Below are 113611 nucleotides of genomic sequence, written 5' to 3'. Positions count from 1 at the left end.
TTGTCGAGGAGCCGATGGCGGCCGGCTCAGCCCCGCAGCGCCTTCTGGATCGCGGGGTCCACTGGCGAACGCACTGCCGGCGGCCGGTCGCGCACCGCGTCCCACGCCGCCTTGCCACTGGCGAAGTAGTCCCGAACCGACTTCTCGGCGAGCAGGGCGGCACCGCAACCGTCGCAGCGGGCGGTCACCCCGTCGACGTCGAGGCCGAGCTGCCGGCACAGCGTCACCGCCCGGGACAGGTGGTACGACTGGGTGACGATCAGGGCCCGCTCGACGCCGTACACCTCGCGCGCTCTCGCGCAACTGTCGTAGGTGTCCAGGCCGAACGGGTCGGCCACCACCCGACGCGGGTCGACGCCCCGCTCGGAGAGGTACGTCGTCATCACCGCCGGCTCGTCGCCTGACGCCCCGCCGCCGTCGCCCGACACGAGGACGACAGTGGCCCGCCCACTGGCCACCAACTCGGCGGCGGTGTCCAGGCGGCCGGCGAGACGGTCCCCCGGCCGCTGCCGATCGGCGGCCACCTCGGTGCCGAGGACGATCACCACGTCGGCGGCCGGCGCGTCGGCGGCGGCGTACAGGTGGCCGCGTGCGGACAGGGTCGTCCACAGCCACGGGGAACTGGCGAGCACCAGCACGACGAGGCCCGCGACGGCCAGCCGGCGGAGGCGGCGAGGCCACCGCCGTACCGCCCCGACCGGGGACGCTTCCGCCTCCGTCATGCCGATGCCCGCGGGTGGCCTAGTCCTGGGGCCGGCCCGGCGGGGGCGGGAACGGCAGACCGATGCCGCCCCCGTTACCGGGAGTGGTCGGCGTTCCCGTCGGCGTAGTCGTCGGCGTGATCGTCGGCGTCGGGTCGGTCTCCGGCTCCGGCTGACTCACCTTGATGGTCACCCTCGTGCCGCTTGGCTTCTTGTCCTTGGCGTTCGGGCTCTGGTCGGTGACCTTCCCCGCCTCGGCGGCCGGCACCTCCGGCCCGTCCTGCGGGACGACAGTGAATCCGGCGTTCCGGAGGACGCGGGTGGCCTCCTCCTGGCTCAGTCCGACGACGTCCGGCACCTCGCGGACCTTGCCGTTCGAGACCGTGAGCGTGATCTTCGTGTTCTCGGGAACACTCTCGCCCTCGGGCGGTTCGACTTTGAGAACCTCGTCCTCGCTCGCCTCGTCGTCCACCGTCTTGATCTCGTACTTGAGGTTCGCCTCATTGAGCCGGGCGATGGCGCTCTCCCGCTTGCTGCCCTTGAGCCCGGCGGGAACGCGCACCTCGGGCTTGCCACCACAGAGCTGAATGGTGACCGTGCCGTTCTGCTTCACCGAGGTGGTCGGCAGCGGGTTCTGCTTGACGACAGTGCCCTCGGTGCAGTCACTTGCCAGCACCGGGTCACCCACCTGTGCGGACAGACCAGCTTTCTGGATCTCGGCGATCGCCACGTCCCGGGTCTTGCCGGTGAGGGTGGGCACCGACTTCAGGTCATTGTCCTTCTGCTGGTTCCAGAGCAGGGCGGCGACCAGGGCTATCACCGCCAGCACGCCGACCGCGCTGAACATCGCGATCAGCCAGGAGGACGCCTTGCGCTGACGGGGGTCGCCCACCCGGGCCGGGAGCTGCCCGGTCTGCTGCCCACGGCCGGAAGCCGGGTAGCCGCCCCCGCCGCCGGCCGGGGCCATCGCCACCGTCTCCGCCTCGCGCAGCACCGGGGTGGCCAGCACGGGCCGGCCGGCGGCGGCGCGGAGCAGATCGGCCCGCATCTCGCCGGCGCTCTGGTAGCGGTTGAGCGGGTTCTTCGACAGCGCCTTGAGCACGATCGCGTCGACGGCCGGGGTGACGTCCGGGTTGATGTCGCTCGGCGTCGGTGGCGTCTCCCGTACATGCTGGTACGCGACGCTGACCGGGCTGTCCCCGACGAACGGCGGGTGCCCGCAGACCAGCTCGAAGAGCACACAGCCGGCCGCGTACACGTCGGAGCGCGCGTCGACGGCCTCGCCGCGTGCCTGCTCCGGGGAAAGATATTGCGCCGTGCCGATGACCGCGCTGGTCTGCGTCATGGTGGTCGCGCCGCTGGCCAGCGCCCGGGCGATGCCGAAGTCCATCACCTTGACCTGGCCGGTCTGGGTGAGCATCACGTTGCCGGGCTTGATGTCCCGGTGGATGATGCCGTGCCGGTGGCTGAACTCCAGTGCGGCGCACATGTCGGCGCAGATCTCCAGCGCGCGGCGGGGCTGGAGTCGCCCCTCGGCGCCGAGGACCTCCTTCAAGGTCCGCCCGTTGACGAACTCCATGACGATGAACGGCAGCGTCTCACCGGTCGGCGCGGTCTCCTCGCCGGTGTCGTAGACCGCCACGATGGCCGGGTGGTTGAGCGAGGCGGCGTTCTGCGCCTCCCGACGGAACCGCATCTGGAACGTCGCGTCCCGGGCGAGGTCGGTGCGGAGCATCTTGATCGCGACGTCCCGACCGAGCCGGAGATCGCGACCACGGTGCACCTCGGCCATGCCGCCATAGCCGAGCAGCTCGCCGACCTGGTACCTGCCACCGAGCAGGCGGGCCTGCGCTGTCATCGCGTCTGTCGTCCTTCGCTCGTCGTCGTCCCGCCGTTGCCCGGCTGGAGTCGTACCTCCCGACGGTACGACGTCCGGGTCGGATCGTCGCGCCCGTCGAGTCGTAGCGCGCCGGACGCCACGGTGCGCGGCGCCAGCCCGGCGGATACACCGGCCTGCGACTGCTTCCGTAGGTTGTAGGAAATCACGCCAGAGCAGAGCAGGACCAGCATGGCCAGCAGGATGGCGAGAAGCACCATTCCAGGCCGGGACCGCTGGGGCTGGGGTGACGGCGTCACCGGGCCGGCCTGCCGGACGTACGCCGGCGGGTGTTCCTGCCGGGGCGGCCCGGACGGCACCGCCGCCGCACCGCGTGGGTAGCCGTTCGGTGCGCCCTGCGGCCGGGCGGGCTGGACGGCCGGCGCGACGGCGGTGGGGCGTGGCTGTTGGGCGGGTGCGATCGCGGTCGGCCTCGCTCCGGCCACCGGCGGGCGGGCAGTCGGCGGACGCATCTGGTGTGCCTGCGGCACCTGGGCCCGGCCGGGCGCGGCGGGTGAGGCGGGCGCCGCGGAGACCGGCCCGGAGTTGGCACCGGCCCGAGCCTGCTGGGAGAGCGCGGCCTTGAGCTGACGGGCGACCCCAGCGAGGGCAGCGGCGCTCGGCCAGCGGGCGGCCGGGTCCTTCGCCAACGCCCGTTCGACCAGGGCGCGCACCTGCGGAGGGATGTCGGCCGGCAGCGGCCGGGGCGTCTCCCGGACGTGCCGCATCGCGATGTCGAGGGGGTTGTCGCCCTCGAACGGCCGCCGACCGGCCAGGCACTGGTAGGCGACCACGCCGAGGGCGTACACGTCAGAGGCCGGGGTGGCCACGCCGCCGGTGGCCTGCTCCGGCGAGATGTACGAGGCGGTGCCGAGCACCGAACCGGCGGCGGTGAGCTGGCCGACCATGTCGGAGCGGGCGATGCCGAAGTCGGTCAGCACCAGCGTGCCGTTCGGCCGGACCAGCAGGTTGCCCGGCTTCACGTCGCGGTGCACGATGCCCTTCTCGTGCGCGGCGTGCAGCGCGTCGGCGGCCTGCGCGACGAGGGCCATCGTCCGGGCCGGAGTGAGCCGGCCGACCCGGCTCAACGTGGACGACAGGGCGTCACCCTCGACGTACTCCATGACCAGGAAGGCGATCTGCTGGTCGTTGCCGAAGTCGTAGACGTCCACCACGCCGGGATGGTTGATGGTGGCCATGGTGCGGGCCTCGCCGCGGAACCGCTCACCGAAGTCCGGGTCGTCGAGCAGGGCGGGGAGCAGGCTCTTCACCGCGACCGTCCGGCCGAGCACCTGGTCGGTGCCGCGCCAGACGTCGCCCATGCCGCCGCTGGCGATCCGCTCGTCGAGACGGTAGCGGTTGCCGAGCTGCACGCCGGGGCTGAGCATGTCAGCGACCCCCTGGGTCGGCGATGGCGGCCTTCATGATCTGGCCGGCGATCCGAGCGGCCTCGGCGCTACCGCGGGGGCCGGCCTGCTCCAGCACCACGCAGACCGCGGAGACGGGGTTGCCGTTCTTGTCCAGGGCGAAGCCGATGAACCAGCCGTGGTCGGGCCGGTCCGGGGCGGACTGGGCGGTGCCGGTCTTGCCGCCGACCGTGTAACCGCTGATCGCGGCATTCTCGCCGGTGCCGTTCCGGACCACGCTGACCATCATCTCGCGCAGGTCGGCGGCGACCTGCGGCTCGACGGGCTGGCGCAACTCCCGCGCCTTCGCGGTGTAGTAGCTGGTGGTCCGGTCCGGAGCGAGCAGCTGTCGCACCAGGTACGGCCGCATCTGACTGCCGTTGTTGGCGATCGAGCCGGCGATCATGGCGCCTTCGAGGGGCGTCATCCGGACGTTGTTCTGGCCGATCGAGGACTGGGCCAGTGCGGCCTGGTCGGTGCTGCCGTCCGGGTTCTTGATGTCCCCGGTCCGGCTCGCCGCAGTGGGCAGGCCGCCCTCGCCGAGCTGGCCGACGGTCAGGTCGTCCTGCTCGAAGCCGAACTGGCGGGCCTTCTCCTTGACAGTCTCGGCACCGAGCCGCACGCCGAGCTGGGCGAAGCCGGTGTTGCACGACTCAGTGACCGCCTCCAGCAGCGTGACCTGCCGCTCTGGGCAGATCGAGGCGACGGCGTTACGGATCGGTGTGCCCGAAGTGGGCGGGGTCCAGCTGGACCCGGCCGGGATCTGGGTGGTCTTGGTGACGCCGTTCTCCAGTGCCGCCGCAGCAACCACGATCTTGAAGGTGGAGCCCGGCGGCAGCGTCTCGGAGAGCGCGCGGTTCTTCAGCGGACCTTCCGGGTCCTGTTCCAACTTGTTGTACGCCGCTGTTGCCTCTTTGGTCTCGTGGCTGGCCAGCGGGTTCGGGTCGAAGCTCGGCATGGAGACCAGCGCCTGGATGGCGCCGGTACGCGGGTCGATGGCGATCGCCGCGCCCCGCTTCGCGCCCACCTCGTTGTTGCGAAGCTGGTCGTACGCCGCGTCCTGCGCCCGCTTCGAGAGCGTGAGCAGCACGTTGCCGCCGCCGGTGTCGTCGCCGGTGAACATGTCCTTCAACCGGTCGCCGATCAGCTGGTCGCTGGTGCCGGCCAGGAAGTCGTTCTCCACCCGCTCGATGCCCTGGTCGGCCAGGTTGACCGGCTTGTAGCCGAGCACGTGGGCGTACTTGGCACCGCTGGGATAGGTGCGCAGGAACTTCAGGTTGCCGGTGGTCTCCTTGCTCGTGGCCAGGGCCGTACCGCCGGCCTCGATGTTTCCGCGCTTACGGTCGTACTCGGCGACCTGGACCCGACCGTTGTAGTCGCTGGTCCGGTATTCATCCGCCTTGTAGGCCTGGATCCAGTTGAGGTTGGCGAAGAGCAGACCGAACAGGACCATGACGACGACGCCAACGCGGCGCAGGGGTGCGTTCACGGCTTGATCACCTCCGTGGGAGCACCGTGCAGCTGCTCGGGCGGGCCAGCGCTGGGTCGAGCCGCCTTACCGCCGCCTCCTCCGGTCACCGGTCGGCGGGCGCCGTCGGAGACCCGCAGCAGCACCGCGATGAGCAGCCAGTTGGCCATCAGCGACGACCCACCGGCGGACAGGAACGGGGTGGTCTGACCGGTCAGCGGAATCAGCTTGCTGATCCCGCCGACGATCACGAAGACCTGGAGGCCGAGGGTGAACGCGAGACCGCCGGCGAGCAGCTTGCCGAACGAGTCCCGTACCGCGAGTGCGGCACGCAGCCCGCGCTCCACGATGAGCAGGTAGACGACCAGCAGCGCGGAGAGACCGAAGAGGCCGATCTCCTCACCGATGCCGGCGAAGATGAAGTCGTTCTGCACCTCGGGCAGGATCTCCGGCTGACCGCCGCCCGGCCCGGCACCGAAGAGCCCGCCCGTGCCCAGGGCCAGCAGGCCCTGCACGAGTTGGTAGCCCTTGTTGGTCGGGTCGGCGAACGGGTCGAGCCAGATCTCCGCCCGCACGTAGAAGTTGGCGAACGGACCGCCCACCGTCGAACCGAGGAAGTAGGCGAGGTAGGCGCCGCCGAAGAAGAGGACCAGGCCGATCAGCAGCCAGCTGACCCGTTCGGTGGCGATGTAGAGCGTCACCACGAACATGCCGAAGTAGAGCAGCGAGGTGCCCAGGTCCTTTTCGAAGACCAGCACCAGGACGCTGATCAGCCAGACGCCGACCACCGGGCCCAGGTCGCGGCCCCGCGGGAAATCGATGCCGAGGAAGCGCCGGCTGGCCAGCGACAGCACCTCGCGCTTGCGCACCAGGTAGTAGGCGAAGAAGACCAGCAGCGCCAGCTTGGCGAACTCACCCGGCTGGATGGAGAACAGGCCAACATCGATCCACAGTCTGGCGCCGTTCTTCTCGGAGATGCTGCGCGGCAGCACCGCCGGCAGCATCACCAGCACGATGCCGGCCAGGCCCAGGGTGTACGCGTACCGGGAGATCGAACGGTGATCGCGCATGATGGCGAGCAGACTGGCGGCGAGGATCACCGAGAGGAGCGTCCAGGCCAACTGGCGCCCGCCCTGCCCCGCGAAGACGGCCAGGCTCTCCCGCTCGGCCACCGGGGCGTCGCCCAGGTCGATCCGGCGCAGGAAGCCCACCCCGAGCCCGTTGAGCAGGGCCACCGCCGGCAGCAGCGCCGGGTCGGCGAACGGGGCGAGGAACCGGATGACCAGGTGCAGGCCGAGGAAGACCGCGCCGAGCGCGGCGGCCGGCATCCAGAAGTCCGAGGTGACCGTGTCCAGCAGGTTCGCCTCGACGGTCGCCCCGTACGCGGCCACCAGCACCATCGCGAGCAACAGCAGGTACAGCTCGGCGTTGCGGCGCGACCGCGCCAGGCGTACGCCGGATTGCTCGCCCGCAGTGGCGGGCGAGGGTGCCGGTGTGGCCGCTACGGTCACGGGTGGAGTCCTCAGGATCTCAGCCGACGCTCACTCAGGAGACCGGCAGCCGGCCGGGTCGAGCGCCGGCGTGGCCGAGTCGGAGGGCGTGACGTCGGGTGTGGTGGTCGCGCCGGCCCCACCGAGAGCGGTGGTGGCACCGGCGGTCGGGCTCGCGCTGACAACCCCGTTGGGGGTCGGCGACGCGTTGGCGCTCGGGCTGCCGTTCGGGGTCGGTGTCGAACCGATCGGCGTCGGCGTGGGCGTGGGTGTGTTGTTGCCGCCGGCGACGGTCGGGTCGAGCGGGCAGAGCGGCTTCAGGTTGGGGTTGCTCGGCGTGTCGCTGGTCAGCTCGGCGAGCTGACGCTCGGCGTCCGGCTCACTCTTGGCCCGGATGCCGACCTTGACGGTGTCCTGTGCGGCGACCGTGAGGTCGTCCAGCCGGGTGCCGCTGCGGCGGTGCACGCTGGACAGGTCCATCCCGGCGATCTGACCCTGGACACCGCGGAAGACGGCAACCTGGCCCTCTTCGGTGGCTCCCACGTAGTACTGCCGCTGGGTGTACGTCCAACCACCGAACGACGCACCGCCGACGATCACCAGCAGGGCCAGCGCCATCGCGGCGGTCCGGACCGGGCGTCGCTTCGGCCGGTCGGCGTCATCGTCGGAGGCCGCCGGCTCCTCGGGCACGGCCGGACGCGGCGCGGAGAGCGCCGAGGCTCGGGCGGCCGGAGTCGAGTCGTCGGCGGAGGTCGCCATGCCGCGGTCCCGGGCGGCGGCGCCGCCCACGATCGGGGTCGCCTCGACGATGTCCTGGTCCGTGGCGTCGGCGATGATCACCGTGATGTTGTCCGGCCCACCGCCGCGCAGCGCGAGCTGCACCAGCCGCTCGACGCACTGCTGCGGGTCGGCGTACTCCCGCAGGGTCTCGCCGATGGTTTCGGCGCTGACCACGCCCGAGAGGCCGTCGCTGCAGATCAGATACCGGTCGCCGGGCATGACCTGGCGGACCGAGTATTCCGGGTCGATGTCCCGACCGTCGAGGGCTCGGGTGAGCAGCGACCGCTGCGGGTGGCTGCTCGCCTCCTCGGCGCTGATCCGGCCTTCGTCGACAAGCATCTGGACGTACGTGTCGTCCTTGGTGATCTGCGCGAACTCGCCATTGCGCAGCAGATAGGCCCGCGAGTCGCCGATGTGGACCATCCCCAGCTTGCTGCCGGTGAAGAGGGTCGCCGTCAGCGTGGTGCCCATCCCCTCCAGCTGTGGGTTGGCGTCCACCGTGTCGCGGAGTTGTTGGTTGGCGGTGCCCACGGCCGAACGCAACGCATCGACGAGAGCGTCCCCTGGGACGTCCTCGTCGAGCGGCGCCATGGCACCGATGACGATGTTGCTGGCGACGTCACCGGCGGCCATACCGCCCATGCCGTCGGCAACGGCGAGTAACCGCGGCCCGGCGTAGACGGAGTCTTGATTGCCGTCTCGGATCAGACCGCGGTCGCTGTGGGCCGCATAGCGCAGGGTCAGAGTCATGGCCGTAATTCGAGGGAAGTGCGGCCGATCCGGATCGGCACGCCGAGGGGGACGGGGGTTGGTCCGGAGACCTTAGCGCGATCGAGGTACGTGCCGTTAGTCGAGCCGAGGTCCTCGACGTACCACTGCCCGTCACGCGGCAGGAGCCGGGCGTGTCGCGCGGAGGCGTAGTCGTCGGTGATGACCAGGGTGGAGTCCTCGGCCCGACCGATGGTGATCTGCGCTTCACCGAGAGTGATTTTGGTGCCGGCCAGCTGACCAGCCGTCACCACCAGCTGGTGTGCCGCTCTGCCCCGTTTCACTTTCGCTGGCTTGGCCGCCTGCCCCGTCGAGGCGCCCACCGCGCGTGGCGCGGCCACCAGACGACCGGACCGGGCGCCCGCGAAGAGGTCCCGGCGGATCACGCCGACCACCGTGAACACGAAGATCCACAGCAGGATCAGGAACCCGAACCGGGCAACGGTGATGACCAGTTCCGGCAAGGCGGGTCAGCCGTCCACGCGGAAGGTCAGCGTCGTCGTCCCGAGCTGGACCATGTCACCGGGGTTGAGCGCGACGGCGGAGACCCGCTGCCCGTTCACCATGGTGCCGTTGGTCGAACCCAGGTCGGTCAGCACGACCTGGCCCCCGTCGAAATCCAGCCGGGCGTGTCGCCGGGAGATGCCGACGTCGGGCAGGCGCAGGTTGGCCTGGTCGCCGCGACCGATCACCGTCGACCCCATCTGGAGGGGGTAGGTGCGACCGTCGCCGGAGACCAGCCGCACGTTGCGACCGCCACCGTGCCCGGGCGGCGGGCCGTAGCCACCACCCTGGTCGTACGCGGGGTAGGCGGGCGGGCCGGCGTCGTAGCCGGGCGCCGACACCGGGGCGACCTCGCCGCCGGTGTAGACCTCGGCCGTGACACGGAACATGCCCGTGTCCAGACCCTCGCCTCGCTCGATCTCGACGATCACGTCGCCGTAGACCGTCCACGCCTGCTCGCCGATGAACTCCGCCTGCGACTGGGCCAACTCCTGGGCCAGCGCGGCGGCGTACGGCGCCAGCCGACTGTGGTCGAACGGCGAGAGATCGATCACGTAGCGGTTGGGCACCAACGTGCGCCCACCGGCCAGGATCGCCTTGTGCGCCTCGGCCTCCCGCTGCATGGCGTTGAGGATCTCCACGGGGTGGACCACCCCTTTGAAGACCTTGGCGAAGGCCCCTTCGACCAGGCCTTCCAGACGCTTCTCGAAGCGTTGCAGCACGCTCACCGGCTCCTCCTCGGGTCCCGAGGACATGATGGTATCCGGCCGGCGCGCGCGCAGCTCACACGCCGCTCGGCCGGCTGCTCTCGACCCGTTCGGAAGGGCCGGGACTGTCGTGCTAATCTTTCGTCCGCCACGAACGGTAATCGCTCGTGGCGAGCGCCAGGGACAGCGTAGTATTCCCGAGGCCCGTTGGAGACAGCGGGGCCGGGCAGCTAGAGTGTTCCGGGTTGTGCCACGGGGATGTGGCGGAATGGCAGACGCGCACGGTTCAGGTCCGTGTGCCCGAAAGGGCGTGGGGGTTCAACTCCCCCCATCCCCACCACCGACGAGGGCTCCGCTTCATGCGGGGCCCTTCCGTCATATCGGGGCGTGCTGGACGTCACGCTATGCTCCGATGGATTCTGCCTCCGATGGACCAGGAGTGGCGTGTGAGTGTCGCGTTGGTGACAGGGTCGGGTGGTCTGATCGGCTCCGAGGCGGTCCGGCATTTCGCCGGCCTCGGTCTGGACGTCGTCGGCATCGACAACGACATGCGCCGGTACTTCTTCGGCGAGGACGGCTCCACCTCGTGGAGCCTGGAACGGCTCGGCCGTGACCTGGGTAACGCGTACACCCACTTCGCGGTGGACATCCGGGACCGGGACGGCTTGGAGCAGGTGTTCAAGAAGTACGGCTCGGACATCGCCGTGGTGATCCACAGCGCTGCCCAGCCGAGCCATGACTGGGCAGCCAAGGAGCCGTACACGGACTTCGACGTGAACGCCGGCGGCACGCTCAACATCCTGGAGAACACCCGCCGGCACGCGATCGACGCGCCGTTCATCCACTGCTCGACCAACAAGGTGTACGGCGACCGGCCCAACAGCCTGCCGCTCATCGAGCTGGAGACCCGGTACGAACTGCCCGAGGACCACCGCTGGTACCAGGGCATCACCGAAGAGATGTCGATCGACCACTCGCTGCACTCGGTCTTCGGCGCCTCCAAGGTCGCCGCGGACGTGATGGTCCAGGAGTACGGTCGCTACTTCGACATGAAGACCGCCTGCTTCCGGGGCGGCACACTGACCGGCCCGGCGCACTCCGCGGCCGAGCTGCACGGGTTCCTGGCCTATCTGATGCGCTGCGTCATGGAGGGCCGGACGTACAACCTCTTCGGCTACAAGGGCAAGATGGTCCGGGACGCGATCCACTCGCACGACGTGCTGACCGCGTTCGAGGCGTTCTTCCGGGCCCCGCGATCCGCGGAGGTCTACAACCTCGGTGGCGGCCGGCACTCCAACACCTCGCACATCGAGGCGTTCCGGATCGCCGAGGAGATCACCGGCCGCGAGGCGCAGATCAACTACGTCGAGCAGAACCGCACCGGCGACCACCAGTGGTACGTCAGCAGCATGGCCCGGTTCGAGGCGCAGTATCCGGACTGGAAGATCACATACGACGTGCCGATGATCCTGCGGGAAATCTACGAGGCCAACGTGGACAAGTGGGTGGCCCAGCCATGAGCGCCCGGACGAAGCGCAACGTGCTCGGCGTCCTGGTCGACGCCACCGACTACGCCACGGCGACCGACGCGGTGGTGACCGCGGCACACGAGCGGCGTCCCCTCGCGCTGACCGCGTTGGCCGTGCACGGTGTGATGACCGGGGTGCTCGACCCGGCGCACAACGCGCGGCTCAACTCCTTCGACGTGGTCACGCCGGACGGGCAGCCGGTGCGGTGGGCGCTCAACCTGCTGCACCACGCCGGGCTCAGCGACCGGGTGTACGGGCCGACCCTGACCCTGCACGTGCTGTCGCGCTTCGCCGACGAGGGGCTACCGGTCTACCTGTACGGCTCGACCGAGGAAACCCTCACCCGGTTGATCCCGGCCCTGGAGCGGATGTTCCCGGCGCTGAAGATCGCCGGGGTGGAGCCGTCCAAGTTCCGTGCCGTCCAGCCCGGTGAGGACGCCGAGATCGCCGACCGGATCCGGTCCAGTGGTGCCCGCTTGGTCCTGGTCGGGCTCGGCTGCCCGCGCCAGGAGGTCTTCGCGTACGCCATGCGGCCGCTGCTCGACATGCCGCTGATGGCGGTCGGCGCGGCCTTCGACTACCACGCCGGCCTGCTGCGCCAGCCCCCGCCGTGGATGCAGCGCGCCGGTCTTGAGTGGTTCTGGCGTCTCGGTCTGGAGCCGAGGCGGCTCTGGCGCCGCTACGTCATCCTCAACCCGGCCTACCTGAGCCGGCTCGCCGCGCAGAAGATCGGCCTGTGGAAGGCCCGCCCGCCGGCCCCGGCCACCGAGCGGCCGGCCACCTTCTCGGTCTGAGCCCGATCCGTACGACGCGAGGCCCCACCCGGCGTGCCGGGTGGGGCCTCGGTCGTAGGAGACCGGTCAGACGGTCAGGGTCCAGGTGTTGATGTAGCCGGTGTCGGCCGAGTAGGTGTCCCGCACCTGGAGTCGCCAGATGCCGTCGGCGGCCTCACCGGACACGTTGACCGTGTACGTGGCGTTGACGTTGTCGGTGCTGTCCGAGGTGCTGCTGTTCTTCAGCCGGTACGAGCTGCCGTCCGGGGCGAGCAGGTCGATGACCAGGTCGCCGCGGTAGGTGTGCACGATGTTCACCGCCACGGTGGAGGCCGAGGAGGCGTTGCGACCGCAGCCGGAGATGGTGATCGAGCTGGTCACCGCCGAACCGGCGTCCGGGATCGACACGTCGGTGCCGTTGGTGCCGGTGCAGCCGGTGGGCGGCGGCGGGGTGCTGCCGGTGCCCACGTAGAGCAACAGGTTCGGCGAGCCCGAGCCAGGGTTGCTCACCACGTTGGGGGTGGCGTTGGCCACCAGTTGGTTGCGGACCTGAGCCGGGGTCCAGCTCGGGTTGGCGCTGGCCACCAGGGCCGCCGCTCCGACCACGTGCGGGGTGGCCATCGAGGTGCCGCTGATCGTGTTGGTAGCGGTGTTGCTGTTGTACCAGGCCGAGGTGATCGACGAGCCGGGCGCGAAGATGTCCAGGCAGGTGCCGACGTTGGAGAACGACGACCGGGCGTCCGAGCTGGTCGTCGAGCCCACCGTGATGGCTTCCGTGGTACGCGCCGGCGAGGTGTTGCAGGCGTTCGCGCCGTTGTCGTTGCCGGCCGCCAGGCCGTACGTGACGCCCGAGGCGATCGAGTTGCGGACGGCGTTGTCCAGCGAGCTGTTCGCGCCGCCACCGAGGCTCATGTTCGCCACCGCCGGCTTGATCGCGTTCGCGGTGACCCAGTCGACGCCGCCGATCACACCGGCGTTGGTGCCACTGCCGGAGCAGTTCAGCACCCGTACGCCGACGAGTTGGACGGCCTTGGCAACCCCGTACGCGGACCCGCCGACGGTGCCGGCCACGTGCGTGCCGTGCCCGTTGCAGTCGTCGGCCGACCCGCCGTCCACCGCGTCGTAGCCCGAGGTGGCCCGGCCGCCGAAGTCGTTGTGGGAGAACCGGATGCCGGTGTCGATGATGTAGGCGTGCACGTTGCTCGCCGTGTTCGGGTAGGTGTAGGAGCTGTCCAACGGCCGGTTGCGTTGGTCGATCCGGTCGAGGCCCCAGGAGGGCGGGTTGGCCTGCGTGCCGGAGATCGAGACTGTGTGGTTCTGCTCGACGTACGCCACCGCCGGGTCGGCCGCGATCCGCGCCGCCGCGCTCGCGTTCACAGTGACCTCGAAGCCGCGCAGCGCCGCGCCGTAGGTGCGGGCCACCGTGCCGCCGTGGCGGCCGGAGAGCCGCTTCGCGGTGTCGCCGACCCGGTCCCGGGCCACGGCGCTGTCCTTGAGTACGACGATGTAGCTGTCCGGCACGGCGGTGGCTCCGCCGGCGGCCCGAACCACACCCACGGGTTCGGCGGCCAAGGCTGGGGTACCGACGGCCAGCACGGTCGCCGCGGCCACCCCGATCAGTACGGACCTTCGTGGAAGACCCATCTCCTACCTCCCTCTGACCGGCGGCGGAACGTGACCACCGGTCCCAACCTCAATCGACACTCGCCGATCTAGCTGAGGGTAAGTCAGCCGTCGGGCAGTTGAACATGTCGAAACGGCCATAACCTTCGAGTGATGGCCCCCTACGGGCCCGGCGTCCGGGGCGAACGGGGGACAGGCCCGGATTCGCCTCGCCGGGATTCGGGAAAGACTCTCGAACATGGAGAGTCAGCTCACCATCCTGCTCCCGGTCGCCGCCGTCTGGCTGGCCGCCGGTGTCGTTGCCGACGGCCTTCCCCGGCTGCGCCACACCCGCATGCTGCGTCGGCGTACCGGATGGTTGCTGGTGCTGGCCCTCACCGGTGTGGCGCTCACCGCGGTCGTGCTCGGCGGCGGGCTGCTCAGCGCCGGCACCGCGCCGGTCGACCGGGCCGCCGCCGGGCTCACCCTGGCCGCCGGCCCGGCGCTCGTGGCGACGGTCTGCTCGGTACGACGGATCCGCCGGCTGTGGGCCGGTGCGGGCGCATTCGCCAGCGCCCCCGCCACCCCCGCGCCGCACGGTCTGCGCGCCGCAGCGGCCCACCCGCTCGTCGGGCTTCCACTACAGGTCACCGCCCTGGCCACCGTGCCGGCGTTGATCGCCGCCGCCGGTGCCGACCTCGGGGCCGACCCGGGCGTCACCGGGCCGGCGATCACCGTGGGCGCGCTCGCGGTGATCGCCATCGGGGTTCGGCACGCGCTCCGCCACAACCGCTTCGCGGAGCGGGCCCAGCCCGCCGCCGTCGCACGGTCAACGGGGACGGCTGGCGCTCTGCACGTATAGCAACTCCAGGATCGACCTGGTCGCCTCGAACCAGCGGTCCAGCCAGTCCTGCGAGGGAACGGTCCCCTTCGGCGGCAACTCCATCAGCAGACCACGCAGCAACGGGTGGTCAGCCAGGGACTGGGGCGGCTCCATCGGCCAGCCCGCCGGCGGGAACGACGGCTCGATCAGCGGGTTCGGGTCCAGTGAGGGCAGCGAGAGCGGAGGATCCGTCGTCTCGGAGGCGCCCTCCCGCCCGCTCAACTCCTGGTCGGTCGAGACCACCTCGGTCAGAACCGTGTCCCGACGAGCGCCGCGGTACTTGCCACCGAACCGCTCCGGCTTTGCCGGACCGGTGGTGAGGTTGTCTGAACCGATCGTCGTCATCCGTCTCGCCTACTCGCTCGGTTGCGGGTCGGTGCGGCGGGTCGTCGACCAGCGCCGTACCGACCGGTTCAACGAGACGGGGTCGCTCTGGCGACGGGAATCCCGACGGAACCTCGCCAACCCCCGCCGCGACGCGCCCTTCAGCCGCGACTACCGGGGACACGGCAAAGTCCCCGTCCGGCGAACCGGACGGGGACTCCACTGACCAGTCGGTCAGACCGCGCCGAACACACCACCCCGGGTGCCGGCAACGAAGGAGTGCCAGTCACCCGGGGCGAAGACCAGGGCGGGGCCCGCCTTGTCCTTCGAGTCCCGCACTCCGACCACCCCCGTCACGTACGCCACCTCCACGCAGTTGTCACAGTTCGGCCCGCTCTTCGAGCTCTTGAACCATGCTGCCTGCGTCAGGTCCACGGGGAACCCTTTGGTCGCCATTTCCACAACGGCTCCTCTGCCAGTTTTGCGATGTGTGCGACGGACTCCTCCGGACGTATGGCCGCAGCGCGGATGTGATCGAAGATGAAGCTGTACTTCTGTAGTTCGTCGCTCTTCTCGAGGAAAAGCCCACCCGTGGCGTTCTCCGCGTACACAACATCCGGATCACCGGGCTCAGGGAAGCTGAGGATCGTGAACGTGCCGTCCATGCCGGCATGCGCACCCACCTCGAAGGGCAGGATCTGCAGCGTCACGTTCGGCAACTCGGCCACCTCGACCAACCGCTTGAGTTGGCCGCGCATCACCTCGTCCCCGCCCACCGGCCGACTTACCACCGCCTCATCGAGCACCACCCACAGATCGACCGGATCGTCCTGGGTCAATAACGACTGACGGCCCAAACGGACACGCACCCTTTGATGCACCTGGTCGGCGGTGAAGTCCGGCCGAGCGGCGCGGATCATGGCCCCGGCGTACTCCTCGGTCTCCAGAAGACCCGGAACGACCTGCTGTTCGTACGCCCGGATCGAACTCGCCGCCGCCTCCAGCCCGACGTACGCGCCGACGAGCACCGTGCTGTACGGGTGCCACCAGCCCTTCTGGCGGGCCTCCCGGGCGATCTGCACGAGCTCGTCGCTCTCGGCGCCGACCACCCCGTAGATCCGCAGCATGTCCCGCACGTCGCGCGGGGTGGCCGTGGTGTGCCCGGTCTCGATCCGGGAGACCTTCGACGCCGAGCACTCCAACTGTTCGGCGACCACCTCGATGGTGATTCCGGCGGACTCCCGCTGGCGGCGCAGCTCGGCCCCGAGCCGCCGCCGTCTGATGGTGGGACTGCGCCGCTCACTCATGGCGCAACCCGTGAGCCACTGGTCCCCGCCGCTGGCTGCTCGACCCCACTCGGGCTACCTCCGGTAACGCGCCACTGGGTGACACCCGCCGGGGGCGCGACCGTCGACCGGCGAGCGTTCGCGACGAAGGGGGTGGTGCCGGTCCTCGGCCGGCCGCGACGGGCGAAACCGGCCCTCAGTCTGCCGCCCGGACGCGGATGGCTTCAATAGGCCTTTCGCGCGACACGCTCACGTATCGGCAAAAGTCGACGTGCAACTTGCATGAAGCACGTCCCTGATGCACTCTGTCCGTATGGCACGGATCACTCAGCGTCTCCGTTCGGTCCCTCGGAGTGGTGACCCCACCGATCCGGGGAAGCCGGGCACGACGTGGGCCCGGCCCACGACAACGCGACCTGCTCCGGGGTAAGGACCCCGCCGCTGCAAGCCGGCAAGCTGCGGCGGCGGGCGCGGTTCCCGGAAGCAACCGGGTGGTGGTCGGGTGGCGGCACGTCACCAGCGGGGTACGGCCCGACCACCGCCATCCGCACCACCGGTTCACGAGGCACGACCCCGTCACCGGCCGAGACGTCCCCCGTTCAGGCACCGCCGGCGCAGCCGCCGGCCGATCCTCCCCAGGAGCCCATGTGCTTCCCCGCACCGGTGACGTACTGCACGTGACACGCGCGGCGAGTGTCCAGTTCCTCAGGCCGATCAAGTTCCGGGTGATCCGGGTGCTCGACTGGCCGACCTATGACGGCTGGCTCTGGCTCGACGGCTACGAGTTGAACGCCGCGGGCGACGCGGTCACCCGACGGTCGATCTTCGTCCAGCGGGAAGGGCTGCAACAACTGCAGGCCGCCCCCGAACCCCGCCCGCACACCGTGCGGGCCCGCCGCCCGGTCGCGCGTACCCCGCTCCGGGTGGGCTGACCGACCCGATCCGCCGCCGGTGGGCGTGCCGTCGCCATAGAATCGGTACGCCCACCCCGGCACCGTTCCACCCGCTCGTCCAGGACCCTGACCCTGGGATGGTCATGGTCAAACAGCCCGCCCTGCGGCGGCACCACCGCTCCCGTATCGCCTACGCCTTCGGACTCCTCGCCCTCCTCGGGGCGATGGCGACACTCCTGGTCCTCGTCCGCGACCCGGCGATGTCGTCCACCCGGCTGACCACACCGGTGCCCGCACCGGAGATCACCGTGCTCGACTCCGACCCGCCGACGGGCGACGGTCAGTCGATCTACGAGGAACCCGGCTGGGTCGACACCGGCCCCCCGGCTGACCACGCCGGTGCCGCCGACCCGACCGGGCCGGTGTCCGGCCTTGGTGCCGGCGGCCAGTCCGACGGCCGTCAGAGGCTCACCGAAGCAGCTCCGGCCGGGCACAGCGCCACGGACATCCGCCGATCCCTCTTCTGGTCCGGCATCTTCGGCCTCGCCATCTCGCTCGCCGGCATCGGCCTCGTCGGCACCCGCCGCCGGATGTGGTGACCAGCGGTCACGACGTGCTCGTCACCGTGGGGCTCGGCGTGGTCGGGCTCGCCCCGGTCGAGGGCTGCGCCTGAGAAATGATCAACAACACCTCGTCGTCGGTCGACACCGACGTGCCCGCCTCCGGCTCGGTGCCCACCACCGTCCCCGGTGGCAGCTCCGATGGGCGGTACACCACCCGGTAGGGCAGACCGAGCCGAGTCAACAGCCCCTCGGCGGTGGCCTGCGGCAGGCCGGCGAGCGGTGGCACCGGCAGCTCGTCCGGCGCGTCCGTGGTCGGCGAGCTGCTCGGCGACTCACTGGTGGGCGCCGCCGACGTGGGGGCTGCGCTGGTCGGCGGCGTGCTGGGGGCACTGGTCGGCGAAGGGGACGGGGTGGGCCCACGATCGTCCCGGTCGTCATCCTGCTGGGCGAGCACCAACCAGAGCGCGCCCCCGAGCAGGCCGGCGAGCAGCAGAGCCAGTACGCCCCAGAGGATCGGCGACCACCACCGCCGACCACCCTGCTCCTCGACGTACCACTCACCACCGGCGTCATCCGGCCCGGGCGAGCGCACCTCGGCCCGCCCGGACCACGACGGCGGTATCGGCGCCGTCCGGTCGGCCGGCGGGCGCGGCCGGGTGCCGGCGGACCGGTCGATCGGCATGGTCTGGTCGGGCGACAGGTCGGGACGAGCCGGGACAGTCCGGTCGATCGGTGCCGTCTCGTCCGGGTCGGTGGCGGCTGGCGTCGGTTGCGTCGGCTCCAGGCCGTCGGCAGCGGGTCCGGTCGGGGCCGGCCGATCGGCGGCGGGTCCGGGCGTCCCCGGCCGGTCAGCGGCGGGGGGCAGTGGTCGGGTCCGGTCGTCGTCGTGCTCGCCGGCGGGAGGCTCCTGGCGGTCGTCGCTCATCGCACGTCCTTTCCCGAACCGGACGGGCGTCATGGCCCCTCGACCGCCAACCTAGTCGCCCACACCGCCATCGGTGGGGATCAGCGTGCCGAGCCGCGCCGACTGCCGGCGAGACAGGACGGCGGTTACGCGCCGGGAGGCTCGAACCCGCCGGCCTGGGATCAGGGCGTGGGTTTCGCGGTCGGCTGGCCGTCGGAGCCACACCAGATGCTGACCTGGTCGTTCCACCGGGCCGGGCCGTCCTCGGCGGGCTCCTGCCGGCTGACCTTCCCAGTGCGTCCGCTGACGTAGCGCGGGTAGAGGCCCTCGTCGACCAACTCGTCGGCGGCGTCCGCGCAGCTCTTGCCGACCACGTCCGGCACCTCGGCGGCCGGGGCCGGCCCGGCGACCTGTAGTTGCACAGTCGTCCCCCGGGCGACCTCGGTGCCCACGTCCGGTGTGGTGCTCTCGACCGTACGGCCGGTGCCGCCACCGAAGACCAGCCGCCAACCCAGCCGCTGCTTGCGCAGCGTGTCCCGGGCCTGCTCGAAGTCGGTGCCGATCACCGGCGGCACGGTCAGGCCGGCCCCCTTGGTCGAGGTGGCGGAGGTCTGGACCGCCGACGGTGTCGGCCGCCCGCTGCTCGGTCGGGGTGCGGTGGCCCGGGTGGTCGACGCGCCAGCCGTGGTCGCGACGGCCAGCGGGTCACCAGAGGGTGTGTCGTCCTCGCCGGCCAGCAGCCAGCCACCGGTCGCGCCCACGGCGGCGAGCAGCACCGCCGCCAACCCACCACCGAGCACGACGCTGGCCCGGCCCGCACCGCCCCCGGCGGCATTCTGCTGGCCCGTGTTCGTGTCCGTCATAGCGCCCACCGCCTCATCACCGGCGACCGTACCGCCCGCCGCCCAATCCGCCGCACTGGCGGTCCACACCGGCGGGTCATTGCGACTCGCCGCGCCGACGACGGGACGTTACGCTGCCCGGCATGGCCAGACAGGGCTGGGGAGTGTCGATCGCGACGGCGATCGGGGTCGCTGCCGGCGCGGGTGCCGCACAACTGGGCTTCGGCTACGGGCTAGGCGTCATCACCTGGACGCCCACCGACGCCGGTGCGACCGACACAGCCTGGGCGGACGGCCTCGCCTGGGCCACCTGGCTCGCCGCCAGCTCGACGGTCCTCGGGGCGGTCTGCGCGCAGCGGCTGCACCAACGGAACGCCCCGGCGAAGACCGTGATGTCTCCGCCCGACGGTGTTGCCCGTCGCGAGGGCCCGCAGCTCGGCGATCGGGCGCCGGAGCACGAGAGCCCGGTTGACGGTCCTCCACCGGCCGTCGACACCGCCCGGTCGGAGGTGACAGGCACGCCACCACCGGTGGACAAGCCGCCGGTCCACGACCGCGGTGGCCTGCTGCGCCGGGTGGCCCTGGCGCTTGGCGCCGGGCTGGGCGGGCTGGTCACGGTGCTCTTGATCGCCGTACCCGCGCGGGTCGCGACCGGCGCGGACACCGGCGCACCGCAACGGACGGCCGCCGTACAGGCGACGCTGGGCATCCTGATCGGCGTCCTCGTCGCGATCTGGGCGCTTCGCTCCCGAGCCGCCGCGGCCAACGTGACCGCGACGGCCGCCTGGCTCTGGCTGCTCGCGGTGATCTCCGTGATCGACGGGGTACGCGTCGGACGAGGGCTGACCGGCGCGCAACTCGGCACCTGGCAGTTCGACCCGGACCACGCCCGATACTGGATCGGGGGCCAGCTCTACTGGCCCGGCGCGCTGCTGGCACTGGTGCCCGCGCTGCTGATCGGCGTACTGGCCGCCCGGCGGTCCGCCCGCTCGGGCGGGCACCTCGTGGGTGCGGCGGCCTCCGGCGCGGCGGGTCCGGTGCTCGTCGCGCTCGCCTACCTGACCACCCTGCCGCACTGGTCGACGCTGGGCCCAGCGCAGTTGTCCACCCAGCTGATCGCCCCGTACGCGGTGATCGCCGGTATCGGCGGCTCGGTGCTGGCCGCCCGCCTCGGCGAGCGAAGCGGGCGGAACCGCCCGGCCGAACAGAACCGCCCGGCCGAGCCGAATGCGGTCGCTCGGGACACGGTGACCGACCCGGCCCCGGTTGCCGAGACCGAGCCCGCGCCGCCGACCTCCGTCTCGACGCCCACAACCTCGACCTCGACGGCCGGAACGGTGGCGCGGCGCAGGAGGGCCGACGCCCCGCCGCAGACGCCCCGGACGGGCTCACTGCCGGGCGACGCCACCGCCGCACCGCACGTTCCCGCCCCGCGTACGGACCCGGACCTCGCGGATCCGGCCCGTCCCATCGAAGCACCAGCGGCAGAGGACCCGACCTCCACCAGCCGGCGCACCCGAGCAGCCCGCCGCACCACCCGCCCCACCACCGACTAACTTCCCACCATCCGACCCACCCTGTTGATCATGAAGTTATTGCCACCTCGCCCGGCGTGTCATGGCAACAACTTCATGATCAACGCGTTCAGGGCTGCGGGCGGGTCAGGGGTGGCGTGCGGGTGGGGTTAGGTGGTTGGCCAGGTGTGGACGGGTTGGTTGGTGCGCTGGAGTTCGGCGTAGCGCTGGACCATGTGGTGCAGCGCGGCCGTCCGGTCCATGCCGTGGTGCCGCTCCGCCGCCCAGACCGCCTCGGTCTGCCAGACGGCGCCGTTGCGGCCGGTACGGCAGCGCTGCTCGATGATGTCGAGCAGCCGGTCCCGCTGCGCCGGGGCGACACCGAACCCGTCCAGGCCGGTGGCGGCGGTGGGCAGCAGTTGGTCCAGGACCAGCTTGGTGACCGGCACGTCGCCGAGTCCGGGCCAGTGCAGCACGGCGTCGAGGCCACGTCGGGCGGCGGCGTGGAAGTTCTCCTCGGCGGAGCTGAAGGTGAGCTGACTCCAGATGGGACGGTCGGCCTCGGCCAGACCGCGTACCAGCCCGAAGTAGAAGGCCGCGTTGGCCAGCATGTCCACCACCGTCGGACCGGCCGGCAGCACCCGGTTCTCCACGCGCAGATGGGGGCGGTCGTTCATGATGTCGTAGACCGGACGGTTCCACCGGTAGACCGTGCCGTTGTGCAACCGCAGCTCCCCGAGCTGTGGCACACCGCCGGCGTGCAGGACCTCCACCGGGTCCTCGTCCTCGCAGATCGGCAGCAGCGGCGGGAAGTACCGGACGTTCTCCTCGAACAGGTCGAAGATCGAGGTGATCCACCGTTCGCCGAACCACACCCGCGGCCGTACGCCCTGGGCCTTCAGTTCGTCCGGGCGGGTGTCGGTGGCCTGCTGGAACAGGGCGATCCGCGTTTCGGCCCACAGCTGGCGGCCGTACAGGAAGGGGCTGTTCGCCCCGACCGCCACCTGCACCCCGGCGATGGCCTGGGACGCGTTCCAGTAGTCGGCGAAGCTGTCCGGGGCGACCTGGAGGTGGAACTGGAGGCTCGTGCAGGCGGCCTCGGGGGCGATCGAGTCGGTGTGCGTCCGCAACTGCTCGACGCCGCGGATGTCCAGCTCGATGTCCTCGCCCCGGGCACCGACGATCTGGTCGTTGAGCACCCGGTACCGCTCGTTGGTGGAGAGGTTGTCCTCGACCAGGTGCCCCTCGGTGAGGGTGGGCAGGATGCCGACCAGGACGATCTTCGCGTCGGATCTGGCGGCACGCTCGTCGGCCCGGGAGAGGCTGCCGCGCAGGTCGTGCTCGTAGTCGGCGAAGCCGGTGCCCTCGATCAGTCGGGGCTCGGCGTTGAGTTCCAGGTTGAACTGCCCCAACTCGGTCTGGAAGAGGGGGTCGGCGATGTCGGCGAGGATCTCCTCGTTGCGCATCGCCGGCTCGGCGGCCGAGTCGACCAGGTTGAGCTCGATCTCCAGACCGGTCATCGGCCGGTCGGCGTCGAAACCGAAGTCGTCCAGCATCAGGGCGAAGACATCCAGGCACCGCCGCACCTTCTGCCGATACCGGACGCGATCATCCCGGGTGAAGGCGCCCCCTGAGACGTCCCTGCCCATGTGTCCTCCCGACGGCCGGCGCGGTCGGGATCATGCCGTCCCGGAAGCGCGTTGTGAAGCATCCACGGTAAGAGCGCCCACCTGACCGGGGCCAGAGGCCGACGGCGGTGATCCGACGTCGACCGGCGCGGACGCGCTCGTGGCGCCATCTGTACCCCGTCGTCGACCGGCTGGACCCGATGGCGGTGCGAACAACCCGTGACAATTACCACGAGCGGAGACGACGCAGGGCCCGCGCCGACGTACGGCGCGGGCCCTGCGTACCGGATCGCCGGGAGGATCCCCCCTGGCCCTCCGGCGATCCCCGGGGATCAGGCCTGACGGACGGCCTCGCCCTCGATCTCGATCTTGATCTTGCGGCTGACCAGCACGCCCCCGGTCTCCAGGGCGACGTTCCAGGTCAGGCCGAACTCCTCGCGGTCGATCTCGGTGCTCGCGGAGAAGCCGAAGATGTCCTGGCCGAACGGGCTGCGGCCGACACCCTCGAACTCCACCTCCAGCTCGACCGGGCGGGTGACGTCCTTGATGGTCAGCTCACCGGTGAGCACGAACTCGCCGCCGCGACGGGACTTGACCCCGGTGCTGCGGAACTCGAGCGTCGGGAACTTCTCGGCGTCCAGGAACTCGGGGCTGCGCAGGTGAGCGTCCCGGTCGGCCTGGGTGGTGTCGACGCTGGCGGCCTGGATGGTGGCGACGACCGACGACTGCAGCGGGTCCTCGGCGACGGTGATGGTGGCGGTCGCCTCGTTGAACTCACCGCGAACCTTGCTCACCATCATGTGGCGGGCAACGAAGCCGACCCGCTTGTGCGCCACGTCGAGCGCGTAGGTGCCGGCCGCCGGGATGGTGAGGCCGTCCCAGTCGCGGGTAACCGCATCGATGCTGCTGGTCATGCTGCTGTCCTCCAGGGGATTGTTTAGTAGCCCAACGACTGCTTGAGCAACTATAACCGCAACAATATTCCCCGTGTCAAGCACTGGTATGATGAACGGGTGACCAACGTCTTCGACGATCCCCGGATCACCGCCGTCGGCCTGCTCTTCGAGGCACACGCCGGGCTGTCCGCCCGGTTCAACGCCCAGCTTGAGGAGCACGGCCTCTCCGCGGTCGAGTTCGAGGTCATCACCCGACTGGCCCGCTCGCCGGGCAACCAACTACGCATGACCGACCTCGCCGCGCAGACCTCCCTGTCGACCAGCGGAGTGACCCGGGTGGTGGATCGGATGGAGCGCGACGGGTTGCTCACCCGCCGGGCCTGCCCGAACGACCGACGCAGCTCGTACGCGGTGGTCACCGCCAGCGGGATGCAACGCCTGAACGAGACGCTGCCCGGGCACCTGCAAATGATCGAGCAGTGGTTCACCGGGCAGCTCGACCCCGAGGCGCTGGCGGCCCTCCTCGACGGGTTGCGCCGGGTCCGCGACGCCGCGCATCCGTGCGCCACCGCCGGCAGTGACGACGTCAGCCCGGAGCAGGTCGCCGCCACCGAAAACGCCAGCCGACGGCACTGACAAGCACCGCTGCAGGGCGGTGGCAGCGGCAGAAAGACCGGCAGAACTGACCCAGCCAAGCTGGAGGATTCGGTCCAAGCCGACTTTCTGCCACCGCAGCGGTGGCAGGCTTCCTGCACCGGGGATCACCGGGGGGTGACGGCGCGGGCGATCAGCGAGGGGTAGCACCAAAGGGGGCTCTTCGCCCGCGCCACTCTCCCGTCGCGATCCGCTCGGGGCGCCGCGGGCGCCGATCCGTCGCTGCTACTGAGTCGGTCCACCCCGAGCGGCGATCAGCGCGTAGAGCAGGCCCGACTCCTGCGGCAACAGCCGGATGCCGCTCTCCGCACAGACCCGGTCCAGTCGATCGAGCACCGCCGGGTCCGCAGTGCTCGCAGCCAGCCCCACCAGCGCCTCCACCACGTCGCGGCGATCCTGCCCCGCATGGTCGGCGGCGGCCGTGAACCACTCGGCAGCCAACTCCCGGTCACCCCGGTGCAGCGCCAGGTTCCCCTCGATCAGCGCACAGAGTCCGGCCTCCGGGCCACCCCAGGCCAGCCCAGCCTCGTGCGAGCGCGGTCGCGGCACGGTCGGCCGCGCCGGCAGCGCCTCCACGCCACCGGCGCGCAACTCGGTCAGCACCTCGGTCGCCTCCGCTACCCGCCCGTCCTGGGCGAGCGCCAGCCCGACGGTCCCGAGCACCCGACGGCGACGCCCGGGATCACCCAGCTCGGACAGGGCAGCGATCGCCCGCCGGCCCCGATCGATGGCGTCCGCGTACCAGCCCTCCAGGCGGGCGACCTCAGCTCGATTGGCCCAGCCGAGCACCCGCAGTCGCTGCTCCCCACTCTCGGCGGCGAGTCGGTCCACCGCGGCGAGCCGGCGACGGGCCGCAGCCAGGTCACCCGTGCGGATCTCATGCCAGGCGAGGCTGTTCTGCGCCACCGCCAGGTCCCGGGCCCGCCCGTTGCGGGCGGCCAACCGCAGCAGCGCCTCGGCCTGCTCGCGAGCCTCGTCCTGCCGCCCGACGGAGATCAGCAGGGTGCCGAGCACATTGCGCGCCTCCAACTCCCCGGTGACGTCGCCGGCCTGCCGGAAGCTGTCCAACGCCGCACGGGCCGTCGACAACTCCTCGGCGCCCGCGCCGTGCTCCGCCGCCAGCCGGGCGACCCCGAGGGCGGCCCAGCCACGCAGGAGAGGATCGGCGTCGGCGGTCCGTGGGTCCGCCAGCAGCCGCCGCAGCCACTGCCGCCCGACCACATCGCGTCCACGGAACCGCCACCAGCGGGTCAGGCAGGCCGCCAACCGCAGCGCGGTCAACGGGTCGTCGGTAGCCGCATGGGCCAGCGACGAGCTGATGTCACTGCTCATCTCGTCCAGCCGGTGCACCGCGTCGGGTAACCGTGGGCCGATCAGGTCGGTGGCGGTCCGGGCCACCAGGCGCGCGATGACCTCCGCATGTCGACGCCGGATGCAGGTCAGCTCACCCGCACCTGCCGCCTGCTCGACGGCGTAGTCGCGGACCGCGTCGAGCAGCCGGAACCGGAACGACCCGGTTCCGCGTACGCTCAGCAGCCCCAACTCGACGAACCGGTCCAACAGCGGAACCGGGTCGATCGCCACAGTGCCGTCCTGATCGGCCTCGTCGGCGAGCATCTCCTCGGCCAGCTCGACCGACCAGCGGTTACCGAAGACGGCCAACTGCCGCAGCGCGGCCTGCTCGTCCGACGCCAACAGGCGGTAGCTGAACGCCACCGCGTCCCGCAGGGTGACGGCGACCGAGACCGCCGCACGGGTGTCGGGTCCGCCCGTCCGGCTGCCGAGCGCCTCCGGTGCGTCCCAGGCCGGGTGGGCGGACGCCTCGGCGGGAGTGGCCAGGTCGAGCACCCGGTCGCCGTACCGGTCGAGCAGTTCGGTGAGGTCGAGGAGTCTGCCCCGGGCGGCCATCAGCTCGATGGCCAGCGGCAGCCCGCCCAACCGGCGCACCAGCGCGGCGAGCGCCGGCAGCTCGGCGGGGGTGGGTGGCTCCCGGCGGACCTGAGCGAGCCGGGCGGTGAACAACGCGACCGCCGGCCACGATTCGAGTCCGGAGTGCTCGGCCTCCGGTGGTGGCACGTCGAGCGGCGCGACCGGCCAGACCCGCTCACCGGGCAACCCGACCGGGTGTCGCCCGGTGACCAGCACCCGCAGCGAGGGCAGTGCGCCGATCAACCGGTGCAGGGTCGCGGCCACCGGGCCCGGGGCGCGCTCCACCGCGTCCATCACCAGCAGCGTCGGTCGCCCGGCGAGCAGCGCCACGAGTTCGGACAGGCGCGCCACGCCGAGCACTGACATCGAGGCGGCGAGCACGTCCGGACCGTCCGCGCCCTCGCCCACCAGCACCCCGGCCACACCGGCCGGGTGGGCGGAGGCCACCAGGTGCGCCACCGACGTCGCCAGGGCGGTCTTGCCGACGCCGGCCAACCCGACGAGGCTCACCAACCGGGGCCCTCGCTCCGCGGTCAGCATTCCGGCCAGCTCGGTGAGGTCGCGCTCCCGGCCGATCAACGCAACCGGCGGCGGGAGCGCGACCGACGGGTCGGCGGGTGCGGCCGCAGACGTGGCGTTGCCGCCGACCGCGAACGTCGTCGAGGTGGCGTCCGGCGGCGCCGGTTCGGCACCGGCGCCGCGTGCCGCGGCCAGGAACGCCGCCCGGCTGGTGCCGGTCAGCGCCAGCGCCCCGGCGAGCAGCCCGACAGTGGTGCGTTGAGGCCGGATCGACCGGCCACGCTCCAGGTCACGCACCGTCCGCACACCCACCCCGGCCCGGGACGCCAACTCGGCCTGGGTCAGGCCGGCGGCACGTCGATGCCCGCGGAGCAGCTCCGGCAGAGTGGTACGTCCAGCCGGGCTCCGCGACCAGTCATGATCCGGAGTCATGGGCACGAAGAGTACGGATGGACTCCGACCGTCGGCAGTCGAACGTCGGGCTACTGACGCCCGCTCGCCGAAACCCGACAGCCGTACGGACAGTCCGTCCGGGACGACCGGCCGATCAGTTCGGCTGGAACAATCAGAGGCCCAGATCCCGAGCGATGATCATGCGCTGCACCTCGCTGGTGCCCTCGCCGATCTCCAGGATCTTGGAGTCCCGCCAGAACCGGGCCACCGGGTACTCGTTCATGAAGCCGTACCCGCCGTGGATCTGGGTGGCCTCCCGGGCGTTGTCCACCGCGATCGTGCTGGCGTGCAGCTTGGCGATGGCGGCCTGCCGCTTGAACGGCTCGCCGGCCAGCATCCGCGCGGCGGCGTCGTAGTAAGCCAGGCGAGCGGTGTGTGCCTTCAGCTCCATGTCGGCGATCTTGAACTGGATGGCCTGGTTGGCGCCGATCGGCTTGCCGAAGGCGTGCCGATCCTTCGCGTACTTGATCGACTCGTCGACGCAGCCTTGAGCGAGGCCGACGGCGAGCGCGGCGATGGCGATCCGGCCCTCGTCGAGGATCCGCAGGAACTGCGCGAAACCCCGACCCCGGGCACCGAGCAGGTTGGCGGCCGGCACCCGGCAGTCGTCGAAGGTCAGCTCGTGGGTGTCCGAGGCGGTCCAGCCCACCTTGGAGTAGCCGGGCGCGACGGCGAACCCTGGCGTGCCGGTCGGCACGATGATCGTCGACAGCTCCTTGGAGCCGTCCGGGTTCGTGCCGGTCACCGCGGTGACAGTGACCATGGCCGTGATGTCGGTCCCCGAGTTGGTGATGAACGCCTTCGAGCCGTTGATCACCCACTCGTCACCGTCCAGCACGGCCCGGGTCTGCGTGCCGGCGGCGTCCGAGCCGGTGCCCGGCTCGGTGAGACCGAAGCCGGCCAGTGCCTCGCCGCTGAGCAGCCGGGGCAGCCAGGTCGCCTTCTGCTCCTCGGTGCCGAAGCGGTAGATCGGCATCGCGCCCAGCGAGACCGCCGCCTCCAACGTGATGGCCACGCTGGAGTCGACCCGGGCCAACTCCTCCAGGGCCAGGCAGAGCGCGAAGTAGTCGCCGCCCATGCCGCCGTGCTCCTCGGCGAAGGGCAGACCGAACAGGCCCATCTTGCCCATCTGCCGGATCACCTCGTACGGGAAGGTGTGCTGCTCGTAGTGTTCGGCGATGACCGGGGCGACCACCTCGCGGGCGAATTCCCGCACGCTCTCGCGCAGCGCCGCTTGTTCGTCGGTGAGCCGGAAGTCCATCTCATCCTCCTGTAAGGACGGTCCGCCCCGACGCTCGTGACGCCGGGGGCGGGTCGCTGTGCGGGCCTGAGTCGATGATCAGACCGGGGTGACGCCGTGCCGACGGCGGGAGAAGTGCCGATCCTTGGTACGCGCCGCCGCGAACCGACGGACCAGCTCGGTGCGCAGGTCGTGCGGCTCGACGATGGCGTCCACCACCAGCTCGCTGGCGAGCCGGACGACGTCGATGTCCTGCTCGTACTCGGCCCGCTTGGCGGCGACGAAGGCGGCCCGCTCGTCCTCGTCCGCAATGGCGGCGATCTTGTTGGCATAGACCGCGTTCACGGCAGCCTCGGCGCCCATCACGGCGATCTTCGCGGTCGGCAGCGCGATCGTGGCGTCCGGCTCGAACCCGGGGCCGGCCATCGCGTAGAGGCCGGCGCCGTACGCCTTGCGGACCACCACGCAGATCTTCGGCACGGTCGCCTCGGAGATCGCGGTGATCATCTTGGCGCCGTGCCGGATGATGCCCTGCTTCTCCACCGCGCTACCGACCATGAAGCCGGGTACGTCGCTGAGGAACAGCAGCGGCACATTGAACGCGTCGCAGAGCTGCACGAACCGGGTGGCCTTGTCGGCCGAGTCGACGAAGAGCACGCCGCCCTTGAACATCGAGTTGTTGCCGACCACGCCGACGACCTGACCGTCGAGACGGCCGAAGCCGATGGTCAACTCCTTGGCCCAGAGCGCCTGGATCTCGAAGAACGAACCCTCGTCGAGCAGGCCCTTGACGTACCGCCGCATGTCGAACGCCTGCCGCTCACTGGCCGGCACCAGCGCGGCCAGGTCGGCCTTCGCGGGCGCGGCGACCGTCGGTGCGGTCGGCGGCGCCTGCGTCCAGTTCGCCGGCAGGTACGACAGGTAGGTCTTCACGACGTCGAGCGCGTCGGCCTCGGTCTTGCAGAGAAAGTGCCCCACGCCGGATTCGGCGGTGTGCACCTTCGCCCCGCCCATCGCCTCCAGGGTGGTCTTCTCGCCGGTGACCATCTCGACCATCCGGTCGGAGCCGAGATACATGCTCGCGTTGCCGTCGACCAGCGCCACCACGTCGCAGAACGCAGGGATGTACGCCCCACCGGCGGCGCTCGGGCCGAACAGCGCACAGACCTGTGGGATCGAACCCGAGGCGCGGACCTGGTTCCAGAAGATCTTGCCGGCGCCACGGCGACCGGGGAAGAGATCGACCTGGTCGGTGATCCGGGCGCCGGCCGAGTCGACCAGGTAGACCATCGGCACGCCGGCGCCGTACGCCCGCTCGATGATCCTGATGATCTTCTCGACGGTGCGGGCGCCCCAGCTGCCGGCCTTGACGGTGGAGTCGTTGGCCATCAGGCAGACCTGTCGGCCGTCGATCGTGGCGGTGCCGGTCACCACGCCGTCGGCGGGCAGCCCCTCGGCCATCGTGTTGGCGTAGAGGCCGTCCTCGACGAACGAGCCCTCGTCGACCAGGAGCGCGACCCGTTCACGGGCGAAGAGCTTGCCCTTGGCCGCGTTGGCCGCGTGGTACTTGTCCGCGCCGCCGGACCGGGCCCGCTTGCGCAGCTGCTCCAGTGCCTCACCGTCGAGCGTCACGCCGACTCCTCCGCCATTCTGACCTGAACGATCGTTAGGCTAGCGCATCGGCGCGGTTGTCGGCGACCTACGAGCGAACCAGACAGCGAAGCCGAGAGCAAGACATTGAAAAACGTGAATACATATCGCTAGGCTCCTGGCACCCCTCCTCCCAGATCGGAGTCAGCGATGACCTCACGACTCAATCGGCTCGCCGTCGCGTTGCTCGCGACGACACTCGCCACCCTCGGCATCACGGTCGCCAACCCGTCGCCCGCGTCCGCCGCCATGACCATCTGCTACAACACCAGCCAGGCGGGCAGCTACGCCAGCGTCGCCAACCAGGCGGCCTCGATCTGGAACAACGCCACCGTCAACCTGACGCTCTCCGCCAACTGCGGCTCGAACCTGCGCATCTACCGGATCACCGGCGGCGGCTCGTACGCCGTGCGGACCAGCCTCGGCAACGGCCGGGTCTACATCGACACCCAGCAGGCCGCCCAGTACAGCGTCCTGCGGATCATGACCCACGAGATCGGGCACATCCTCGGCCTGCCGGACAACTACAACGGCAACTGCGCCCTGCTGATGTCCGGCGGCAGCGCCGGCACCAGCTGCACCAACGCCTACCCGAGCACCGCCGAGGCGAACCGGGTCAGCAACCTCTTCGCCGGCACCCGCATCGCCACCGAGCGCGGCACGGACAGCGCCGGGGCTGACGTCTTCCGCGGCAGCTGGCCGAGCATGCTCACCTCCGTGAGCTGATCGACCGGGCACGTCGGAGGGGCCGGCACCAGGCCGGCCCCTCCCCGTGTCCTCAGCTCGGCAGCGGCGTCAGCCGGGTACGCGGGCCGGCGCGCAGCACACCGGACGGCAGCTTCTTGCCGAGCAACTCCTCGGCCAACTCCGCCGCCTCGATGAGCGCCGGCAGGTCGATGCCGGTGTCGATGCCCATGTCGTGCAGCATGTGCACGGCCTCCTCGGTGGCCAGGTTGCCGCTCGCCCCCGGCGCGTACGGGCAGCCACCGAGGCCACCGACGCTGGCGTCGAACTCGGTCACCCCCAGCTCCAGCGCGGTCAGCAGGTTGGCCAACGCCGTACCCCGGGTGTTGTGGAAGTGCAGCAGGACCGGCACGTGCGCGTTGCGGTCGCGTACCGCGGTCAACAGCTCGCGGACCCGACGCGGAGTGCCCATGCCGGTGGTGTCGCCGAACGCGACCCGGTCCGCGCCGTCGCGAACGACCCGGTCCACGATCCCGGCCACCCGCTGCGGGTCGATGTCTCCCTCGTACGGGCAGCCGAAGCTGGTCGCCACGATCACCTCGACCCTCGCCGACGCACCGTGCAGCAGGTCGATCAGCTCGGCGATGTCGTCCAGCGACTCGTCGGTGGACCGGTTGACGTTTCGCCGGTTGTGCGTGTCGCTGGCCGAGACCACCACCTCGATCTCGGTGAATCCGGCGGCGAGGGCCCGCTGGGCGCCCCGGGTGTTCGGCACCAGCGCGGAGTACCGCACCCCATCGGCCTTCACCGCCCGCTGCCACACCTCGTCGGCGTCGGCCATCTGCGGGATCGCCCTGGGGTGCACGAACGACACCGCCTCGATCCGGCGTACGCCGGTGCCGGAGAGGGCGTTGAGCAGCCGCACCTTGGCGTCGGTCGGGATCGGGTCCTCGTTCTGCAACCCGTCCCGCGGCCCAACCTCACGAATGGAGACGGAATCTGGCAGGTCCGCCATAAGGGGTCACCTCACTGTGACGAAAGCAGTGCTTAGGGGGTCCTCCCAGCATGCCACCCCGCTGTTGATCAAGAGGTTTGCGTCATCCGCAGCGCGAATCCCTGACGCAAACCTCTTGATCACCGAGGTGGAGTGGGGGTGGGGATTAGCGCATGCGGGAGACGATGCCGGTGTCGTAGGCGCCGGTAAGGAACTCCTCGTTGGTGAGCAGCTCGGCGAAGAAAGGGACGTTGTTCTTCGGGCCTGCGATCTGGAACGCCGCGACGGCTGCCTTTGCGCGATCGAGCGCCTCGTCACGCGTCGCGCCGCTCACGATCAGCTTGGCCAGCAGGCTGTCGTAGAACGGGGTGACCGTGTTGCCCTCGGTGTAGCCGGAGTCCACCCGGACGCCCTCGCCCGTCGGCTCCACCCACGTCCTGATCACACCGGGGCCGGGCAGGAAGCGCTTCGGGTCCTCCGCGTTGATCCGCATCTCGATGGCGTGCCCACTCGGGGTCAACGCGTCCGGGTCGAACGTCGGCGCCAACCCGGAGGCCACCCGCAGCTGCTCCTCGACCAGATCGATGCCGTAGACGTACTCGGTCACCGGGTGCTCCACCTGCAACCGCGTGTTCATCTCCAAGAAGAAGAACTCGCCGGTGGTTGGGTCGAACAGGCACTCCACTGTGCCCGCGTTGCGGTAGCCGACCGCTTCTCCGGCCCGCACCGCCGCCGCCAGGAGACGGGCTCGCAGCTCCGGCGAGACCGCCGGCGACGGGGACTCCTCGACCAGCTTCTGGTTGCGCCGCTGCACCGAGCACTCGCGCTCGCCAAGCGCCACCACCCGGCCATCGGCCAGGCCGAGGATCTGCACCTCGACGTGCCGCACCCGGGGGAAGTACCGCTCGATCAACACCGAGCCGTCGCCGAACATCCGCTCGGCGAAGGCGCGCACCTTGTCGTACTCGGTGCGCAGCGCGGCCTCGTCGGCGGCCACGCCCATGCCCATGCCGCCACCGCCGGCGGCCGCCTTGACCATCACCGGGTAGCCGATCTCGGCGGCGGCCGTCACCGCCGCGTCCAGGTCGCCGGCCGGGTCGGTGGTGCCAGGCGCGACCGGAACACCTGCCGCCGACATCAGGTTCCGGGCGTTGATCTTGTCGCCCATCGCGGTGATCGCGTCCGCGTCGGGTCCGACCCAGATCAGGCCGCTCGCCTCGACGGTACGGGCGAACTCGGCGTTCTCCGACAGGAAGCCGTACCCGGGGTGGATGGCCTGGGCACCCGTCGACTTCGCGGCGGCGAGGATCGCCTCGGTGTTGCGGTAGCTCAGCGCCGGGTTCGGTGGGCCGATGAGGACCGCCTCGTCCGCCTCCGCGACGAACGGCAGGTCCGCGTCGGCCTCCGAGTGCACAGCGATCACGCGGATGCCGAGCCGCTTGGCGGTCCGGATGATCCGGCGGGCGATCTCGCCCCGATTGGCGACCAGCAGTGACTCGATCATGTTTCCTCCCGGCGTCCGGATGGTGGGACGATGTCAGGGAATCATGACCGGTACGGTTCTGACGAGTCGGCTCAGGCGAGCAGCGCGGCCAGGGTCGCGCCGCGCAGCAGCTCGGCGCGGCGTCGCCGGTCCACCTCACCACCGAGGAACGGCGTCGAGTTCATCAGGCCGAACGCGGCGTGCGCGAGCACCCTCGCCTCGCCGTCGGGCATGCCCGGGTGCAGCGCGGTGAGCACGGTGACCCACTCCTCGACGTAGAGCCGTTGCAGGCGACGAATCCGGCGCCGTGGCTCCTCGGGCAGGCGGTCCAGCTCGTGCAGGTGCAACGCGATCACCGCCGGATTGGCCAGCGCGAACTCGACGTGGTAGTCGATCAGCGACTCCAGCACGCCGCGCGGGTCGTCCGAGCGCCCGGCGGCGCGTTCCCGCCCACCGGCCAGCAACCCCTCACTGACCGGAATCAGCGCGGCGGCCAGCATGGCCTCCTTGCCGGCGAAGTGGTGGTAGAGCGCCGGACCGGTGACCCCGGCGGCCGCGCCGATGTCGTCCATCGACACGCCGTGGTAGCCACGCGCTGCGAACAGACCTACCGCGATCTCCAGGATCTCGTCCTTGCGGGACCTGCGCCGGCCCGCACCCGCCGCGCCCCGTGCCTGCTGCTCCACCGTCACCGGGCAAGCCTAGACCGCGAGGAGCCCGCGATGGTTGCCGGTCAGTTCCGTCCGCACCGGGCCGGGCCGCCCCTGACCTGGCCAGGGGCGGCCAGCTAGGTCAGTCGTCCTCGTCCAGATCGTGCTCCGCGCGCAGCGCGGCGGCTTCCGCGGGTCGATCGAGCAGATCCAACACCCGAGCCAGCAGCCAGGCCGTCTGGCGGACCTGCCGCGAGGCGGCCGGCAACCCGCCGAGTACGCGGCGCAGCAGCGGCTCCGCCTCGGCCGGCCGGTCCATGCGCAGCAGCAGCTCACCGACCAGGACCTCCACCTGGGCGGCCTCGCCGAACGCCTCGATCGAGCGCAACCGGTCCGGCACCCCGGTGAGCCGGGCCAGCGCCTCGTCCAGTCGGTCCTCCCCGGTGAGCACGCGTGCTCCGGCCTCGGCCGCCATCGCCAGCTCGTACAGCACCGGCGGTTCGGCCTGCCCGGCCAGCTTCGCCGCCAGCACGTCCACCACCTCGACGGCGCGCAACGCCGCGTCCCGGTCGTCGGCCCAGAACCAGGCGTACGTCTCCCGCCGGCGGGCGCGCAGCTCGTCCAGCGGTAGGTCACCGAGCCGGTACGCCTCGGCCGCGGCGGCGAACCGCTCGCCCGCCGCCGCGTCCCGGTCGGCGTCGTAGAGGATCCCACCGGCCTCCTCCAACACCTGCGCCCGGTGCGGAAGGTTGTCCGGTCCGTCCAGATTGCTGGCCAACTGCTCCAGCAGGGCCAACGCCGGGTCGATCTCACCAAGGCCGGCGTAGACGCCGGCCAGCAGGTGTCGACAGCGATCGGCCTCGGCCTGGGCGCCCAGCCGATCCAGACCGAGCACGGCCTCCTCGGCGACCTCGGCGGCCTCGGCGAGCCGGCCCACCATCCGGTACGCGTTCGCCAGTTCCCACCGCAGGAACGCGTCCCCCTCGGCGCCCCGCTCCACGCACAGCGTCACCGCCTCGACGAAGTCGTCCACCGCGTCCGGGGCGCGGCCGGCCGCCAGCAGCGCCCGGGCGCGGGTGACCCGGACCGGCAGCTCCGCGTCCGCCGGTGCCGCCGCCAACGCCTCGTCGCAGGCGGCCACGGCGTCCGCCGGATCGTCGACGAGCCGCGCGTACGCCAGGCAGGCACCCGTGACCACCTCGCCGACGCCCAGCTCACGGCCGATCCGGCGAGCCTCGTCGACGGCGGCGCGGGCCTCGTCGACGCGGTCCAACTGCTCCAGCAGGTGCCCTCGGTGCAGTGCGATCCGGGCCGCCAGGTGCTGGTCGCCGCCCGCGTCGGCCGGTACCCGGTCGAGCGCGGCGAGCGCGTCCGCCCAACGCTCGCGGTGCAGCAGCGCCAATGCCACCCGGTCGTGTCCGGCCGCCCGCTGCCCGGCGTCGCCGAGCCGGTCCAGGACCTCGGCCGCCTCTCGGGCCAGCAGCAGACCCTCATCGGTGTCCTCGTCGGACCGGGTCAACAGAACGCCGAGCCGCCCGGCGACCGTCTCGGCGGCCACCTCCTCGCCAGCCTCCCGGTACAGCTCCAACGCCGCCCGATTCAGCTTGATCGCACCATCGATGTCGTCCTCGTCCCCCCGCTCCGACGCGCGCAGCGCCAGCCGGTGCGCGGACGTGCGTGCGGGCAGCTCGGCGGAGCCGAACCGGTCGTCGAAGGCGACCAGCGCCGCCCGGAAGGTGGCCCGGTCGTGCCGCCCCCAGCTCTGCTCCGCGAGGTCCAGCAGATCGTCCGGGCCGACGTCGGCGGGCAGGGCCACGGCCTGTGGTTCAGCCCTGCCGGTTCGCACTCGCTCGGCCCGGACGGCCGACGACGCTGGTGCGCCCTGCTCGACGACCGGCTCGTCCCCGACCGGACGGGCCGGGCGGCGGCGGACGCTCGCCGACAGCGGCACGTGCTCCCCGCTCGCCTGCACGGCCAGCCGGCGAGCGATCCACTCCGACTGCTGGGTGGTGCCGTTACGGGCGTCGAAGCGGGCGGCGAGCCCGGTCGCGGTCTCGGCCAGCTCGTCGGCCAACGTCGCCGCCGACACCTCGGCGGCCGGTCGGCCCTCGGCGGCGCGGCGGTACACGGTCGACGGACCGGCCTGCCGCAGCGCGGCGGCGGCCGCCGCGGCGAAGTGCATGGCCGCGGCCGGCGACGGCGGCCGGTCCAGCCAGTCCAGGTGCCGCTCGACCAGCTCGACCGCCCGCGCCTCGTTGCCGGTCAGCGTGCAGAACTCGATGTGGTCCGCGATGTCCCAGAGGTCCGCGAGGTTGCCGCGCAGCCGGCGGTACGCCTCCCGGTGCGCGTCCCGTGCCTGGTCACCCCGCCCGGTGCGCAGGTACGGCAGGAGCAGCGCGGTGAGGATCGCCTGCGGCTGCTCGGTGCAGGTGAGCCGACCGGCGAGCACCGGCTCGGCCAGCGCCACCGCCTCGGCGTCCCGGCCGGTGTCGGCGAGGTAGCCCACCTGGCTCGTCGGGTCACAGCCGGCGCAGTCGGACAGTTCGTCGCGCGGGGTGGTCTGCCAGAGCCGGTACCAGTGCGCGGCGGCCTCGACGTCGCCCACGTGCTCGGCAACCCGGAACCGGTGCTTGTGCACGGCCTGCAGGCTGTGCCCACCGGCCCGGTAGCGCCGCTCCATGTCGTCCAGCACCGCGTACGTGCGGTCCAGTGGCACCTCGGGGAACTTCAGCAGGCCGGACGCCATGTACTTGAAGTGCCACAGCAGCTGGTGGAGGTGGCGCTGATGGTAGGGCTGCGGGTCCCGGTCGAACTCGGACAGACACCAGGAGAAGGTCACGAAGGACTTCGCCGGCTCACCGCCGTAGATGTAGCCGGTGGTGGCCTGCATCCGGGTGACGAACGCAAGGTGCCGGTCGTCGGCGGCGTCCACCCGGCGCAGCAACTGCTCCAGCGCGGCGATCTGCCCCGCCCCGTACGGCATGTCGGCGATGCCGTGCAGCACCCGCCACAGATCCTCGTCGCTCATGCTCACTCCCGTCCCGGAACAGCCCGGCCGAGCAGGCCGAGGAAGGAATCGTTCAGCAGCGCGGCGTCGGCCGCGCGGATCGGATGGTGGCCGAGCAGCAGCGCCTGCCCGTACAGCGCCTCGATGGCGAGACCGACCAGCTCCGGGTCGCTCAGGTTGGCCACCCGTCGTACCAGCGGGTTGCGGTGGTTGAGCACCAACTGCGGGCGGTCCGGCGGGGCGGTGGCGGCGAGCGCGTCGAGCACTCCACCCCACAGCTCGTCGGCCCGGTCCCGGCTGGCGGCGAGCTGGTCGTTGAACGCGGCCGATCGGCTGACCAGATAGAGCGCGGGCAGCGAGACCGGGTCGTACGCCCGGATGACCACCTCGCAGCCGGAACGCTCGACGGCCCGCTGCGCCGCCGCGAGGAACGGTCGCAGCGCCAACTCCACCTGCGGGTCGAGCGCGTCGAAGCGGGTGGTGAGGTCGCTCGGCTCCAGCCGCTCGATCAGCACCGAGCGGTCCACCACCGGCAACCGCTCGATCAGCTCGGTGTCGTACGTGTAGCCGGCGTTGACCACCGCCAGGTCCTGCGCGGCGGCCACCGCGGCGAGCTGACGGAACTCGTCGAGGCTCGCCGCGTAGCGGACCACGCCGTAGCGCTCCCGGAACTCGGCGAGGGTGAGCGTGCCGACGTTGGTGTCCATGGGCCACCACCTGTCGACCAGCCGGAGCATCTCGTCGTCGTGCAGCGCCAGGGCCTTCACGCCGAGGTGGTGCACCTGGAGGAACTCGGCCAGCCGGTGCGGGTCGTGCCGGGCGAGCCGGACCAGCCAGCCGCGCACCTGGTCGCCGAGCGCCTCCCGGGTCGCGGTCAGCAGGGTGTCCTCGTAGAGGGCCTCCCGGCTGGCGGTCGGGCGTAGCTCGGTCGCGTCCACCACGCAGTGCGCGAAGAACGCCCACTCCGGCAGCAGCCCGTCGGCGTTCTCGGTGAGCAGCATCCGCTTGAGGTAGACGCGGTGCCCGGCCCGGGCCGCCGGGTTCACCGGGGTCGGCAGGATGACGGCGACACCGGTCAGCCCGGCCTCCGGCACGGCCAGCGGCAGGACGTCGAACGGGTCCACGCCGAGCGTCTCCCGGGCGTACCGGATGAGCGCCGCGCGGTCCAGTGGCGCACCCGGCGTGGTCGGCCAGGGCGGCTCCCCGGTGGTGGTGACGACGTCGCCGACGCGGACGGTGACCGGCAGCAGCGCGCCGAAGAGCCGGGCCAGGTCGGTGACGGTCGGGATGGTGAACCACTGGTCCGCATCGCGGCGGGGCACCAGCGTGACAGTGGTGCCCGGCTCGGCGCGGGCGGCCTCCGGCGGGGCCACCGTCACCGCGTAGCGGCCGTCGGCGTAACCGGTCCAGCGGACCGTGGGGTTGTCGCCGTGCCGGGTGAGCACCTGGATCTCGTCGGCCACCAGGAAGCAGGAGAGCAGGCCGATGCCGAACTGGCCGAGGAACTCGTGCCGGGAGAAGCCCAGCTCGTCGCGCTTCGAGCTGCGGCCGATGGTGGCCAGCAGCTCGTGCACCTGCGCCTCGGTCAGGCCGATGCCGGTGTCGTGCACCCGCAGGGTGCCGTCGCCGGTGCTGTCCGGGGGTTCGATGCGTACCAGCGCCGGCGCGTCCGGCTCGACCCTGCGTCGGGCGGTGATCGCGTCCACCGCGTTCTGGAGTAGCTCGCGGACGTAGACCCGCGGGCTGCCGTAGAGGTGATGACTGAGCAGGTCAACCACGCCACGTAGGTCGACCTGGAAAGTGTGGTCCACGCCTGATGTCTCCCCGGTCCCGATGCCGGCGCTCACCGTACCGATGATCACCGACAGGCGCGGTCCCCTTTCAGCCCGGCGGCTTGACCCTCGACCCGGTCGAACCGGCACGGTCGCCGGCATGACTTCCTCCGCTCTGGGCCGGGACTTCCGGCTCCTGTGGTCCGCGGCCGTCTCGTCCCGGTTCGGGGACGCGCTGCGTACCCCGGCACTGGCCCTGCTGGCCGCGACGGTGACCCGCGATCCCCGGATCATCGCGGCGGTCACCGTGGCCGGGCAGTTGCCGCCGCTGCTCTTCGGCCTGCTCGGCGGCGTGTACGCGGACCGCTGGGACCGTCGTCGGACGATGGCAGTGGTCGACGGGGTACGCGCGGTCGTGGTGGCGGCGCTGGCCGTGGTGGTCGCGCTCAACCGGGCAAGCGTTCTGGTGCTGCTGGTGGCGGCGTTTCTGCTCGCCACGTTGGGCACTCTTTTCGACTCCGCCTCGTTCGCGTTGCTCCCCGCGCTGGTGCCGCCGGACGCGCTGCCCCGGGCGAACGGCCGGCTCCAGGCGGGGGCCGCTGTGGCCGGTGGCTTCCTCGGGGCGCCCGCCGCCGGTGTCCTGTTCGCCGTGGCCCCAGCCCTCCCGTTCGCCCTCGACGCCGTCACCTTCGCGGCGGCCGCCCTGCTCGTGCTGGCCCTCGCCCCGGCTCCCGTAGCGAACGTGGAAACGCGGCCCGGAGCCCGGCGCGGTTCGGTGTGGAGCGAGATCGTCGAGGGGTTGCGTTGGCTGCGGGCGCACCGGACCCTGTGGCGGGTCACAGTGCTCACCGCCGCGAGCAACCTGGCGATCAGCGGGATCATGGCGGTGCTCGTGCTCTACGCGCTGGACGTGCTACGGGTGCCGCCGGCCGGGTACGGGCTGTTCGCCGCCGCCGCCATCGTCGGGGGCGTGGCGGGGGCGCTCGGGGCGGGGCGGCTCGCCGCCTGGCTCGGCACGGTGCCGGCACTGCGCGCGGTGCTGGCCGTGGAGACCGTGGCGTTGACCGGCTTCGCGCTGGCTCGGCATCCGGTGTCGGGCGGGATCGCGCTGGCCGTCTTCGCCGCCGGCACTGTGGTGTGGAACAGCCTGTGGGCGTCGTACGGGCAGCGGCACGTGCCGAGCGAACTGCTGGGCCGGGTCGGTGCGGCCCAGCGGATGGTCGGTCTGCTCACCGCACCGCTCGGGGCGGCGCTCGCCGGGCTGGCCGCCGCGGCATACGGCACGGCACCGGTGGCGGGCGCGGCGGCGGGGACGTTCGCGCTGGTCACCCTCGCCGCGTGGCGTTCACTGCGGCCGGCCGCACCCGCCGTGTTGAGCCGCGCGGCCTAGCCCGGGGTCCGCTCCCGGTGCGACAGCCCGGACAGGCGCAGCGCGATGCGCCGACGGGCCGGTGGGACGGCACCGAGCAGCCGGAGCAGCACGTCGCGGGCGGGCCGACGAGCCGGGGAGACGCCGGCCAACCTGGTCAGCCCGGCGGCGAAGCTGAGCACGTCCTCGGCCATCGGCCGCTGCCGGGCGGTGTAGTCGTCGAGCAGTGTCTCCGGGCCACCGTCGAGCACGTCCGCCACGGCGGTGCCGAGCGCGACCGCATCGCAGATGCCGAGGTTCATGCCCTGCCCACCGGCCGGGCTGTGCACGTGACCGGCGTCGCCGGCCAGCAGCACCGGCCCGGCCCGGAAGGTGTCGGCGATCCGGTGGTGCACCCGGAACCGGGAGCCCCAGAGCACCTCGGTCACCCGGTCGGGTCGTCGCGCCGGGCCGCGCTCGTCGAGCAACGCCTGAAGGTAGGCCGCATCCGGTTCGGCAGGGGCGGTCGCCACGGCGGCGACCAACCGGACCACCCCACCGGGCAGTGGCGCCCAGACCAGTGGCCCGGGACGGGCGAGGAAGAGCGCCGCCTCGTCGCGGGGCAGCACGCTGCGCACCCGCACGTCGGCGAGCACGAAGGACTCCTCGTCGCTGCCGCCGGTGAAGCCGATGCCGGCCAACTGCCGGACCGTGCTGTGCAGGCCATCCGCACCGACCACGAACCGGGCCCGCAGCGCCTCCCCGTCGACCTGCGCGAGCATGCCGTCACCGGTGTGGCTCAGCCCGGTGAGCTGGCACGGCCGTCGTATCTGGACACCGAGTTCAGCCAACTTCTCGGTGAGCACGGCCTCGGTGACCGCCTGGGAGACCAGCAGCGCGTAGGGAAAGCGGGACGGCAGCTCGTGGAACGGCACCGACAGCAGCACCCGGTCCCGGTCGCGCACGGTGAAGCGCGGCGTCCGCACCGCCTGGGCGATCAGCGGCGCCGCGGCGTCGATCCGGTCCAGCACCTCCAGGGTGTACGCGTGCACGACGGCGGCGCGGGAGGTCGTCGGCGGCGCGGCCAGCCGGTCCAGGACTGTCACCTGGACCCCGCGCCGGGCCAGCGTCAACGCTGTGGCGAGCCCGGTGGGGCCTGCGCCCACCACCAGGACGTCGGTGCTCGTGGGCAGCATGGCCACCTCCAGAAGACCGTTGCCAACACACGTTGGCAAACACTTGTTGGCAACGCTAAGACCCGCTCAATTGCATGTCAACACTTGTTGGCATACGGTCGTTGGCATGACCTCGTCCGCCCAGTCGACCCAGCCCCGCCGCTCCGACGCCACCCGGGCGGCGATCCTGCGAGCGGCCCGGGAACGGTTCGCGGCGGACGGCTACGAGCGCGCCACGATCCGGGCCATCGCCGCCGACGCCCAGATCGACCCGTCGATGGTCATGCGCTACTACGGCAGCAAAGAAGGGCTCTTCGCGGCAGCGGCCGAGTTCGACCTACGCCTGCCCGACCTGACCTCGGTGCCGCCCGCTCAGCTCGGTGAGGTGCTGGTCCGGCACTTCCTCGCCCGTTGGGAGGGCGACGAGACCCTGGTGGCGCTGCTGCGGGCCGCCAGCACCAACCCCGGCGCGGCCGAACGCATGCGCGGCATCTTCGCCGACCAACTCACCGCCGCCGTGGCCACGTTCGGCGGCGACCCGGCGCTGACCGCCCGACGGGCCGGCCTGGTGGCCAGCCAGATCCTCGGCCTCGCCTTCACCCGGTACATCGTCCGACTGCCCCCCATGGTGGACACCCCGCCGGACGAGCTGGTCTCCTGGATCGCGCCGACCCTTCAGCGCTATCTGACCGGAACGCCACCGGGCTGACCCAACCTTTTCCCACCTCCCGTGCGTCTGCCAGATGACGCGTACAGCGCGACGGCCGGGAGGGGGGCGGATGGCGCCGACGAGGGACGACGGACGCGACGGCTACCTCGCCTTCGTGGAGAACCACCAGCACCGGCTGCTCCGCGCGGCCTACCTGATCTGCGGCAACCGGCATCAGGCCGAAGACCTCCTCCAGGACGCCCTGCTGAAGCTGGCGCTGCGCTGGTCCTCGGTCCGCGACGGCGACCCCTCCGCGTACGTGCGGGCCATCCTCTACCGGGACTCGGTGTCGTGGTGGCGTCGCCGGCGGCGGGAATGGCTCAGCGCTGCGCCGCCGGATCAGGTGGCCCACGACCGAGACGGCGCGTTGCGGCTGACGATGCACGACGCGCTGGGCCTGCTGCCACCGCGGCAGCGGGCCGTGCTGGTGTTGCGCTACTACGAGGACCTGACCGAGGTCGCCACCGCCGAGGCACTCGGGGTGACCGTCGGCACCGTGAAGAGCCAGTGCCACGCGGCACTGCGCCGACTCCGCGAGGTCGCCCCGGACCTCGCCCGCGATGCCCGACCGAGCCGAGGCTCGGCCGATCTGGCCAGCGGCCTGGAGGTGAACCCGTGAACGAGCAGGAATTGCGCCGACTGCTGACCGTCAGCGTCGAGGACGTGCTCCCGAGCCAGCCGGCCGCCGCAGGGTGGGAGCGGGCTCGGCGTACCCGGCTGACCCGGCGGGCCGTCGGAGTGGTCGCCCTGGCCGTGTTGCTGGTCGGTGGTGGCACGGTGGCGGCGCTGCGCCCGCCCGCCGACCCGGCGCCGGCCCCTCCGGTCGGCCCGACGGTGACCCCGACCGTCGATGCCTCCCACGCGGGTCCGGTGCAGAAACCGCCCGCCGAGCTGACCTTCCCCCCCGATCCGTTGGCCCGGCTCGGCGACCCGGCGACCGTGCCGCTCTCCGAGCGACCGGTCCAGCGGGCGCTGGCGCTGTTCCAGCCGGTGGACGAGGAGTATCACGCGGACGGCCCGGTCCGGGTGCTCGGCAACGACGGCGTGGTACGCAGCCTCGACGTGGTGACGCTGGCACCGACCCGGGACGCGAGCGGCAACGAGGCGCCCGCGCTGAAGCCGGGGATGCTCTCGCCGGACGGCCGGTCGGCCGCGTTCGCGCAGACCAAAGAGCTGATCATGATCGACCTCACCACGGCGGCTGTCCGCCGGATACCGCTCGACGGCTACCTGGAGCTGGTGGTGTGGGCGCATGACCGGGTGCTGGTCGGAGGCGACGACCGGACGTACGCGGTGGACCGGGTCACCGGGGCGGCCAGCACGATCGACGTGTCGACCTGGGAATTGATCGCACCCGACCCGGCCGCCGGCCGCGAGGCCCCGTTGATCGACATGTACGGCGCAGGGACCGGCCTGAAGCTACGCAGCCTGACCGCCCGGAAGGGCGAACTCCGCTCCGAACAGCCGATCAACGGCTCGGCGTTGCCCTCGCCCTACCAGGTCAACGAGTTCTACGGCCGGGGCTGGCTGCACGGAGAGCGCCTGGCCCGGGCGGGCTGGATCACCAACAACGAGATCGACGGCGCCGAGGGGACGGCCGTGCTGGACGCGCGGACCGGCGCCGTGCTCCACCTGCTCGACCTGGGCCGGGACCGCAGCAAGGGCTGCTGCGGGGTGCTGGGCTGGGACAACAAGGGCGCGGTGCTGCTTCGACTGGAACCGGCTGCCCTGGCCCGCTGGCATCCGGAGACCGGCGAGATCACCGGTATCGTCCGCGACCTGCGCGGCGTGCTCGCACTAGCTGGCTGAGACACCGTCCCCGCGCGACGTTCACCGTCACGCGGGGACGGTCGTGCCGCTCAGACGGCCAGGCCGCCGGGCTGGTCACCCTGCACGACGGGCGCCCGGACCAGGTTGCCCCACTCGGTCCACGAGCCGTCGTAGTTGCGCACCTGCGGGTAGCCCAACAGGTGCCGCAGCACGAACCAGGTGTGGCTGGACCGCTCGCCGATCCGGCAGTACGCGATCACGTCGTCGTCGGGGCTCAACCCGAGCTGGTCGGCGTAGATCGCCTTCAGCTCGTCGGCGGACTTGAACGTGCCGTCCTCGTTGGCGGCGGACTTCCACGGCTTGCTGACCGCGCCCGGGATGTGCCCGCCGCGCAGTGCACCCTCCTGCGGGTAGTCCGGCATGTGCAGCATCTCGCCGGTGTACTCACCCGGCGACCGGACGTCGACCAGCGGCCGTCCGGAGGCGATGTGCGCCATGACCTGCTCACGGAAGGCCCGCAGCGGAGCGTCGTCGCGGAGTGGCACCGGATAGTCGGCGCGCGGACGAGCCGGCTTGTCGCGGGTCACCTCGCGTCCCTCGGCGATCCACTTCTGCCGGCCGCCGTCGAGCAGTCGCACATCGGCGTGGCCGAAGAGCGAGAAGACCCAGAGGGCGTACGCGGCCCACCAGTTGAAGTTGTCGCCGTAGAAGACGACAGTGTCGCCCCGGCCGATACCCTTCGCGGCACACATCTCGGCGAAGCTCTTGGCGTCCAGGTAGTCCCGGGTCACCTGATCGTTCAGCTCCAGGTGCCAGTCGACCTTGACCGCACCGGGAATGTGACCGGATTCGTAGAGCAGCACGTCCTCGTCGGACTCGACGACGACGAGGCCCTCGTCGCCCAGGTGCTCGGCCAGCCACTCGGTGGTGACCAGCCGCTGCGGGTCCGCGTACGACTGGAGGCGGGGATCGGGATCGTTCGGCACAGACATGATCCCCAAGGTACGCCGTTCAGGCGCGGCGGTGGGCGATCCGACCAGCGACCACGGTCACCAGACAGGCCCCGTCGACGCCGTGCACCGCGAGGTCGGCCCGCCCGGCCGGCCGCAGCGTCGGCGCCACGACGGTGGCCAGCACCAGCAGGTCGCTGCGCTCGACGGCGGCCCGCAGGGCGGGGTCGGCCAGGTGTTCCGCCAGCACCGCCGTCACCCCGGTACGGAGCAGCGCGTGCACCCGCTCACGCGGGGTTGGCGCAGGCGGCAGCGGACGGTCGTGCAGGAGACCCGGCCCCAGCGTGCCGGGCCAGCGGCGAACTCGGGCGTTGGCGTACGTCGAACTCAGCTCGGCCAGCGGGCCGACGGCCTCGATCCGGTCGCCACTGATCAGCACGGCGTGCTCGGGCAGCGGCTCGCCGTCCGGGTCGCGGCGCAGCAGGGCCGCCGTGTGCAGGGTGAGCACGCTCAGTCGACGAGCGGGCCGAGTTGCGGGCGCTTCGCCGTCACCGTGTCGCCGGACGACCGACCGGTCAGCCGCCGCTTCACCCAGGGGGCGAGGTACTGACCGGCCCACCGCAGGTCGGAAGCGCGGGCGGCCAGCCACGGCGAGGGCGCCGGGTGCGGCGGAACCATCAGCCACTCCTCGTCGCAACCGACCCCGAGGGCGTTCAACACCTGCCCGGCCACCCGGCGATGCCCGGCCGGGGAAAGGTGCAGCCGGTCGGTGCTCCAGAGCATCGGGTTGAGGAACGTGTCGTCGGCGTACAGGTCGACCATGATGGCGCCGTGCCGCTCGGCGGTTTCACCGACCGCCTGGTTGAGCAGCTGCACCCGGGGGGCGACGAGGCGTTGGCCAGGCAGTCGGGCCATCACGTCCGCGAACCGGAAGAGGAGCACGTCGGCGCCGCCGGAGCGCAGTTGCCGGACCACCTCGTCGAAGCGGGCGACCAGGGTGTCCGGGTCGAAGGTGCGCCGCAGCACGTCGTTGCCACCGGCCGCGAAACTGATCAGATCCGGCTTCATCGCCACGGCGGAGGGCACCTGCTCGGCGACCACGCCGGGGAAGAGCCGGCCCCGGATGGCCAGGTTGGCGTACCGGAAGTCGGGGCCCGCATCGGCGGCGAGCCGGGTCGCCACCAGGTCCGCCCAGCCCCGGTAGGTGCCGTCCGGGTACGCGTCGTCCATACCCTCGGTGAAGCTGTCCCCGACCGCGACATAACTGCCCCAGCGCACCCGCGCCCCCTCACGCCTTCGTTGCCTGCGGCGACCAGTCTGTCACCGCAGGAACGCCCGGTGTCGCCCCGAATCCACGACGTGTCGGAGGTCATTGCGCAATTCCAACCCAACCCCGCCAGCCTGATTCGAAGCGGGATCCCCAATATCGGGGTGCTCCGGCCACCTGGATACCGCGATGTCGGGCGATGCGAAATGCATCGCTCATCCTGCCGCGCCGGCCGTAGGCTGCGCGGATGCTGCTACGCATGTCGACCCTGTTGCTGCGGACCCTGCGCGAGGATCCGGCCGACGCGGAGGTGCCGAGCCACCGGCTGCTGCTGCGCGCCGGCTACATCCGTCGGGCCGCACCGGGCGGCTACACCTGGCTGCCGCTGGGCAAGATGGTGCTGGATCGGATCACCGAGGTGGTGCGAGGCGAGCTGCTGGCGATCGGCGACCAGGAGGTGCACTTCCCGGCGCTGCTGCCCGCCGAGCCGTACCGCACCAGCGGGCGGTGGGCGGAGTACGGCGACGACATCTTCACCCTCGCCGACCGGCGCGGCGCCGAGCACCTGTTGGCGCCCACCCATGAAGAGATGGCGGCGCTGCTGGTCAAGGATCTGTTCACCTCGTACCGGGACTTCCCGGTGACGCTGTTCCAGGTGCAGACGAAGTTCCGCGACGAGGCGCGGCCGCGTGCCGGGTTGCTGCGCGGCCGAGAGTTCCTGATGAAGGACGCGTACTCCTTCGACCTGGACGAGGCGGGGCTGCGGGAGGCGTACGGGCGGCATCGTGCCGCATACCAGCGGATCTTCGACCGGTTGGGGCTGGACTACGCGGTGGTGCAGGCGATTTCCGGCGCGATGGGCGGCTCCGCGTCGGAGGAGTTCCTGGCGGCGACGCCGGTCGGCGAGGACACCTTCGTCGGCTGCACCTCCTGCGACTTCGCGGCCAATACCGAGGCGGTGGCCACCCGGGCACCGAGCGCCGGTGACCCGAGCACGCAGCCGGCCGTCGAGGTGCACGACACTCCGGAAACCCCGACGATCGCGAGCCTGGTGGAGTTGGCCAACGCCCGCCGGTTGGGCGGTCGGGACGGCTGGACCGCCGCCGACACCCTGAAGAACGTCGTGCTGTCCGTCCGTCAGCCGGGCGCCGACCGGGCCGAGCCCCTGGTCGTCGGGCTGCCCGGTGACCGGGAGGTCGACCTGAAGCGGGTCGGCGCCGCACTGCACCCCGCACAGGTGACCATCTTCGAGGATTGGGCCGACCATCCGGAGTTGGTTCGCGGCTACATCGGGCCGCAACTGCTCGACAAGCTGGGCATCCGTTACCTGGTCGATCCTCGGGTGGTGGCCGGGTCGGCGTGGCTGACCGGGGCGAACGAGCCGGGTCGACACGCCACCGACGTGGTGTGCGGACGGGACTTCACCCCCGACGGCACCATCGAGGCGGCCGACGTCCGCGCCGGCGACCCCTGCCCGGCGTGCGAGGCGGGCGAGCTGACCATCCGCCGGGGCATCGAGATCGGGCACATCTTCCAGCTCGGCCGCCGCTTCACCGACGCCTTCGCGGTCGACGTGCTCGGGCCGGCCGGCAAGCCGCTCCGGCCGACCATGGGCTGCTACGGCATCGGGGTTTCCCGGGCGGTGGCGGCCGTCGCCGAGCAGCACCACGACGACCGGGGTCTGGTCTGGCCGGCGGCGATCGCGCCGTGTGACGTACACCTGGTGGTTGCGGGCAAGGGCCCGCAGCTCGACGCGGCGCTGGAACTCGGCGGGCGTCTCGCCGCCGCCGGCCTGCGGGTGCTGGTCGACGACCGCACGCACGTCTCGGCCGGGGTCAAGTTCACCGACGCCGAGCTGATCGGCATCCCCCGGGCCGTCGTGGTCGGCCGCCGACTCGCCGACGGGTACGTCGAGCTGCGCGAGCGGGCCGGCGACGGTTGCACCGAGCTGCCGCTGGACGGTCTGGTGGAGCGACTGGTCCACGAGGTACGCCAGGTTCGTGCAAGCCTGGTGTAGCTACCGCGTCACGGGGTAGTGCTGTCGGATCGGGTGGAAACGTCTTCGGAGGCTCTCATGACCGGTTACCGGGTCAGTGACGTGATGACCAAGCAGGTCGTGTACCTGCCGGCCGAGACCACCCTGGACGAGGCGGCCAGGGTGATGAAGGAGGCCGACATCGGTGATGTGGTGGTCACCGACGGCGCCAGCCTCGCCGGCATGCTCACCGACCGGGACATCGTGGTGCGGGCCGTGGCGGAGAACAGCTCCCCCGCGGCCACCACCATCGGCTCGATCGTCACCCGCGAGGTCGTCATGATCGAGCAGCACTGCACGGCGGGTGAGGCGGCGGCGCTCATGCGGGAACGGGGCATCCGACGGGTGCTGGTCTGTGACAGTGACCGCAAGCTGGTGGGGATCGTCTCGCTCGGCGACCTGGCCATGCAGCTCGACCCCACCAGCGCGCTCAGCGAGATCAGCGAGCAGTCGCCCACCGTGTGACCGGGCCCCCCGCACGACGGCGGTAGCCTCGACGCATGGCTGACATGCCGGCCCGACTGGCCGAGATCGTCGACGAGTTCGCCGCCGCGCCGCGCGACCTGGTGCTGGAGCTGCTCCTGGAGTACTCGGACGTGCTCCCGGCGCTGCCGGAGGGCACCGCGGAGCGCGAGGGCATGGAGCAGGTGCCCGAGTGTCAGACGGCGTTCTTCCTGCGCGCCCGGGTGACCCCGGAAGGCACCGTGGAGACGCTCTTCGACTGCCCCCCGGAGGCGCCCACCACCAGGGCGTTCGCCGGGATCCTCGCCGAAGGGCTGGCGGGGGCGAGCGCCGAGCAGGTGCTGGCCGTGCCGGACGACCTCTACCAGCGAATGGGGCTGGCGCAGGCGATCAGCCCGCTGCGGATCCGCGGCGGCACGGCGATCCTTGGCCGTCTCAAGCGGCAGATCCGGGAACAACTCGGCTGACCGCGAGGTTGCCACCGATCATGGAGATCGAGATCTACGCGGACGTCATCTGCCCGTGGTGCTACATCGGCAAGCGCCGCCTGGATGAGGCCCTGGCCAGCTACGAGGGCGAGGTGACGGTCCGCTACCGACCGTTCCAGCTCGACCCGTCGCCGGTGCCGCAGCCCCTGCCACTGGTGGAGGCGCTGGCCGGCAAGTTCGGCGGCCCGGAGCGCGCCCGGCAGATGGTCGACCACGTGACCCAGGTCGCGGCGGCCGACGGGTTGCGGCTCGACTACGACCGCGCGGTGATCGCCAACACCTTCGACGCGCATCGATTGGTCTCCTGGGCGACCGACCAGGGCAGGGCGGCCGAGATGGTGGAGGCGCTGTACCAGGCGCACTTCAATCACGGGGTCGACGTCGGTTCGCGGGAGGCGCTGGCCACGCTGGCCGGCGAGATCGGCCTGGACGCGGCCGACGCGCGCCGGTTCCTCGACTCCGACGAGCGCGTCGCCGACGTCGCCGCCGGCCTGGCCGCCGCCCGCGATTTGGGCATCACCAGCGTGCCGACCTTCGTGCTGGCCGGAAAGTACGCGGTCTCCGGCGCGCAGGAGGTGCAGACGTTGCTCGCCGCGCTCGCCGAGGTCGAGCAGCGCGAGTCGGCCGCCCACTCACACTGAGTCACCGATGGCCGGGCTTGCAGCATCGATGATCACGATGTTTCACGTGCAACAACATCGATGCCGATGCCTGGTCAGACCGGCCTGGCCAGCCCTTCCACCACCTGGGCACCGGGCAGCGCGCCCAACGCCGGCCCCGGCAGCGCGATCTTGCTGTGCCGCACGCCGGACCCGACGATCACGTGGGGTGTGGCGATGACCCGCGCGTCCACCAGGATCGGCCACTGTGCCGGCAGCCCGATCGGGGTGATGCCGCCGTACTCCATGCCGGTCAACTCGACCGCGTCGGTCATCGGGGCGAAGCTCGCCTTGCGGACGTCCAACGCCCGGCGGGCCACCCCGTTCACGTCGACGCGCGTGGTAGCCAGGACGATGCAGGCCGCGTAGCGGACCACGCCCTCGCGCTTGCCCGCCACCACGACACAGTTGGCCGACACGTCCAACCCCACCTCGTACGCCGCGCAGAACGCCGCGGTGTCGGCGAGGTCGGCGTCGATCGGCGCGACCAGCACGTCGTTGACGTCCACCGGCGCGTCGGCCGGCCACTGCGCGATGGCCTCCGCAACCGGCGGGGCGAGCAGATCCAGTCGGGCGCGGGCCGGTTCGGTCTTCAGCGTTCCCATCACGGGTGCGATCCTCGCATCCGCGACGCTGAACCGCCCGGCGGCTCCCCGGCCGCCCGAAGGCGCCACCGGCCCGGGCCGGATCGATCCGGCGCTCAACTGCCGGCGAGGAAAGCGTTGTCGCGAATGAAGGAGCGGTCGCGGGCAGCCGCCAACTCCTCCTCGCGCTGGGCCTTGGCCCGTTGCAGCTCCAGATCCTCGAACGCGTGCCGGACACCCAGCCGGATCACGCCGTAGAGGAAGACGAAGCCGAAGACGTAGAGGATCACCGTGGTGACGACAGCGAACATGGCGTCACGGTAAGACGAACGTGAACCGTTGTTGCTCTCATTTCCGGTCGGTTCCCCCGTACGTGTCGGCCAGGTGGTCGGCCCAGGTGCGCACGCCCCGGGGCAGCGCCGCGGTGACCAGACCACCGGCGCGCAGCTCCCGACCGAGTCGGCCGGGAATCCGTACCGGCAGCAACGGCCGGCGGGAGCCTCGGGCCGCCCGCCATGTCCGAGCGGCCTCGTCGAAGCGGAGCACCTGCGGCCCACCCAACTCCTCGACGCCACCCAGCGGGCCGGCGACCAGTCGGGCCGCCAGCCGCGCCGCCACCTCGCCCGGGTCGACCGGTTGGGCGAGCACCGCCCGGTCCCCGATCACCGGGCCCAGCCGCGCGCTGGCCGTCAGCAGGTCGTCCAGGAACTGGGGAAACTGGGTGGCCCGCAGCACCGACCACGGCACCGGACCGGCCGCGATCACCTGCTCGGCGGCGAGTTTGTGGCGGTAGTACGGGATCGGCACCCGATCAACCCCGACGATCGAGATGTAGCCGATGTGCCGTACACCGGCCGCGCCGGCGGCCACCACCAGTCGGCGGGTGCCCAACACGTCCACCTGGTAGGTCTGCCGGCCCCGAGGTGCGGACGCCAGGTGCAGCACGGCGTCCATCCCGGCCACCGCCTCGGCCAGCCCGTCCCCGGTGACCAGGTCGGTCGCCACCCACTCCACGTCCGTGCCGGCGGGCGGCCGGCGGCTGGCGGCCCGGACGCTGATTCCGTCGTCGCGCAACCGGCCCAGCACAGCGCGGCCCAGATTGCCGGACGCCCCGGTGACCAGAACCCTCATCTCGTCCTCCCACTCGCTTGACCTGACCCTGACGAAACGGCGCGGCAACCCGTGACAGCGCGCGGCGGGTCACCCCGACCGGATCAGGTCCAACACGGTGAGCAGCGCGAAGAACGCGATCACGATCTCGTTGACGATCCAGGCGTGCCCCTCGGCCCACTCCCGCATCCGGGTCAGCACCCGCGACGCCCTGCTCTTAAGCAGCAGCAACGCCAGCAGAGGCAACGCGAGCAGAAACACGGTGAGCAGCACGAACGGCACCAGGTGCCACCACGGCAGGTCGTGTCGGGCCACACTCGCCCCGACGGTGGCCATGGTCAGGTCGTCGGTGGGCGTCGCCACGAAGAGCAGCGCACCCAGCCGCAGCGCCCGCGCCGGACCGGCGTGCTCGATGCTCCCCAGCCAGCGCGGCGGTCCGGAGCGGTCCCGGCGCACCCAGATCAGCACGGCCAGGCACACCAGCAGGGCCAGCACCACCAGGTCGATGACGGGGCCGCGATCGACCTTCCCGGCGACGGCGCTGGCGTCGGCGGCCACTCCGCCCACCAGCCGGGTGAACAACCAGGCCACCGTCACCCCGGCGGCGACCACCAGCCCCGCCCCGGCGAGGAAGCCCAGCGACGCCGCCCGGGGCCGGTCCGACGAGGCCAGGAAGACCGCCACCACCAACTGCGTCCCGGCGACCATGACCACGGTCAGCGGCAGAATGGTCAGGAGGTTCATCGCCCGCCATCCTTCCGGCACGAGCAGGTGGGACGCGGCCGAATCCGCGGATCACCCGGCCTGTCGCACATCCCCGCTCACCACGACCCGGCCGGCCAGCAGCGCCCCGAGCAGCGCCAACCCCGCGGTCACCACGAGCGTCGTCGTGTAGCTGGCCGGGCCCGGCGCACTTCCGGCCGCCAACACGGCCCCGGTCAGCGCGAGCACGGTCGCCGCGAAGAGGGAGTCGCTCAGTTGCAGTGACGAGCTGTTGCGGCCCTGCTCACCCGGCGCGGACAGCTCCAGGGTGAGCACCGACAACGACGGATAGAGCAGCCCCATGCCCAGACCGGCGACCGCCCAACCGAGCACGGCGACGGCCACCGGCAGCTCGGGCCGGACAGCCAGCGCCACCGTGGCGGTGCCGACAGTGATGCAGCTCAACCCGGCGCGCGGCAGGCTGGCCCGCGACGCCGGCACCGGAATCCGGCCCTGCAACCACGAGCCCGCCGACCACGCCAGCGCGCCGACCGTGAGGACCAGCCCGGCCGCGGTCGGCGAGAGACCCCGTTCCCGGGAGAGCATCAACGGGATGACCACCTCGGCGCCGACGAAGGCCGCCGACGCCAGACCCCGCAGCCCCACCACCGTGGGCAACCCCCGCGCGGCCCGGAGGAACCCGGCCGGTAGCAGGCGGGGGGCACAGACCAACAGGCCGACCACGGCGAACGCGACAAGCACCAGGGCGGTGACACCGCGCTGCTGTCCCCCGATGTGCAGCAGTGCGGCACTCACCGCGGCCCCGCACGCCCAACCGATCCGTGCCGCAGCACCCGTCGGCGGGCTCGTTGTCGCACTCCGGCCCAGCGACCGCAGGCCAGGATGGATCAGCAGCACCGCCGGCACCGCCACCGCCGGCACCGCCAGGAAGACCCACCGCCAGCCCAGGTACTGCACGATCAGGCCGGCAACCGCCGGCCCGACCAGCGACGGTACGACCCACGCCGCCGCGAACGCCGCGAAGATCCGCCGGTGCAGCTCCTGCGGGTACGCCTGCGCGACGATCACGTAGAGCGCCACCGAGAGCAGCCCGGAGCCGAAGCCCTGGACGACCCGCCCGACGACCAGCGCGCTCATCACGGGGGCGGTCCCGGCGATCAGCAACCCGACCACGAACCAGGCGACGCCGTGCCACATCGGCCCCCGAGGGCCCCGGGCGTCGCACCAGATGCCGGAGACCACCATGGCCAGCACACCGGTGGCGAACGGGCCACCGAACGCGATCCCGTAGAGCGCCAGCCCGTCCAGGCTGCGCGCGACGGTCGGCATCGCCGTACCGACCGCCAACGCCTCGAACGCGAGGAGTGAGATCAACGCGACGCTGCCCACCGTCATTGCGCGCAGTCGGGGTGCGAAGAGTCCCGGTGCGGCGGGTGCGGCGGTGATGGCTGTGCTCGGCATCGACCGAGCATGCGACTTCAACCAGGATTCATGTCAACCGTATGGTGACCCGGCTCTCGTCAGGCGTCCTGGAGCGCCTCTCCGACACCGCGCACCAGTCCGGAAAAATGCTGGTCTGCCAGCAGGTGACCAGCGGTGATCACCACAGCGATCGGCCACTCGATGACCTGTAGCGCGGCGAGCACTCCGAGCCCGGCGTAGTAGACGACCTTGTCCGGTGGCGGCACCGCCACCTCACCCAGCATCGGCAGTTGCACCCGCCGGTTGTACATCTTGACGTTCTCCCGTGAACCGTTCAGATGTCGCGTCAGCGTGCTCATGCCGGCCTCCCCATGTCCGGTGATGGTCGTCGGATTCCACGGCCCACCCCGTCCATGCGCCGAGCGACGGCGGAAAATTCCGCCGCTCAGGGGGCATAACGGATGGAAGGTCGGGAAGCCAGGCCGCCGGACGTGAGTGCGGTGGGAGGACGACATGGCGAAGGTCAGGACGAGCGGCAACAGGGAGCCGGGCCGGCGCCCGTCCAGCCGTACGCCTCGATGACGGCGGCGGGTCGCGCCGCCGGCCGCATCCTGCCGTCCTTCGGCGTGCCGCACCTGGTCGGCGAGGCGTCCCGATCTGTCAGCTCGGCCGCGACCCGGCTGGCCCGGACGGCCGGGCTGACGCGGCGTCGGGTCTGGTCCCGACCGGGCCGCCACCACATCGAGGTGCACGGTGTCTGCCAGGACGGCGGAAACCGGCTGGCCCGGCAGGTGGAGGGCGCGCTGGAGCGGATGCCCGGGGTGGCCTGGGCCCGGGTCAACGCACCCTCCGGTCGGGTGGTGGTCGCCGTCCAGAACCCCGAGCCGACGTTGCGCGACCTGATCGCCACGATCGACCGAATCGAGCGGACCTGCGACCACGAGCCCGACCCGGAGATCCCACCGCCGCACCCACCGGAGGAAGGTCCGCGCACCCCGCGCACCCTCGGCGCGCTCGCCTCGGACGCGCTGGGCCTGACCATCTCGGCGGCCACCCGGATCCTGCCGTTCGCGCCGCTGCCCGGTGAGGTGGCCGGCCTGCTCTCCGCAGTGGATCTTCAGCCGAAGCTGCACGAGTTCATCGGCAAGCGGCTGCGCTCCGACCCGCGCGCCGACATCCTGTTTCCGCTGGCCGAGGCGGTGGTGCAGGGCTTGACCGGCCGCTGGACGGGGATCGTCCTGGACGGTGCGCAGCGGGTGGTGCAGTGGGGCGAGGATCGGGCCCAACTCTCCGCCTGGGAGAAGGCCGAGCCACGGCTGACCGGTGACGCCGAACGGGCCACCGCCCGCTGGCCGGTGGTCGAACGTCCGCGGCCGAAGCCGGACGGCCCGGTCGAGCGGTACATCAACCGCATGCTCGCCGCGGGCGCGGCCGCCGGCGCGGCGGCAGTGCCGTTCGCCGGGCCGAAGCGGGCCACCGCGCTGGGCCTGTCCGCGCTACCGAAGGCACCGGGCAGCGGCCGCGAGGGGTACGCGGCCCAGCTCGGCCGGATGCTGGCCCGGCGTGGTGTGATCGCGATGGACCGGAGTGTGCTGCGCGAACTGGACCGGATCGACACGCTCGTGCTCGACGCCGCGGTGCTCGGCTCGGACCGGGGCGTACTGGCCGATCTGGCGCCGGCGCCCGACGCGGACGTCGACCAGGTGGCCGAGCGGGCCTTCGCGTTGTTCGACCCGGACGACCCGGCCGCTTTCCGTTCGGCGGACGGCTGGCGGCTCGGGCCGCTGGACCGGATGCCCGCGAACGACCCGGACGCCATTCCGGACGCGACCCGGCTGCGCTCCGCCGGCGGCCAACTCCTCGGCCTCGCCCACGGCGACCGGCTGGCCGCCCTGTTGCGGGTCGAGCCGGAACCCGCGCCCGGCGTCGACGGCCTGCCCGCCGCCGCCCGACATGCCGGCCTGCGGCTGGTCGTCGCCGGCGGCGACGAACAGCGGTACGGCTTCGCCGACGCGATGCTCCCCGGCGGGGACCAGTTGGCCGAGTCGGTACGGGCGTTGCAGCGCGACGGCGCGGTGGTGATGCTGGTTTCCGCAGACCGGAAGGCGCTCGGCGCGTCCGACTGCGGTCTCGGATTCGCCGCGCCGGAGGAGCTGCCGCCGTGGGGCGCGCACCTGCTGGTCGGCGCCGACCTGCGGGTGGTGGCGCTGGTGATCGAGGCGACCGGGGTGGCCCGACGCACGGCCCAGCAGAACATCCGGCTGGCCATGGCCGGTACCGGTCTCGGGGCGCTGGGCGCGTTCACCGCCCCACCGGCCCAGCTGCCGCACCGGGCGCTCGTCGCGGTCAACGGCGCGGCCGGGCTGGCCTTCGCCAACGGGGTCTGGCAGGCCCGCCGGTTGCACGACCAGTCGGACACCCCGGCGCCGGTGGCAACGGCCTGGCACCTGATGCCGGTCGGCACCGTGCTCGACCACCTGCGCTCCACCCCGGACGGCCTGGCCAGCGCCGAGGCGCAGCGCCGAGGCCACGGTTCCGACGGCAACGGCGGCGCCGCGCCCGGAAGTGGTGGGCTGCTGCGCGCCTTCGTGGACGAATTGTCCAACCCGCTGACGCCGGTGCTGGCCGCCGGGGCGGTGCTCTCCGCGTCGTTCGGCTCGCTGGTCGACGCCGCGCTGGTGGGCAGCGTGGTCGGTGGGTCCGCCCTGATCGGGGCGGTGCACGAACGCAACACGGAGAGGTCGCTGGCGGAGCTGCTGTCGCGGTCGGCGGTGACCGCCCGGGTCCGCCGGGACGGTGCCGAGCAGGTTCTCGCCGCCGAAGACCTGGTCCTCGGGGACGTCATCGCCCTCGAACCGGGCGACTCGGTGCCCGCCGACTGCCGGGTGCTCGAGGCGGTGGGCCTGGAGGCCGACGAGTCGTCGCTGACCGGTGAGTCGCTGCCGGTCGCCAAGTCCAACCGACCGGTGGTCGCCGCCGCCATCGCCGACCGACACTCGATGCTCTACGAGGGCACCACCGTCGCCGCCGGGCACGGCACGGCAGTGGTGGTGGCGACCGGCAACGACACCGAGGCCGGGCGCAGTCTGGCGCTGGTTCGGCAGGCACCCCCCACCAGTGGGGTGGAGGCTCGGCTCGGCTCGTTGACCAGCGCCGCCATCCCGGTGGCGGCCGGTTCCGCGGTGGCGGTGGCCGGCGCGGGCCTGCTTCGGGGCGTACCCCTGGCCGAAACGGCGGCGACCGCCGCGAACCTCGCCGTGGCGTCGGTGCCGGAAGGGCTGCCGTTCCTGGTCAGCGCGGCGCAGCTGGCCGCGGCCCGGCGGCTGGCCGAGCACGGCGCGTTGGTCCGCAACCCGCGCACCATCGAGGCGCTGGGCCGGGTGGACGTGCTCTGCTTCGACAAGACCGGCACCCTCACCGAGGGCAAGCTGCTGCTCGCCGGGGTCGGCGACAGCGTCGGCGACCGGTACGCCCCGCTGGACCGGTTGGACGACCGGCTCCGGATGACGCTGGCCGCGGCGCTGCGGGCGACCCCCGCCGCGAAGAATCCGGAGGAGTTGGCGTTGCAGACCGACCGGGCGGTCCGGCGGGGTGCCGGGGAGGCCGGGGTGGTGGAGCAGACCGGTGCCGCCGGTTGGCGGGCCGCCGGGGGGCTGCCGTTCGAGCCGTCCCGTGGCTACCACGCGAGCATCGGACAGACCGACGGTCACCTGTTGTTGAGCGTCAAGGGTGCTCCGGAGACGGTGCTGCCGCGCTGTTCGTCCCGACGCACCGACGGTCGTCAGGAGCCGCTGGACGACGCCGGCCGCGCGGAGTTGGAGCGGATGCTCGCCGACCGCGCCGGGGCGGGAAACCGGATCCTGGCCGTCGCGGAGTGCCCGGTCGACCACCCGAAGGTGACCGACGGGGACGTTCGAGGGCTGACCTTCGTGGGTTTCCTGGCCCTCGCGGACGGTGTCCGGGAGAGCGCCGCCCCGGCGGTACGCCGGATCCGGCAGGCCGGCGTGCACACCATCATGATCACTGGTGATCATCCGGCCACCGCCGAGGCGATCGCCGCCACCATCAGCGAGCACGACGAACAGCGGGTGGTCACCGCCGCCGAACTCGACCAACTGGACGACGACGCGCTCGCCGAGCGGTTGGCCAACACCGACGTGGTGGCCCGCTGCACCCCGGCGCACAAGGTGCGGATCATCCAGGCGTTGCAGAAGTGCGGGCGGACCGTGGCGATGACCGGCGACGGCGCCAACGACGCCCCGGCGATCCGGCTGGCCGACGTCGGCATCGCCCTCGGCCAACGGGGCACCCCGGCCGCCCGCGCCGCAGCCGACCTGGTGGTCACCGACGACCGGCTGGAAACCATCATCGCCACCCTGATCGAGGGGCGGGCGATGTGGTCGTCGGTGCGGCACGCGCTGAGCATCCTGGTCGGCGGCAACCTCGGCGAGATCGCGTTCAGTGTGCTCACGGCTGCGGCGACCGGCCGCTCCGCGCTCACCGGGCGACAACTTCTGCTGGTCAACCTGCTCACCGACCTGGCACCGGCGCTGGCCATCGCGGTCCGGCCACCCGCGTCGGACCGCACCGACGCGCTGCTCCGGGAGGGCCCGGACACGGCGCTCGGCGAGAGCCTCACCAGGGAGATCGGGCTGCGGGCGGCAGCCACCACGCTGGGCGCGACCGCTGGCTGGACGTTGGCCCGCTACACCGGGCGCCGCCGGCGGGCCGGCACGGTCGCCCTGGTCTCCCTGGTCGGCACCCAACTCGGGCAGACCATCCTGGCCGGCGGCACCAGCCCGGCGGTGCTGGCCTCCACGGCGGCGTCACTGGGCGTGCTGGTCGTGGTGGTGCAGACCCCGGGGGTGAGCCAGTTCTTCGGCTGCACCCCTCTCGGTCCGGTGGGCTGGACCATCGGGGCCGGGTCGGCGCTCGGCGCGACCTTCGCCAACGGCGCGCTCACGAAGCTGATGGAACGCCTCCCGGAGGCACATCCACCCAACTCCGCCGGTGCGGGCGCCGGGCAGCCGTCAACGGACAGCGGCTCCGAGGGTTGACCGGCGGGGGCGGCGATCACGTCCGTGGCCCGTAGGTCAGGCGGCGCAGGACGATCTCGGCGGGGCCGGGCTGCTTGCGCTTGTCGAGCTGCCGGGCGATCAGAACAGTGGCGAGCCAGACGGCCACCGCGATGATCAGACCGGTCACCGTGGGGTTGCCGAACCGGTCGCCGAGGGCGAGCGTGAAGGGCGCCAGGAGGACGAGCCAGGCCACGGACTGAAACAGGTATCCCGACAGGGAACGCTGGCCCAGGGCTGCGAGAGCGCCGACGACGGGGCCGGATCGGTTGGCCCGCATGGCGATCAGGCCGAAGACGGCCACGTAACCCGGTCCGGCGAACATGCCGCTGACCCCGTGGAGCAGCAGCATCAGGCTGGCGGCCGACTCGTCGACGTGCAGCCATCCGGCACTGACCAGGGCGGCCGGCAGGCCGCCGGCGACTGCGGCACCGAGGCCGAGGACGGCGGTCCAGGTGAGCAGGGTCCGGTGTTGGGCGGGCTCTTCGAGGATCCGGCGGCGCGCGGCCCACATGCCCAGCCAGGCGATCATGATGAAGGGCAGGACGGTCAGCGTGTGCACCGGCCATTCGCCGAGGCGATCCAGCAGGGCCGCGACGTAACCGGGCGCGGCGAGAGAGTCGACGTGGCCCGACGGCAACGGCGCCGACCCGCCCGACCCGCCGAGGATGCCGCTCACCACCAGGCCACCGATGACCAGCATCTCGACCGCCGACAGCGCCCAGAGCACCAGCACGATGCGGTGGAACCTGTCGCCGCGGCGCAGCAACAACACTGTCATCGCGATCCCGACGATCCCGTACGCGCCGAGAAAGTCGCCGTAGTACAGCAACGTGGCGTGCGCGAACCCGAACACGACGAGCCAGAGGTTACGACGCAACAGCACCGAGCGGACCCGCTTCGGAGTGGCGCCGGAGGCGTCCTGGCGGCGGGCAAGCTGGACGAGCCCGTAACCGAACATCACGGCGAAGACCGGATAGCCGCGGGCATGGGCGAGTTCGAAGAGCAGGAAGTTGAGGCCGCGGTCGACGCCTTCCGGCGTGGCGTCGAGGCCGGGTTCGCCGGCGAAGACGACTCCGGCGACGTTGGCCAGCGCGATTATCAGCAGCATCGCTCCCCGGGCCAGGTCCGGGGCGAGGGCACGCTCGGTGCGCAGCACCGGCCCTCTCGATGTCCGCACTGCGCTGTCAATGCTCATGGTCGTCTCTCCCCGTGATTCAACTTTAGTTTCACAAAGAAAGTATCAGACGTAAACTAATGCTGTCTGTCATGATGTGGACGTAACCTTCCCGGGCGAACGTGGGAGCCCATGACCAGCGACGATTTCGTGCCGGCGCCGCTGCGCCGGCTGTGGGGGATGTCGGAGTCGTCGCGCCTCGGACGGCCCGCGTCCCTCGACGTCAAGGTGGTCGTCGCCGCGGCGGTAGGGATCGCCGACCGCGACGGGCTCGACGGCGTCACGCTTCCCAAGGTCGCCAAGAGCCTCGGCTTCACGAGCATGTCGCTGTACCGGCACGTCGGCTCCAAGGACGAACTGCTCACCCTCATGGCTGACGCCGCACTGGGCCCACCGCCGGACATCGCTGCCCCCGACTGGCGGGAAGGGCTGCGCAGTTGGGCCTTCGCGCACCGCGCGGTGCTTCAGCGTCGGCCGTGGTTGACGCGCGTGCCCGTCGCCGGACCGCCCTCCGGGCCGCACCAGATCGCCTGGATGGAGGCCGCGCTGGCGATCATGTCCGGCACCCTCCTGGACTGGGCGCACAAGATCGGTGCGATGTCACTGATCAGCGGCTACGTGGTCCAGTCGGTACGGCAGCTCAGCGAACTCGCCGAGGGCAGGGCGGAAGGCCAGGGTCAGGCCGACGCCGAACGCGACTACGGCCGGGCGCTGGCGCGACTCGTCGACCCCGACCGGTTCCCGGAGACAGCCCGGCTGTTCTCCTCCACGCTGTTCGAGGCACCGCCGTCCGACACCCCCGACACGGCGATCGCCGACGCGGACTTCTCACTCGGGCTGGAGCTGATCCTCGACGGCATCGCCGTCCGCATCGCGCCCTCCGACCTCTGAACCCACGCGCGTGCTCTGGTCAGGGCCGGACCCCGCCTGACCGCCTGCGGTTCCGGCGGCCAGATGACAGGGAGCGGTATACCTCAGAGTCATATTCATACCTCAGAGTCATAACGCTCGTACCGATACCTCGACCCACCCCGACCCGCCGGCACAGGTCGCCGGAGTACGCGAATCGCCATCGCTCGTCGCAGCAGACCGGGCCCGGTCGGCTAGCGTCACTGATCTGCGTGGAAGCAATGTGGAGGCGAGGATGCCCGAACCAACTCGTGCGGCCGCCTTGGCGGCGTTGGCTGAGCTGTGGGAGCAGGGTTGCCCTATCGCCGCACCCGATGGCCGCGATCGGCTCGTCGACGTCGGCCTACGCCGTTGGCACAGCTTTCATCGGCGGCATCCCCGCAATGGACAACCATCGCGCGAGGCCATGATTCGCGATCTGGTGCGTGGGTTGGTCGAGGCAGTCGAGCCCGAACCGAGATTGGTCGGCCGGCTGGTCAAGGACTATGAGTGCGTCGCGGAAGCAATCGCCGCGACCGCCGATTCCCCGACGCGGAAGCCGTAGGAGCATCCGGCAAACCCCGTCACCCGCCTCGCCTCCCCGCTGGCTGTGGCCGGTGTTCATGTGTTGGCAGCAAGCATCGCGCCCCCACCCTGCCACGCCAGCCTAGCGATGCTCACCTTGACTGAGTATTATGCTGTCATGACTATCCGCGAACAGAGCTATTTTGCGCTCGCCGCGCTGATGGACGGCCCACTGCACGGGTACGCGATTATCAAGCGCGCCGAGGAGTTGTCGGGCGGTCGGGTACGCATGGCGGCCGGCACTCTCTATGCGGCACTCGACCGGCTCAGCACCGAAGGGCTTCTTCGCGTCGTCGACGAGGACGTAGTCAACGGTCGGGCCCGGCGCTACTACAACCTCACGGACGAGGGCGTTGCCGTGCTTCGCGCCGAGGCCGATCGGATGATTCAGGCTGCGCGCGTCGTGATCGACCGACCGGCTCTGCGCGTTCGGGCGGTGAGGCCGGCATGAGTCAGGAGGCACTTGAGGCGCGATACCGGCTGCTGCTGTGCGCGTACCCGAAGCGCTACCGGCGTGAGCGCGGCGCTGAAATGATCGGCACACTCATGGAGGCGGCCGGCCCTGATCAGCGGCGCCCGACGGTGCGGGAGGCGGCGATGCTGGTACTGCGGGGATTGCAGACCCGCGCCAGGACGCACGACGCGCGTTCGACAAGCCGTGGGCTCCGTGGGTCGCTGCGCCTGGCTGTGCTCCTCCTGCTGGTCTATGCCACGGCCGGCAGCCTGGCCGAGACCGGGAGGGTCCTCCCCCGCATGGTCACTGACGGCGTGGACTATCCGCCTGAGCTCATCTATCCACTGGTAACCGTCATCGCCGCCTTGGCGGTCGTCGCGGTAGCCGGCGGCCGATACGTACTGGGCCTACTGGCCACGCTCAGCGCGCTCGCCGCCGCGCTGGTCGTTCTGCGCCTCGTCCTGGTCGGCGTGGACAACGTCACCGGCGAGCGCCACTACCCTTCGATTGAGCTCATCCGCGACGACGCCATGACCGACTCGACCCTCTGGCCGCTGCCGCTCGCCGTGCTGTTGATCGTGCCGTTGATCCTTTGGCCGGCGTCAGGCACACGACGGCCTGTGGCCTGGCTGTCCGCCGTGCCGGTAGCGGTGTTTCTGCTGCCCACGGATTACGACGTGACGATCGGCCTGCAGCCGGGGGCCACTGTCGTCGTAATGGCCGGTTTCCTGCTCTGGGTTGCCGTCGACGCCCGGGCGACCATCGCGGCCGCGGCGCTCCTCATCCCACTGATCATCGCCATGCTGTCACTCAGAGCCCTGGGCGCCTGGGGTCAACCCGAGAGTCTCGAGGCCACGTGGTTCTGGACGGTCGTCATCGGGGCCATCGCCCTGCTAACCGCCGGTGCTCTCGGCCTCCGCCGTCAGGCCCGAACTTAGCAGGCACTGCGCCAGATCGATGCCGTCCTTGGCCCCGCCTGAAGCTCATCTCCGCCGTGAGTCCGCACATCGTTGAACGGCTTCGCCCGGACTCGCGGTGGAGGTGGGCGGCCCCATCTCTGTCGAAGATCCCCGCCGATCGCGTCTCGGGCGAAGAGGGGACAGCGTGACCGCTTGGCTGTATTCGGGACCGAGGTCTACCGGTGAAAGTGCTGGTGGAGCCCAGGGGACTCGAACCCCTAACCCCTGCCTTGCAAAGGCAGTGCTCTGCCAGTTGAGCTAGGGCCCCGTGAGTTGCCGCGGCGACGATCGCTCGCGCCGGGCCGAACGTCAGCGCAGGTCGGGCGCGGTGGTCGCCTCGTGCCACAGGGCACGCTCGTCGTTCGACGCCTTGATCTTGTTGAACACGACGGCGGCCACACCGACGACGCCAGCCAGAATCAGCAGCTTCTTGAACATGGGGCGACCCCTCGCGCTCGACTACCGTCGGACGACATGCGGTGGGGCTAGATGGAATCGAACCATCGACCTCAGAGTTATCAGCTCTGCGCTCTAACCGACTGAGCTATAGCCCCGCGTTGCGACGAGCAAGATTAACCCATCCGCTCCGCCGACCCCAAATCGGGGTCCGAGCTTGCGAGCCAGGCCGTCGCCGCCTGCAAAAACCTACCCGAGTACGGGACGCCGGAGCGACCGCTTTCCGCGGTGCCCCGGCGCCCCGGTCACTCAGTCCCGCTCGGCGAGGGTCAGCTCGATCCCGCCGACCAGGTCGGCGCAGACGTTGTAGACGAACGCGCCCAGGGTGGCCAGCGCGGTGAACAGCACCACGTTGACCAGACCGATCAGCGCCGAGCTGAGAATCACGCCCTTGGCGGTGATCTGGAAGCCGCTGGTGCTCTGCCCGCCGCCGGCGTTGACCAGGTCACTCAGGCTCTCGTTGACGCTCTGGAACACACCCATCGCGTCCAGCGCCAGGTAGAGCACCGAGGTGGCGACCACCACGACGATGAAGAGCACCACCGACACCGCGAATGCGAACTTCATCACGGACCACGGGTCGATCCGCTTGAGGTTCAGCCGGGCCCGACGCGGCCCGCGGGAGGCGGCCGAGCTGACCGACGTACGCGCCGCACGCACCGCGTCACCGACGCGGGCTGCCCCGACGGCGGACGCGTTGCCGATCCCCGGTGGCAGGCCACCGCCGCTGGCTGGCCGGCCGGCAGTGGCGGCCGTCCGCGCCGCGTCCGGCTGCGGCTGGGTCATCCCGGGTGTGATCCGCGGCTGGGTGCCGGTGGACCCGGTTGACGTCGCCTGACCGGGCCGGAGACCGATCGGCTGGGTGGTCGCCGGACGTGCCGAGGGTGCCGCCGCCGGACCCGGAGGATTGGCGGCGGCCGACGTCGGCGCCTCGGCGCTGGGCGTCTCGGTCTTGTCGCCGGACTCGCCGTCTTCGCCCGGCTGCTCCGGCGGGGGTGTCATACCGGGAGCCCTGGTGAACTTCGGGGCAGGCGCGTCGGCGGGGACCGTCGCCCGGCCCACGGCCGCGCGGCCGGTCGCTGGTGTGCCGCCCTTGGCGGCCTCCTCGTCGACCGGTTTGGCCGAGGTCCCCGTGTTCCCCGACTTCGCCTGTGTCTCCGTCATTCAACTAGTCCTGTTCGTCAGGCTCGTCGGCATTGCGAGCAATCGCCACGATAGTCACGCCGTCCGGGAGGTCCATCAGCTTGACCCCCATTGTGTTCCGGTCACGCGTACGCCGTACAGGCTTCACCGGAGTCCGAATGACACCACCGTTGCTGGTGATCGCGAACAGTTCGTCGTCCGGATCGATCACCACCGCGCCAACCAGACCACCGCGCCGTTCGGTGATCTTTGCAGTCAACACGCCCTTACCTCCCCGGCCCTGCACCGGGTATTCCTCGATCGGGGTGCGCTTCGCGTATCCCCCGTTCGTGGCCACCAGAACGTCCAAACCTTCCCGCACGACTTCCATGGCGAGCAGGACGTCGTCGTCCGTGAAGCGCATGCCGATCACGCCCGAGGTGGCCCGGCCCATCGGCCGCAACGCCTCGTCCGAGGCGTTGAACCGGATCGCCTGTGCCTTCTTCGAGACCAGCAGCAGGTCGTTCTCCGGCGCAACCAGCGCAGCACCGACCAGCTCGTCCTCATCGCGCAGGTTGATCGCGATGATGCCGCCGGAACGGTTGGAGTCGAACTCCTCGAGCCGCGTCTTCTTCACCAGGCCGTTCTTCGTGGCCAGTACCAGATAGGGGGCTACCTGGTAGTTCGGGATCTCAATGATTTGCGCGATCTGCTCGTCGGGTAGGAAGGCGAGCAGATTGGCCACGTGTTGGCCCTTGGCTACCCTACTGGCCTCCGGCAACTCGTACGCCTTGGCCCGGTAGACGCGGCCCTTGTTCGTCAAGAACAAGATCCAGTCGTGCGTCGAGCAGACGAAGAAGTGGCTGACGATGTCGTCCTGCCGCAGCGTGGCGCCACTGACGCCCTTACCGCCGCGCCGCTGCGAGCGGTACAGATCGACCTTGGTCCGCTTGGCGTACCCGGTGCGGGTGATCGTGACGACCACGTCCTCGCGGGCGATGAGGTCCTCCATCGAGACCTCGCCGTCGAACGGGATGATCTGCGTCCGCCGGTCGTCGCCCCACTTGGTGACGATCTCGCCCAGCTCCTCCGAGACGATCTTCCGCTGCCGCTCGGGCTTGGCGAGGATGTCCTTGAGGTCGGCGATCTCGATCTCGAGCTTCGCCAGGTCGTCGACGATCCGCTGCCGCTCCAGGGCGGCGAGCCGGCGCAGCTGCATGTCCAGGATCGCGGTCGCCTGGATCTCGTCGATGTCCAGCAGCCGGATCAGGCCCTGCCGGGCGTCGTCCACGGTCGGAGAGCGCCGGATCAGGGCGATCACCTCGTCCAGCGCGTCCAGCGCCTTGCCCAGGCCGCGCAGGATGTGTGCCCGCTCCTCGGCCTTGCGCAGCCGGAACGCGGTCCGCCGGCGGATCACGTCGATCTGGTGCTCGACGTAGTAGCGGAGGAACTGGGCCAGGTTGAGCGTGCGCGGCACCCCGTCGACCAGGGCCAGCATGTTGGCGCCGAAGGTCTCCTGGAGCTGGGTGTGCTTGTAGAGGTTGTTCAGCACGACCTTCGCGACCGCGTCGCGCTTGAGCACCAGGACGATCCGCATGCCGGTACGACCGGAGGACTCGTCGCGGATGTCGGCGATCCCGGCGAGCTTGCCCTCCTTGATCAGCTCGGCGATCCGCTCGGCGAGGTTGTCCGGGTTGACCTGGTAGGGCAGCTCGCTGACGACCAGGCAGGGGCGGCCCCGCTTGTCCTCCTCGACCTCCACCACGGCGCGCATCCGGATCGAGCCGCGACCGGTGCGGTACGCGTCCTGGATCGCGGTGGTGCCGACGATCAGGCCGTGGGTCGGGAAGTCCGGGCCCTTGACGATGCCGAGCAGGGCTTCGAGGGTGGTCTCCTCGTCCTCCTCCGGGTGCTCCAGGCACCACTGCACCGCCGCGCCGATCTCCCGCAGGTTGTGCGGCGGGATCTTGGTGGCCATGCCGACCGCGATGCCCTCGGAGCCGTTCACCAGGAGGTTGGGGATCCGCGACGGCAGGATGGTGGGCTCCTTGGCCCGGCCGTCGTAGTTGTCCTGAAGGTCGACGGTGTCCTCGTCGATGTCCCGCAGCATCTCCATGGCGAGGGGGTCGAGCTTGCACTCGGTGTATCGCATGGCAGCGGCCGGGTCGTTACCCGGCGAGCCGAAGTTGCCGTTGCCGTCCACCAGCGGGTAGCGCAGCGACCAGGACTGCGCCATCCGGACCAGCGCGTCGTAGATCGCCGAGTCGCCGTGCGGGTGGAACTGACCCATCACGTCACCGACGACACGGGAGCACTTCACGTAGCCGCGGTCCGGACGGTAGCCGGAGTCGAACATCGCGTAGAGGATCTTGCGGTGGACCGGCTTGAGGCCGTCCCGGACGTCCGGTAGCGCGCGACCGACGATGACGCTCATCGCGTAGTCGAGGTAGGAGCGCTGCATCTCCACCTCGAGCCCGACCGGTTCGATCCGGTCGTGCGCGACCACCGCGGCGATGGCCTCGGCGGGGACCTCGGGCTCGTTCGGTGTGGACTCGGGAGAATCGGTCACTGTATACCCTTATCAGACTCAGAGTCGTTTTCGTGCTGTGGATAACGGCTGTGGATACCGGCCAAGCTGTGGATAACTCTGTGGACCGCCGGATCGGCCGGGCACTGCCCGGCCGATCCGGCGTAGTCCGTCAGATATCCAGGAACCGCACGTCCTTGGCGTTGCGCTGAATGAACGACCGGCGCGCCTCGACGTCCTCACCCATCAGCACACTGAACAACTCGTCGGCGGTCGCCGCGTCGTCGAGAGTGACCTGACGCAGGGTACGCGTCGCCGGGTTCATCGTGGTTTCCCACAGCTCGGGATAGTTCATCTCGCCGAGGCCCTTGAAGCGCTGAATGTCGTCCGGCTTGGCGTTCGGCTTCTTCTGCTGGCGCAGTGCGATCAGACCGTCCCGCTCGCGGTCGGAGTACGCGTACTGGGCGTCGTCGCCCTTCTTGTTCCACTTGATCTTGTAGAGCGGCGGGGCGGCCAGGTAGACGTTGCCCATCTCGACAAGCGGACGCATGAAGCGGAACAGCAGGGTGAGCAGCAGCGTCTGGATGTGCTGGCCGTCGACGTCCGCGTCGGCCATCAGCACCACCTTGTGGTACCGCAGCTTCTCCATGTCGAAGTCGTCGTGGATGCCGGTGCCCAGCGCGGTGATCAGCGCCTGGACCTCGTTGTTCTTCAGCACCCGGTCGATCCGGGCCTTCTCCACGTTGAGGATCTTGCCGCGGATCGGCAGAATCGCCTGGGTCCGTGGGTCGCGGCCCTGCTTGGCCGAGCCGCCGGCCGAGTCACCCTCGACGATGAACACCTCGGACTCGCGGGGGTCGGTCGACTGGCAGTCGGCCAGCTTGCCCGGCATCGAGCCGGACTCCAGCAGCGACTTGCGCCGGGCCAGCTTGCGCGCCTGCTGGGCGGCGATCCGGGCGCGGGCCGCCTGGGAGGCCTTCGTGATGATCATCTTGGCCTCGGCCGGGTTACGGTCGAACCAGTCGACCAGCCGGTCGTTGCAGACCCGCTGCACGAAGCTCTTCACCGGGGTGTTGCCCAGCTTGGTCTTGGTCTGGCCCTCGAACTGTGGGTTGGCCAGCTTGACCGAGATGATCGCCGCGAGTCCTTCGCGAATGTCCTCGCCGGAGAGCTTCTCATCGCCCTTGAGCAGCTTCTTGTCGGTGCCATACCGGTTGACCACGCTTGTCAGCGCGGACCGGAAGCCCTCCTCGTGGGTGCCGCCCTCGTGGGTGTTGATCGTGTTGGCGAAGGTGTAGACCGACTCGCCGTACGACTCGTTCCACTGCATGGCGATCTCGAGGGACATGCCCTCCTCTTCGGCCTCGAACTCGACCACGGTTTTGTGGATCGGGCTCTTCGAGGCGTTGAGGTGTCGGACGAAGTCCGCGATGCCGCCCTCGTAATAGAAGGTGACCTCGCGCTGCCGGCCGTCCTCCTCCTCGGCCACTCGCTCGTCGAGCAGGTGGATGCGGAGGGCCCGGTTGAGGAAGGCCATCTCCTGCAGGCGCCGGTAGATGGTCTGGAAGTCGAAGTCGACGGTCTCGAAGACGTCGGGGTCGGGCCAGAAGGAGACCGCCGAGCCGGTGCGGTCGGTGGTCTCGCCCTTCTCCAGTGAGCCGGGCTTGGAGTTGGTGTAGTGCTGCCGCCACACGGAGCCGGACTTGTGGATCTCGACGAACATCTTGGTGGAGAGCGCGTTCACCACTGAGACACCGACGCCGTGCAGACCGCCGGAGACCGCGTACGCCTTGCCGTCGAACTTGCCACCCGCGTGCAGGATGGTCAACGCGACCTCGACACCCGGCTTCTTGAGCTTCGGGTGGAGGTCGACCGGGAAACCACGGCCGTTGTCGGTGACCCGCACGCCGCCATCGGCGAGCAGCACCACGTCGATGGTGTCGCAGTATCCAGCCAGCGCCTCGTCGACAGCGTTGTCGACGACCTCCCAGACGAGGTGGTGCAGACCGCGCTCGCCGGTGGACCCGATGTACATACCGGGCCGCTTGCGAACCGCCTCCAGCCCCTCGAGAACGGTGATCGACTCTGCGCCGTACTCCTGCTTGTCCTGCGCTGCCACCCTCGGCCACTTTCTCGCGTCAGCCGCGCCGGTAGGGCGCGTCGGGCGCGGGTTCGGCGGACAGGACGCGACGTCGGCGCGCGGACCGGCACCGGAGAACTCCGGACAGCGGGTCGAACGCGCCGGTCGCCGCGGTTGCCCGCGGATCGCGATCGGCTCGACCCGACGTGGAGAATGAATCTGGGGCCACCGGCCCCGTCCCACTCCCGCACCGGGTCTTCGTCTCGCTGTCAATCCTACTGTGCCCGGAGGACAGAACCACCACTCGGCACCCTCAGAGAGGCGGCTGAGAAGTCCATAGCCGGCAGAACCCCGCCGCCCACGACTCCCCCCACACGCCAGGCCCCCACCGCACGCGCCGCCCCGGAACGGGTTGACCCGCGGTCGGGCGGGTCGGGGGTCGCGGCCGAAGCGTCCGTGCCGTACGTTTGCGGCGCCCCGGAACCAGCCTTGATCTTTACCGGTTGGAACCGGGACGATCGACCCGATCGACCCGACACGTGCTCTTTAAGAGGTGACAGATGGGGCTGGACAACGTCGCGGTGCACTGGCCGCGGACCGGCCGCTTCTACGATCCGGTCGCGCCGGCCGAGTTCGTCGACTTCGGTGAGATCGTCGACCTGCCGCGCATCTCCGCACCGACAGCGGCGCTGGCCGAGCTGATCGCGAAGACCGGCACCATCCGCGCGACCGCGTACACCGAGTTGGTGGATCTGCTGCTCGGCCTCGAAGGTGTGTTGTACGCCACAGACGCCGCCGCCGAGGACGAGGACCCGGTGATCGACCCGGACGGTTGCTCCTGGATCGCCAGCGGGATCGAGCGGTTCGTGGCAGCGCACCGCGCGACCGGCGAGGCGGTCACCTTCGAGTCGGTGAGCACCGTGCTGCGCTCCCTGCTCGGCGACGGTCGGTTGGCCGAGCAGCAGCTGCGCTGGCTGGAGAGTCGGCTCGACGCGCTGCGCGACGAGCGCGGCGACCCGCCGCAGTGGAACTTCACCTGTGCCGAGCTGGGCGTGCTGGCCGCGTTCTACCGGCGCTGCGCCGAGCGCGGGTTCGCCGTCTACGCCGACGCCTGAGCCGCCGCGTCGGTCTCCGAGGCGGCCGGCCGGTTGGCGGCCGAGATCAGCTGCGTGAGCACCGCGTGCAGGTGTTGCAGGTCCTCGACGGGCAGCCCCAGCCTCTGCACGATTGCGGCCGGGATCAGCTCGGCCTGACTCCGCAGCGCGGCACCGCTGGCGGTGAGGGTGACGGCGAGGCTGCGCTCGTCGCTCGGGTCCCGTTCCCGGCGCAGGTAGCCGGCCGCCTCCAGCCGCTTGAGCAGGGGTGACAGCGTGCCCGGGTCGAGCTGGAGCAGGCGACTGAGGTCGCGGCCGGACAACGGCGCGTGCTGCCAGAGCGCCAACATCACCAGGTACTGCGGGTGGGTCAGCCCCATCGGCTCCAGCAGTGGCCGGTAGACGGCCACCACGCTGCGCGCGGCGACCGAGAGGGCGAAGCAGACCTGCTGCTCCAGGGCCAGCGGGTCGACGCCGTCCGGTCGTTCGCTCATCGGTTGCCCTCTCTCCGCACGATGACTATCGTACCGATCATTGGTACACCAACCATTGGTGCCCCAAAGGTAGGCTCGTGCGACGGGCGAGAACCGGCGAGGCGACGCGGGGAAGAGGGCGGCAGATGAGCGAGGACGGCGCGATCACCAGGGCCCCGGGCGAGGGTGGCCGACTGATGCGTTGGGCCTTCCGGCACCTCGCTGGCCCGGCCGAGGGTGTGCAGGGCGCGGTGCAGGGCGGCTCAGCCGAGGCCCGCGAGGCGTGGAAACGCGACCTGGCTGAGCGTAAGCGCTTCACCCGGGAGCAGCGGGAACGCAAGCGGGCAGCCCGCGCGGCCGACCGGCGCGGCTGAACGGCCGGCTCAGCCGTACGTGTCGCGCGGGCCCCGGCCGCGTACCCGGCGTGGGCCCTTCCCCCAGGAGGGCGCGGCCGGGCCGTGAATGTGCAGCTTGCGCACCACGTTGTGACCGACCTCGCTGGCGATCTGCTTGAGCAGCGAGCCGGCGAGCAGCCGCAGCTGGGTGGCCCAGGCGGTCGAGCGCGCCTCCACGGTCAGCTCGCCGTTCTCCAACTTCACCGGGCGACTGTTCTGCGCGACCTCCGCGCCGACGACCCGCTCCCAGGCGCCGAACACCGTGGCCTCAGCCGCCGGCTGCTGCCAGCCCCGCGCCTTCACCAGCCGGTTCAGCACGGCGCTGAGCGGCTGCGGATCGCGCGGGTCTGGGCCGGGGCCGGAGTAGCCGCGCAACCGCCGCCCCGAGCCGCCGGCAGCGTCGCCGCTGCCGGGGGTACGCCGGGCGCGGGCCGCCGCCTGCCGGCGGGACAGCGCCGCGTCGAGGACCGCCCGGGCCAGCTCCGGGCCGCTGGCGGCTGCCGCCGGATCACCGCCCGCCGATCCCTCCGCCGCCTTCGGGGTACGCGCCGCGGGGCCGTCGCCGGCCGCTGGCCGTTTGGTGCCTGGCTCATCCGACACGGCGTACCGTCCCTTCGCCGACCTGATAGCGGGTGCCGCGCAGGGCGGCCGGCACGTCGTCGTCCACCGCGCAGGTGACCAGCAGCTGACTCGCCCCGCCGACCAGCTCCGCCAACCGCTCCCGGCGGCCAGTGTCCAACTCCGCGAAGACGTCGTCGAGCACCAGCACCGGCTCGATGCCGTCGGCGCGCAACAGGTCGTACCCGGCCAGCCGCAGCGCGAGGGCGAACGACCAGGACTCGCCGTGGCTGGCGTACCCCTTGGCGGGCAGTGGGCCGAGGCTCAGGGCCAACTCGTCGCGGTGTGGGCCGACCAGGGTGGTGCCCCGCTCGATCTCGGCGGAGCGGGACGCGGCCAGGGCCGCCGTCAGCGCCTCGGCCAGCGCGGCCCGGTCGGTGGTCGGTTCGGCCAGCTCGATCGAGGGCCGGTAGGTGATGCTCGCCGCACCCCGACCGGCGGCCACCGCGTCGTACGCCTTGGCCACGTGCGGGGTGAGCGCGGCCACCAGTTCCAGGCGGCCGGCGAGCAGCTCCGCCCCGTGCTGGGCCAGGTGGGTGTCCCAGACCGCGAGGGTGCCGAGGTCGCCGCCCCGGGACCCACCGGTCTTGCGGGCCAGGTAGGCGGTGCGCAGCAGGGCGTTGCGCTGCTTGACGACCCGCTCGTAGTCGGCCCGCACGCCCGCGAACCGGGGCTGCCGGTTGACCAGCAGGTCGTCCAGGTAGCGGCGGCGCTCGGCCGGGTCGCCCCGGACCAGCTCAAGATCTTCCGGGGCGAAGAGCACCAGCCGGAGCGCCCCGAGCACGTCCCGGGCCCGCCGTGCCGGTGAGCGGCCCAGTCGGGCCCGGTTGGCCTTGCCGGGCACGATCTCCAGCTCGACCAGGAGCTCGCGGCCGTCGTGCACCACCGCGCAGCGGATCACCGCGGACGTGGCGCCCATCCGGACCAGAGGCGCGTCGGTGGCGACCCGGTGCGAGTCCAGGGTCGCCACGTAGCCCAGCGCCTCGACGAGGTTGGTCTTGCCGACGCCGTTGGCGCCGATCAGGACGTTCGCTCCCGGCTGGAGGTCGACGGCCACCCGCTCGTACGAGCGGAAGTCGACCAGTTCCAGCCGGTGAACATACACAGGTTGTGGATACCGCTCAGCGCTTGTGGACGGCGTGGCCACCGAACTGCTGACGCAGCGCGGAGACGGCCTTCATGGCGGGCGAGTCGTCCTGCCGTGAGGCGAACCGGGCGAACAGCGAAGCGGTGATGACGTTCAGCGGCACCGCCAGCCGGACCGCCTCGTCGACCGTCCACCGACCCTCGCCGGTGTCCTCCGTGTAGCCGCTCAGGTCGGCCAGCTCCGGGTCCTCGTCGAGCGCCCGGTCGAGCAGGTCGAGCAGCCAGGAACGGACGACGGTGCCCTCCCGCCAGGACTTGATGACGCCTGGCACGTTGGTCACCAACTCCGAGGCGGCCATCAGCTCGTAGCCCTCGGCGTAGGCGTGCATCAGGCCGTACTCGATGCCGTTGTGCACCATCTTCGAGTAGTGGCCGGCACCGACGGGGCCGGCGTGCACGAAGCCGAACTCACCCTCCGGCTTGAGCGCGTTGAAGATCGGCATCAGGCGGTCCACGTGCTCCTGGGCGCCGCCGACCATCAGCCCGTACCCGTTCTGCCGGCCCCAGACGCCGCCGGAGACCCCGACGTCCATGTAGCCGATGCCCCGCTGGTTGAGCCGCTCCGCGCGAGGCGCGTCGTCGCTGAAGCGCGAGTTGCCGCCGTCGATGATGATGTCGCCCTCGCCGAGCACCTCGGCGAGTTCGTCGATCGTGGCGTCGGTGACGCCGGCGGGCACCATGACCCAGACCGCGCGCGGTGACTCGAGCTTCTCTGCCAGGCCCGCGATGGTCGTGACGTCGCTGATCTGCGCGTTGTGGTCGAAGCCGACCACTTCGTGCCCGGCCGAACGCAACCGCTCCCGCATGTTGCCGCCCATACGGCCGAGTCCTACTAGGCCGAGCTGCATGTGTTTCTACCTCCGTGGATCTGGGTGTTGCTGGGCGCGATCAGCGCGAGACGCGGATCGGCATGATGAGGTACCGGTACCCCGGAATGACCTCGCCATCCTCGCCAGCGGGCGAGATCACCGCGGGCTTGAAGGCGTCGACGAACGAGAGCACGGCCGTCTGGGCGCCCAGGTTTGCCAGACCGTCGATGAGGTACTGCGGGTTGAAGCCGATGGTCAGTGGCTCACCGGTGAAGGTGGCCTCCATCGCCTCGCTGGCCCGTGCCTCCTCGGAACCGCCGGCCTCGACCACCAGGCCGTCGGCGCTGAAGCTGAGCAGCACCGGGGTGGTCCGTTCGGCGACCAGCGCGACCCGCTTGACCACCTCGATCAGCGTGCTGACCGGCACCCGGGCCGCGGCGTTGTGCGTGGCCGGGAAGAGCGACCGCACCGGCGGGTAGTTGGCGCCGTCGAGCAGCCGGCTGGTGGTGCGTCGGGTGCCGCCGGCGAGGCCGACCATGCCCTCGCCCGCAGCGCCCTGGGCCAGGGCGAGCGTTACCTCGCCGCCCAGCGGGCCGAGGGCCTTGGCGGTGTCGTTCAGGGTGCGGGCCGGCACCAGGGCGTTGATGCTCACCTCGGGGTCGTCCGGCCGCCACTGGATCTCGCGCAGCGCCAACCGGTAACGGTCGGTGGCGAGCATCGACAGGGTGTCGCCGGACAGCTCGACGCGGACACCGGTCATCATCGGCAGCGTCTCGTCGCGACCGGCCGCGATGGCCACCTGGGCCACCGCCGTGGCGAACGCGGCGGCGTCGACAGTGCCGGCGCTCTGCGGCATCTCGGGCAGCGCGGGGTAATCCTCCACCGGCATGGTGGGCAGGGTGAACCGGGCGCTGCCACAGACCAGCTCGAGGTGTGCGCCGACCGCGGCGATGTCGACCGGCTTGGCCGGCAACGCCTTGGTGATCTCAGCGAGCAGGCGGCCGGAGACGAGCGCGGCGCCGTCGGCGTCGCCCTGCACCTCGACGGTCACCTGGCTGGAGACCTCGTAGTCGAACCCGGAGACCCGCAGGTTGCCGTCGGTGACACGGAGCATCACCCCGGCGAGCACCGGTACGGATGGCCGGTTGGGCAGGCTCTTCGCGGTCCACGCCACAGCCTCGGCGAGCGCGTCGCGCTCCACTCGGAACTTCATCAATGCCTCCGCGTCGACGTCAGCGACAACTCTCTCATGCCGACCGCTGCCTACCGTCCCGCCCGACCGTGCGGGTACCCATCGCACCTTAGGGCGCGGGGACATCGGCTGTGCGCCCGACCCCATGGATCGTGTCGATGCTGACCGGCTGATCCGACAGCGTTCGGCCCGATCCACAGAAAGCCCAACGGTGATGATTGGTTTTTGTTCTCTTAGAAGAGATAACTCATCGTCTTCATCGCACCTGTGCAAACTGTGGAAAACCGAGGTCTGCGCAGGTCAGACAGGTTATCCACCGGTGATTTAGCTGTGGAGAACCGGGGGTGCAACCGGCTTGTGTGTCCACAGCCCGGCGACGGCGGCCGGTTGTCCACCGTTGTCCACCGGTTGTCCACCGGTAATCCACCGACTTTCTCCCCAAGCCTGTGGATCGCGGGGAAGATCACCATTGCCGTCATCCCCAGAACCTTCAACAGCTCGTACACAGGTTGATGATGATCGGTGGATAACCTGACCGTCGTCCCCAGGCGTCCACAGCCTCGTACACAGGGTTTCTCCACAGCCTGTGGGTAACTGGCGGAGGACGGACCGTAGTTATCCACCGACGGTGGATAACGAGCTGTGGACAACGAGTGGGGATCGAGGTGGTCACGGCCTCGATGCTGTGGTCTCCACCATGTCGAGAGTCCAGCTGACCTACCAAAAAAGAACGCCCGACCGGAGATCCGGCCGGGCGTGTCCTGCGGCTGTGCCCCGCCGCGAGGGCGGTCGTACGGCTCAGCTGTTCTGCTTGATCCGGTTGGTCAGCTCGGCGATCTGGTTGTACAGCGAGCGGCGCTCCGCCATCTGCTGACGAATCTTGCGGTCGGCGTGCATCACAGTGGTGTGGTCCCGGCCACCGAACGCCTGCCCGATCCGGGGCAGCGACAGCTCGGTCAACTCCCGACACAGGTACATGGCCACCTGGCGGGCGTTGACCAGCACCCGCGACCTGGACTGGCCGCGCAGATCCTCCAGGCTCACCCCGAAGTAGTCAGCGGTCGAGGCCATGATCTGGTCGGCGTTGATCTCCGGGCCGGCGCCGTCGGGCATGAAGTCCCGAAGCACCTCCTCGGCTAGCGACAGCTCGACCGTCGACCGGGTCAGGCTGGCGAACGCCGTCACCCGGATCAGCGCACCCTCCAGCTCCCGGATCGAGTTCGACACCCGGGAGGCGATGAACTCCAACACGTCCGGCGGGGCGTACATCCGCTCCTGCGCCGCCTTCTTCTGCAGGATCGCGATCCGGGTCTCCAGATCCGGTGGCTGGATGTCGGCCAGCAGCCCCCACTCGAACCGGGTTCGCATCCGGTCCTCGAGGGTGGCGAGCTGGCGCGGCGACCGGTCGGACGTGATCACGATCTGCTTGTTGGCGTTGTGCAGCGTGTTGAAGGTGTGGAAGAACTCCTCCTGGGTGCGCTCGCGGTTCTCCAGGAACTGGATGTCGTCGATCAACAGGATGTCGACGTCGCGGTAGCGCCGCTGGAACGCGCTGGTCTTGTCGTCCCGGAGCGAGTTGATGAAGTCGTTGGTGAATTCCTCGGTCGAGACGTACCGGACCGAGCGGGCGTTGCCGAGTGTCGTGGCGTAGTGCCCGATGGCGTGCAACAGGTGCGTCTTGCCCAACCCGGAGTGCCCGTAGATGAACAGCGGGTTGTACGCCTTGGCCGGCGACTCCGCCACCGCCACGCTCGCCGCGTGGGCGAAGCGGTTGGACGAGCCGATGACGAACGTCTCAAACATGTACTTCGGGTTGAGCCGGTTACCGCCGGTGTCGGCACCGGGCAACCGACGGTCGTCACGACCACCGGTCCGATGATCCACCGCGCTGCGACCGGGCCCGCTGTCCGTTCCGCTGTCCCGGGGGAGCGAACGGATCACGTGCTGGTCGCGCGGCGACGCCGAGTCGTCCCGGTAGCGGGGCTCGTAGGGCCGGGTGTCCGGGCCGGGCGGGTCCAGGCGGGCGGCCTGCTCGTCGTAGCCGCGCCTGTCCGGGCCCGGTCGGGAAGGCCGCAGGGGCTCCGCGAAGGCGGCGCTGAACAACGCCTCCTGCCCGTCCCTGCTGGCGGGAATCAACCCCGCGCGATGCCCGTCCACAGGCGGTGCGAGCGGCGGACCCGCCGGCGCGGGCGGCGCCACCGGATCGGGCGTACGTGGCGCGGGTGACTGCTCAGGGATCATCGCGTCGGCCGACGGTCGAGAGCCCTGGTCGTCGTCGAACTGCGCGATGCCGGGGCCGTCGATGTCGAGCTGCCCGGTCTCCGGGGCGCTGCGGTAGACGGTGCCGGCCGGTCGGCCGGTGGCGTCCTCGGCCACCCGGACGGTGACCGCTACCTGGATCGGCCGGCCCAGCCGGCGGGTGAGCGCCTCGGTGATCGCCGGGCGCAGTCGTGACTCGATCACGTCGCGGGTGAACGCGTCCGGAACGGAGAGCAGTGCGGTGTCCTCGACGATCGCCCGCAGCCGGGTCAGGCGGAGATAGGCACGCTGCTGGGCGGAGATGATCTCGTCGGCTAGCTCGTCGGTCGCCGCTAACCACACTGCGGCAAGGTCGGTCGTACCGGCCACCGTCGTGCCACCCCCTCGCTTCTGCTCCCGGCCGCCGCTGTCTGCCAGCCGGCCGTCCCGGGCCCGCCGCGTTCGCGGGTGGAACAACACCCACCCGGACGGTCGACCGGTGGTCATCCACAAGTTATCCACAGCCTGTGTACCGACCGATTGTGGCCGCCGCCGGACGCGGGTGGGACCTGCCCCTGCCTGAACGGGCGCTGAAGCGGGTTCACCGTGCCGAACGATTCACTGCCATGTCCGGTCTTGCCTGCGCGACGACCGGAGCTTCCGACGCTCACCGCAATCGGGCACGGTAACAGCGTTGTCCCTGCGCCATCAACCGGCGACGCGGCGGCGCCCTTGTCGGCATCAGCGAAAACCGCCCTTCGGCCTCGGGCGCGTCCCGTTTCTGCGCTGCTCGGGGTGTTTGACGGTCATTGCCCCCCTGCGTAGGCTGGAACGGCTGCTTTCTCGCCCTCTGCTAGGGTGATGGGTGCTTGCTGTCCGCGGTCGCATCCCCGCATCGCCGAGGTCCCGCTCCGCCGGACAGCACCGATCGTGGGCCACCGTCGAGGTGTCCTGGACCACCACACGACCCCGGCGATCCCGTCGCGCGGGGCGCGTACGAAAACGGAGAGCCTGACGTGAGCAAGCGCACCTACCAGCCGAACAACCGCCGGCGCGCGAAGACCCACGGCTTCCGGCTGCGCATGCGCACCCGTGCCGGCCGTGCCATCCTGTCGAGCCGTCGCGCCAAGGGTCGCACCACCCTGTCGGCCTGAGCCGACCGGGCCGGTCCAGGGGACGTGGGCAGTCGTGCTGGCCGCCGCACAGCGACTGCGGCGCAGCACTGACTTCGCCGCAGCGGTTCGTGGTGGCCGACGCGCCGGACGTGGCGCCGTCGTGGTCCACCTGGCCGTGGCGGTGACCGTCGACCCCAGCACACCGACCTCGCCGGAGCCGGTACGGGACAACAGTGCGGAGCAGTCGTCCGTGCAGTCCCGTGCCGGCTTCGTCGTGTCCAAGGCGGTCGGGAACGCGGTGACCCGTAACCGGGTCCGGCGCCGACTGCGGGCGCTGGTCCGGGAACGGTTGACCGACCTGCCCGCCGGCAGCACCCTGGTCGTCCGGGCGCTCCCCGCCGCTGCGCAGGCGTCGTACCCTCGGCTCGCCACCGACCTGGACGCCGCCATCGCGGTCGCCCGGTCGTCCCGCGAACGGCGGTCCCGATGAGCGGCATTCCACGGCCGTCGACAACAGGTGCCAAGGTGCTGATCGCGCCCATCATCGCGTACCGTCGGTGGATAAGTCCGGCACTGCCGGCTCGCTGTCGGTTCTACCCGTCGTGCAGTGCGTACGCCCAGGAGGCGGTCGTTCGGCACGGCGCGCTCCGGGGAGCCATGCTGGCGGTCCGGCGGCTGTTGCGTTGCCACCCCTTTCACCCTGGTGGATATGACCCGGTGCCGGAGCCGGGCGGCCGCCGTCGTGCTGATGTGACTGGAGCCCCGAATTGAGTCTGAGTCTCGACTGGATCTACTACGCGATTTCGTGGATCCTGCTGACCTGGCACTCTGCCTGGGACGCCATCGGGGTGCCCGTCGGCGCGGTGATCGGCACCAACTTCGCCTGGATCCTGTCCATCATCTTCCTGGTGGTCACCGTCCGGGTGATCCTGTTCCCGGTCTTCGTCAAGCAGATCAAGTCCCAGCGGGCGATGCAGGCGCTCCAGCCCAAGGTCAAGGAGCTTCAGGAGAAGCACAAGGGTGACCGGGAGACGCTCCAGAAAGAAATGATGGAGCTCTACAAGAAGGAGAAGGCCAACCCGCTGATGGGTTGCCTTCCGATGTTCCTTCAGATCCCGGTCTTCCTGGGCCTCTTCCACGTGCTGCGCCGGCTCGACCCGGACAAGAAGAACCAGACCCTCTACGGCTGGACCGCCGACCAGTTCCAGAGCGCCTCGCAGGCGAAGCTCTTCACCGCCCCGATCGCCGGCAAGTTCGGCTCCACGGCCGACGAGCTGGCCAGCCTCGGCGCCAACGGCACCACCGTGAAGATCATTGCTGGTGTCCTGGTCCTGGTCATGATCGCGACCACCTACCTGACCAGCCGTCAGATGATCCTCAAGACCGGCTGGGCCGAGGACCCGCAGCAGCGGATGATCCAGCGACTGATGCTCTACGGCATCCCCGCGTCGCTGCTGATCTCCGGCGCGATCTTCCCGATCGGCGTCATCATCTACTGGGTCACCAACAACCTCTTCACCCTCGGCCAGCAGCAGTGGGTACTGCGGAAGTTCCCGCCGCCGGTGACCGCCAAGAAGGCCGTCGCCCCCGCCGCCACCCGCAACCCGGTACAGCCCGCCAAGTCCGGTGGCCTGTTCGGCCGCGGCAAGGCGGCCCCGCCGGCGCCGGTCAAGGCGACGGCCCCCAAGGTGGCCGGGCCGAAGCCGGGCGCCAAGCCGGTGAACAACCCGAAGAAGAGCCGCCCCGCCAAGCGGCAGGGCTGACCTGCGAGGGCCGCCGCCGGTGATCCGGCGGCGGCCCGTTCCGCACCGCGCAGCCGCCGTACGGCCGGCGCCGGGCGGAACCGACCGCGCACCGCGCGGCCACGGGCGACACTGCCCGTACAGACGTGCCTGTGGGCACCGGCGACCTCCCGCCGGCCCCGGGAAACCAGTCGGACCCGACGGTCCGGCCGAGCGAGTACGGAGATGAGACCGTGACCGAGACCAGCATCCCCCGCGCCGAGCAGTCCCTGGACGAGGAGGAGACCGCCACGCTCGCGGTGGACGGCGACGACACCGAAGCCGATGACACCGAGGCGGACGACGACACCGACACCGCCGCTGGCACCCGGGTGAAGAAGGCGGTCGGCGAGGGCGACCTGTTCCGGCAGAGCGAGATCGCCGCCGACTACGTCGAGGGCCTGCTCGACATCCTCGACTACGACGGCGACATCGACGAGCTGGTCGCCGCCGGCCGTCCGATGGTCGAGGTGGTCGGCGAGCGGCTGCAGAATCTGGTCGGTCAGCGCGGGGCCACCCTGGAGGCGCTCCAGGAGCTGACCCGCCTTGCCGTCTTCCGGCAGACCGGTACGCCGAGCCGACTGCTGCTCGACGTCGGTGGTTACCGGGCGAACCGCCGCAAGGAACTCGCCGCGGTCGCCAAGAACGCTGTCGAGAAGGTCAAGGAGTACGGCGAGCCGGTCCGCCTGGAGGCGATGTCCGCGTTCGAGCGCAAGTGCGTCCACGACGTCGTCAACGCCATGTCCGGCGTTGCGAGCGAGTCCGAGGGTGTGGAGCCGAACCGGCGCATCGTCGTACGGCCGGCGGACTGACCGGGTGACCCACGACGACATCACGGCTGACGCCGTGTCCGGCCCGGGCGGCACGCCGCCCGGGCCGTCCGCTGTCCGCCCCGCTCCCTTCGACGCCGACGCCCACGCCGAGTCGACCGGCCGTGACACCGCTCCGTCGCCGGCCGACGCGGCGTTGCCGCCTGAGCTGGCCCCGGCCGCGCTGACCCTCTTCGGTGACCGCCTCGACCTGGCCGCCGCGTACGCCGAACTGCTGGCCACCGACGGGGTGGTCCGCGGCCTGATCGGCCCTCGGGAGGCACCCCGCATCTGGGATCGGCACCTGCTCAACTGCGCTGCGGTCGCCGAGCGGATCCCGTCCGGCGCGACGGTGCTCGACGTCGGCTCCGGCGCCGGTCTGCCGGGTCTCGTCCTGGCCATCGCCCGCCCCGATCTCACTGTCACCCTGATCGAGCCGCTGGCCCGACGGACGTCGTTCCTGATCGAGGTCGTCGAGCGACTCGGTCTGGCCAAGTCGGTGCGGGTGTTCCGTGGCCGGGCCGACGAGGCAGCCAGCGGGTCGAGCGGCCGGGAGCCGATCAGCGGAGACGTGGTGACCGCGCGCGCGGTCGCGCCCCTGGATCGGCTCGCGGGCTGGAGCCTTCCCCTGGCGGTTCGCGGTGGCCGGCTGCTGGCGCTCAAGGGCTCGTCCGCCGCGGCCGAGATCGAGGAGCACGCCGACGTGGTCACGCGACTCGGCGGCGGAGAGCCGGCCGTGCGGCTCTGCGGCGTCGGGGTGATCGACCCTCCCACCACGGTCGTGGAGATCGTGCGCGAGCGGATGGTCGGCCCGGCCCGCCCGGCGGCCAAGAAGCGCGCCCGGGGCGGACGCTCCCGCCGAGGCTGACACTTCGCGCCATCGGGCTTCCGGCCGGTGGGTTGCCTCGTTGTACCGGTACGGATGGACGAGGGGATGAGAACCCGACGTGGACCGGCCGCGCCCGTCCGCCGTAGGCTGACCGCGCGTCGATAGTGTGGAGCGGGTGACGGACGTCGCGGGTCTCCGACCGCTCCCGCGGGCCGTACGCTCCGGGTTGCGGGCGAGGATGCGGCCAAGTTGACCGGGGCGCGGACCGACCATCCGAAGCGGGCAGGGATGACAGGTGCATGACGACGGCAGGTACGACGATCCACGCGTGACCGGGTCGACCAGCGATCCCGTTTCACGTGAAACCGACTACCCAAGCTGGTCGCCCGGCGCGACCGGGCCATCGACCCGACCTACCGACGGCGATCCGCCGGCAGCGCTCGACCCGCCGTCGGACGCAGGGCGGCCGGAGGGTTCGGCCATTCCGGAGCCGGCGAGTGGTCGTCGGACGCCGGAGGCGTCGAGTCGACCGGTGAACGCCGCCGAGGTGCGGTCGACCTCGGGTCGCCGCAACACCGCCGCGGCGGTTCGCTTCGAGCCGGCCGTCCCACACCAACCCACTGCGGCGGCCGTTCGGGACGCCGCGCCGGTGGTCGCCGACGCGCCGGTCGCTTCGACCGAGTCGTTGGCTGCCGTGGCGGCCGACCCCACGTACGTTTCACGTGAAACCCCGACGCGCGAAGAGGATGACCCACCGTTGGCTATGGAGGCGATGCGCGCCGTGCAGATCCTGAATCCCAGTGGCGAGGTGACCATGCCTCGACCGGACCGGACCCGGGTCATGTGCGTCGCCAACCAGAAGGGTGGCGTGGGTAAGACCACCACCACCGTCAACCTTGCGGTGGCGCTCGCCCTGCACGGCAACCGGGTGCTCGTGGTCGACCTCGACCCGCAGGGCAACGCCTCGACCGGGCTCAACGTCCCGCACCACACCGGCATCCCCGACGTGTACGACTGCCTGATCAACAGCGTGCCGCTGGCCGAGGTGGCACAGGCGGTCGAGGGCATCCCCAACCTCTGGTGCGTACCCGCGACCATCGACCTGGCCGGCGCGGAGATCGAGCTGGTCTCCGTGGTGGCCCGGGAGTCGCGCCTGGACCGGGCGATCGCCGCCTACCCGGGCGAGTTCGACTACGTCTTCATCGACTGCCCGCCCTCGCTCGGCCTGCTCACCGTCAACGCTCTGGTTGCCGCGCAGGAGGTGCTGATCCCGATCCAGTGCGAGTACTACGCGTTGGAAGGGCTCAACCAGCTGATCAACAACATCAACCTGGTACGCCAGCACCTCAACCCGAAGCTCGACGTCTCCACCATCCTGCTGACCATGTACGACCGCCGCACCCGGTTGGCCGACGCCGTCGAGCAGGACGTCCGGAACCACTTCGGCGACAAGGTTCTGCAGGCGGTCATCCCCCGCAACGTCCGGGTCTCCGAGGCACCGAGCTACGGCCAGTCGGTGATGACCTACGATCCCGGTTCGCGGGGCGCCACGAGTTACTTCGAGGCCGCCCAGGAAATCGCCGAGCGGGGCGTCAAGGAGCCGGTGGGCCGGAATGCGTAGTGCGGACGAGTCGCTGGGAGGCGTGGCATGAAGAACCGTCCTCGGGGCGGTCTGGGTAGGGGCCTGGGGGCGCTGATCCCGACCGGGCCGGCGCCGGCTGCCGCTGGCACCGCGACGGCCGAGCCGGAGAACGAGCACCTGGACGACGGCGGCAGCGACGCCGTCGCCGCTGTGCCCGCCGGAGCGCCAGTCCGCCAGCCGGAGCCCGTGCTGAGCCCGGAGCCCGTGCTGAGCCCGGTGCCCGGTGCTCGATTCGCCGAGATCCCGGTCGACGCGATCATGCCCAACCCGAAGCAGCCCCGCCAGGTCTTCGATGAGGAGGCGCTGGAGGAGCTGAAGACGTCGATCCAGGAGGTCGGCTTCCTCCAGCCCATCGTCGTTCGGCAGCTCGACGACGAGAAGTACGAACTAGTGATGGGCGAGCGGCGCTGGCGGGCCGCCCAGGCGGTGGGGCGGGAGAGCATCCCGGCGATCATCCGGGACACCCGCGACGACGCCATGCTCCGAGACGCCCTGCTGGAGAACATCCACCGGGCCAACCTGAACCCTCTGGAAGAGGCCGCCGCCTACCAGCAACTGCTGGAGGAGTTCGGTGCCACCCACGAGGAGTTGGCCCGCCGGATCGGCCGGAGCCGCCCGCAGATCTCCAACACCATCCGACTGCTGAACCTGCCCGCACAGGTGCAGCGCCGGGTTGCCGCCGGCATCCTGTCGGCGGGGCACGCCCGCGCTCTCCTGAGCCTCGACGAGGCGGAGGCGCAGGAACAGCTGGCCCTGCGGATCGTTGCCGAGGGACTGTCGGTTCGGGCGACCGAGGAGATCGTGGCCTTGGCACTCAACGACGGCCCGGCGAAGGGCCAGGCCGCGAAACGGCGACCCAAGGCGCACGCTCCGGCCCTGACCGATCTCGCCGATCGGCTGTCCGACCGGTTCGACACCCGCGTGAAGGTGGACATCGGCCGGAGCAAGGGCAAGATCACGATCGAGTTCGCGACGGTGGACGACCTTGAGCGGATCGTCGGGATCATCGGAGTGCAACAGGAGGAGGGCGGGGAGGACTGACTCCCCGCTCGCCCACGGCCGCGCTACCCATTGGGGGCGCGGCCGTTCTGCATTCCGGGGTCGTCGCGTTTCACGTGAAACAGCCGGCGGCTCTGATTCAGCGGACCGGCATGCTCTGCTGTTCGCCGTCGTCCTCGGCTCGCCCAGCCACTCGGCGTGCCTCTCTGGCGGCAGGAGAAGTCGGCGGAGATTGGTGGCGGGATGGGTCGGTCGCGCCGGCCCGCACGCGCGACAGCACAATCCGCGGGCGGCGGGCGGCGGGCGGCGGGCGGCAGGCGGCGGAAGGCGGGCGGCGGGCGGCGGAAGGCGGGCGCGGCGGGCGGTGGGCGCGGCGGGCGGTGGGCGCGGCGGGCGGTGGGCGCGGCGGGCGGTGGGCGCGGCGGGCGGTGGGCGCGGTGAATGGGCGACGAGCTCCGGCGTGGTGAGCGGCTAGTGGTGGAGCGGACGCGGTGGCGGGCGGCTGCGGCGGCCGCTGGGTGAGTGCGGGCGCCGAGCGGATCCTCTACACGCGTCGCAGAAGGCTCGGGAATGGTCCACTCGACCGCAACCACCCCATGCGTCGATCAAAGCGCTAGCGAGCCGCTGAGTGGCGTGAAACGCCGTCTCCGTGGTCATCCACAGGTGGGCCGAGGGTCACGATCGCGGTCAGTCTGGCGGAGCAGGCTCGCAACGACCTTGGCGGGAGTCCGCCGGACCGCCGGACCGCAAGAACTGGGTGTACGAGCGACAGGCCAGCTGGAGCCCGGCCCCGGACTGCCGGCTCGCCTTCGCCGCCCGGCCCCGGACCGCCGGACCGACTTCGCCGCCCGGCGCGCCGTTTCACGTGAAACCGAGTCAGCGGCCCGGTGGCGCCGACCGAACACCACGGGGGTCGGAGCGGCGGTCAAGCGGAGTCGCCTTCCCGTCTTCAGACGTTCGACGTCGGTGCTGCGAATGGATCTCCCCGTGCTTGGGCGTCCGGAGCGTCCGGTCGTCCAGGTCACCCAGGCCGAGGTCTGTGCTGACACCGGTCCGCGAACGAGCCAAGCCGTCACCCCCGACGCACGCCAAACGGGCCAGCGAACGGTCAACGGCGACTGGGTACCGCGCCGGCGGCGGCATGCGGTGCCGATCGGGGAGCCCTCGTCCATCCCCTCCCCGGTGGCCATCGATTCCGCCCATTTGGCGGTTCGCGGACAACGACCGACCGGCCGAAAAGTTATCCACACCGGTTGTCCACAGGCACCCCCCGTTTCACGTGAAACAGCGCGTGGGAGCGGGTGTGAGCCTGTGGATGACGGCCTGTGTTCAGGATCTCGGCAGCCTGTGGATATCGCCTCTCGGTGCCCGCGCGACCACGCGGACCTGGTCGACGGCGGGCACCGATCCGGTGGCCCGGGACCGCTCGAACAGGTAGGGACAGCGGTGCCAGACTCGGTTAGGGTCAGCGTCGTGCACGACAACCCTCCCTCAGTCCCGGACTTCACCCAGTGGCCGTCATTTCCCTTCGAGGGTGACCTCCACGTGAAGCAACTCGATGATCCGGTCCCGGTCGAACCGCCCCGGAAGGGCGAGGGTCTCCGGGAATGCACCGCCTGCAACGCACCCGACGACGCCTACATCTGGGTGGGCGAGCGGTGGCGGGTCCGCGCCATGGACCGGCCCACCGGCCTGCCCATGGTGCTCATCCTGGAATCGCGCACCCACCTCGACCTCGGCGACCTGCCGAACCTGCTGGCCGCCGAGCTGGGGGTGATGACCGTACGTCTGGAGCGGGCCATCCGGTCGCTCGACGGCGTGGCGCGGGTGCACGTCAATCGCTGGGGCGACGGCTCGGCTCATCTGCACATGTGGTTCCTCGCCCGCCCGTACGGCCGCCTTCAGCTGCGGGGCACGTTCCTGTCTCTGTGGGACTCGATCCTGCCGCCGATCTCCGAGGCGCAGTGGCGGGAAAATCTGGCGCTCGTCGCCGCCTGGCTCGCCGAGTTCGGTGGCCGCCCGCTCGCCGAGCCGCCCCGCATCCAGTGGCAGGCGCCGTCCAGTCTGCTGGCCCAGTCCGCTGCCGCGGATGCCGCTGCCGCAGCGGAGGCCGCCTCAGCTGCAGCAGCCGGGACGGAGTCGGTCTCGGTCATCGAGGCGGCAGAGGAGATCCCGGAACCAGCGCTCGACTCCACTCCTGATCCGGCCGACGCCGACAGCGGGCCTGCGGCCGATCCGGTCGTGGACCCGAACGCCGATGCCGGCTCCACGACGACCACCGTCACCGACCGGACGGCTGAACCCGCCCGGGCTGGCACGGTCACCGGTCCCGCGGCTGGACCCGCTCGGACGGCGTCCGCCGCCGATCTACCCGGGACCCCCGCCGCTGCCGCCCAGGACTCCACCGCCGCAGGATCCGGCAGCGCTACCACGACGGCCACCGACGGACTCCACGTCGGCCAGGCGGAGGTGCCCACCGGAGGAACTCACATCGTCGGCTCGGCGGCGACGCCCACCGGCGGGGCCCACGTTCGCCCAGCGAGCGCAAGCGCCGACGAGGCTGGTCCCGCCAGCCCGGCCGCGTCCGGGCCGGCCAACGGGGGAGCCTCCGGGGAGGCCGGCAGCGAGAGCATCCCCGAGAACGGCGTCGGGGGCACCGGCACTCCGGGGGCAGCCGCGCGCGCCAACGGCAGCGACACACCCGACGTACGCGCGACCCACTGATCTGGCGACCATGAGGTTGACCCCGACAGGCCAACCTCATGGTCGTCCCACGGGCGGTGCCGCGGTCCGACGGGTTGGCGGGTAGGTCAGTGCTTGGTGAGGCGGGCGGCTGCTCGGGCGACCAGGGTGCCGAGGAGTCGGCCGAAGTCCAGCCCGGCTGCCTGCACGGCGAGCGGAAGCAGTGACGTCTCCGTCATGCCGGGCGAGACGTTGACTTCCAGCACGTGCGGCTGACCTCCCGCGTCCACGATCACGTCGACGCGGGAGAGATCCCGTAGACCGAGCGCGGTGTGCGCGGCGAGGGCCACATCAGCGACAGTGGCAGCCACCTCGGGGTCCAGCCGGGCCGGGGCGTGCCAGGTGGTCCGGCCTGCGGTGTAGCGGGCGGCGTAGTCGTACACGCCGTTGCGCGGCACGATCTCCACCGGCGGCAGCGCCTGGGGGCCGTCGCCGAGGTCGACGACGGAGACCGCCACATCCATCCCCGGCACGTACCGCTCCACCAGCGCCGTGGAGTAGTACGCGAAGCAGCCGACCATCGCGGCGGGCAGCGCGGCCGCGTCCCGGACCACCGCCCCGCCCAGCCCGGACCCGCCCTGCGCCGGCTTCACCATCAGGGGTACGCCCAGACGGTCGACGATCCGGTCCAGGACGGCGACCGCGCCAAGCTCGGAGAAACGATCGTGCGGGAGCGCCACCCAGTCCGGGGTGGGGATGCCGGCCTCGCGGAGCACCGCCTTGGCCGAGGGCTTGTCCCAGGCGACCCGGGAGGCACGAGCGTCGCAGCCGACGTACGGGACGTCGCACAGGTCCAACACCCCGCGCAGTGAGCCGTCCTCGCCGGTCGCGCCGTGCAGTGCGATCACCACCGCGTCCGGCGGGTCGGCCGCGAGCGCCGGCAGCAGCGCCACGTCCGCGTCTCGCAGCTCGGCCTCCACCCCGACAGCGCGAAGCGCGTCGAGCACCCGACGACCGGAGCGCAGCGACACGTCCCGTTCGTAGGAGAGCCCGCCAGCGAGCACCACGACGCGCAGGTCGGCCGAGATGGCGGAATCGGTCACGAGGAGGCGCTCGGCGGTCGTACCCATGCCGGCATCATGCCAAGTCGGGCCCGGGCACGTCGGAGCCGGCCCGGCCGCGTCGGCCGGCGGCGCCACCCACGGCACCGAAGACCCGGCGCATCGCGATCTCCTGCTCCATCACACCGGCCAGCCGGCGGACACCCTCGCGGATCCGCTCCGGCGGCGGGAAGCTGAAGTTGAGCCGCATGGCGTCGGTGCCGGTGCCGTCGGCGTAGAAGCCGGTGCCGGGAACGTAAGCGACCCGGGCGGCGACCGCTCGCGGCATCATGGCCTTCGAGTCGAGCCCGTCCGGCAGGCTGGCCCACACGAAGAGACCGCCGGCCGGTGTGGTCCAGCTGGTGCCCTCGGGCATCAGGTCGGCCATCGCGTCGAGCAGGGCGTCCCGGCGTTCCCGGTAGACCTCGCGATAGACCTTGAGCTGCTGCCGCCAGGGCATCGTGCTCAGATAGGTTGCCACCGCGGCCTGGGCGAAACCGCTGGGGCAGAGGATCTGCGCCTCGCTGGCGATCACCAGTTTGTCGCGGACCGCGTGCGGCGCCAGGATCCAGCCGACCCGCAGCCCGGGGGCGAAGGTCTTGGAGAACGTGCTGAGGTAGAAGACGCCGTCGCGGCGGCGGGCCCGCAGGGGGGCCGGGGCCTCACCCTCGAACCCCAATTGGCCGTACGGGTCGTCCTCGACGACGAGCAGGCCGGCGCGCTCGCAGATGTCGAGCACCCGTTCCCGACGCTCCTCGCTGAGCGTCACGCCGGTCGGGTTCTGGTAGGTGGGGATCGTGTAGAGGAACTTGACCCGCCGGCCCGCGCGGGCCAGGTCGGCGATGGCCGTCTCCAGTGCCTCCGGGATCAGCCCGTCCGCATCCATCGGTACGTGGACGACCTGCGCCTGGGCGGCCTGAAACACGCCGAGCGCACCGACGTACGTCGGCCCCTCGGCGAGCACCACGTCTCCCGGGTCGAGGAAGAGCCGGGCCACCAGGTCCAGTGCCTGCTGCCCGCCCACCGTGACCACGACGTCCTCCGGGGAGGCCCCGCACGCGGCGTCGATCCCGGAGAGTGACATCACCTCGCAGATCCGCTCGCGCAGCTCGAGGGTGCCCTGGCCGATGCCGTACTGGAGGGTGGTCACGCCGTGCTCGGAGCCGAGCCGGCCGAGCATCTCGCCGACCGCGTCCAGCGGAAGGGCTGCGATGTACGGTGCGCCACCGGCGAGCGAGACGACCTCCGGACGACTGGCCACCGCGAACAAAGCTCGGATCTCGGAGGCGGTCATCCCGCGTACCCGCCGGGCGTACCGGTCGGTGTAGTCGTCGAGTGTCGTGCCGGTCATGACCTCACCTCGATCGCTGCTCGAGTGGCTCCCGCTCCGGGTACCCCGCACACCGCTGACCATGGCGGCGGACACACCGATTGTCGATCGTAGTCCGCCAGAGTCGTGCTGCCGCCGTGCCGAGGCAGATCGACCACATGGCGGACCGTCCTCGGCGTCCCCCGCTGAGGTGGGCATCTGCGCGTCCCCTCCCGTATCGCCGATCGGCGGCGTACGATCGCTCGTCGGGGCAGGAAGGCGGCGCTGTCGTTCCATGCCGCTCTCACCACCGAGCCTATTGTGGGGATGCGCCATATGTCGCGACGTCTGGTCAGCCTGACCCTCGACACGTTGGAAGACCTCCCGCGCCCGTGTCGGCAGTGCGTCTACTGGGAACTCGATCCGGTCTCCGCGGACCGGGCCTGCGCCGCTGGCGATCCGGGCCTGGAGAAGGAGGCATGGGTCTCCCAGACGCTGCTGGAGTGGGGCTCCTGCGGCAAACTCGCGTACGTCGACGGCATGCCGGCCGGCTTCGTGATGTACGCCCCGCCCGCCTACGTGCCTCGTTCGATGGCGTTCCCGACCTCCCCGGTCTCCGCGGACGCGGCACTGTTGATGACCGCCAACGTGGTCGCCGCGTTCTCCGGCGGCGGGTTGGGCCGAATGCTGGTGCAGGGTGTCGCCCGGGATCTGACCAAGCGTGGGATCAAGGCCATCGAGGCGTTCGGCGACGCCAAGTTCGGCGATACGGACGACCCCGCCGGCGGTTGCGTGGCCCCGGTCGACTTCTTCCTCTCCGTGGGCTTCAAGACCGTACGTCCGCATCCGCGCTTCCCTCGGCTGCGCCTTGAGCTGCGTACGGCGCTGAGCTGGAAGTCCGACGTCGAGTACGCGTTGGAGAAGCTGCTCGGGTCGATGAGCCCGGAAACCCTGCTCCGGCCGGTCCGTCCGGCCCCGGCCACCCGCTCCACCAACGGCTGACGCCCGGCGGCGAATCAGTCCACCACAGTGCCGGCGGTCACCACGGCACGCAGTTCGCTGACGTCGAGCGATCCGGTCGGGACGTCCCGTTCGATCGGGTAGTACATCCGCTGCACCGCGGCCACGATCGCCTCCACCACCCGGTCCCGGAACCGGGGGTCGACAAGGTGGGCGCGGTCCGTCGGTGAGGTGAGATAGCCGACCTCGACCCGGACGGCGGGCATCCGTGTCAGTCGCAGCAACTCCCACGTCTTGGCGTGGGTGCGGCAGTCCCGCAGCCCGGTGCGGGCGACGATCTCCCGCTGCACCAGCCCGGCCAGGCGTTCACCGGTCGCCGAGGTCACCCCGTTGTCGGTGCCGTAGTGGTAGGTCGCGACGCCCTCCGCATCGGGGTTGGCGTGGCCGTCCAGGTGCAGCGAGATGAACACGTCGGCGCCGAGGGAGTTGGCGAGCAGGGCCCGGTCGGAGTCCGGCAGGCAACTGTCGGGCGACGGGCCCCGGGTGAGCTGCACTCGCACCCCGGAGGCGGCGAGCCGCCCCTCCAGTCGGCTGGCCAGGTCGTGCACCAGGTCCGCCTCGGTCCAGCGCAGCGAGCCGTCGGGTACCACCATCCCGGGATCGGTGCCGCCATGGCCCGGGTCGATGACGACCGTCTTGCCGACCAGCGCCGGCCCGGACTGCCGGATCGCGTCGGATTCGCGGAGCCACTGCGGGCGACCCCCGACAACCTTGCGGCCGATCCGGCGGAGCGCGTTCATCGTGTGTGGGCCGCAGGAGCCGTCCGGGGTGAGCCCGACCTCACGCTGGAACTGGGCCACCGCCCGCGATGTCCGGACACCGTAGATCGCGTCCGCGCGGCCCACGTCGTACCCCATCTCCAGCAGTCGCTCCTGTAGCGACCGGACGTCCTCGCCGGTGAGCGGCTCGGGGACCGCGTGGTAGAGGGTGCGGGCGCCGAGCCGCCAACGGGCGGCATCCAGGGCACGCCAGGTCTCCGCGCCGACCCGGCCGTCCACACTGAGCCCCCGCGACTGCTGGAACGCGCGGACCGCCCGCTCGGTGTCGAGGTCGAACTCGTCGGTTTGCGGGCCGGCGGCGGCCAGCAGTTCGAGGCCGGTCAGGATGGTACGGATCTCCGTGACCGCGGGTCCCCGGTCACCGGGTCGGATCGGACGCACGCACGACCCCCTCTGCACGACGCTGGCTGGCCGGGCGGCCCAGGCTTGAGGCTATGCGTTCCGGGGCGGCGAGGTGGCTGGGGCCGAGAAATCCGTCGGCGGTGCGGCCGGGAAGACACCGAACCCCGCACCCGGCGAGCGGGTACGGGGTTCGGTTGATGTTTTTGCTGGTCAGAGGGCCGATTCGATGAGCCGGACCAGCTCGCCCTTCGGCTTGGCACCGGCGATCGACTGCACCGGCTGGCCGTTCTTGAAGACGGTGAGCGTCGGCACCGACATCACCCGGTAGGCCCGGGCGGTCTCCGGGTTCTCGTCGATGTTGAGCTTGACGATGGTGACCTGGTCACCCATCTCCCGGGCGATCTCCTCGAGCAGCGGCGACACCTTGCGGCACGGCCCGCACCACTCCGCCCAGAAGTCCACCAGCACCGGCTTGTCGGCCTGCAGCACGTCAGCGACGAAGCTCTTGTCGGTGACCGCCTTGGTTGATCCCACTATGCCCCTCCTCCGGGATGTGTTCCTTGTTTCAGCTGAGCGTCGCGATGAACCGCTCGGCGTCGAGCGCGGCGGCACAACCGGTGCCGGCCGCGGTGATCGCCTGACGGTAGGTGTGGTCGACCACGTCGCCGGCGGCGAAGACACCGGGCACGTTGGTGCTGGTGCTCGGGGCGTGGACCTTCACGTAGCCCTCGTCGTCCAGCTCGACCTGGCCCTGGAACAGCTCGCTGCGAGGGTCGTGACCGATGGCGACGAAGACGCCGGTCACGTCCATAACCTTGGTCTCGCCGGTGTGCACGTTACGGACGCGTACGCCGGTGACCTTGCCGTCCTCGCCGAGGACCTCCTCGACGGTGCTGTTCCACTCGACCTTGATCTTCTCGTTGCTCAGCGCCCGGTCGGCCATGATCTTGCTGGCCCGGAACGAGTCGCGGCGGTGGATGATGGTCACCGACTCCGCGAAGCGGGTGAGGAAGGTGGCCTCCTCCATCGCCGAGTCGCCGCCGCCGACGACCACGATCTGCTGGTTGCGGAAGAAGAAGCCGTCACAGGTGGCACACGCGGAGACGCCGTGACCCAGGTATTCCTGCTCACCGGGCACGCCCAGCGGACGCCAGGCTGAACCGGTGGAGAGGATGATGGATCGCGCCCGGTAGGCGGTCTCGCCAACCCAGACGGTGCTCACCGCGCCGGAGCCGGCGTCACCGGTGTCCACCAGCTCGACCCGGGTCACGTCGTCGGTGAGGAACTCGGCGCCGAACCGCTCGGCCTGCTTGCGCATGTTGTCCATCAGCTCGGGGCCGAGGATGCCGTCGGCGAAGCCGGGGAAGTTTTCCACCTCGGTCGTGGTCATCAGCGCGCCACCGGACTGCACGCCCTCAATGATCAGCGGCTTCAGGTTGGCACGTGCGGCGTAGACCGCCGCTGTGTAGCCGGCCGGCCCGGAGCCGATGATGATCAGGTTGCGGACCTCGTCCACTGCCGTCTCCCGAGTTGTGTGTGTTCGGCGTCGGCGCGAGCACCGATGCTGATCCGAGTCGCCGACGCCTGGGTGGGGCCGGCAGCTGACTTCCAGAACGTCATCGTACGAACCGGGGATTCCCGAGCCGGGCATCCGGTGGGTCAGGTCACGTGGGGGGTCATCGTGCCATTGACCGTGGATTCACCCTACCCGCGACGAATACCGGCTGTCCGAGCCGGACCCAGGCACTCCGCACTCCGGGCCACTCACCCAGGCCCACCGCGCTCCGGTCGCGTCGGTGAAGTGGATGACCAGCGCCTGTTCGCCCTGGAACTGCGCGTAGTCGATCACCTCGACCACCAGTGGGGCCGATCCGTGTTCCGCCGCGACGCTGGCCAGGCAGCTGGTCAGCGCGGCCTCGTCGCTCAGGCGGGCCAGCTGATCCGACCCGTCGGGAGAGGGACGGCGTCCGCCCTCGGCATCCACCTCCGGCTGCTTGCCCGGGGTGTTGCCGGTCGCCCGGCTGGCAGCCGGTGTGCTTGGCGCGTCCGTGCCGTAGGCGTTGCCGAGGGTCTGCGGGGTGTAGTTCGTACCACTGCGCAGTGCCGGCCCGGTGGTGCGGGCCGTCCCGGCCCCCGCGGCGCCCTCGGGCGCGCTGGCCGGCTGATTCATGGCGTTGGTGCCACCGGAGTCGTCCGACGCCCGCATCGAGAGCTGGTTGAGGCCCAGCGCGACGGCGATGACGGCGATCGCGGCGGCGGCCACGGGTGCGCCCCGGCGGGCCCAGCCGCGCTGGCGGCGGCCCGGACCGGTGGACGCCCAGCGCTCCGACCCGCCGGGCATGGGGACGGGGGGACGGCGACCGGCCCCGCCCTGCGCCGGTACGACCGACGGCGTCGCCGCGTCGCCGTCCCGATCGGCGGCGGGTGCCTCCTCGGTCGAGGTGTCGTTCGTCGGTTCCGCGGCGGCCAGCGCGGCCAGGAGTCGGTCGGTGATCGCCGGCGGCATCTCCGGAGACGGCTCGGCCCAGCGGGTCAGGTCCGCCCGGACCTCGGTCACGGCGGGGGCCAGCAGCGCGTACGCCTCGGCCCAGGACGGGTCCGCGGAGACCAGTCGGGCGACCTCGTCCTGCTGCGGGGTGCCGTCCAACGCCCCGCCGAGGTAGTCAGCGAGGAGGTCGGCGTCGACCTCCCGGAACCCCTCGGTCGTCACGTGTCCTCCTGGTTGGCGTCCCGCCGGTATCGACCTGACCCCGATCCGACGCCCTCCACCGGGCCGGGGTTCCCCGGCGTGACGCCGGGCACGCCCGTGATCGGGGCGGCGGGGTCTGGTCGGGCCGAAGGCGTCGCGACGGCGGTGGGGCGGAGATGCCCGAGCAGCACGGCCAGCCGCGCCCGGCCCCGGGCACATCGGCTCTTCACAGTGCCCTCGGCGACCCCGAGGATGCGGGCGACCTCGGCGACCGGATAACCCTGTACGTCGACCAGCACCAACGCGGCGCGTTGCTCAAGGGGCAGCGCGGCGAGCGCCTCGCGGACCACCAGCACGGTGTCGTGGTCCGTCACCGGTGCTGCCGGCTCGAGCCCGCCGGTGCCGTCGTCGGCCCGGTTGCCGTCCGGCAGCGGCACTGTGGGGTGCGCCTGCCGACGTCGGATCCGGTCCAGGCAGGCGTTGACCACGATCCGGTGCAGCCAGGTGGTGACGGCGGAGTCGCCGCGGAAGCGGGCCGCGGCCCGATGCGCCGACAGCAGGGCGTCCTGGAGTGCGTCGGCTGCCTCCTCGCGGTCGCCGAGCGTCCGCAGGGCCACCGCCCACAACCGGTCGCGGTGCCGGTGGAACAGTTCGGCGAAGGCGTCCCGGTCTCCGGCGACGTGCGCGCGCAGCAGCTCCAGATCACTTGCGGCGGCGCGCCCGTCCATCACCGCGTCCAGTGCGTGCGGTGCCCGGATCGTGGTGCCCGGCTCACGACCCCTGGACCGTGATCTCCTGCACCCCCAGCTTGAAACCGTCCTCGGCCGGCGGCAGCTCGGTGATCCAGAACAGCAGGTACTGGTATTTCTGGTCGGGTTCGAAGCCGTTGAACGTCATGGTGGTGCCGTCGTGGTCCTCGAACGGCTGGCCGATGGCGGTCTTGTAGCTCGCGACCAGCTGCTTGTCACCGTTGGAGCTGGACTCCGGGTTCGTCGTGCCGGCGAGCAGCTGGGCGGACGCGTTGGTGGCCGACAGGACCGCCTGCACCGACTTGACGGTGTGCGGCTCGCCGAGGTCGATCCAGACGCCCATGCCCTTCTTCAGGTTGCCGAAGTTGGGCTTGTTCTTGTAGGTCTCGGTCTCCCAGCCCTTGTCCTCGTCACCGTCGATGACCTTATCGGCGTCGTCGAGCTCACTGCGATTGCTGCTGTCCGGGTCGATGATCCGGACGTTCTTCACTGTCAGCTTGCGGGCCGTCACGGCGGCCGGGGTGGCGTCGCCGGCCGGGGCACTGGAGGTCGGAGCGGCGGCCGGGGTGGGCTGCGGGTCCTTGTCTTCGCCGCCCAGCGCGATGATCCCGATCAGCAGACCGACCAGGGCGACGGCCAGCAGACCAGCGATGCCGACGGCGACCTTGCGACCGCCGGCCGCGGCAAGCGGCGACGGCTCTTCCCCGGTTTCGGCGGCGAACCGCAGCGGCCCGCTGTTGTCGAGGTAGTGGTCGTCCTCGGCCGGCACGTCGAGTCGCGCCAACTCGGCGGCGAGTACGTCGGAGGACGGCGGCGCGATCTCGGCGTCGAGCAGGTCCATGGTCAGGTCGTCCAGGTACGCCGGAACGCCCGCCCGAACCTGGCGGGGTGCCGCGATGGCGCCCCCGGCGTCCCGAACAGCGTCCGGGATGGCGGCGCGGCCGTGGCCGGCGGTGGCACCGTGCAGTGGTGCCTCGGCGTGCGGCCAGGAACCGGTCAGCGCGAAGTAGAGGACACCGCCGACCGCCCGGATGTCGTTCTCCTGGCTGTCGGCGCCGTCGGTGCGGGCGTCGGCCAGGACCACTCGGCCCTCATCGCTGATCATGACGGTGCCGGGGTGGACGTTGCCGTGCACCATGCCGGTGGCGTGCACCGCGGCGAGCGCGCTCGCGACGGCGTTGCCGATGGCAGTGGCCCGAGCCGGGTCCAGGGGGCCGTCGGTCGCCAGGTCCCGCAGGGACTGCCCGTCGACCCACTCGCGCACCACGTACGCCCGGTCGGCCTCGTCGATAGCGTCGTAGACGCCGACCAGGTTGGGGTGGATGACCCGGCTGGCCGCGACGGCGGCCTGGAGCATCTCGGTGGCGGAGTCGCCACCCGGGTAACGCAGCACCACGGCAACGGGACGGCGCAGGATGACGTCGACCCCGCGCCAGACCAGCCGACCCGCACTGTCGTTGTTGATGTGCTCAACCAGCTCGTACCGCTCGGCGAGGACTTCACCGGCCGTGGGAGCACCGAAGGTCATGACCGGAGGAGCGCTTTCGTCCGCCTCCTGACCCTCGCCGACCTGGGTCACCCGTCCTCCCTCGGTGATCGTGTCGATCGATGAACCCGAACTGCTGGGCATGTGGCTTCCCGCTCTGCCGTTGAAGGAACCGGCCGACCGGTGTCGACGCCCAGCGTCGGCCCCTGCCGTACCCGTCGAGAGCGACCTTACCCGGGTTGCCCGTCTCTCCGACATGTCATCTTCCCGCCGTAACTGGCGGGGTTCCGGCAGTCGTAGAACTCGTCCGGTTACGACCGTTGTCAGCCACGTTGCTGGCACATGTACTAGCTAATCTACGGCTTCACCGCAAGTGACCGACGCCGGGGCTGGGCTGACGTGGCGCTCGCGCTGCCTCGTACGTTCCCACCGATCGGGTTGCCACCCTCAGCCGTACGGTTGGTTATCCACAGGCTGAAGCGGTGGTTGACCGGCGAATCGCGGAGTTATCCACAGGCGCATCCCCAGCCTGGTGATCCGTAGTCACGGTCGGTATGAATACCAACTTGTTGTAATCAGATGCTGGCGCTCAGCGACCGAGGCGGCGGCGAACCATCCCGACCACCTCGGTGATCTCGCCGATCTTCAGCAGCATGGCCAGACCCAGGTAGGTCCCGCCGATCACCACGCCGCCGATCACCAACTGGAAGATCGCCTCCAGGCGGCTCGGGGTGTCGTCGCCCGGTAGCAGCTTCACCACCAGAAGGCCGACCACTGCCGAACCCAGCGCCGCAACGGCCACCCTGCCGCCGGTCCGCATGATCCCGCCGAGGCCGATGCGACCGACGCGGGGACGGAGCAGCCAGGCGGACGCGATTGCCGCCGCCAGGTAGGAGACCGCGTTACCGATCATCATCCCGGCGCCGGCGAAGCTCGCCGAGAAGGCCACGAAGAGCACGATCTGAACGCCGACCCGCAGTGCCACCACTGGAATGTTGATCAGCGCGGGAGTGCGGGTGTCCGGTAGCGCGTAGAAGGCGAAGGTGAAGAGCTGGCTCACCGCGAACGGGACCAGCGCCAGCGCGGCGGCGAGCAACACGACGGAGGTAGCTGTGGCGTTCTCCTCGTTGAACGCGCCGAAGCGGAACAGCGTGAACGCGATCGGGGTGGCAAGGACGGCATAGCAGACCGCGATCGGGGCGAGCACCGCCGTGACCGTGCGGGTGCCCCGCGACAGGTCGGCGGCGACGTCGGCGTACCGGCCGTCGGCTGCGGCCGCGCTCATCCGGGGCATGAGCGCCGTGATGATCGAGACAGCGATGATGCCGTGCGCGGTCATCAGCAGCAGGAAGACGTTGTTGTAGATCAGTGGGCCGGCAGCGTTCTCCTTGCCGGCCCGGTTCAACAGATTGAACAGCACGATCAGGCCGACCTGGCTCACCGCGACGTAGCAGATCATCCACGCGCCGAGCCGGCCCAACTCGCGCAGCCCGAGCGCGCGGAAGTCGAAGCGCAGCTTCCAGCGGAAGCCGACCTTGCGCAGCGCCGGCAGCAGGCCCATCGCCTGGATGGCGACACCGAGCAGGGTGCCACCGCCAATCAGCAGGATCCGCCCGGTGGTCATCTCCCCTGGCCGGACGATCTCCGCGCCGAATATGGCGATGTAGAGGCCGGCGGTGCCGATCACCACGAGGTTGTTCAGGATCGGCGCCCACATCGGGGCGGCGAAGTGCCCCCGGGTGTTGAGCACCGCACTGATCAGCGCGCTCAGCCCCGAGAAGAAGATCATCGGCAGCATCAGGCGGGCCAGCCCGGTGACCAGCTTCGAATAGTCGCCGGTCGACTCACCGCTGCCGTAGAGCCAGGTCAGCGTCGAGGCGAACGCGACCGCCAGCAGCGCCGCCACGCCAAGCGCAAGAATCGCCAGGGTCAACAGCCGCTGGGCGTACGCCTGGCCGCCGTCGTTGTCGACCTTGCGGCGGCGCACCAGCACCGGGATCAACACACTGGTGAGCACGCCGCCGAGCAGGAACTCGTAGACCATGCCGGGCAGGATCTGCGCGGTGGTGTATGCGTCACCGACCAGCGCGCCGCCGAGCGCCGCCGCGATCACCAGGTTGCGCAGGAAGCCGGTACCCCGGCTGACCAGGCTGCCGATCGCCATCACCGCGCTGTTGGCCGCCGCGCTCGCTTCGCCCACCTGCTCCTGCGGTGGCGCGGTCGACTCCATGGCCGGCTGGTTCAGCGGCTCGGCGGAGATGAAGGTGGCGCCGTCCCCGGGACGGACGCCAGGGCCGCCATCGTTCGCGGCGTTGGCGCTGCGGTAGAGCCCGCCGCTCATCTCCAGCCTCCCAGGGGTACGTCGAGTCGGACAGCGACCCGCACGCCACAGACCATAGTCACCCCTCACCCGTTACCCGCGCCCGGCGGATCGGATCACACCCCGGCCCGATAAGCTGGCGATCCCATGTCCGAAGCCTCCGCACCTCACGCCGCCGACCGCCGCGAACTCACCGCCGCGCAGCGCAACGCCGTCGCCGAACTGCTCCGGGTGTCCCCGGTCGCCGACGAGTTGGGCCGCCGCTTCGTCCGCGCCGGTCACGAGTTGCACCTGGTGGGCGGTTCGGTGCGGGACGCCCTGCTCGGTCGACTCGGGGACGACCTCGACTTCTGCACCGACGCGCACCCCGACGAGACCCTGCGGATCATCAAGGGCTGGGCCGAGTCGATCTGGGAGACCGGTCGGGAGTTCGGCACCATCGGCGCTCAGCGCGACGGCCTGCGGCTGGAGATCACCACCTTCCGCGCGGAGTCGTACGACCAGGTCAGCCGCAACCCGGTGGTGGTGTACGGCACCAGCCTCGACGAGGATCTGAAGCGGCGCGACTTCACGATCAACGCGATGGCGGTCAGCCTGCCGGACCACCGGTTCACCGACCCGCACGGCGGGCTGGACGACCTCTCGGCCAAGGTGATCCGTACCCCGAGCACGCCTGGTGAGTCGTTCGGCGACGACCCGCTGCGGATGCTGCGGGCCGCCCGGTTCGCCGCGCAGCTGCGCTTCGCCGTGCACCCGGACGTGCACGTGGCGATGACCGAGATGGCTGCGGACCTGGACCGGATCACCGCCGAGCGGATCCGCGACGAGTTCACCAAGCTGCTCTGCGGCGCCGACCCGATCACCGGGCTGCGGCTGCTGGTCGACACCGGGCTGGCCGAGCGGTTCCTGCCGGAGCTGACCGGGCTGAAGCTGGAGATCGACGAGCACGCCCAGCACAAGGACGTCTACGAGCACACGTTGACGGTCGTCGAGAACGCGGTCTCCTACGAGGAGGAGGGCTGCGACTTCATCCTGCGGATGGCCGCCCTCCTGCACGACGCGGGCAAGCCGGCGACGAAGGCGGTCGGGTCCGACGGCCGGGTCAGCTTCCACCACCACGAGGTGGTCGGCGCCCGGCTGACCAAGGCCCGGATGAAGGCGATGCGGTACCCGAAGGAGGTCACCGCGAAGGTGACCGCGCTGGTCGCGCTGCACCTGCGCTTCTACGGGTACGGGCGGGGTGAGTGGACCGACTCGGCGGTGCGCCGCTACGTTGCCGACGCCGGTGACCTGCTGCCCCGCCTGCACAAGCTGACCCGCTCCGACTGCACGACCCGCAACCGGCGCAAGGCTGCCCAGCTCGCGGCCGACTACGACGCGCTGGAGGATCGGATCGCCCGGATCGCGGCCGAGGAGGACCTGGCGCGGGTCCGACCCGACCTGGACGGCAACGCGATCATGGAGCTGCTCGGCGTACCGCCGGGGCCGGTGGTCGGGCGGGCGTGGAAGCACCTCAAGGAGCAGCGCCTCGAGCACGGCCCGCTGGACCGCGACGCCGCCGAGGCGGAGCTGCTGCGCTGGGCCCGCGCCGAGGGTCTGATCACCTAGCGCTTCGAGCCTCGCGATGACCGACGCCGACGGGCGCCACCCCCGAACCGGGAGCGGCGCCCGTCGACGTACCGAGTCAGCGGCTTTCGACGGCCTTCCCGTCGACTGACGCGGCGCCGTTGCCGGCCGGAGTGGAGGCCGAGCCGAGCCGCGCCAGCAGGCCGGGCAGGTCGATCCCGGTGAGGTCGCTGCCGAGTTGGAGCCCCTGGGCCACGTTGCCGGCCACCGACTTCGTCAGCGACGACGCGCCGTCGGTGGAGATGACTGTCATCTTGTCGATCGCCCCGATCGGCGCACTGGCCGCCTCGACGACCTGCGGCAGCACCTTGACCAGCAGGTCCAGCACGGCCGCCTCCCCGTACGCGGCGAACGCCTCGGCCTTGCGCGCCATCGCGTCCGCCTCGGCCTCACCCTTGGCGAGGATGGCCGCGGCCTCGGCCTGACCCTCCCGCTCGACCGCCTCGGCGATGGCGGAGCGCCGCCGCTGTTCGGCCTCACCTTCCTTGGCGCCCTCGATGGCGTTCGCCTCGGCGAGCGCGGCTCGCCGGGCCCGCTCGCCCTCACCGGTGAGGCGAGCCTGCTCGGCGGAGGCCTGCGCGGCGGCGATGACCGACTGGCGCTGCGCGTCGGCGTGCAGCACCGCCGCGTTGCGGGACGCCTCGGCCTCCTGCTCCACCTTGTACCGGGCCGCGTCGGCCGGCTTGCGAACCTCGGTGTCGAGTTGGCGCTGCTTGAGTTCGGCGTTGCGCTCGGCCACCTTCTGCTGTTCGGAGAGGATCGCCTGGTCCCGCTCGGCCTGGGCGAGCGGCCCGGCCGCTGCGGACTTCGCCTTCGCCGCGTCGATCTCGGCCTGGATGCCGGCCTGCTTGAGGGCCAGGTTGCGGTTCGCCTCGGCGATGGCCTCCTCGGCGAGCAGCCGCTCCTGCTCGGCCTGCTGCCGGGCCCGGGCCTCGGCGATCGCCGCGTCCTTGAGCACCCGGGCGGCCTCGGGTCGGCCCAGGTCCTGAAGGTAGGAGCCTTCGGCGAGGATGTCCTGGAGCTGGAAGGTGTCCAGCACCAGACCCTGGTTGGTCATCGAGTGCTCGGCCTCCTCGGCGACCGCGCTGGCGAACGCCGCCCGGTCCCGGATGACCTCCTCGACGGTGAGCCGGCCGACGATCGAGCGCAGCGCGCCGGCCAGCACCTCCCGGGTGAAGTTGTCGATCTCGTCCTGCTGGTGCAGGAACCGTTGGGCGGCGGCCCGGATCGCGTCCTCGGTGCCGCCGACCTTGACGATCGCCACGCCGTGCAGGTCGGCGCGGATGCCCTGCTTGCTGACGGCGCCCCGGATGCCGACGTCGATCCGCCGGCTGGACAGGTCGAGCGACTGGAGCTTCTGCACCACCGGCAGCACGAACACCGAGGCGCCCAGCACGACCTTCTGCCCGGAGTTGTCGGTGGACCGCCCTCCGTCGGCGGTCTGGGTGGTGCGGCCCTTGCGACCGGTGACGATGAACGCCTCGTTCGGGCCGGCCACCTTGATCCGGGAGAGCACGAAGAGCACCAGGATGAGCGCGAGGAGGACCGCGCCCCCGATGGCGATGAGTAGGGCCATATGAGGAGTCCCGTCTATGAGGGGGAGGTCAGTAGGTCTCTACGTGCACGCTGGTCTCGCTGAGCGCCTGCACGACGAAGACCTGGGCGCCGATCGGGATCGGCTCGTCCGCGCGGGCGCTGAGCTTGACCGGTTGGCCGGCGAGGCGGATGCGGACCTCGCCGTACCCGTTGGCCGGCACCGGGGTGACGACCAGGCCGAGCGCGCCGACCAGGTCGTCGCGGGTGGGGGTGGGGTCGGTGCGCATGTTCCGCGCCGCCCGGCTCAGCCGGGACGCCAACCAGCCGGTGGGCACGGCCGCGAGCACGCCGCCGGCCACCGCCCCGACGACCATGCCAGGTGTACGCGCACCGAGCAGTTCGTTGACGATGGCCGCGCCGAACCCGAACGCCCCGGCGAAGCCGGCGACCGTCTCGACCGAGATCGGCCCGTCCACGTCGGCGTGCCCGAACTGGAGCAGCTCGGTGCCGAGCAGGGCGAGCGCGAGCACACCGATGCCCGCCCCGCCGATGATCAAAAAGATGAGCGTCCCCGTTGCCACGACCTTGACGGTATCGACGTCGCGCAACGCCGAACGGCCCTGCGGACGCGAAGATGATCTACCGATGCGGGCTGGGAGTGGCGCTCGGCCCGACGCTGGTGGCCGGCCAGGCGAAGGAGTCCGCATCGGGGAGAATGGGGGGATGCGCTGGGCTGTGCTCGACTCGCCGATCGGTGAGTTCTCCGTCGCCACCGACGGCACGAGCGTCTGCGGCGCCCATTTCGGCCGGGTCGAGGCAGCCACCGAGGAGCCCGACCAAGCGCTGTCCCGGCAGGCCGTCGACGAGTTGCGGGCGTACTTCGCCGGTGAGCTGACCGCGTTCACCGTCCCGGTGTCGGTGCCGCGCGGCTCCGACTTCGAACGCGCCGTGTGGCGGGAGATGACGCGGATCCCGTACGGGGAGACGCTGACGTACGGCGAGGTGGCGCGCCTGGTCGGCGATCCCGGAGCGGCACGGGCGGTGGGAGTGGCCTGCCACCGCAACCCGGTCCCGGTGATCGTGCCCTGTCACCGGATCGTCGGCGCGGGCGGCAAGCTGGTCGGCTTCGGCGGGGGCCTGCCTCGCAAGGTCAAGTTGTTGGAGTTGGAGGCCGGGGTCGCGCTGCGACACGCCTGGTCCTGAGCCGTCCCGCGCCGGCGGCCGTCCGCTCCCGGTGGGGGCGTTACCCGGCGCTGGGCGGTCCTTCCGGTCCGGCGGTGGGTGAGGTCCGGACGGGCCACGGCGGGTCGACCGCAGGCCGCGGCTGGAAGAAGGCGTTGGCCGATGGCAGGGCCAGCAGGACCAGCGCGACGATTATCGCCACCGGCACGCCCCGGCCCAGGGTGAGCAGCAGGGGCTCCAGCCAGTTCGGCATGGCGTCCCGTGCCATCGCGATGATCCGGTCCATGTTCTCGTCGGAGTAGATGGAGTAGAGCGGCCGCGGCGACCGGGCCGCCCCGGCGGTGGCGCAGCAGGCGAGGAAGGGCCCTGAGGCCCAGGAGGCGATCCGCGCGCCGTTCGAGCCCACGACGTTGACGGCGGCCAGGGTGAGGAGTCCAACGGCCAGCACCGCGGTCAACAGGTCAGCCGCCAGATCGGCGGTGGTGCCCACGGCGGCGAAGGCGACCCCGCCCGTTGGCTCGAAGGACCTGGCGGCCGTGTGGAAGAAGCCCTGGTGCCAGTAGCGGAGTGGCAGTGCGGCCAGTTGCGCGACGGCGGCCAGGGCCAACAGCAGGCAGGCCAGCGCGACGACGCGCGGCCGAGGACGTCGGACCGAGTGCGGGACTGTCGCTGCGGTGCCGCTGCGGGAGGCCATGTCTCGATTATCGATAGCCTTGGCGCCACCCGTGGTCCTGGAAACGGTGGCGGTGATCACGGGAAAGCTCTCGTACCCGGGGAAACCGACCCACGTCGAAGGGCCGGGTCCGCACGGACCCGGCCCTTCGACAAGCTTGGTGAATCAGCGCGTCAGCGCGTGACCTCACCGGCGATGAACTCCTCGACGGCCTGGTGGGCGTCGTGGTCGGCGTACTGCACCGGCGGGGACTTCATGAAGTACGACGAGGCCGACAGGATCGGGCCGCCGATCTTCCGGTCCAGGGCGATCTTCGCGGCCCGGACCGCGTCGATGATGACGCCGGCCGAGTTCGGAGAGTCCCACACCTCGAGCTTGAGCTCGGCGTTGAGGGGGGTGTCACCGAACGAGCGCCCCTCCAGGCGGATGTACGCCCACTTGCGGTCGTCCAGCCACGGCACGTGGTCCGACGGGCCGATGTGCACGTCGCTCTTGCTCATCTCGTGCGGGATCTGCGAGGTGACCGACTGGGTCTTCGAGATCTTCTTCGAGACCAGCCGCTTGCGCTCCAGCATGTTCATAAAGTCCATGTTGCCGCCGAAGTTGAGCTGGTACGTGCGCAGCAGTTCGACGCCGCGGTCCTCGAAGAGCTTCGCGAGGGCACGGTGAACGATGGTGGCGCCGACCTGGCTCTTGATGTCGTCACCGACGATCGGCAGGCCCGCGTCCTCGAACTTCTTGGCCCACTCGGGGTCGGAGGCGATGAAGACCGGCAGGGCGTTGACGAACGCGCAGCCGGCGTCGATCGCGGCCTGGGCGTAGAACTTGGCAGCCTGCTCGGAGCCGACCGGCAGGTAGCAGACGACGACGTCGACCTGCGCGTCGCGCAGCGCCTGCGCCACGTCGACCGGGGTGGCGTCCGACTCCTCGACGATCTCGCGGTAGTACTGGCCCAGACCGTCGAAGGTCGGACCGCGCTGCACGCTGACGCCGGTCGGCGGCACGTCACAGAGCTTGATGGTGTTGTTCTCGCTGGCGACGATCGCCTCCGCGAGGTCCATGCCCACCTTCTTGGCGTCCACGTCGAATGCCGCGACGAACTCCACGGCGTTGACGTGGTAGTCGCCGAAGGCGACGTGCATGAGACCCGGGACGCGGTCGTTCGGGTTGGCGTTCCGGTAGTACTCGACGCCCTGAACCAGGGACGAGGCGCAGTTACCCACACCGACGATGGCGACGCGGACGGAGCCCATAGCGTCTGCCTCCTTCTTTTCTGTCACGGCCGCTCATTCCTGGTCTCTCCAGGCGGAGGCGGGCTGTTGTCTTCTCGTCGGCCGCCGGCTGTCCCGATGTTCGGGACCGTCGGGGCTCGGCCGGAGCGCTCGTTGGCGATGAGCTCCTCCAGCCAGCGGACCTCGCGCTCACAGGCATCAAGGCCGTGGCGCTGCAGTTCCAGCGTGTAAGCGTCGAGGCGCTCGGCCGCCCGGCCCAGCACGTCACGAAGCCCTTCGCGACGTTCCTCGATCTTGCGGCGGCGACCCTCCAGAATGCGCAGTCGGGTCGCCTGGTCGGTCCGGGCGAAGAACGCGAAGTGCACCCCGAAGCCCGTGTCGTCATACGTCTCGGGCCCGGCCTGTGCGATCAGCTGGGCGAAGCGTTCCTTGCCTTCCGCGGTGATTTTGTAGACCACCCGACCTCGTCGGCTGGTCAGCGCGGGAACCTCCTCGGCAGTGGCGGGTGTCTCAGCAGCTTCGGTGATCCATCCCGCCGCCTGGAGCCTGCGTAGCGTGGGATAGAGCGAGCCGTAGCTGATCGCCGCCCGGATCGCGCCGAGTTTGGCGGTCAGCTCCTTGCGCAGCTCATAGCCGTGCATCGGAGACTCCTGCAGGAGGCCGAGGATGGCGAACTCAAGCACTGGCCACCCTCTCTTTACCCTCCGGCGTGGAGCGGTAACCGCCGCGATGTATCGGACCGATACATCGCACGTTAGCGGGTCGTGCGGGCCAGGGCAAACCCCCGCTCCGAGATGCTGTCGTCACGGATTGTGAGCGTGGTCGCCTGCTCGGGTCGGACCGCGTACCCTTCTCCGCATGCGTACGCAGCGCCAGGTCGTGGACTACTCGCTTCAGAAGCGAGCAGTGCTGCGTGAGCTCCTGGCCGGCCGGGTCGGCACGTACGACGTCTGCGACGCGTCGCCGTACCTGAAGAACGCCGCTCGGTTCCACGGTGAGCCGACCGACCGGCGCTGCCCGATCTGCCGGAGCGAAAACCTGACCCTGGTCCACTACATTTACGGTGACGAACTCAAGCAGTCCGCCGGCCAGGCTCGGACACTTACCGAGTTGCCCGTGCTGGCGATGACGCTGCGTGAGTTCCAGGTCTTCGTCGTGGAGGTGTGCCTCGGTTGTGACTGGAACCATCTCGTCGAGCAGTACCTGCTCGGCCGGGACGGTCTGACCGGCGACAGCGACGGCACTACTGAGCAGGACGCGGCGGGCGCCGGAGGCGCCGGTCGGCGGAGGCGAGAGGCGCAACGGTGATTTCAGCTGGTTGGACCGGCCCCGGGGCCGCAGACGAAACCCGGGACGGCCGACCGCTTGTTGGCCCGATTGGCCCGATTGATACGGCAATGACCCCGGTCGGCCGGCACCCCCGTGCCGGCGCCCCGGGTGAAGCAACTCACGGCAACCCGGTGGCGGCGCAGTCGCGCCCCACCGCGACCGGCAGGGTGTGAGGAATGAACTCGTACGGCGATCCCAGTTCTGCGCGCGGACGGACCCAGTACTCGGGTCCGAACGGTGACCCCGGACCGGGCGCGGACGACGCGTACCGCCGACCCGGCGGTGACTCCGGCGGGAGCGGCTGGTCAAGCCCGGAGGGCGGCGCGGCAACCCCGGGGCGGGCCTCGGTGACGCCGCGGGCCGCCGGTGGTCGCGCCACGGTCGGAGGCTCCGCCTCGGTGCCGCCGCGCGGCAGCGCGGCCGCCGGGTCCGCCTCGGTGGGTTCGGCAGCGACCGGCCGGTCCGGTCGAGCCTCGGTGCCGGTGTCGCCGGCACCAGGTGTGGCCGCTGGCCGCGCTGGCGCCGGTCGAGCCTCGGTGCCCGTCTCCCCGGCGCCGGGCGCGCCGGCGGGTCGGGCCACCGTCGGTGCCGCCGCCGTCGGTGCGGCCTCGGTCGGCACCGCCTCGGCGGGCCGGGCCAGCGTGGGCTCCGCATCGGTCGGTGGTCGTGCGGCGGTTGCCCGGGCGAGCGTCTCACCGGTCTCCGGTGGGCCGGGCGGCCCTGGGGGCCCAGGTGGGCCGGGCGGTCCGGGCGGTCCCGGTCGAGGCGGCCGTGGCCCGGGTGACTCGGGCGCGGCCCGGGCCAAGAAGCGCAAGCGGATGAACCTGCTGATCGCCGGGTTCGCCGTCTTCATCATGCTCGCCGGCATCGGCGTGGTCGGGTTCACCTACTACTCGACCAACGTGGTCATGCCGAACGAGATGCCGCTGCCGCTGTCCACCACCGTGTACGCCAAGGACGGCAAGACGCAGCTCGCCAAGCTGGGCAGCGAGAACCGCACCTTCGTGACCATCCAGCAGATCCCGCAGCACGTGCAGGACGCGGTCGCCGCCGCGGAGGACCGGAACTTCTACCGGCACTCCGGCGTCGACTACAAGGGCATTGTCCGGGCCGCATGGAACAACGTCTCCAACGGCGACAAGCAGGGCGCCTCGACGATCACCCAGCAGTACGCCCGCAACGCGTTCGAGAACCTCAAGGACGACACGTACGGCCGGAAGGTGAAGGAGGCGATCCTCGCCTCCAAGCTGAACGACAAGTACGACAAGCCGACGATCATGCAGCATTACCTGAACGTCATCTACTTCGGTCGTGGCGCGTACGGCATCGAGGCGGCGGCACAGACCTACTTCGGCAAGCCGGCCATCAAGCTCACTCCCGCCGAGGGAGCAGTGCTGGCCGCAGTGATCAAGCAGCCGCAGCCGAGCGAGACCCACAGGGGGTTCGACCCGGGGGTCAACCCGACCGATGCCAAGTCGCGGTGGGACTACGTGATCGGCGGCATGAAGAAGGAGGGCTGGCTGGACTCCCCCAACCACCCCGCTGCGCCCACCGAGTACCCCAAGGTGCTGCCGGCAAAGAAGGATGGCGTCGGCTTCGGCGTCGACAGCCCGCGCGGCAACGTCATCAACTACGTCCGTCAAGAGATGGACGAGATGGGTATCTGCTCCGACAGCGGCGCGGAAGGCAAGACGAGCTGCGTCGACGCGCTGCGCGATGGCGGCTACCGGATCACCACCACCATCGACCCGAAGCTCCAGGCCGCCGCGGAGAACACCGCGATGCAGTCGAAGAAGGGCTCCGAGCTCAACGACCAGCCGAAGAACCTGATGGCGGCGGTGGTCTCGATCGACCCGTCGAAGGGCCGCGTGCTCGCCTACTACGGCGGTGACAGCGGTGCCGACTTCGACTACGCCGGCAAGAACATCGACAAGAACGGCGACCTGACCGGTGGGCACCAGCCGGGCTCGTCGATGAAGGTGTACACCCTGGCCGCCGCGATCGAGGCCGGTATCTCGGTCAGGTCGCACTGGGACCCCACGCCGTACAAGCCCGAGGGCTCCAAGGTCGCGATCGGCAACGCCGGCCGCACCAACCTCAAGTGCGGCAAGTACTGCACCCTCGAAGAGTCGACGGTCCAGTCGTACAACGTTCCCTTCTACTGGGTCGCCGACACGATCGGCGCCGACAAGGTCGTCGACATGGCCCGGAAGGCCGGCGTGACCACCATGTGGGGCGTCGACCCGCCGCAGGCCTTCGACCTGTCGAAGAAGGGTCCGAAGCCGTTCGACAACTACACCGGTTTCGGCAAGTACCCGATCACCGTGTTCGATCACGCCAACGCCATGGCCACGTTCGCCAATGACGGCAAGTACATCAAGGCGCACTTCATCATCAAGGTGGAGCAGCAGGAGAAGGACACCGGCAAGTGGAAGATCGTCGGCCCCAGCGAGCGCATCAAGCCGGAGCAGCGGATCCCCAAGAAGATCACCGACGAGGTCACCGGTGTCCTGAAGCAGATCCCCCGCCCCAACAACATCTCCCTGGAAGACGGCCGCCAGGCCGCCGCCAAGACCGGCACCTGGGAGTACGACGACAAGGACAACTCGCACGCCTGGACGGTCGGCTACACCCCGCAGAACGCCACAGCGGTGTGGGTGGGCAGCCGGGATCCGAGGAAGCCGCAGATCAAGCTCGCCAGCGGTAAGGACATCGGCGGTTCGACGCTCCCCGGTCCGATCTGGGAGAAGTACATGAACACCGCCCTCAAGGGCCAGGAGGAGATCCCCCTGCCCAGCGTCACCGGCGAGGGTGACGTCACGAAGGGCAACGGCAAGGAGCCGCCGCCGCCACCGCCGACCAACCCCGGGGGCCAGGGCCCTCCCTGTAACCCGCTGATCGATCTGCTCTGCAACCCCGGCGGCAACAACCCCGGCGGCAACCCTGGGGGTAATCCCGGCGGTAACCCCGGTGGTAACCCCGGCGGCAACCCGGGTGGCGGCGGCACAGGTGGTGGTGGCGGCGGGCAGTTGCCCAGCCTGCCACCCAACCGGGACTGACCCGCCCCAGCGAACGACGCCGCCGCCGGCCGGACGACCTGTCCCGGCCGGCGGCGGCGTTTTCGTACCCGGAACTCCGTGCCGGGACAGGACGGGCACCCCTGTCGTACGGCAGGATGCCTCTTCATGAGCACCCAGTCGACGCCCGGCATCGACGACGCCGGAACCACCGATCACCCGTCCCGCTCCGACGGGTTCGTCCGCGGCATCTCCAGCGTCATCGGCGGGCCGCTGGGCGACCACGCGACCACGCTGAACCGGCCGGCCGGTCGGGAGCGTCGCTTCTGGACAGCCGTGCGGATCGTGCTGGCGATGGTGTGCCTCACGCTCGCCCTGCACTGGGTGCAGAAATCGCCCTGCCAGGACGGCGCCTGGCAGAACAACGTCCAGTACACCCGGTTCTGCTACACCGACGTCCTCGCGCTGTACTACGCCGAAGGTCTCAACGAGGGCAAGGTGCCCTACCGCGACCACCCGGTCGAGTACCCGGTGCTGACGGGCTACTTCATGGGGGCGCTGGGCCTGCCGGTACACGCCATCGGTGACGGCGACCCGAGCATCAACCAGGGTCAGTGGTTCTACAACCTCAACGCGCTGGTGCTGGGCGCGCTCGCGGTGGCCACGGTGGCGGTGATCCTGGCGTTGCGCCGCCGACGACCCTGGGACGCGGCGATGTTCGCACTCGCCCCGGCGTTGGTGCTCACCGCCACCGTCAACTGGGACCTGCTCGCCATCGGGCTGGCCGCCTTCGGCCTGCTGGCCTGGGCCCGAAAACGACCGGCGGTGGCCGGCGTGCTGCTCGGGTTGGCCGGCGCGGCGAAGCTCTGGCCGCTCTTCCTGCTCGGGCCGATCCTCATCCTGGCGCTACGGGCCGACCGGGTTCGTGCCGCGCTCGTCGCCATCGGGACGGCGATCGCGGCAGTGGTGCTGGTGAACCTGCCCGCTGCCCGGGCGTACCCGGAGAACTGGGACCGGTTCTTCGAGCTGAACACCACGCGGCCGATCGACTGGGGCACGCTCTGGTACATCGGGCGCTATCTGGACGGCAAGGTCGGCAACGACCCCGCCAACCTCGGCCCGTTCGAATGGCTCAACGCCAACATTCCGACCCTCAACACCCTGTCGTACGCGCTGTTCGGGCTGGCCTGCCTCGGCATCGCCGTGCTGGCGCTGCGGGCGCCGCGCCGACCGCGGCTGGGTCAGCTCGCCTTCCTGGTGGTCGCCGCGTTCCTGATCTTCAGCAAGGTCTGGTCGCAGCAGTTCGTGCTCTGGCTGCTCCCGCTGGTGGTCCTGGCCCGGCCGAAGTGGGGCGCGTTCCTGGCCTGGCAGATTGCCGAGGTCTGCTACTTCGTCGCCTTCTACGGGGAGCTGCTCGGCGCGGCGACCAGCCGTCCGGTCTTCCCGGAGGGGGTGTTCGTGCTGGCTTCGACGTTGCGACTGGCCACTGTGGTGGTGCTCTGCGTGTTCGTCGTCAAGGAGATCCTGCACCCCGAGCAGGACGCGGTGCGGGCCACCTACCCGGACGACCCGGACGGTGGCGTTCTCGACGGCGCCCCGGACGCCCCCTGGATAGACCGCTGGCGCCGCCCTGCGAGAAGCGAGCCCTCCGTGGAACCCATCACCACCTGACCCCTAGGCCGAACGCGGCCCGGACCAGGTCAGGGTTTTCGGGGGAGCCCGCCCGGCGCAGTGATCAAGCCTGACCGCCCGGAGCCGGGCGGGCTCCCCCGAAAACCCGCCCTTAGAGGCGGTAAACGACGGCCTCGCCGACCTCCTGCCGGCTGATGCCGAGCGACTCGACCGGGGCGTCGATGTTGATCTCCCATGGCGTGCCGGCCACCTGGCCACGCAGCAGCACGACCGTGCGGACGCCGAGCGTGCGCAGGTAGTCGACGCTCGTCTGGTCCGGGAACGACTGGCTCACCCGACGGACGTCGTCGAGCTGGCGGGGGGTGAAGCCGCTACCGCCGTTGACCACGTCGGGGAACCCGCTGGTCGACCAGAGCATCACGTGCTGGTCCAGGCTCTGATTGCTGGGCAGCACCAGCAGCGGACCCTCCGCCGAACGCATCGCCGCCGGTTGGGTCGGCACCACGGGGTGTGGGGTGGTGTTCAGGCCCTCGACGGTGACCAGAAGCAACGGCAGCAGGGTGGCCATCCGCAGCCACGGCCCCGGCCACGACGGAATCCGTTGCGCGGTCAACTCGCGGACCCGGTCGGTGAGCGCGGTGACCGCGCCCGCCGCGAGCAGGCCGAGCAACAACGTGGTCCAGAGCATCAACCGCCCGGGGGTACGCAGCCCGCTCCAGCCCGGCAGGTGCTCGAAGAGCGGCACGTAGGTGAAGGTGCCGTCGAAGAAACGGGTGCCCATGGCGAAGGCCATCGTCAGCAGCACCCCGGCGAGCAGCAGCAGTCGGTGGCGCAGCCGCCAGACCGAGAAGAGCAACCCGCCCGCGGCGAGCGCGTAGAGCACGAAGCCCGGCAGCAGGGTCATCTCCGGGTGCCACGGCAGTGCCGCCCGGGCACCCTCGTGCAGCCCACCCCAGATCCGCGACTCCCCGGGCGCCGTCACGAAGCCCGACGCCGGCGGCGAGAAGAGGCTGATGTCGCCGATGGTGCGCTCGGCGTACGGGTGCAGCTCGGTCACCTTGAAGAACGGGAACGCCATCAGCAGACCGACACCGGCGAACAACACACCGCCGAGCACGTCGGCGGCGAACAACCGGCGACCGAACGGGACGGCCCGCCCGGTGCGTAGCCGCCGCGCGAAGAACAGGACGGCAGCGATCAGCACCCCGCCGGCCAGGAAGTACGCGAATGGCAGACCGATGCCGAAGCCGAGGCTGAGTTGCCAGGCCGCCACCAGCCAACCGGCGTAGACCCAACCGTCATGCCGGCGTTCCGGCCGGTAGCCGTGTCGGAGGGACCACCCGTGCCCGCGCGCCAACATCGCCAGCGCCAGCGGAATGCCCCCGTTGGAGAGCACGTGCAGGTGCCCGGCCTGGGCCAGCAGCCACGGCGCGTAGGTGTAGCTCACCCCCGCGACGGCCGCACCGATCCGGCCGGCCCCGAGCTGTCGGGCCAGCGCGTACGCCCCGAGCGTGGCGAGCGCGTGCGCCAGCACGAACATGATGTTGTAGCGCAGCACGGCGTCCTCGGGACCGCTGCCGAGCATCCCGGCCGGGGCGTACCCGAGCAGCGTGTCGGAGAACGCGAAGCTCCACAGCTCGGGGAAGAACGTGTTGGACTGCCACAGCCGCGCCGGGTCGGCCAGCAGGATGTGCCCGGACCAGGCCATCTGCCAGGCTTGCAGGCTCGGGTCCCAGTAGTCCTGCGGGAGGGTGTAGCGCGGATAGCGCAGCGTCGGCCAGGTCATCAACACGGCCAGCGCCAACGCGCCGAGGGCGGCCAGGGTCCACTCGTGGATCAGGAACCGGCCGACCGGCCGGCCCGCCCGACTGAAGACGGAGGGCCGTGGCTCCGGTGCGGAGGCGAACGCCTCCCAACGCTCGGGGCCGACCGGCTTCGCCTCGCTGTCGGCCTTGTCCGTACCGTCGGCGCCGTCCGCCTTCGCACCCTTGGCCGATTCGCTGTCCTTGGCTGCTCCGCCGCCCTTGGTCGCCCCGCTGTCCTTGGACGCCCCGTTGCCCTTGACCGCGCCATCGACCGTGCCGCTGTCCTTGGCCGGTTCGCTGTCCTTGGACGCGTCGGTGCCCTTGGCGGTGCTGTCGGTTCCGGTCGGTCCGCCGTCGCCAGCTGGCGGCTGGGCTGCGGTGGTCTCGGCGGCGGGCTTGTCGGACGTGCGAGCCGGCTGGGTGGGGGCACCGGCCGCAGCCGTGGTGGCGGGTTGACTCTCGGTGTCCGCGCCGGTGGGGGTGGGCCGAGCGTTGCCGGTCCCGGGCTGTCCGCTCGTCATGCCGCCGGGCTCTCCGCTCCGAGCTGCTCACGCAGAAAGTCGATGTCGGCGGCCTGGCCGGTCACACCGCCCGGTGTCTCGACGACCACCGGCGCGTCGGCGGCCCGGATCACCGCCACCACCAACTCCGGGTCGATCGTCCCGCCGCCCAGGTTGTCGTGTCGGTCCTGGCCGGAGTTGAACGCGCCCTTGGAGTTGTTGGCGTGCACCAGGTCGATCCGCCCGGTGATCGCCTTGACCCGGTCGACCAGGCCGAGCAGTTCCTCGCCGCCCGCGTACGCGTGGCAGGTGTCCAGGCAGAAGCCGACTTCGTAGTCACCGATCGCGTCCCAGAGTCGGGCGAGCGCGTCCAGCCGTCGGGCGCAGGCGTTGTCGCCGCCGGCGGTGTTCTCGATCAGGACCGGTACGCCGAAGCCGCCGGAGTCCGCCGCGTACGCGAAGGTCTTGCGCCAGTTGTCGAAGCCGACGGCCAGGTCGTCGCCGGCGTTGACGTGCCCACCGTGGACGATCAGGCCCTTGGCGCCGATGGCGGTGGCCGCGTTGGCGTGCCCGAGCAGCAGCTTGCGGCTCGGGATCCGGATGCGGTTGTTGAGCGTGGCCACGTTGATGACGTACGGCGCGTGCACGTAGAGGTCGACCTCGGCAGCGCGCAGCCGCTCGGCATCTTCGCGAGGCTTGGGCGCCTTCCAACCCTGTGGGTCGGCCAGGAAGAACTGCACGGTGTCGGCGGACCGGGCGGCCGCCTCCGCCAGCGGGTCGGTCGAGTCGACGTGGGCTCCGATACGCATGCGAGCGAGCCTACGTCGCGACCCCGACCGGCGGGGCGACGGCCGGGGCGGTGTCGCGTCACCGGAGGGACCGACGATCGTTGATGGGTTTGAACCGGCGACCGGCATCCCGGTGCCGCCAGCGGCGCGAGCGTCGCACACGGCGACCGACGGTCGACGGCCGACAGCGAGGTCACCCCCGCGGCGCGGCCCGGCGCAGCGGGGGCGACCCCATCGCACACCGGCTACCGAGCGACGACGAATCTCGGAAAATTGTG

99 protein-coding genes and 3 tRNA genes are annotated in these 113611 nt (G+C 71.0%); 39 read left to right on the top strand and 63 right to left on the bottom strand.

The genetic code is table 11. The features are described 5' to 3' along the window. Positions 1-26 precede the first annotated feature (26 nt). Genes ACQRWP_RS28505 through ACQRWP_RS28470 form a run of 8 tightly spaced genes read right to left on the bottom strand, consistent with a single transcriptional unit; the run spans position 27 to position 9748 of the window. Positions 27-722 (bottom strand): SanA/YdcF family protein, encoded by a 696-nt coding sequence (locus tag ACQRWP_RS28505; RefSeq protein ID WP_430499137.1) that lies wholly within the window; start codon positions 720-722, stop codon positions 27-29. 19 nt (positions 723-741) lie between these two features. Next, the gene (gene pknB, locus ACQRWP_RS28500; RefSeq protein ID WP_430499135.1) at positions 742-2559 is read right to left on the bottom strand and encodes a Stk1 family PASTA domain-containing Ser/Thr kinase; all 1818 of its coding nucleotides are present in this window, start codon (positions 2557-2559) and stop codon (positions 742-744) included. Further along, positions 2556-3965 (bottom strand): protein kinase domain-containing protein, encoded by a 1410-nt coding sequence (locus ACQRWP_RS28495; RefSeq protein ID WP_430499133.1) that lies wholly within the window; start codon positions 3963-3965, stop codon positions 2556-2558. Before ACQRWP_RS28495 ends, pknB begins: the two co-directional genes overlap by 4 nt. Position 3966: 1 nt before the next feature. Further along, entirely contained in the window at positions 3967-5472 is a 1506-nt protein-coding gene (locus tag ACQRWP_RS28490; RefSeq protein ID WP_430499132.1) for a peptidoglycan D,D-transpeptidase FtsI family protein, read from the bottom strand. After that, positions 5469-6962, bottom strand: coding sequence for an FtsW/RodA/SpoVE family cell cycle protein (locus ACQRWP_RS28485; protein WP_430499130.1), 1494 nt, complete (start codon positions 6960-6962; stop codon positions 5469-5471). Before ACQRWP_RS28485 ends, ACQRWP_RS28490 begins: the two co-directional genes overlap by 4 nt. A gap of 30 nt (positions 6963-6992) precedes the next feature. After that, complete coding sequence (locus tag ACQRWP_RS28480) at positions 6993-8471, bottom strand: PP2C family protein-serine/threonine phosphatase (protein WP_430499128.1); 1479 nt, start codon at positions 8469-8471, stop codon at positions 6993-6995. After that, the gene (locus tag ACQRWP_RS28475) at positions 8468-8953 is read right to left on the bottom strand and encodes an FHA domain-containing protein FhaB/FipA (protein WP_238677542.1); all 486 of its coding nucleotides are present in this window, start codon (positions 8951-8953) and stop codon (positions 8468-8470) included. Before ACQRWP_RS28475 ends, ACQRWP_RS28480 begins: the two co-directional genes overlap by 4 nt. 6 nt (positions 8954-8959) lie before the next feature. Then, on the bottom strand, positions 8960-9748 hold the full coding sequence (locus tag ACQRWP_RS28470; protein WP_007454122.1) for an FhaA domain-containing protein: 789 nt from the start codon (positions 9746-9748) through the stop codon (positions 8960-8962). A gap of 206 nt (positions 9749-9954) precedes the next feature. Between ACQRWP_RS28470 and ACQRWP_RS28465 the strand changes: the two genes are divergently transcribed. The 3 genes from ACQRWP_RS28465 (at position 9955) to ACQRWP_RS28455 (ending at position 12023) form a co-directional block, all read left to right on the top strand. Then, positions 9955-10040, top strand: a tRNA-Leu gene (locus tag ACQRWP_RS28465). A 64-nt stretch (positions 10041-10104) separates the two neighbouring features. Further along, positions 10105-11220 (top strand): NAD-dependent epimerase/dehydratase family protein, encoded by a 1116-nt coding sequence (locus tag ACQRWP_RS28460; RefSeq protein WP_238687678.1) that lies wholly within the window; start codon positions 10105-10107, stop codon positions 11218-11220. Further along, positions 11217-12023: a WecB/TagA/CpsF family glycosyltransferase gene (locus ACQRWP_RS28455; protein ID WP_430499125.1), complete on the top strand. Its 807-nt coding sequence runs from the start codon at positions 11217-11219 to the stop codon at positions 12021-12023. The genes ACQRWP_RS28460 and ACQRWP_RS28455 overlap by 4 nt, the downstream gene beginning before the upstream one ends. Before the next feature lie 66 nt (positions 12024-12089). On the opposite strand, the gene ACQRWP_RS28450 is transcribed toward ACQRWP_RS28455, so the two are convergent. Further along, entirely contained in the window at positions 12090-13646 is a 1557-nt protein-coding gene (locus ACQRWP_RS28450) for a S8 family peptidase (protein WP_430499124.1), read from the bottom strand. 217 nt (positions 13647-13863) lie between these two features. Here ACQRWP_RS28450 and ACQRWP_RS28445 point away from each other — a divergent pair, with 217 nt between their 5' ends. Continuing rightward, the gene (locus ACQRWP_RS28445; RefSeq protein WP_430499122.1) at positions 13864-14466 is read left to right on the top strand and encodes a hypothetical protein; all 603 of its coding nucleotides are present in this window, start codon (positions 13864-13866) and stop codon (positions 14464-14466) included. Here the strand turns inward: ACQRWP_RS28445 and ACQRWP_RS28440 are convergent. The 3 genes from ACQRWP_RS28440 to ACQRWP_RS28430 form a co-directional block, all read right to left on the bottom strand. After that, positions 14434-14832, bottom strand: a complete 399-nt coding sequence (locus ACQRWP_RS28440) for a hypothetical protein (RefSeq protein WP_430499120.1) — start codon at positions 14830-14832, stop codon at positions 14434-14436. The genes ACQRWP_RS28445 and ACQRWP_RS28440 overlap by 33 nt on opposite strands. Positions 14833-15045: 213 nt before the next feature. After that, positions 15046-15267 carry a DUF397 domain-containing protein gene (locus ACQRWP_RS28435; RefSeq protein WP_430499118.1) on the bottom strand — a complete coding sequence of 74 codons (222 nt, stop codon included), beginning with the start codon at positions 15265-15267 and terminating at the stop codon, positions 15046-15048. Beyond that, complete coding sequence (locus ACQRWP_RS28430) at positions 15237-16118, bottom strand: helix-turn-helix domain-containing protein (protein ID WP_091396372.1); 882 nt, start codon at positions 16116-16118, stop codon at positions 15237-15239. The genes ACQRWP_RS28435 and ACQRWP_RS28430 overlap by 31 nt, the downstream gene beginning before the upstream one ends. A 626-nt stretch (positions 16119-16744) precedes the next feature. On the opposite strand from ACQRWP_RS28430, the gene ACQRWP_RS28425 reads away from it, so the two are divergent. Together ACQRWP_RS28425 and ACQRWP_RS28420 are read left to right on the top strand one after the other, a co-directional pair. After that, positions 16745-17029, top strand: a complete 285-nt coding sequence (locus ACQRWP_RS28425) for a hypothetical protein (RefSeq protein ID WP_091396374.1) — start codon at positions 16745-16747, stop codon at positions 17027-17029. A 98-nt stretch (positions 17030-17127) separates the two neighbouring features. Then, on the top strand, positions 17128-17589 hold the full coding sequence (locus ACQRWP_RS28420; protein ID WP_430499115.1) for a hypothetical protein: 462 nt from the start codon (positions 17128-17130) through the stop codon (positions 17587-17589). A gap of 7 nt (positions 17590-17596) precedes the next feature. On the opposite strand, the gene ACQRWP_RS28415 is transcribed toward ACQRWP_RS28420, so the two are convergent. Together ACQRWP_RS28415 and ACQRWP_RS28410 are read right to left on the bottom strand one after the other, a co-directional pair. Further along, a complete protein-coding gene (locus ACQRWP_RS28415; protein WP_430499114.1) occupies positions 17597-18478 on the bottom strand; it encodes a PASTA domain-containing protein in 882 nt (293 codons plus the stop codon). A 161-nt stretch (positions 18479-18639) separates the two neighbouring features. Continuing rightward, positions 18640-19320 carry a PASTA domain-containing protein gene (locus ACQRWP_RS28410; RefSeq protein WP_430499112.1) on the bottom strand — a complete coding sequence of 227 codons (681 nt, stop codon included), beginning with the start codon at positions 19318-19320 and terminating at the stop codon, positions 18640-18642. A 122-nt stretch (positions 19321-19442) separates the two neighbouring features. Here ACQRWP_RS28410 and ACQRWP_RS28405 point away from each other — a divergent pair, with 122 nt between their 5' ends. Continuing rightward, complete coding sequence (locus ACQRWP_RS28405; protein ID WP_430499110.1) at positions 19443-20855, top strand: hypothetical protein; 1413 nt, start codon at positions 19443-19445, stop codon at positions 20853-20855. Between the two features lie 128 nt (positions 20856-20983). Here the strand turns inward: ACQRWP_RS28405 and ACQRWP_RS28400 are convergent, their stop codons facing one another. Beyond that, positions 20984-22462, bottom strand: coding sequence for a glutamate--cysteine ligase (locus ACQRWP_RS28400; RefSeq protein WP_430499108.1), 1479 nt, complete (start codon positions 22460-22462; stop codon positions 20984-20986). 311 nt (positions 22463-22773) lie between these two features. After that, complete coding sequence (locus ACQRWP_RS28395; protein ID WP_091396394.1) at positions 22774-23355, bottom strand: YceI family protein; 582 nt, start codon at positions 23353-23355, stop codon at positions 22774-22776. Positions 23356-23454: 99 nt separating this feature from the next. On the opposite strand from ACQRWP_RS28395, the gene ACQRWP_RS28390 reads away from it, so the two are divergent. After that, positions 23455-23973 (top strand): MarR family winged helix-turn-helix transcriptional regulator, encoded by a 519-nt coding sequence (locus ACQRWP_RS28390; RefSeq protein ID WP_430499106.1) that lies wholly within the window; start codon positions 23455-23457, stop codon positions 23971-23973. Positions 23974-24216: 243 nt separating this feature from the next. Here ACQRWP_RS28390 and ACQRWP_RS28385 read toward each other — a convergent pair whose 3' ends face one another. The 3 genes from ACQRWP_RS28385 to ACQRWP_RS28375 all read right to left on the bottom strand — a co-directional run bounded on the left by ACQRWP_RS28385 (position 24217) and on the right by ACQRWP_RS28375 (position 29764). Beyond that, positions 24217-26871: an ATP-binding protein gene (locus ACQRWP_RS28385; RefSeq protein WP_430499104.1), complete on the bottom strand. Its 2655-nt coding sequence runs from the start codon at positions 26869-26871 to the stop codon at positions 24217-24219. A 133-nt stretch (positions 26872-27004) separates the two neighbouring features. Further along, positions 27005-28153, bottom strand: a complete 1149-nt coding sequence (locus ACQRWP_RS28380; protein WP_430499102.1) for an acyl-CoA dehydrogenase family protein — start codon at positions 28151-28153, stop codon at positions 27005-27007. A gap of 78 nt (positions 28154-28231) precedes the next feature. Further along, a complete protein-coding gene (locus ACQRWP_RS28375) occupies positions 28232-29764 on the bottom strand; it encodes an acyl-CoA carboxylase subunit beta (RefSeq protein ID WP_430499100.1) in 1533 nt (510 codons plus the stop codon). A gap of 168 nt (positions 29765-29932) precedes the next feature. Here ACQRWP_RS28375 and ACQRWP_RS28370 point away from each other — a divergent pair, with 168 nt between their 5' ends. Continuing rightward, positions 29933-30508 (top strand): snapalysin family zinc-dependent metalloprotease, encoded by a 576-nt coding sequence (locus tag ACQRWP_RS28370; RefSeq protein WP_430499098.1) that lies wholly within the window; start codon positions 29933-29935, stop codon positions 30506-30508. A 52-nt stretch (positions 30509-30560) separates the two neighbouring features. On the opposite strand, the gene ACQRWP_RS28365 is transcribed toward ACQRWP_RS28370, so the two are convergent. The 5 genes from ACQRWP_RS28365 to ACQRWP_RS28345 all read right to left on the bottom strand — a co-directional run bounded on the left by ACQRWP_RS28365 (position 30561) and on the right by ACQRWP_RS28345 (position 38411). Continuing rightward, a complete protein-coding gene (locus tag ACQRWP_RS28365) occupies positions 30561-31481 on the bottom strand; it encodes a hydroxymethylglutaryl-CoA lyase (RefSeq protein ID WP_430499096.1) in 921 nt (306 codons plus the stop codon). Positions 31482-31626: 145 nt separating this feature from the next. After that, positions 31627-32964 (bottom strand): acetyl-CoA carboxylase biotin carboxylase subunit, encoded by a 1338-nt coding sequence (locus ACQRWP_RS28360; RefSeq protein ID WP_430499094.1) that lies wholly within the window; start codon positions 32962-32964, stop codon positions 31627-31629. Positions 32965-33035: 71 nt separating this feature from the next. Then, a complete protein-coding gene (locus ACQRWP_RS28355) occupies positions 33036-33635 on the bottom strand; it encodes a TetR/AcrR family transcriptional regulator (RefSeq protein ID WP_196928917.1) in 600 nt (199 codons plus the stop codon). A 100-nt stretch (positions 33636-33735) separates the two neighbouring features. Further along, positions 33736-36621: a hypothetical protein gene (locus ACQRWP_RS28350; protein ID WP_430499092.1), complete on the bottom strand. Its 2886-nt coding sequence runs from the start codon at positions 36619-36621 to the stop codon at positions 33736-33738. Positions 36622-36623: 2 nt separating this feature from the next. Then, positions 36624-38411 (bottom strand): HSP90 family protein, encoded by a 1788-nt coding sequence (locus ACQRWP_RS28345; RefSeq protein WP_430499090.1) that lies wholly within the window; start codon positions 38409-38411, stop codon positions 36624-36626. Between the two features lie 121 nt (positions 38412-38532). On the opposite strand from ACQRWP_RS28345, the gene ACQRWP_RS28340 reads away from it, so the two are divergent. Further along, the gene (locus tag ACQRWP_RS28340) at positions 38533-39762 is read left to right on the top strand and encodes an MFS transporter (RefSeq protein WP_430499088.1); all 1230 of its coding nucleotides are present in this window, start codon (positions 38533-38535) and stop codon (positions 39760-39762) included. On the opposite strand, the gene ACQRWP_RS28335 is transcribed toward ACQRWP_RS28340, so the two are convergent. Beyond that, on the bottom strand, positions 39759-40916 hold the full coding sequence (locus tag ACQRWP_RS28335) for an FAD-dependent oxidoreductase (RefSeq protein WP_430499086.1): 1158 nt from the start codon (positions 40914-40916) through the stop codon (positions 39759-39761). The genes ACQRWP_RS28340 and ACQRWP_RS28335 overlap by 4 nt on opposite strands. Before the next feature lie 106 nt (positions 40917-41022). Here ACQRWP_RS28335 and ACQRWP_RS28330 point away from each other — a divergent pair, with 106 nt between their 5' ends. From ACQRWP_RS28330 to ACQRWP_RS28320, 3 genes are all read left to right on the top strand, one after another. Further along, on the top strand, positions 41023-41604 hold the full coding sequence (locus ACQRWP_RS28330) for a TetR family transcriptional regulator (RefSeq protein WP_430499085.1): 582 nt from the start codon (positions 41023-41025) through the stop codon (positions 41602-41604). A 70-nt stretch (positions 41605-41674) separates the two neighbouring features. Beyond that, the gene (locus ACQRWP_RS28325; protein ID WP_357178782.1) at positions 41675-42223 is read left to right on the top strand and encodes a SigE family RNA polymerase sigma factor; all 549 of its coding nucleotides are present in this window, start codon (positions 41675-41677) and stop codon (positions 42221-42223) included. Beyond that, the gene (locus tag ACQRWP_RS28320) at positions 42220-43413 is read left to right on the top strand and encodes a hypothetical protein (protein ID WP_430499083.1); all 1194 of its coding nucleotides are present in this window, start codon (positions 42220-42222) and stop codon (positions 43411-43413) included. Before ACQRWP_RS28325 ends, ACQRWP_RS28320 begins: the two co-directional genes overlap by 4 nt. A gap of 50 nt (positions 43414-43463) precedes the next feature. Here the strand turns inward: ACQRWP_RS28320 and ACQRWP_RS28315 are convergent, their stop codons facing one another. Genes ACQRWP_RS28315 through ACQRWP_RS28305 form a run of 3 tightly spaced genes read right to left on the bottom strand, consistent with a single transcriptional unit; the run spans position 43464 to position 45602 of the window. Then, on the bottom strand, positions 43464-44366 hold the full coding sequence (locus ACQRWP_RS28315) for a sulfurtransferase (protein ID WP_410819653.1): 903 nt from the start codon (positions 44364-44366) through the stop codon (positions 43464-43466). 19 nt (positions 44367-44385) lie between these two features. Next, the gene (locus ACQRWP_RS28310) at positions 44386-44832 is read right to left on the bottom strand and encodes an imidazolonepropionase-like domain-containing protein (protein ID WP_430499081.1); all 447 of its coding nucleotides are present in this window, start codon (positions 44830-44832) and stop codon (positions 44386-44388) included. A 2-nt stretch (positions 44833-44834) separates the two neighbouring features. Further along, entirely contained in the window at positions 44835-45602 is a 768-nt protein-coding gene (locus ACQRWP_RS28305) for an SGNH/GDSL hydrolase family protein (RefSeq protein WP_430499079.1), read from the bottom strand. A gap of 236 nt (positions 45603-45838) precedes the next feature. Here ACQRWP_RS28305 and ACQRWP_RS28300 point away from each other — a divergent pair, with 236 nt between their 5' ends. From ACQRWP_RS28300 to ACQRWP_RS28285, 4 genes are read left to right on the top strand one after another with little or no spacing between them, the layout of a single operon-like run. Beyond that, complete coding sequence (locus ACQRWP_RS28300) at positions 45839-47608, top strand: proline--tRNA ligase (protein WP_430499078.1); 1770 nt, start codon at positions 45839-45841, stop codon at positions 47606-47608. Positions 47609-47665: 57 nt separating this feature from the next. Then, the gene (locus tag ACQRWP_RS28295) at positions 47666-48091 is read left to right on the top strand and encodes a CBS domain-containing protein (RefSeq protein ID WP_430499076.1); all 426 of its coding nucleotides are present in this window, start codon (positions 47666-47668) and stop codon (positions 48089-48091) included. A gap of 35 nt (positions 48092-48126) precedes the next feature. Beyond that, positions 48127-48555 carry a SufE family protein gene (locus ACQRWP_RS28290; RefSeq protein WP_091396456.1) on the top strand — a complete coding sequence of 143 codons (429 nt, stop codon included), beginning with the start codon at positions 48127-48129 and terminating at the stop codon, positions 48553-48555. A gap of 20 nt (positions 48556-48575) precedes the next feature. Beyond that, on the top strand, positions 48576-49217 hold the full coding sequence (locus tag ACQRWP_RS28285) for a DsbA family oxidoreductase (RefSeq protein ID WP_430499074.1): 642 nt from the start codon (positions 48576-48578) through the stop codon (positions 49215-49217). A gap of 74 nt (positions 49218-49291) precedes the next feature. Here ACQRWP_RS28285 and ACQRWP_RS28280 read toward each other — a convergent pair whose 3' ends face one another. The 6 genes from ACQRWP_RS28280 to ACQRWP_RS28255 form a co-directional block, all read right to left on the bottom strand. Continuing rightward, complete coding sequence (locus tag ACQRWP_RS28280; protein WP_430503317.1) at positions 49292-49840, bottom strand: YbaK/EbsC family protein; 549 nt, start codon at positions 49838-49840, stop codon at positions 49292-49294. Positions 49841-49935: 95 nt separating this feature from the next. After that, a complete protein-coding gene (locus tag ACQRWP_RS28275) occupies positions 49936-50130 on the bottom strand; it encodes a hypothetical protein (RefSeq protein ID WP_430499072.1) in 195 nt (64 codons plus the stop codon). Positions 50131-50167: 37 nt separating this feature from the next. Continuing rightward, positions 50168-50950, bottom strand: coding sequence for an SDR family oxidoreductase (locus ACQRWP_RS28270; RefSeq protein ID WP_430499070.1), 783 nt, complete (start codon positions 50948-50950; stop codon positions 50168-50170). 69 nt (positions 50951-51019) lie between these two features. Next, positions 51020-51673, bottom strand: coding sequence for a GAP family protein (locus ACQRWP_RS28265; protein ID WP_430499068.1), 654 nt, complete (start codon positions 51671-51673; stop codon positions 51020-51022). Positions 51674-51724: 51 nt separating this feature from the next. Continuing rightward, the gene (locus ACQRWP_RS28260) at positions 51725-53113 is read right to left on the bottom strand and encodes an MFS transporter (RefSeq protein WP_430499066.1); all 1389 of its coding nucleotides are present in this window, start codon (positions 53111-53113) and stop codon (positions 51725-51727) included. Between the two features lie 59 nt (positions 53114-53172). Then, a complete protein-coding gene (locus ACQRWP_RS28255) occupies positions 53173-53433 on the bottom strand; it encodes a hypothetical protein (RefSeq protein ID WP_430499064.1) in 261 nt (86 codons plus the stop codon). Positions 53434-53652: 219 nt separating this feature from the next. Here ACQRWP_RS28255 and ACQRWP_RS28250 point away from each other — a divergent pair, with 219 nt between their 5' ends. Further along, positions 53653-58131, top strand: a complete 4479-nt coding sequence (locus ACQRWP_RS28250) for an HAD-IC family P-type ATPase (protein ID WP_430503316.1) — start codon at positions 53653-53655, stop codon at positions 58129-58131. 16 nt (positions 58132-58147) lie between these two features. On the opposite strand, the gene ACQRWP_RS28245 is transcribed toward ACQRWP_RS28250, so the two are convergent. Beyond that, positions 58148-59347: a DUF418 domain-containing protein gene (locus tag ACQRWP_RS28245; protein WP_430499062.1), complete on the bottom strand. Its 1200-nt coding sequence runs from the start codon at positions 59345-59347 to the stop codon at positions 58148-58150. 111 nt (positions 59348-59458) lie between these two features. Here ACQRWP_RS28245 and ACQRWP_RS28240 point away from each other — a divergent pair, with 111 nt between their 5' ends. The 4 genes from ACQRWP_RS28240 to ACQRWP_RS28225 all read left to right on the top strand — a co-directional run bounded on the left by ACQRWP_RS28240 (position 59459) and on the right by ACQRWP_RS28225 (position 62191). Further along, on the top strand, positions 59459-60217 hold the full coding sequence (locus ACQRWP_RS28240) for a TetR/AcrR family transcriptional regulator (RefSeq protein WP_430499061.1): 759 nt from the start codon (positions 59459-59461) through the stop codon (positions 60215-60217). A 253-nt stretch (positions 60218-60470) separates the two neighbouring features. Next, positions 60471-60779, top strand: a complete 309-nt coding sequence (locus ACQRWP_RS28235; RefSeq protein WP_430499059.1) for a hypothetical protein — start codon at positions 60471-60473, stop codon at positions 60777-60779. 138 nt (positions 60780-60917) lie between these two features. After that, positions 60918-61250 carry a PadR family transcriptional regulator gene (locus tag ACQRWP_RS28230; RefSeq protein WP_430499057.1) on the top strand — a complete coding sequence of 111 codons (333 nt, stop codon included), beginning with the start codon at positions 60918-60920 and terminating at the stop codon, positions 61248-61250. Continuing rightward, positions 61247-62191: a hypothetical protein gene (locus tag ACQRWP_RS28225; protein WP_430499055.1), complete on the top strand. Its 945-nt coding sequence runs from the start codon at positions 61247-61249 to the stop codon at positions 62189-62191. The genes ACQRWP_RS28230 and ACQRWP_RS28225 overlap by 4 nt, the downstream gene beginning before the upstream one ends. A 213-nt stretch (positions 62192-62404) precedes the next feature. Here the strand turns inward: ACQRWP_RS28225 and ACQRWP_RS28220 are convergent. From ACQRWP_RS28220 to gyrB, 6 genes are all read right to left on the bottom strand, one after another. Then, positions 62405-62480, bottom strand: a tRNA-Ala gene (locus tag ACQRWP_RS28220). A gap of 41 nt (positions 62481-62521) precedes the next feature. Next, positions 62522-62650: a DLW-39 family protein gene (locus ACQRWP_RS28215; RefSeq protein WP_209444550.1), complete on the bottom strand. Its 129-nt coding sequence runs from the start codon at positions 62648-62650 to the stop codon at positions 62522-62524. Positions 62651-62692: 42 nt separating this feature from the next. Further along, positions 62693-62766: transfer RNA gene (locus ACQRWP_RS28210), tRNA-Ile, on the bottom strand. Between the two features lie 151 nt (positions 62767-62917). Then, a complete protein-coding gene (locus ACQRWP_RS28205; RefSeq protein ID WP_430499053.1) occupies positions 62918-63832 on the bottom strand; it encodes a DUF3566 domain-containing protein in 915 nt (304 codons plus the stop codon). 4 nt (positions 63833-63836) lie between these two features. After that, positions 63837-66359: a DNA gyrase subunit A gene (gene gyrA / locus ACQRWP_RS28200; protein WP_430499051.1), complete on the bottom strand. Its 2523-nt coding sequence runs from the start codon at positions 66357-66359 to the stop codon at positions 63837-63839. A 130-nt stretch (positions 66360-66489) separates the two neighbouring features. After that, entirely contained in the window at positions 66490-68436 is a 1947-nt protein-coding gene (gene gyrB, locus ACQRWP_RS28195; protein ID WP_238677498.1) for a DNA topoisomerase (ATP-hydrolyzing) subunit B, read from the bottom strand. 521 nt (positions 68437-68957) lie between these two features. Between gyrB and ACQRWP_RS28190 the strand changes: the two genes are divergently transcribed. Further along, entirely contained in the window at positions 68958-69512 is a 555-nt protein-coding gene (locus ACQRWP_RS28190) for a hypothetical protein (RefSeq protein ID WP_091396527.1), read from the top strand. On the opposite strand, the gene ACQRWP_RS28185 is transcribed toward ACQRWP_RS28190, so the two are convergent. Next, complete coding sequence (locus tag ACQRWP_RS28185; protein WP_430499049.1) at positions 69497-69985, bottom strand: MarR family winged helix-turn-helix transcriptional regulator; 489 nt, start codon at positions 69983-69985, stop codon at positions 69497-69499. The two genes, ACQRWP_RS28190 and ACQRWP_RS28185, sit on opposite strands and share 16 nt — an antisense overlap. A 125-nt stretch (positions 69986-70110) precedes the next feature. Between ACQRWP_RS28185 and ACQRWP_RS28180 the strand changes: the two genes are divergently transcribed. Next, the gene (locus ACQRWP_RS28180; RefSeq protein ID WP_238677495.1) at positions 70111-70338 is read left to right on the top strand and encodes a hypothetical protein; all 228 of its coding nucleotides are present in this window, start codon (positions 70111-70113) and stop codon (positions 70336-70338) included. A gap of 9 nt (positions 70339-70347) precedes the next feature. Here ACQRWP_RS28180 and ACQRWP_RS28175 read toward each other — a convergent pair whose 3' ends face one another. The 5 genes from ACQRWP_RS28175 to dnaA all read right to left on the bottom strand — a co-directional run bounded on the left by ACQRWP_RS28175 (position 70348) and on the right by dnaA (position 76869). Continuing rightward, a complete protein-coding gene (locus ACQRWP_RS28175; protein WP_430499046.1) occupies positions 70348-70959 on the bottom strand; it encodes a DUF721 domain-containing protein in 612 nt (203 codons plus the stop codon). After that, a complete protein-coding gene (recF, locus tag ACQRWP_RS28170) occupies positions 70949-72082 on the bottom strand; it encodes a DNA replication/repair protein RecF (RefSeq protein WP_112583934.1) in 1134 nt (377 codons plus the stop codon). The genes ACQRWP_RS28175 and recF overlap by 11 nt, the downstream gene beginning before the upstream one ends. A 16-nt stretch (positions 72083-72098) precedes the next feature. Further along, positions 72099-72971, bottom strand: coding sequence for a phosphogluconate dehydrogenase (NAD(+)-dependent, decarboxylating) (gene gnd / locus ACQRWP_RS28165; RefSeq protein ID WP_091396544.1), 873 nt, complete (start codon positions 72969-72971; stop codon positions 72099-72101). A 40-nt stretch (positions 72972-73011) separates the two neighbouring features. Continuing rightward, positions 73012-74145 (bottom strand): DNA polymerase III subunit beta, encoded by a 1134-nt coding sequence (gene dnaN / locus ACQRWP_RS28160; RefSeq protein ID WP_210782097.1) that lies wholly within the window; start codon positions 74143-74145, stop codon positions 73012-73014. Between the two features lie 777 nt (positions 74146-74922). Continuing rightward, on the bottom strand, positions 74923-76869 hold the full coding sequence (gene dnaA / locus ACQRWP_RS28155; RefSeq protein ID WP_430499043.1) for a chromosomal replication initiator protein DnaA: 1947 nt from the start codon (positions 76867-76869) through the stop codon (positions 74923-74925). A gap of 509 nt (positions 76870-77378) precedes the next feature. On the opposite strand from dnaA, the gene rpmH reads away from it, so the two are divergent. From rpmH to ACQRWP_RS28110, 9 genes are all read left to right on the top strand, one after another. Beyond that, entirely contained in the window at positions 77379-77516 is a 138-nt protein-coding gene (gene rpmH / locus ACQRWP_RS28150; protein ID WP_007453904.1) for a 50S ribosomal protein L34, read from the top strand. A 34-nt stretch (positions 77517-77550) separates the two neighbouring features. Continuing rightward, a complete protein-coding gene (rnpA, locus tag ACQRWP_RS28145) occupies positions 77551-77967 on the top strand; it encodes a ribonuclease P protein component (RefSeq protein WP_430499041.1) in 417 nt (138 codons plus the stop codon). After that, entirely contained in the window at positions 77964-78248 is a 285-nt protein-coding gene (yidD, locus tag ACQRWP_RS28140; protein WP_430499039.1) for a membrane protein insertion efficiency factor YidD, read from the top strand. Before rnpA ends, yidD begins: the two co-directional genes overlap by 4 nt. Positions 78249-78250: 2 nt before the next feature. Next, entirely contained in the window at positions 78251-79240 is a 990-nt protein-coding gene (yidC, locus tag ACQRWP_RS28135; protein WP_430503315.1) for a membrane protein insertase YidC, read from the top strand. Between the two features lie 212 nt (positions 79241-79452). Then, positions 79453-80070 carry a protein jag gene (locus ACQRWP_RS28130; RefSeq protein WP_091397533.1) on the top strand — a complete coding sequence of 206 codons (618 nt, stop codon included), beginning with the start codon at positions 79453-79455 and terminating at the stop codon, positions 80068-80070. A 154-nt stretch (positions 80071-80224) separates the two neighbouring features. Further along, positions 80225-80935, top strand: a complete 711-nt coding sequence (gene rsmG / locus ACQRWP_RS28125; RefSeq protein WP_430503314.1) for a 16S rRNA (guanine(527)-N(7))-methyltransferase RsmG — start codon at positions 80225-80227, stop codon at positions 80933-80935. A gap of 256 nt (positions 80936-81191) precedes the next feature. Then, complete coding sequence (locus ACQRWP_RS28120; protein ID WP_430499037.1) at positions 81192-82517, top strand: AAA family ATPase; 1326 nt, start codon at positions 81192-81194, stop codon at positions 82515-82517. Positions 82518-82544: 27 nt separating this feature from the next. Next, on the top strand, positions 82545-83579 hold the full coding sequence (locus tag ACQRWP_RS28115) for a ParB/RepB/Spo0J family partition protein (RefSeq protein ID WP_430499035.1): 1035 nt from the start codon (positions 82545-82547) through the stop codon (positions 83577-83579). A gap of 1656 nt (positions 83580-85235) precedes the next feature. After that, a complete protein-coding gene (locus ACQRWP_RS28110) occupies positions 85236-86261 on the top strand; it encodes a hypothetical protein (RefSeq protein WP_430503313.1) in 1026 nt (341 codons plus the stop codon). Positions 86262-86347: 86 nt separating this feature from the next. Here ACQRWP_RS28110 and ACQRWP_RS28105 read toward each other — a convergent pair whose 3' ends face one another. Both ACQRWP_RS28105 and ACQRWP_RS28100 read right to left on the bottom strand, forming a co-directional pair. Then, positions 86348-87349 carry a D-alanine--D-alanine ligase family protein gene (locus ACQRWP_RS28105; RefSeq protein WP_430499033.1) on the bottom strand — a complete coding sequence of 334 codons (1002 nt, stop codon included), beginning with the start codon at positions 87347-87349 and terminating at the stop codon, positions 86348-86350. Positions 87350-87356: 7 nt separating this feature from the next. Continuing rightward, positions 87357-88670 carry a PLP-dependent aminotransferase family protein gene (locus ACQRWP_RS28100; RefSeq protein ID WP_238681542.1) on the bottom strand — a complete coding sequence of 438 codons (1314 nt, stop codon included), beginning with the start codon at positions 88668-88670 and terminating at the stop codon, positions 87357-87359. A gap of 294 nt (positions 88671-88964) precedes the next feature. Between ACQRWP_RS28100 and ACQRWP_RS28095 the strand changes: the two genes are divergently transcribed. Beyond that, positions 88965-89630: a GNAT family N-acetyltransferase gene (locus ACQRWP_RS28095; RefSeq protein ID WP_357178691.1), complete on the top strand. Its 666-nt coding sequence runs from the start codon at positions 88965-88967 to the stop codon at positions 89628-89630. Between the two features lie 14 nt (positions 89631-89644). Here ACQRWP_RS28095 and ACQRWP_RS28090 read toward each other — a convergent pair whose 3' ends face one another. The 7 genes from ACQRWP_RS28090 to murJ all read right to left on the bottom strand — a co-directional run bounded on the left by ACQRWP_RS28090 (position 89645) and on the right by murJ (position 98034). After that, a complete protein-coding gene (locus ACQRWP_RS28090; RefSeq protein ID WP_430499031.1) occupies positions 89645-90808 on the bottom strand; it encodes an N-acetylmuramoyl-L-alanine amidase in 1164 nt (387 codons plus the stop codon). A 171-nt stretch (positions 90809-90979) separates the two neighbouring features. Beyond that, positions 90980-91303, bottom strand: a complete 324-nt coding sequence (gene trxA, locus ACQRWP_RS28085) for a thioredoxin (RefSeq protein WP_430499029.1) — start codon at positions 91301-91303, stop codon at positions 90980-90982. 31 nt (positions 91304-91334) lie between these two features. Further along, positions 91335-92285 carry a thioredoxin-disulfide reductase gene (gene trxB, locus ACQRWP_RS28080; RefSeq protein ID WP_430499027.1) on the bottom strand — a complete coding sequence of 317 codons (951 nt, stop codon included), beginning with the start codon at positions 92283-92285 and terminating at the stop codon, positions 91335-91337. A 183-nt stretch (positions 92286-92468) separates the two neighbouring features. Next, the gene (locus tag ACQRWP_RS28075; RefSeq protein WP_430499025.1) at positions 92469-93479 is read right to left on the bottom strand and encodes a hypothetical protein; all 1011 of its coding nucleotides are present in this window, start codon (positions 93477-93479) and stop codon (positions 92469-92471) included. Next, complete coding sequence (gene sigM / locus ACQRWP_RS28070; RefSeq protein ID WP_430499023.1) at positions 93476-94186, bottom strand: RNA polymerase sigma factor SigM; 711 nt, start codon at positions 94184-94186, stop codon at positions 93476-93478. The genes ACQRWP_RS28075 and sigM overlap by 4 nt, the downstream gene beginning before the upstream one ends. A gap of 43 nt (positions 94187-94229) precedes the next feature. After that, positions 94230-95837 carry a protein kinase family protein gene (locus tag ACQRWP_RS28065; RefSeq protein ID WP_430499022.1) on the bottom strand — a complete coding sequence of 536 codons (1608 nt, stop codon included), beginning with the start codon at positions 95835-95837 and terminating at the stop codon, positions 94230-94232. A gap of 445 nt (positions 95838-96282) precedes the next feature. Further along, on the bottom strand, positions 96283-98034 hold the full coding sequence (gene murJ / locus ACQRWP_RS28060; RefSeq protein ID WP_430499020.1) for a murein biosynthesis integral membrane protein MurJ: 1752 nt from the start codon (positions 98032-98034) through the stop codon (positions 96283-96285). A 126-nt stretch (positions 98035-98160) separates the two neighbouring features. Between murJ and ACQRWP_RS28055 the strand changes: the two genes are divergently transcribed. After that, positions 98161-99621: a CCA tRNA nucleotidyltransferase gene (locus ACQRWP_RS28055; protein ID WP_430499018.1), complete on the top strand. Its 1461-nt coding sequence runs from the start codon at positions 98161-98163 to the stop codon at positions 99619-99621. Between the two features lie 76 nt (positions 99622-99697). Here ACQRWP_RS28055 and ACQRWP_RS28050 read toward each other — a convergent pair whose 3' ends face one another. Both ACQRWP_RS28050 and ACQRWP_RS28045 read right to left on the bottom strand, forming a co-directional pair. Then, positions 99698-101215 (bottom strand): flotillin family protein, encoded by a 1518-nt coding sequence (locus ACQRWP_RS28050; RefSeq protein ID WP_410819610.1) that lies wholly within the window; start codon positions 101213-101215, stop codon positions 99698-99700. Between the two features lie 28 nt (positions 101216-101243). Then, positions 101244-101756: a hypothetical protein gene (locus ACQRWP_RS28045; protein ID WP_430499016.1), complete on the bottom strand. Its 513-nt coding sequence runs from the start codon at positions 101754-101756 to the stop codon at positions 101244-101246. A gap of 142 nt (positions 101757-101898) precedes the next feature. Here ACQRWP_RS28045 and ACQRWP_RS28040 point away from each other — a divergent pair, with 142 nt between their 5' ends. Then, positions 101899-102378 (top strand): methylated-DNA--[protein]-cysteine S-methyltransferase, encoded by a 480-nt coding sequence (locus ACQRWP_RS28040; protein ID WP_430499015.1) that lies wholly within the window; start codon positions 101899-101901, stop codon positions 102376-102378. Positions 102379-102418: 40 nt separating this feature from the next. On the opposite strand, the gene ACQRWP_RS28035 is transcribed toward ACQRWP_RS28040, so the two are convergent. From ACQRWP_RS28035 to ACQRWP_RS28025, 3 genes are all read right to left on the bottom strand, one after another. Then, positions 102419-103051: a hypothetical protein gene (locus ACQRWP_RS28035; RefSeq protein ID WP_430499013.1), complete on the bottom strand. Its 633-nt coding sequence runs from the start codon at positions 103049-103051 to the stop codon at positions 102419-102421. A gap of 152 nt (positions 103052-103203) precedes the next feature. Next, positions 103204-104283, bottom strand: a complete 1080-nt coding sequence (locus ACQRWP_RS28030; protein WP_091396616.1) for an inositol-3-phosphate synthase — start codon at positions 104281-104283, stop codon at positions 103204-103206. 23 nt (positions 104284-104306) lie between these two features. Next, entirely contained in the window at positions 104307-104945 is a 639-nt protein-coding gene (locus tag ACQRWP_RS28025; RefSeq protein ID WP_030331823.1) for a PadR family transcriptional regulator, read from the bottom strand. 175 nt (positions 104946-105120) lie between these two features. On the opposite strand from ACQRWP_RS28025, the gene ACQRWP_RS28020 reads away from it, so the two are divergent. The 3 genes from ACQRWP_RS28020 (at position 105121) to ACQRWP_RS28010 (ending at position 110279) form a co-directional block, all read left to right on the top strand. Next, complete coding sequence (locus ACQRWP_RS28020; RefSeq protein ID WP_410819606.1) at positions 105121-105570, top strand: DUF5318 domain-containing protein; 450 nt, start codon at positions 105121-105123, stop codon at positions 105568-105570. Between the two features lie 197 nt (positions 105571-105767). After that, positions 105768-108650: a transglycosylase domain-containing protein gene (locus tag ACQRWP_RS28015; protein WP_430499010.1), complete on the top strand. Its 2883-nt coding sequence runs from the start codon at positions 105768-105770 to the stop codon at positions 108648-108650. A gap of 126 nt (positions 108651-108776) precedes the next feature. Continuing rightward, complete coding sequence (locus tag ACQRWP_RS28010) at positions 108777-110279, top strand: glycosyltransferase family 87 protein (RefSeq protein ID WP_430499008.1); 1503 nt, start codon at positions 108777-108779, stop codon at positions 110277-110279. Positions 110280-110391: 112 nt separating this feature from the next. On the opposite strand, the gene ACQRWP_RS28005 is transcribed toward ACQRWP_RS28010, so the two are convergent. Both ACQRWP_RS28005 and ACQRWP_RS28000 read right to left on the bottom strand, forming a co-directional pair. After that, entirely contained in the window at positions 110392-112566 is a 2175-nt protein-coding gene (locus tag ACQRWP_RS28005) for a hypothetical protein (protein WP_430499006.1), read from the bottom strand. Further along, the gene (locus ACQRWP_RS28000) at positions 112563-113354 is read right to left on the bottom strand and encodes a deoxyribonuclease IV (protein ID WP_430499005.1); all 792 of its coding nucleotides are present in this window, start codon (positions 113352-113354) and stop codon (positions 112563-112565) included. The genes ACQRWP_RS28005 and ACQRWP_RS28000 overlap by 4 nt, the downstream gene beginning before the upstream one ends. Between the last annotated feature and the right edge of the window lie 257 nt (positions 113355-113611).

It is taken from the genome of Micromonospora trifolii (assembly GCF_050516465.1).
Lineage (GTDB): Bacteria > Actinomycetota > Actinomycetes > Mycobacteriales > Micromonosporaceae > Micromonospora > Micromonospora trifolii.
This window is presented reverse-complemented; position numbering and strand designations above follow the sequence as displayed.

Excerpts from the sequence above, each read along its gene's own strand:
- ACQRWP_RS28505 (WP_430499137.1), bottom strand. The coding sequence starts at position 722 with ATGACGGAGGCGGAAGCGTCCCCGGTCGGGGCGGTACGGCGGTGGCCT.
- pknB (WP_430499135.1), bottom strand. The coding sequence starts at position 2,559 with ATGACAGCGCAGGCCCGCCTGCTCGGTGGCAGGTACCAGGTCGGCGAG.
- ACQRWP_RS28495 (WP_430499133.1), bottom strand. The coding sequence starts at position 3,965 with ATGCTCAGCCCCGGCGTGCAGCTCGGCAACCGCTACCGTCTCGACGAG.
- ACQRWP_RS28480 (WP_430499128.1), bottom strand. The coding sequence starts at position 8,471 with ATGACTCTGACCCTGCGCTATGCGGCCCACAGCGACCGCGGTCTGATC.
- ACQRWP_RS28470 (WP_007454122.1), bottom strand. The coding sequence starts at position 9,748 with ATGTCCTCGGGACCCGAGGAGGAGCCGGTGAGCGTGCTGCAACGCTTC.
- ACQRWP_RS28460 (WP_238687678.1), top strand. The coding sequence starts at position 10,105 with ATGCTCCGATGGATTCTGCCTCCGATGGACCAGGAGTGGCGTGTGAGT.
- ACQRWP_RS28455 (WP_430499125.1), top strand. The coding sequence starts at position 11,217 with ATGAGCGCCCGGACGAAGCGCAACGTGCTCGGCGTCCTGGTCGACGCC.
- ACQRWP_RS28450 (WP_430499124.1), bottom strand. The coding sequence starts at position 13,646 with ATGGGTCTTCCACGAAGGTCCGTACTGATCGGGGTGGCCGCGGCGACC.
- ACQRWP_RS28445 (WP_430499122.1), top strand. The coding sequence starts at position 13,864 with ATGGAGAGTCAGCTCACCATCCTGCTCCCGGTCGCCGCCGTCTGGCTG.
- ACQRWP_RS28440 (WP_430499120.1), bottom strand. The coding sequence starts at position 14,832 with ATGACGACGATCGGTTCAGACAACCTCACCACCGGTCCGGCAAAGCCG.
- ACQRWP_RS28435 (WP_430499118.1), bottom strand. The coding sequence starts at position 15,267 with ATGGCGACCAAAGGGTTCCCCGTGGACCTGACGCAGGCAGCATGGTTC.
- ACQRWP_RS28430 (WP_091396372.1), bottom strand. The coding sequence starts at position 16,118 with ATGAGTGAGCGGCGCAGTCCCACCATCAGACGGCGGCGGCTCGGGGCC.
- ACQRWP_RS28420 (WP_430499115.1), top strand. The coding sequence starts at position 17,128 with ATGGTCATGGTCAAACAGCCCGCCCTGCGGCGGCACCACCGCTCCCGT.
- ACQRWP_RS28415 (WP_430499114.1), bottom strand. The coding sequence starts at position 18,478 with ATGAGCGACGACCGCCAGGAGCCTCCCGCCGGCGAGCACGACGACGAC.
- ACQRWP_RS28410 (WP_430499112.1), bottom strand. The coding sequence starts at position 19,320 with ATGACGGACACGAACACGGGCCAGCAGAATGCCGCCGGGGGCGGTGCG.
- ACQRWP_RS28405 (WP_430499110.1), top strand. The coding sequence starts at position 19,443 with ATGGCCAGACAGGGCTGGGGAGTGTCGATCGCGACGGCGATCGGGGTC.
- ACQRWP_RS28400 (WP_430499108.1), bottom strand. The coding sequence starts at position 22,462 with ATGGGCAGGGACGTCTCAGGGGGCGCCTTCACCCGGGATGATCGCGTC.
- ACQRWP_RS28395 (WP_091396394.1), bottom strand. The coding sequence starts at position 23,355 with ATGACCAGCAGCATCGATGCGGTTACCCGCGACTGGGACGGCCTCACC.
- ACQRWP_RS28385 (WP_430499104.1), bottom strand. The coding sequence starts at position 26,871 with ATGACTCCGGATCATGACTGGTCGCGGAGCCCGGCTGGACGTACCACT.
- ACQRWP_RS28380 (WP_430499102.1), bottom strand. The coding sequence starts at position 28,153 with ATGGACTTCCGGCTCACCGACGAACAAGCGGCGCTGCGCGAGAGCGTG.
- ACQRWP_RS28370 (WP_430499098.1), top strand. The coding sequence starts at position 29,933 with ATGACCTCACGACTCAATCGGCTCGCCGTCGCGTTGCTCGCGACGACA.
- ACQRWP_RS28365 (WP_430499096.1), bottom strand. The coding sequence starts at position 31,481 with ATGGCGGACCTGCCAGATTCCGTCTCCATTCGTGAGGTTGGGCCGCGG.
- ACQRWP_RS28360 (WP_430499094.1), bottom strand. The coding sequence starts at position 32,964 with ATGATCGAGTCACTGCTGGTCGCCAATCGGGGCGAGATCGCCCGCCGG.
- ACQRWP_RS28350 (WP_430499092.1), bottom strand. The coding sequence starts at position 36,621 with ATGAGCGACGAGGATCTGTGGCGGGTGCTGCACGGCATCGCCGACATG.
- ACQRWP_RS28340 (WP_430499088.1), top strand. The coding sequence starts at position 38,533 with ATGACTTCCTCCGCTCTGGGCCGGGACTTCCGGCTCCTGTGGTCCGCG.
- ACQRWP_RS28335 (WP_430499086.1), bottom strand. The coding sequence starts at position 40,916 with ATGCTGCCCACGAGCACCGACGTCCTGGTGGTGGGCGCAGGCCCCACC.
- ACQRWP_RS28330 (WP_430499085.1), top strand. The coding sequence starts at position 41,023 with ATGACCTCGTCCGCCCAGTCGACCCAGCCCCGCCGCTCCGACGCCACC.
- ACQRWP_RS28325 (WP_357178782.1), top strand. The coding sequence starts at position 41,675 with ATGGCGCCGACGAGGGACGACGGACGCGACGGCTACCTCGCCTTCGTG.
- ACQRWP_RS28315 (WP_410819653.1), bottom strand. The coding sequence starts at position 44,366 with ATGTCTGTGCCGAACGATCCCGATCCCCGCCTCCAGTCGTACGCGGAC.
- ACQRWP_RS28300 (WP_430499078.1), top strand. The coding sequence starts at position 45,839 with ATGCTGCTACGCATGTCGACCCTGTTGCTGCGGACCCTGCGCGAGGAT.
- ACQRWP_RS28295 (WP_430499076.1), top strand. The coding sequence starts at position 47,666 with ATGACCGGTTACCGGGTCAGTGACGTGATGACCAAGCAGGTCGTGTAC.
- ACQRWP_RS28290 (WP_091396456.1), top strand. The coding sequence starts at position 48,127 with ATGGCTGACATGCCGGCCCGACTGGCCGAGATCGTCGACGAGTTCGCC.
- ACQRWP_RS28285 (WP_430499074.1), top strand. The coding sequence starts at position 48,576 with ATGGAGATCGAGATCTACGCGGACGTCATCTGCCCGTGGTGCTACATC.
- ACQRWP_RS28280 (WP_430503317.1), bottom strand. The coding sequence starts at position 49,840 with ATGGGAACGCTGAAGACCGAACCGGCCCGCGCCCGACTGGATCTGCTC.
- ACQRWP_RS28275 (WP_430499072.1), bottom strand. The coding sequence starts at position 50,130 with ATGTTCGCTGTCGTCACCACGGTGATCCTCTACGTCTTCGGCTTCGTC.
- ACQRWP_RS28270 (WP_430499070.1), bottom strand. The coding sequence starts at position 50,950 with ATGAGGGTTCTGGTCACCGGGGCGTCCGGCAATCTGGGCCGCGCTGTG.
- ACQRWP_RS28265 (WP_430499068.1), bottom strand. The coding sequence starts at position 51,673 with ATGAACCTCCTGACCATTCTGCCGCTGACCGTGGTCATGGTCGCCGGG.
- ACQRWP_RS28260 (WP_430499066.1), bottom strand. The coding sequence starts at position 53,113 with ATGCCGAGCACAGCCATCACCGCCGCACCCGCCGCACCGGGACTCTTC.
- ACQRWP_RS28255 (WP_430499064.1), bottom strand. The coding sequence starts at position 53,433 with ATGAGCACGCTGACGCGACATCTGAACGGTTCACGGGAGAACGTCAAG.
- ACQRWP_RS28250 (WP_430503316.1), top strand. The coding sequence starts at position 53,653 with ATGACGGCGGCGGGTCGCGCCGCCGGCCGCATCCTGCCGTCCTTCGGC.
- ACQRWP_RS28245 (WP_430499062.1), bottom strand. The coding sequence starts at position 59,347 with ATGAGCATTGACAGCGCAGTGCGGACATCGAGAGGGCCGGTGCTGCGC.
- ACQRWP_RS28240 (WP_430499061.1), top strand. The coding sequence starts at position 59,459 with ATGACCAGCGACGATTTCGTGCCGGCGCCGCTGCGCCGGCTGTGGGGG.
- ACQRWP_RS28235 (WP_430499059.1), top strand. The coding sequence starts at position 60,471 with ATGCCCGAACCAACTCGTGCGGCCGCCTTGGCGGCGTTGGCTGAGCTG.
- ACQRWP_RS28230 (WP_430499057.1), top strand. The coding sequence starts at position 60,918 with ATGACTATCCGCGAACAGAGCTATTTTGCGCTCGCCGCGCTGATGGAC.
- ACQRWP_RS28225 (WP_430499055.1), top strand. The coding sequence starts at position 61,247 with ATGAGTCAGGAGGCACTTGAGGCGCGATACCGGCTGCTGCTGTGCGCG.
- ACQRWP_RS28215 (WP_209444550.1), bottom strand. The coding sequence starts at position 62,650 with ATGTTCAAGAAGCTGCTGATTCTGGCTGGCGTCGTCGGTGTGGCCGCC.
- ACQRWP_RS28205 (WP_430499053.1), bottom strand. The coding sequence starts at position 63,832 with ATGACGGAGACACAGGCGAAGTCGGGGAACACGGGGACCTCGGCCAAA.
- ACQRWP_RS28190 (WP_091396527.1), top strand. The coding sequence starts at position 68,958 with ATGGGGCTGGACAACGTCGCGGTGCACTGGCCGCGGACCGGCCGCTTC.
- ACQRWP_RS28185 (WP_430499049.1), bottom strand. The coding sequence starts at position 69,985 with ATGAGCGAACGACCGGACGGCGTCGACCCGCTGGCCCTGGAGCAGCAG.
- ACQRWP_RS28180 (WP_238677495.1), top strand. The coding sequence starts at position 70,111 with ATGAGCGAGGACGGCGCGATCACCAGGGCCCCGGGCGAGGGTGGCCGA.
- gnd (WP_091396544.1), bottom strand. The coding sequence starts at position 72,971 with ATGCAGCTCGGCCTAGTAGGACTCGGCCGTATGGGCGGCAACATGCGG.
- dnaN (WP_210782097.1), bottom strand. The coding sequence starts at position 74,145 with ATGAAGTTCCGAGTGGAGCGCGACGCGCTCGCCGAGGCTGTGGCGTGG.
- dnaA (WP_430499043.1), bottom strand. The coding sequence starts at position 76,869 with ATGACCACCGGTCGACCGTCCGGGTGGGTGTTGTTCCACCCGCGAACG.
- yidD (WP_430499039.1), top strand. The coding sequence starts at position 77,964 with ATGAGCGGCATTCCACGGCCGTCGACAACAGGTGCCAAGGTGCTGATC.
- ACQRWP_RS28115 (WP_430499035.1), top strand. The coding sequence starts at position 82,545 with ATGAAGAACCGTCCTCGGGGCGGTCTGGGTAGGGGCCTGGGGGCGCTG.
- ACQRWP_RS28110 (WP_430503313.1), top strand. The coding sequence starts at position 85,236 with ATGGTGCTCATCCTGGAATCGCGCACCCACCTCGACCTCGGCGACCTG.
- ACQRWP_RS28105 (WP_430499033.1), bottom strand. The coding sequence starts at position 87,349 with ATGGGTACGACCGCCGAGCGCCTCCTCGTGACCGATTCCGCCATCTCG.
- ACQRWP_RS28100 (WP_238681542.1), bottom strand. The coding sequence starts at position 88,670 with ATGACCGGCACGACACTCGACGACTACACCGACCGGTACGCCCGGCGG.
- ACQRWP_RS28095 (WP_357178691.1), top strand. The coding sequence starts at position 88,965 with ATGTCGCGACGTCTGGTCAGCCTGACCCTCGACACGTTGGAAGACCTC.
- sigM (WP_430499023.1), bottom strand. The coding sequence starts at position 94,186 with ATGGACGGGCGCGCCGCCGCAAGTGATCTGGAGCTGCTGCGCGCGCAC.
- ACQRWP_RS28065 (WP_430499022.1), bottom strand. The coding sequence starts at position 95,837 with ATGCCCAGCAGTTCGGGTTCATCGATCGACACGATCACCGAGGGAGGA.
- murJ (WP_430499020.1), bottom strand. The coding sequence starts at position 98,034 with ATGAGCGGCGGGCTCTACCGCAGCGCCAACGCCGCGAACGATGGCGGC.
- ACQRWP_RS28055 (WP_430499018.1), top strand. The coding sequence starts at position 98,161 with ATGTCCGAAGCCTCCGCACCTCACGCCGCCGACCGCCGCGAACTCACC.
- ACQRWP_RS28050 (WP_410819610.1), bottom strand. The coding sequence starts at position 101,215 with ATGGCCCTACTCATCGCCATCGGGGGCGCGGTCCTCCTCGCGCTCATC.
- ACQRWP_RS28040 (WP_430499015.1), top strand. The coding sequence starts at position 101,899 with ATGCGCTGGGCTGTGCTCGACTCGCCGATCGGTGAGTTCTCCGTCGCC.
- ACQRWP_RS28035 (WP_430499013.1), bottom strand. The coding sequence starts at position 103,051 with ATGGCCTCCCGCAGCGGCACCGCAGCGACAGTCCCGCACTCGGTCCGA.
- ACQRWP_RS28030 (WP_091396616.1), bottom strand. The coding sequence starts at position 104,283 with ATGGGCTCCGTCCGCGTCGCCATCGTCGGTGTGGGTAACTGCGCCTCG.
- ACQRWP_RS28020 (WP_410819606.1), top strand. The coding sequence starts at position 105,121 with ATGCGTACGCAGCGCCAGGTCGTGGACTACTCGCTTCAGAAGCGAGCA.
- ACQRWP_RS28015 (WP_430499010.1), top strand. The coding sequence starts at position 105,768 with ATGAACTCGTACGGCGATCCCAGTTCTGCGCGCGGACGGACCCAGTAC.
- ACQRWP_RS28010 (WP_430499008.1), top strand. The coding sequence starts at position 108,777 with ATGAGCACCCAGTCGACGCCCGGCATCGACGACGCCGGAACCACCGAT.
- ACQRWP_RS28005 (WP_430499006.1), bottom strand. The coding sequence starts at position 112,566 with ATGACGAGCGGACAGCCCGGGACCGGCAACGCTCGGCCCACCCCCACC.
- ACQRWP_RS28000 (WP_430499005.1), bottom strand. The coding sequence starts at position 113,354 with ATGCGTATCGGAGCCCACGTCGACTCGACCGACCCGCTGGCGGAGGCG.